Here is an 85841-nt window from a genome sequence, read left to right on the forward strand (position 1 = left end):
CACCCGCCGCCGCGGCAGCCGGCGCGCGGCGAGCCACGGCGCGGGCCGGGCGCGCAGCGCGGCCGCCGCGTCCTTGAGCGCGCCGACGAGCGCGGTGCGCCGGCCGAGCGTGCCGGAACGGCCGGACAGGTAGTCGGGATCCGTCGCGCTCGGCGGCGCGGGCCCCGGGTCCAGCGCCTCCACGAGCCGTCCGAGCGTGAGCGCGGTGAGCGTCACGCCCACCCCGCAGCGCCGCCGCACGATGTGGAACACGCAGCCCCCGAGCGTGCGCAGCTCGGCCGCGAGCGACGGCTCCGCGCGCTTGAACACGTCGTACCGGCGCGCCGCACGGCCGCGGTAGAAGTTGGCGCGCGACAGCGCCCGCAGCGTCGCGTCCCGCCCGGCGCGGCGGTGGTCGACGCCGGCCGCCGCCACGTAGCCGACGCTTCCGCCCGCCGCGCGCAGGCGCCGCTGCCAGTCCTCCTCGTCCCCCGCGCCGCCCAGCCGCTCATCGAACGGCCCGATGCGCTCGAGCGCGCTCCGGCGCAGCGCGAGGTTCGCGCCCCACACGAACTCGGCCTCGCGGTCCTCGGGACCGAGGTCGAGGGCGGTCACGGGCAGCGGCTCGCGCCCGCACGCGTGCAGGTTCGTCCCCTCGATGCGCGGGCGGATCGGCCCGCCGAGCGCCTCGTGCCCGGTGGCGGCCAGCAGCGCGGAGAGCCAGCCGGGCCAGACCTCGACGTCGTCGTCCAGGAAGCAGATCAGCTCGCCCGTGGAGTGAGTGACGCAGGCGTTGCGGGCGACGTTGATGCCGCGCGGTGCCCCGAGCGCCACGTAGCGGCCGCCGTGCTGTTCGACGAGGGCGCGGGTGGGGGCGTCCTCGGCGTCGTCCTCGACCACCACGATCTCGGCCTCGTGCGCGGCCGCCTGCGGAGCCACGGAGCGCAGCGCCACGGCGAGATAGTCGCGGCGGTTGCGGGTGGGGAAGACGATCGATGCGGGCGGCGCCATTCGCGCCGAGAGATTAGGCGGCCGGAGCGAACCGGCCCGTCGCGACGAACGCCGCCTGGCGGGCGATGTCGACGGCGTTGTCGCCGATGCGCTCGAGCGCGCGGGCCATCATCGCGACCATGAAAGCGACCTCGCGGGTCCGCTCGTCGGCGCAGTTGGCGTGGACGGCGATCGCGAAGCAGCGCCGGTTGGCCTCGTTGATCTGCCGGTCATGCTCGAGCATCCGACGGGCGCCGTCGATGTCGCGCTCGGCGAACACCGTGCGCGCGTCGCTGAGCTGCTCCTGGGCCAGCTCCGCCATCTTGCCGAAGCACTGCAGCTGCGTCTCCGAGGGCCGCACGCCCGGGGGCAGCGCCGTGCACATCGTGCCGATGTTCGCGCACTGCGCGCCGATGCGCTCGAGCCGCTCGTTGACGTGCAGCAGCGCGATCGCGAGCCGCAGATCGCCGGCCACCGGCGCCTGCAGTGCCAGCACGGACAGCAGGCGGTCGTGCACCGCGGTGTGGCAGCGCTCGAGCTGCTCGTGCTCTGCACTCAGCTGCTCGGCCGCGGCGGTGTCGCACGCCGTGGCGGCGGCGACGGCGCGCTTGACCCACTCGCCCTCGGCGGCCAGTTCCTCGAGCACGCGCGCCTCGGCCTCGGCCAGCCCGGCTTCCAGTGGCGACCGCGCCACCCGCCGGTAGGGCTCACGCACGGTAGGGAGGCTCATCCAGTCGACCTACCCCGCGCGGGCCCCGTTCGAATCGGGCTAGCCTTGCCGCGCGTGATCTTGCTCCTGCACCACCGGTACCGCCACGTCGGCGGGGAGGAGCGGGCGGTCGCGGACCTGCAGTGGCTGATCCGCGAGCACCTGCACGAGGACGCGGAGGTGCTCGAGCGCGACTCGTCCCGCGTCGGCGCGCGCGACGCGGCGCTCGGCCTGCTCAGAGGCGGCCTGAACCCGCAGGAGGTGGCGGACGCAGTCAAGCGCACGAACGCGCGGGTCGTGCACGCGCACAACGTCAATCCCACTTTCGGCTGGCGCGCGCTGGCCGCGGCCAGGCAGGCTGGCGCCCGGGTCGTGCTGCACCTGCACAACTACCGGCTGGTGTGCGCGCAGGCGACGTGCTTCACGCGCGGCGAGGACTGCACGCGCTGCCACGGGCGCAACACGCTCCCCGGCGTCAGGCTCAACTGCCGGGGCGGGTCGCGCGCCGAGTCCGCGGCCTATGCGGCCGGCCTCGCGCTGCACCAGAAGCGCCTGACCGGCGCCGCCGACGAGATCCTCGTACCGAGCACGTTCGCGCTGCAACGCCTCCAGGAACTCGGCGCGCCGCTGCGGGGCAAGGCGCGCGTGCTGGGCTCCGTCCAGCGCGAGTTCGTGGACCACTCGACGGCCCAGCACGGCGAGTTCGTGCTCGCGGCGGGGCGTCTCACACCGGAAAAAGGGTTCGAGGACGTCATCCACGCGTGCCGGCGCGTCAACCTTCCCCTCGTGATCGCCGGCGACGGCCCGCAACGACACGAGCTCGAGGCCCGGGGCGGCGCGACGTTCCTGGGCCACGTCCCACCCGCGGAGTTGCAGGTGCTGCGCCGTCGCGCGGCGGTCGCCGTGGTGCCGAGCCGCTACGCCGAGATCCTCCCGCTGGCGGCGCTGGAATCGATGGCCGCCGCCGTGCCGACCGTCGCGGCCGCTTCGGGCGGGCTCAAGGAAGCCGTCCCCGAGGAAGGGCTGTACCCGGCGGGTGATGTCGCCGCCCTCGCCGACCGCCTGCAAGCCCTGTGGCAGGACCAGGCCGCGGGCGAGCGCGCGCTCGCGGGCGCGAAGGCCCGCAGCGCCCCCGCGTTCGTCGCCGAACAACTCCGCAGCGTCTATGGCGCAACTTCCACCCCCGCGAGGTATTGAAATGCGCATGATCCGCCGCGCGCTGCCCTTCCTGCTGCTGTGCCTCACCGTCCTGCTCGCTCCTGCCTCCGCGCAGGCGGCCAAGAGCCAGAAGAAGGCGATCTGGGGCCCGATCGAGATCGACGGGGAGTCGCAGTTCCCGGTCTACAAGGACCTCGGGGTCGGCACCTACCAGATGCTGCTCGAGTGGGACAAGGTCGGCGTGCTGGAGCCATTGGACGCCAAGGACCCGGAGGACGCGAGCTACGAGTGGTCGGACGAGATCGACACCGCGATCTCTGAGGGCTCCAACAACGGCATCAAGGTTGCGCTGTCGATCACGGGCCGGCCTGACTGGGCCAGCGCGAGCGACTTCAAGGACTTCGTGACCGCGGCGGCCAAGCGCTACAAGGCCGTGCGCACGTGGGCGATCGGCGACGGCAAGGTCTCGCCGGCCAAGGACTACCCGCGCATGCTCGACGACGCGTACGCCGCGCTGAAGGCCGCGTCGAAGTCCAACAAGGTCATCGGCGGCAACGGCAACACGCGCCTGGAGCTCAGCAACGGCAAACAAGCCCGGATGGACTACTTCGGCACGGACCCGACGGCCCGCAAGGCGCCGACGAAGTCGACGCTGAACGCGCTCAAGCGCAAGGCCGGCGACCACAAGCTGTGGCTCGGACCGGTGTCGCTGCCCACGTCGGAGGGCGGCTCGTTCCGGCTCACGATGGCCGCGCAGGCGAACTGGATCAAGACCGCGTTCCGCCTCGTCAAGTCCGACAGCGACGTCGCCGCGCTCTCCTACCGCAAGCTGCGGGATGAGCTCGGCGCGCCGTTCACTGGTCTGATGGACAGCGACGGCGAGAAGAAGCCGTCGTATAACGCGTACAAGCAGGGCTAGCGGTACGGCGCGAAGGAACGCGCCGCGTCAGACGTCGTCAAGGAGGAACACATGAAGTTGCGCTATCTGGCGCTGCCCGCCGTCGTGGCGCTCACGGCCACGACCCCGGCGCTCGCGGACAAGGTCGACTGCCGCCCGGCCGACCGCGACACCACGCTGTGCCTGAAGACGGGCGGCTGGACGGAGATCGCGGGCACCGACCGCGCCGACGAGCTGATCGGCACCAAGGGCCCCGACCAGCTGCTCGGCGACGGCGGCGACGACCGGATCTTCGCCGGCACCGGGCAGGACGAGATCGACGGCGGCGCCGGTCGCGACGCCATCGACGCCGGCCGCGGGAACGACCTCGTCCACGCCCGCGACCGGACCCGCGACACGATCGACTGTGGCACGGGCCGGGATCGCGCCGTCGTCGACCGGACGGATCGCGTGAAGAACTGCGAGACGGTCGTCCGCCGCTAGAGCTGCAACGCGTTCGCGCCCAGTGAGCGCGTCACGCCGCGCAGGTCCATCGTCAGCTGCGCCCGTGCGGCGACGTCCGCGTGGTCCACCGACGGGTGCGCGGTGACGATCAGCGCCAGATCCGCCCCGTCGACGACCGACAGCTCCGAGTTGCGCAGCCCGAAGTCGGGCAGCTCGGGCACGTGCGGGTCGTGATAGGCGAGGTCGGCGCCGCGCTCGCGCAGCAGCCGGATGATCTTCAGCGCGGGCGACTCGCGGATGTCGCCCACGCCCGCCTTGTAGGCCACACCGAGCACGACAATCCGCGACCCGCGCACCGGCTTGCCGACGTCGTTCAACGCCCGCTCGGCCTTCTCCAGGCAGAAGTAGGGCATCTGCTGGTTGACCTTGCCCGCGAGCTCGATGAACTCCGTCGAGAGGTCGTACTCACGCGCCTTCCAGGTGAGGTAGAACGGATCGACGGGCAGGCAGTGCCCGCCCATGCCGGGCCCGGGCTGGAACGGCATGAAGCCGTACGGCTTGGTGGAGGCCGCTTCGACGACCTCCCAGATGTCGATCCCCATGCGGTCGGCGAGCATCGCCATCTCGTTCACGAGCGCGATGTTCACCGAGCGGAAGATGTTCTCGAGCAGCTTGGAGAGCTCCGCGACCTCGGGCGTGGAGACGCGCACGACCTGATCGCAGACCTTCTCGTAGATCGCGACCGCCGCCTCCGTGCACGCCGGCGTGAGCCCGCCGACGACCTTCGGCGTCGTGCGCAGCGTGTAGTCGGTGCGGCCCGGGTCCACGCGCTCGGGCGAGAACGCGAGCGCGAAGTCCGCGCCCGCCTGCAGTCCGGACTCCTCGAGCAGCGGCACCATGTGCTCGCGCGTGGTGCCCGGGAACGTCGTGGACTCCAGGATCACCGTCTGGCCGCGCCGGATCACGCCCGCCAGCGCCCGCGCCGAGCTCAGCAGCGGCCCGAGGTCCGGCTCGCGGTTGCGCGTGAGCGGCGTCGGGACGCACACCAGGATCGCGTCCGCCTCGTGCAGCTCGACGTAGCGGGTCGTGAACGTGCACAGATCCGACACGAGCTGCAGCCGCGCGTCCGGGATGTCCTCGACGTGCGAGCGGCCCTCACGCATGGCGGCCACGCGCTCGGGTGAGATGTCCACGCCGATGACGTCGCAGCCCGCCTCCGCGAAGGCGACCGCCAGCGGCAGACCGACGTAACCGAGTCCGACGATTCCGATCTTCACGCCCACTCAGCCTACTTGGCGAGCAGGTCGAGATCCGCGCGGGCCATCAGGCGGATCAGCTGCTCGAAGTTCGTCGTCGGCTCCCAGCCCAGCAGCTGCTTGGCCTTGCCGGCGTCGCCGACGAGCAGATCGACTTCGGCCGGGCGCTTGAGGGAGTCGTCGATCTCGACGTAGCGCTCCCACTCCAGCCCGACCTCGTCGAAGGCGACCTGCACGCAGTCACGCACGGTGTGCATCTCGCCCGTCGCGATCACGAAGTCGTCCGGCCGGTCGTGCTGGAGCATCAGCCACATCGCCTCGACGTAGTCCTTCGCGTAGCCCCAGTCGCGGCGCGCGTCGAGGTTGCCGAGCTGCAGCTTGTCCCGCCGGCCGTGCTTGATCGCCGCGGCGTGCCAGGTGATCTTGCGCGTCACGAACTCCAGCCCGCGGCGCGGCGACTCGTGGTTGAACAGGATCCCGGACGTCGCGAACAGGTCGTAGGACTCGCGGTAGTTGACCGTGATGTGGTGCCCGTAGACCTTCGCCACCCCGTACGGCGAGCGCGGGTAGAACGGCGTGCGCTCGGTCTGCGGCGTCTCGAGCACCTTCCCGAACATCTCCGAGCTCGACGCCTGGTAGAAGCGCGCCTCGGGGCACGTCTCGCGCACCGCCTCCAGCATCCGCGTCACGCCCACGCCCGTGAACTCGGCCGTCAGCGTGGGCTGGATCCAGGAGACGGCCACGAACGACATCGCGGCGAGGTTGTAGACCTCGTCCGGCTTGGCGGCGCGCAGCGCGTCCACCAGCGAGCGCTGGTCGAGCAGGTCGGCCTGATGGAACGTGATGCGGTCGCGCAGGTGCTCGAGCCGGTCGAACTTCTCGGTCGAAGCGCGCCGCACCATGCCGTGGACGTCGTAGCCCTTCTCGAGCAGCAGCTCGGCCAGGTAGGAGCCGTCCTGGCCGGTGATGCCGGTGATCAGCGCGCTGGGCAGCTCAGGCCTCCTGGGCCCGCAGCCACTCGACGGTCTGCGCGATGCCCTCCTCGACCCCGATCTTCGCCTTCCAGCCCAGCACGCGCTCGGCCTTCTCGACGGACGGCCAGCGCCGCACGACGTCGACCTCGAAGCTCGGGAGGTGCTCGAACTCGAGCGCCTCCGGGTCGTTGCCCGACAGCCGCCAGCACAGCTTCGCGATCTCGGCGACGGTCATCTCCTCGGACGCCGAGATGTTGAAGTCCTCGTTGAGCCCGTCCGGGTGACCCGTCGCGGTGACGATGCCGTCGGCGATGTCGTCGACGTGCGTCAGCGTGCGCGTGTGCTCGCCCGTGCCGAAGATCGGCAGCGGGTGCAGGCGCTGCAGCGACTTGCGGATCAGGTCCGGGACGGCGTGCGCGATCCCGGGCTCGTTCTCGGGCATCTCGCCCGGCCCGTAGGCGTTGAACGGGCGGCAGATGGTGTACGGGAGCCCGTGCTCGGCGTGCGCGGCGAGGCAGTAGATCTCGCCCGTGAGCTTGGAGAAGCCGTACGCGGACGTCGGCACCGGGCACTCGGGCAGGTAGTCCTCGCGCGTCGGGTACTGCGTCGCGTTCTCGAACACCATCGAGCTCGAGACGTACGTGAAGCGCTCCACGCCCTCGTCCAGCGCGGCGCGGAAGACGCCGTTGTAGAGCGCGTTGTTGACCTCGGTGAGCGTGTACGGGAGCTTGTGGAAGTTCGCGATCCCGCCGACGATCGCCGCCAGGTGGATGACGTGCGTGCAGCCGCGGATGGCCTTGCGCGCCTCCTCGACGTCGCGCAGATCGCCGCGGTGGACCTCGCACGCCTCGCGCATCCACGTCGGCGCGTCGCGCTGGTCGGAGACACGGACCTCGAAGTCGGGGTCGCGGACCAGGCGCCGCACGACCGCGGCGCCGATCGTGCCCGCGCCGCCGGTGACCAGGACTCTGCTCATGCTGGGACCGCCCGTGTGCGTCGCAGCCCGGGCGGCATGCGACCGTCAGTAGAAAGCCAGGACCCGGCGAGGATCAGCAGCAGGCCCGCGACGGCGCCCGCTCCGAGGCTCTCGTCGAGGATCAGGACGCCGAGGGCGACCGCGACGACCGGGTTCAAGTACGTGATGACCAGCGCGCGCCCCGGCCCGACCTCGAGGATCAGGAACTGGAAGACGACCAGCGCGAGCGCCGTGCACACGAGGCCGAGCACGATCAGCGAAGCGATCGCGTCGCCCGTCGGCGTCTCGGACGGCGCGGTGAAGATGGCCGGGACCAGCAGCAGGCCGGAAGCGATCAGCAGGCTGGCGCCCATTGCGGCCCGCGCGTCCACGCCCGCGAGCTTGCGCTTGAGGATCATCGGCGCCGCGGCGTAGCCGCACGAGGCGATCAGGATCAGCGCCGTGCCGAGCAGCTCGTCGGCGTTGCCGGCGACGTCGATGCCGACGAGCACGATCACGCCGGTGAACCCGATCAGCAGCCCGACGAGGCGCAGGCCCGTGGCCTTCTCGGCGGCGTCGAAGCGGATGGCCAGCAGCGCAACGATCAGCGGCACGGACGCGATCAGGATCGCCGTCAGCGAGGACGAGACGTACTGCTCGCCCGCGGCGATCAGCGGGAACGGCAGCGTGATCTCGATCACCGCGTACGCCGCCACCCACGTCCAGCGTCCGCGCAGCTGGGCCAGCACACCCGCGCGCCACGCCAACAGCAGCAGCACGGCGGAGGCCATCGCCACGCGCACGAAGGACAGGAACACGGGCGAGACGCCGTCGTCGACGGCGACCTTGATGAACAGGTAGGGCACGCCCCAGATCAGCGACATGGCGGCGAAGGCCGCCCAGCCCTTCGAGCTCATGGGCGACCACCGCGACTCGCGCCAGGGCGCGAGTTGGCGGTCGCTTCAAGCATCGCTTCGCAGATGCTCATGCCCTCAGCGCGGCGACTTCGGCGACGTAGGCGAACACCTGCGCCGTGCCGAGCGCGTTCCACGGGTCCACGATCAACGCCTCGGGCGCGAGCTCGGCGATCGTCCGCAGGGCCTGCGGCGTCGAGTACGCGCTGTGGTTGGTCGCGACCACCACGACGTCCGCGCCGGTGACGGCGTCCTCGAACGAGCTCGTGGGCGTCGCGACGATCGGGTCGTGGACGGAGACGTCGGCCAGCTCGCGCTCGAGCAGGCGGATCAGCTTGTGGGAGAGGCTGTCGCGCTCGTCGTCGGTGTCGGCCTTGAACGCCAGCCCGAGCACGGCGACGCGCTTCTCACGCAGCGTGCCGGCGAGCCGGCGCTTGACGCCGTCGACGAGGAACAGCGGCACGGTCTCGTGGACGCGCGAGACGGCGAGCAGCATGCCCGGCGCGCTCGAGCGCTCCTCGCTGAAGGCGAAGTCCTTGCGCAGGCACGTGCCGGCCGTGAGCCCGGGCATCTTGATCCCGCCGCGCGGATAGTCGCGGTTGATCAGCTCGATGACGTCGAACACGTTCGCGCCATGGCGCTCGCAGTCCATCATCAGCAGGTTCGGCAGCGCGAACGTCGCGTAGCGCAGGATGTTGGTCCAGATCTTCGCCAGCTCGGCCTGCACGGGCGACGTCTGCACGATCGGCGCGCCGAGCGGCTCGAACAGCTGGCCCGCGCGCTCACCGGAGGCCTCGCCGACGCCGCCGACGATGCACGGCAGCGAGTGGATCTCCTCCATGAACTTGTCGGCCGCGATCCGCTCGGGCACGTGGGCGACGAACAGGTTCTCGCCGACGGTGAAGCTGCGGTGCTTCTCGAGGTAGCCCGCGACGAACTCGGTCGTGCCCGGGGCGACCGTCGAGCGCAGCACGATCAGCTGGTCCTCGACCAGGTGCGGCAGCAGGTCGTCCAGCACGGTGCGGATGTCGCGGATGTCGATCTCGATGTGCGACATCGCGGGCGTGCCGAGCGTGAGCACGATCGCCCGGGCCTGCGCGGCCTCGGCGGCGTGGCTCGTGGCGTCCAGCTGCACCCGCGCGATCAGCTCGTCGGTGCCGGGCTCCTTGAACGGCATGCGCCGCTCGCGGATGGCCTGCAGGCGGTTCTGATCGGTGTCCACGCCGAGCACCGAGAGGCCGCTGTCGGCGAAGGACAGGGCGAGCGGGAGGCCGATCCGGCCGAGTCCGATGACGGAGACGTCATAGCGCATAGGCGACCTTGGAGGCTAGCGGCAGACCGTGTAGCGGTCGGTCACGGTCTTGCGGCGCAGCTTGCCCTTCGCGCTCGTGCGGTAGTAGATGCGCGCGTAGATCCGACCCGACTTCCCGGCCGGGCGATTGACCTTCAGGCGCACGTCGAACGGCGCCTTGCGGTCCGTGCGCACCTCGCGGCCCTTGCCCTTGGTGAAGAACACGATCCGCACCACACGCTGCTTGGTCTGACGGACGGCGATGCGCACGCGCACCTGGCCGCCCACGGGCGTACAGCCGAGGCCGGTCTGCAGGTTCACGTCGCCCGAGGGCGCCGGCGGGCTCGCGGGCGGGGGCGGAGGAGGCGCGGGCACGGCGACCGGCCCCATGTCGGTCCACGCCGACCAGCTTCCGCGCCACTCGCGGTACAACAGGCCGGTGCCGCCGCGGGCGACGACCCACTCGTGGTGCGGGCCGTCCGCCGCCGCGGCCGGCGAGGACGTCACGGGGCGCGGGTCGAACTGCACCCACGGGGTCCAGTGGCCGGTCAGCGACCACGAGCGCACCGCGAGCGTGCTGTCGGTCGCTCGCACGTAGACGTTCTGGACGTTGGGCATGCGCGAGACGGCGGCGGGTGCCCCGTGGAACGCGCCGCCGAGGTCCTGCCAGGACGTCCACGCGCCGTCGTCCCAGGTGATCACGCCGAGCGAGCCCTGTGGTGCGCGAGTCCAGACGTTGAGCTGATCCGGCGACCACGAGTCCAGGGCGGGAGCGGACGTCGCGTGGCCGCCGCGGTACTCCCAGTCCTGCCACGGCCCGCCGGGATTGCGCGAGCGCATCACGATCGAGTTGTCGCCGGCGCGCACGGCGACGTCGATCGACTCGACCCCGCGGCGGACCGTCGCGCCGGGTGCGGACGTGAGATATCCGCCCAGCGACACCCAGTTCGACCACGCGCCCGCGGAGAAGACCTTCTCCCACAACGCGCCTTCGGCCCCACGCACGAAGACGTGGATGTTCCCGCCCGCCGCGACGGCGGCCGGGCCGGAGCTCGGCTGGCCACCGATCGAGGACCAGTCCGTCCAGGCGCCGTTGCTCAGGTGACGCTCGAGGATCGTGCCGTCGGCGCCCCGGGCGAAGATCCACGCGTCGCCCGGCCCGCGTGAAGCCGTGGCCGGGTTGTCGTCGTAGACGTCAGCGCGCGCTGGGACCGCCAGCGCCAACAGCAGGAGCGCGGTGAGCGCGAGGAGCTTCAGCGCCCCGTCCGGTGGCGCACGTACTGACGCGCGAAGCCGAGCACGAAGAGCGGGTTGTAGCGCGCGTAGCGCTTCCACAGGCGCCGCGGTTCCTGCATCAGGCGGAACAGCCACTCCAGGCCGAGCCGCTGCATGCGCGGCGGGGCCTGCGGCACCAGGCCGGCGTGGAAGTCGAACGCCGCGCCGACGCCGACCAGCACGGGCGCCGTCAGCCGCGGGCGCATCCGCGCCATCCACTTCTCCTGCTTGGGCACGCCGATGCCCACCCACACGACGTCCGCGCCGGAGCGGTTGATGTCGCGCGCGACATGCTCCTCCTCGGCTTGCGTGAGTGCGCGGAACGGCGGCGCGTAGCCGCCGACGATCTTCAGGCCCGGGTGGCGCAGCCGCAGGGTGCGCGTGAGCTGGGCCAGCGCGCCCTGGTTGCGGCCGCCGTACAGGTACATCTTCAGGCCGGTGCGAGCCGCGCGGGCGCAGGCCTCGTCCATCAGCGTCGGTCCGTACACGCGGTCGCCCAGCTCGTGGCCGAGCGCCTTCAACGCCCACACCAGCGGCTGGCCGTCCGGGACGGTGAAGCTCGCACCGAGCACCGCCTGGCGCAGCTGCGGGTCTTCCTGGCTGGCCATCACCGTGTGCACGGCGGCGACGCAGATGTATTCCCGCGAACGAGCCGCGACCGCCTCGTCGATCCAGTCGAGCGTGCGCTCGTAGTCCGTCAGCGCGACCGGGACGCCGAGCAGCGGCTGGGTCGGTGGGCGGGGAGGAGCTTCGCGCGTCTCGGGGACGGCGAGCGCGATGTTGTCAGCGATCGGCATCAGTCAAGATCCACAACGGGACCCGCGCCGAAAAGTATCGGTCACCCCGGATCGTTTTCGCATCAGGCCTTGCAGTCACTCGAGGGCAGCAGGCTAGCGGGAGTCCCGCGGCGCGAGATCGGCGACGAGGATCGTCCGGTACGCCGGCTCGGCGTTGCGACCACGCAGCGCGCGGAAGACGAGCCGCGCGCCGGGCTTGAAGTGCAGGCCGAGGGCGAACGTGAGGAGGAACTTCTCGCGTGCGCTGTAGACCAGCTGCTGGAACAGCCACGCGCGCTCGTTCGCGTGCCGGTGCACCGTCACCGTGCCGCCGGGGCCGACCTGCTCGGCGAGCACGGCGCGCATCGCCTCGGTGTCGGGCACGCCTTCCTCGATGTGCTCGATGACCCACGGGTGCGGCTGGCCGTAGCGGGCCTCGTAGGCCTCGTTGAGCCGCAGGTCGCACCGTCTCGCGGCCTCGCCCGACGGGAACGTGACGATGATGCGCCCGCCCGGCCTGGTCACCCGCACCATCTCCGCGAGCGCGGCGGCGCGCGCGTCCTGCGGGATGTGCTCGAAGACCTCGACCGAGATCGCGAGGTCGAACTCGTCGTCCGCGAACGGCATGGCCTGGGCACGGCCCTGGACGCGGGTCAGGTACGGGGTCGCGTTGCCCTCCGTGCGGTCGAACGCGGCGTCCAGGCCGGTGACCGGGAACGGCATGAACTCGGTGATGCCGCCGGCGCCGGAGCCGACCTCGAGGATCTTGACCTGCGGGTGGAAGTGGTCGGAGAGCAGGTCGATCACGGCGCTGTAGCGCAGCGCGGCGTCGAGCGTGAAGGGGCCCACGTCGTAGCGCGTGGGCGGGCCGACCGGCGTGGTCGCGGGCGCGGGCGGCACGCCGCCCAGGCCGGTCGCGCGCAGGGCCGCCTGGATGGCGCGCTCGAGCCACAGGCCTTCGATCAGTCTCTTCATCAGCGTGCCGTTCACGGTGGGGCGGCCGAACACCGCGGCTTCGAGCGCGGGCAGGGCGACTGCGCGCCGCGCCTGGATCGCACGGCGGTCGCGCAGCGTAGCGGGAAGGCGCCGCACGGCCGCGCGCCAGCCGCGCGCGACGATCCGGCCCTGGCCCTCGCGGGCCGCGGTCAGCAGCATGTGGCCGAGGCCGGCGACGATCAACGGCGACGAGCGCAGCAGCCACGGCGTCGGGTAGTTCTTGAGCAGGAACGCGATGTGATTGCGGGCGATCAGGTAGCGCTCGCGGCCGGGGACGCGGCCCGTCGTCGCGCCGCCGTGGTGGTAGGCCACCGCATCCGGCACGTAGACCGTCGTCCAACCGCGCAGCTGCGCGCGAAAGCCCCAGTCGGCGTCCTCGAGGTAGGCGAAGAAGCTCTCGTCGAGCAGGCCGACGTCTTGGAGGGCCGCGCGCCGGAACAGACCCGCGCCGCCGCAGGCGCTGAACACGCGCTCGGGCGTGTCGTACTGGCCCGTGTCGGGCTGGTTGAAGCCGCGGCGCGTGGGGGCGCCGGTCCTGAGCAGCGCGTCCCCGGCGCCGTCGAGCCGCGAACGGTCCTTCGCCGAGCGCTGCTTGGGGGTGGCGGCGCCCGCGTCCGGATGTGCGTCGAGGGCGGCGACGAGCCGCTCCAGCCACTGCGGCTCGAGCTCCATGTCGTTGTTGACGAGCGCGACGTACTCGCTCTCGCCGGCCCGCAGTCCCGCGTTGACCGCCGGCGCGAAGCCGCGGTTGGTGTCGAAGGCGACGATCTCGACGCCGGGCCACTCGGCCTGCAGGTACTCGACGCTGCCGTCGGTCGAGCCGTTGTCGACCACGCGGATGAGCTGGTCGCCGAACGTCTGGTCCGCCAGGGTCGGGAGCACCGCGGCCAGCAGGTCGCGGCCGTTCCAGTTCGGGATGACGATCTCGACCCTCATCGCGGCACCAGCCCGCGCACGCCGCCGGCCGCGACCGCCACGAAGCCGGCGAAGGCGAGGCCCGCTCCGGCGAGCAGCGGGACCAGCGCGTAGCCCGTCGGCAGCAGCGCGGCCATGAGCAGCGCCCAGCCACCGGCGAGCACGGCGGAGGCGACGCCCGCCGCGGCGACCTTGGCCGACGACGGTCGCTCCGTGCCGGGGTCGGGCGGGATCAACCCGGGGATCCGCGCGAAGAACCAGATCGTGCCCGCCACGTAGGCCGCGAGCGTGGCGAAGACGACGCCGAACGGGCCGAAGAGCACGCCGAGGGTGACGGTCAGCACGACGTTGAGGATGATCACGATCCCGCCGAGGCCCGCTTCCGCGCCCGGCTTGCCGACCGCGCGCAGGTACGCGAACGCGACGCCGGCCATCAGGTTCACGCCGTAGGCAGCCGTCAGCGGCAGTGCGTAGAGCGCCGTGTCGCCGGCCTCATCGCCGAGCCACGCGTCCACGAGCGGAACCATGATCACGAGCGCGATCAACGTCAGGCCCGCGCACATGCGCAACCACACGCCCGCGATGCGGTGGTACAGGCGCGCCAGCTGCTCTTCGGCCCGCTGGCCGTGCAGCGTCGAGAAGCGTGAGACGAACGGGCCGAGCGACGCGCCGACGAGAAAGCGCATCGCCTCCGCGAGCTGGGACGCGATGCCGACGGCGCCCATCGTCGCGGTGTTCGAGATGAGCCCGACGACGAGTTTGTCGGTCTGCGAGTTCACGAGCGTGGAGATGACGTTGACCTGCATGCGCGCGGAGAAGCTGATCAGCTCGCGAGCCTGGGCGCGCGTGACCAGAGCAGGACGGCCGGCGGTGAGCACGTCTCGGACCATCCAGGAGCGCATGACGAACGCGACCGCGAACTGCGCGAGCGCCGCTTCCGCCAGGCCTCGCAGGCCGCGTCCCGCGGCGAGCAGCGCCGCCCCGACGGAGAGGAAGACGAGCACCGAGACCGCCGTGGCGACGGTGCCGCTGATGAACCGCTCCATGCCCTGCTGGACGTTGGCCAGACCGGACACGAGCAGCGTCAGCAGCATCACCGGGCCGACGAGCTCGAACATCGCGATCGCGTCCGCGCGCAGCTCGCCCGGCACGTCGAACAGGTCCACGATGGTCGGTGCCGCGAGCACCGTCGCGACCGCGATCACGGCGCCCAGCAGGACATAGAACACCGCCGCCGACCACACCACGCGGGTGGCCTCGTGGAGCGTCCCGGCGCCGCGCGCCACCGAGACGTACCGCTGCACCGCCGGCCCGAACCCGGTCTCCGCCGTCGCGACGTACACGAGCGCCGTCTGCGCCAGCGTCCAGACGCCGAACCCGTCGAGCCCGACGAAGTGCAGCACGATCGGCACCGTCAGCACCGACGACAGGATCGTCGCGCCGGCGTTGACCATGTTGGCCGCGACGTTGCGCGACAGGCCGCGGCTCACAGCGACGGCCACCTCCCGAGCACGCGCAGCGCGGCGCGGAACGCGACGTCACGCGGCTGCGGCGGCAGGGAGCGGGCGCGGCGCGGCGGAGGGTCCTGCAGCCAGGCCACGAGCGGCGCGACGACGCGCGACCAGCGGAACTGCTCGGCGGTGGCGGCGAGCGCCGGGCCGTACGCGTCGCGGCCGCGGTCGAGCACGCGCTCGAGCGCGGCGGCGGTGGCCGCGATGGCGCCGGGCGGCGCCGGCGCGCCGAGGTGGGCCTGCTCGTCGCGCGCCCCGAGGTCCTGGCCGCCGGCGGCGACGATCGGCAGGCCCGCCCAGAAGCAGTCCAGCAGGCGCGTCCGGAACGCGAACCGGGTCTCGAGGTGGTCGCGGTGCGTCGAGATCGCGCAGTCGGCCTGGTTGAGCCACGCCGCGCGGCGCTCGTAGGGCACCCAGCCCGCGTTGAAGACCACGCGCGGATGGTCGCCGGCCACGGCGCGCGCCTCCTCCAGCGCGCGGCCTCCGCCCATGAACAGCAGCGTGGCGTCGCGGTCGAGCGCCGTCACGGCCCGGATCGCCGTCGGCGCGTCCAGCCACGGCCACAGGCCGCCGTTCCAGAGCACGAGCTCGCCGTCGAGGTCGAGCAGCTCGCGCGGCCCGGGGCTGGGCGTGCCCGGCGGCGTGTCCGAGACGCCGAACGGGACGACCGAGAGCCGCGAGCGCAGCGTGGGGTCGGCGTCGTAGGCCCGCGGTGGCAGCAGCCGCTCGCCCAGCAGCATGCCGATGTAGAGCGCCCGCTGGCTCTCGGACGCGCACAGGAAGTGCTCGCCCGCGCGCAGCGCCGCCATGAACCGGTCGAGCGTAAGCGTCGCCACGCCGCGCCGCAGCAGCGCCCGCCGCCCCGCGAGCAGCTCGAGGTTCTCGAGCGGCTCGGGGTCGTAGAGGTCGAACACCAGCCGCGCGGGCGACCGCCGCAGCTCGGCCATCACGTGTGGCCACGGTGGTTGCGTGATGACGAAGTCCGCGCGCTCGAGCAGCGGCCGCAGCGCCCGCGCGTCGTGGCGCGCGAACTCGAGGTCGGCCGTGCCGTCACCCCCCTCAGGCGCTGCGAGCCGCACCTCGCCGTGCGGCGCGAGCGCGCGTGCGAGCTCGTACGCCCGGATCGCGGACCCGAGCATCGACTCTCCGACGGGCTCGGCCGAGATGACCACGACGCGCGTCACGCGCGCACCTCGCAGGCGGGCACGCCGCGGCGCGGCGCGGCGGGGTTGAAGGTCATGCGCGCAGCCGCTCCAGGCGGCGCTGCTCGCGGACCGCGGTGCGCAGCGGGACGAGCTTCGCCGCCGCCCGCGCGCGCTGCTCCGCCGTACGCTCGCGGCGGACGCGCGGCATCAACCGCAGCCCGTCGCGCCAGCCGCGCGCGAGCGCGCGCACGGCCCAGGCCTCGCGCACCTGCGCCGCCGACACGACGTCGAACGCGAGCGAGGACGCCACCGACAGCGCGAGCGCCGCGGGCGGGAGGTGGCGCGCGGCGTTGATCAGGCGGTTGCGCGCCGGCCAGTACAGGCGCGTCTCGGACTGGCGGGGCCCGGAGGCGTGGCCGATCTCATGGCGGATCGCGCTGCCCGGATGCAGGACGGTCCGGCCCTCGAGGCGCAGCGCGTAGTCGGCTTCCTCGCCGTACATCCAGATCAGCTCGTCGAAGCCGCCGAGCGCGAGGAACTCGTCGCGGCGCACGACGGTCAGCGCGCCGGACGCGGCGACGACCTCGACCGGGCCGGCGGGGGCGGCCGAGCGTGGCAGGCCCTCCATCCGGCCGTAGGTCGCCGTGTTGGGCGCGATCTCCAGGCCGACGGCTTCGAGCGTCGCCCCGTCGGGCGAGACGAGCAGGCCGGTGGCGACCGCCACGCCGGCGTCGGCGCGCAGCAGCGCCAGCAGGGGCTCGTCCCAGCCGTCCTCGACGCTCGCGTCGAAGTTCACGAACGCGACGTACGGCGCCCGTGCCGCCTCGGCGCCGCGGTTGCAGCCCGCGGCGAAGCCGACGTTCTGCTCGAAGCGCAGCACGCGGACGCCGTCCAAGCCCTCCCAGGAGCCGTCCGTGGAGGCGGAGTCGACGACGATCACCTCGTGCTCGGAGCGGGTGTGCGCGGCCAGCGCGGCCAGCGTCGCGGGCAGGCAGTCCGCCCCGTTGTAGTTGACCAGCACGACGCTCAGCTCCACGTCACTGCACCCCCCGCAGCGCGCGGACGAGCAGCGCCGGGACGGCGAGCAGGACGAGCGCCGCCACCACCCACAGTGCCCAGCCGCCGATCCAGCTCAGCTTGAACAGGCTCGCACGGTCCGCGATCGCGCCGGCCTGGGCGAGCAGCGACCGGGGCGAGCGCTCGAACACCAGCGTGATGTCGGTCAGCGTGGGATTGCCCTCGACGTATGCCGTCGTCGGGCGGGAGGCCGCATCGGCGTTGCCGACCAGCTGCACGCGGCCGGTCCCGCGATTGCGCAGGCAGACGTCGACGTCGCGGCCCGCGGGCACCGCGTCGACGGGGATCGCGCGCTCGCCCTCGCGGTAGCCCGCCGGGAGCGTCCCGCGCGCGATCACCGGCAGGCCGGAGGTGCGGTCGCGCACCAGCGCCTCCAGCGCGGGCCCACCGCCTCCGGAGGGCTTGAGCCAGACCGCGACGCGATCGAACCGCTCCGGCACCGCGATCGCCGTCTGGCACACGGTCTGCCCCGCGGCGATCTCGGCCGCCGGAACGGCCGGCGCCACGCCGAGCGTGAACGCCAGCGAAGAGCGCTGCGTCAGGCCGACCGCCACCAGCGCGAGGGCCACCAACACGCACAGCGCCGCGAGTACCGCCGCCGGCCTACGCATAGAACCGCTCCAGCGTCAGGGCGAGCGAGAACGCCTGCAGCGCGAACAGGCCGCCGACCATCCCCGCCAACGTCAGGCCCCGCAGCCGTGCCGACACGAGCCGCAGCGCCGCGGCGGACGCCAGCCCCGCGATCCCGATCAGCGGCAGCACATAGCGGCCCTGCATGAACGGCGCGCCGGACGAGAGCTTGAGCTGGTACTCCTGCCAGTGCAGCCCCGCGACGAGCGTCAACGCGACCAGCGCGAGGAACGCCAGCACGCCGCGGTCCAGCGTCGTCCGGGCTCGCCAGACGGCGACCGCCGCCGCGACCGCCACCGCGAGCGTGAGGACCGTCAGCGCCCAGTAGACCCAGCCGGGGAACTCGATCTCGAGCCAGCCGAAGCGCGCCCACGCCCCGTTGAGGATCACGTCGACCACGGGCAGCCCCATCGGCACCGACGGGAAGAAGTCCTGCATGAACCACAGTTTCGGCAGATAGAACTGCCACAGGTACGAGCCCAGCTCGCGCACGTCCAGCCCGGAGGCGGTCGCCGCGCTGGTCAGCTGCTGGGAAGCCGGACGGGCGAGGATGCGCGCCGTCACCAGCCAGCCGCCGACCACGGCGACGAGCGCCGCGAGCCCGGGCAGCGCGACCCGCGCCCGTCCGCCGGGCACGCGCCACGCGGCGATCGCGAACGCGAGCAGCGCGCCCGGCACGAGCGCGTAGCTGGTGGCCTTCACCCAGCACGCGAGTCCCACGACCGCCATGAACGCGACGCCGGAGCGGACGGTGAGGCCGCGCCGGAGCATCCGCACCCCCAGCCACAGCGCGACGGTCCAGAGCGCGAACAGCAGGCCGTCGGGCGTCACCGACGCGCTGATGAACGTCGGCATGGGCGCGAGCGCCGGCAGCGCGGCGGCGGCGAGCTGGAACAGCGGCCGCCGCCCGAAGACCTCGCCCGCGAGCGCCCACGTGGCGGCCACGGTCACCAGCAGCCACACGACGCCCACGATCCGCATCCACACCAGCCGGTCGAACACGCCGCCGCCCCCGGCCGCGGCGTACGGCGCGGCGTAGAGCAGGTAGGCCAGCGGCGGGTTCGAGCGCGCGGCGTTCTGGCCGCCGCCGTCCGAGCGTTGCGCGTCCGGCAGCTCGCGCTCGGCCTCGCGCCAGCGCTCGAAGGCGGTGCGGCTCCATTCGGGCCGGGTGACCAGCGAAGCGGCGGTCTGGTCGGCGTTGACAGCGTCCGCCGCGCGGCTCTGCTCGGTCGCGAACAGCGGCCGGTCCGGCTCGCCGGGCAGCCCGGGACCGTCCACGAGCGACTGCACGTAGCCGTAGTGCGAGTTCTCGTCGGGCGCCTGCCACCCGGGCAGGATCAGCGCCCAGGCGACGCCCAGGATCGCCGTCGCGGCGAGCAGTGCGGCCAGCGCCCCCGGCACGCGCCGGCGCCGGGACGGGCTCGGATCCGTCTGCGTGATCGACTCAGACACGCACGAGCCTTCGCACGAGTCCCCAGTACGCGGCCTGCAGCGTGCGGACCGGCGCCAGCTCGGCCACCGGGCCGAGGAAGGGGGAGTCCAGGGTGGCGCTCAGGCCGCCGGCGAACACGCGCACCGGCACGCGGCGCTGCGCCTGCACGCGGCGCCGCCGCCGCAGCGCCCACGGCAGCGACCGCAGCACAGCGGCCTGTGCGCGCAGCTTCTCGCGCAGCCAGCCGCCGCGCGCCGCCACCACGAGCAGCGCGAGCTCCGCGCCGAGCAGCGCCGGCAGCAGCGGGACCAGCAGCCGCGTGGGATACGCGCCGAGCACCGTCCACCAGCGGTTGCGCTCGAGCAGGAACCACTTGTAGGCGCCCTTGTCGAAGTCGTACGCGTGCTCCACGCGCGCCGCGGGTGCGATGCCGACGCCCCAGCCCGCCAGCCGGAGCCGCAGCGAGAGATCCAGGTCCTCGCTGTACATGAAGTACTCCGGATCGAACCCGCCGACCGCCTCCCAGGCCTCACGACGCACGGCGAGCGCCGCCCCGGACGCGAACGAGACGTCGCGCAGCGCTTCGCCGGCCGCGGCGACCGGCGCGCCGACCTGGCCGGCCCAGCCCATCCCGAGCCAGTGCGTCACGCCACCGGAGGTGTTGACCTGCTCGCCGCCCTCGAGCGTGACGAGCGCCTGCCACGCGCCCCAGTCCGGCCGCTCGGCCGCGGCGGCGCGCAGAGCCGCGAGCGCGCCGGGCGCGGGCACGCAGTCCGGGTTCAGGAAGAACAGCAGCGGCGCCGAGGTGGCGCCCGCGCCGGCCTGGCAGCCGCCCGCGAACCCGACGTTGCGCTCGAGCTCGAGCACGGTCGCCCCGGCCGCGCGCGCGACGGCGCCGCTGGCGTCCGACGACGCGTTGTCGACGACGACGAGCTCGTCCCCGGGCTCGAGCTGGGCGCGCAACGCGGCCAGCGTGCCCGGCAGCTCGGCCGACGACTCGTAGGCGACGATCACGGTCGCCACTGCGGGCGCGTGCGCCACGCGCCTCAGGACCGACGGCCGGCCGGCTCGAGCTCGGGAGCGGCTTCCGTGTTCAACTCGTCGACGCGTTGCTGCAGCAGCCCGACGCGCTGGGCCAGCAGCTTGTTCTCGTCGGCCAGCCGGGAGATCGCCAGCGAGAAGTGGAGCAACAGCAGCAGGACGAACCCGAACGCGATCACGAACAGCGCAGACGGCGCGTACGCGATGCCGATCAGCTGGGCGAGTTCCTCGAGCGCGCCGCGCCAGATGGACAGGCCGAGCATGATCGCGGCCGACAGCATCCACAGCAGCGCGTAGCGCTCCATCAGCCGCCGCCGCCGGACGAGCTCGAACACCACCGCGAACTGCAGCGCGGTGGCGAAGATGGCGACGATCTGGATCCGGTTGTCCATCAGAGCGTCTGCTGGGCGGCGACCGGCGCCGGATCGCCGGCCTCGACCACCGGCCGGGCCCGCAGCAGGCCGACGAAGATCGCGAGCAGCACCTTGACCATGTAGTAGATCGAGCGGCTGGCGTTGATCGACGAGACCCCGGTCGTGCGCGGACGCATCCGGACCGGCACCTCCGCGCCCTTGAGCTTGTGGAAGTGCAGCAGCAGCACCGCTTCGACCTCGGGGTAGTCGTGCGGGTAGTCGCGGGCGAACAGCTCGATGCCGCGGCGGCGCACCATCCGAAAGCCCGAGGTGGGGTCGGTCACGCGGCGGCCGACGATGGTCGACAGCACGCGGGCGAAGAAGCGGATGCCCAGGCGGCGCGTGGCCGACGACCGGTAGCCCAGCTCCTCCTCACCGTCGATGAAGCGCGAGCCCGTGACCAGGCCGAGCTCCGGGTGCGTGTGCAGGTAGGCGAGCAGGTCGCCGATGTTGCGCGCGTCGTGCTGGCCGTCGCCGTCCACCTGCACGGCGACGTCGTAGTCGCGCTCCAGCGCGTACTTGTAGCCGGCCTGCACCGCCCCGCCGATGCCGAGGTTGAACGGCAGCACCAGGACGCTCGCGCCGGCGGCCCGGGCGAGGGCGGCCGTGTCGTCCGTCGAGCCGTCGTCGACCACCAGCACGTCGAAGTCAGGTGCGTGCTCCCGGATGTCGAGCACCGTGGCGCCGATGGCGCCCTGCTCGTTGTAGGCGGGAACGATGGCCAGGTTGCGGGGCATTGAGCGTTGGAACGGCCGGCACGGGAGAGAGTTGCGGGCGTGCGGCCGTGCCACAGGCTAGCGAGACGCCCGGTCGGCGCCCGGAGGCCGCCGCTAACGTGGCTCGCCCATGACGACCTTCACCAGCTGGGTGATCGCGCCGATCATCCTGCTTCTGATGGCCGGCGCCGTCGGCCTGCTCGCTGAGCGCGTGGCACGCACCGAGCTTCCCGACGGCGTGCTCGTCGGCCTCGGCGCGTGGATCCTCGTGCTGGTCGTGCTACCCGTCTTTCTGCTCGGCCTACCGGGCTCCGTCGCCGCCGCCGTCGCGCTCGTGCTGGTCGCGCTGGGGCTGTGGTTCGGGCGCCGCGGCTGGCTGCGTCCGGTGCGGACACCCGCCGCGCTCGCCGGGCTGCTCGCGTACGTGCTCTATCTCGCCCCGGTGCTGGCCACCGGGCACTGGACGTGGGCGGGGTACAACTTCGTCAACGACCCGGCGCTCAACTGGCTGATGGTCGACCGGCTGATCGACACGGGCGACTCGCTGAGCTCCGCGCCGCCGTCGACCGCGGTCTCGGTCGTCAACGGCACGCTGAACGTGTCGTATCCGCTCGGCATCCACGGGCTGCTGGCGACGCTGAACTGGATCTTGCCGGTCGCGCTGCCCGCGCTCTACCAGCCGTTCATCGCCTTTCTGGCCGGCGTCACGGCGATGGCCTTCACCGAGCTCGCGCGGGCGCGCCGGCTGCCCGCCTGGGCGGCGATCGCCGCCGCCGTGCTCGCGGTCGGCTCCGGGCTCGCGTACAACTACGCGCTGCACGGCGGCTTCAAGGAGGCGGCGGTGGTCGGCTGTCTGGTCACCGCGGCCGCGATCGGGCGCGTCGCGTTGGACGACCGGCTCGCCCCCGGTCCGGTCGCGCTCGCGGCACTGCCGCTGGCCGCCGCGATCGCGATCATCTCCACGGCGGCCGCGGCCTACGCGGCCGTGTTCGCGGGCGTGCTGCTCGTCGCGGCGCTGGGCGCGGAGCGCGGCCCCCGCGTCTCGCCGCGCGCGATCGTGCTCGCCGCGGCGGTCGCGGGCGCCGTGTTCCTGGTCGCCATCGCGCCGTTCCTGCAGGACACGATCGCGTTCGGGCAGACGGCCAGCGACCAGTTCGGGGCCGCGACCGACGACTCCACCGCGGTGCTCGGCTACCTCGTGCGTCCGCTGCCGCTCTATCAGGCGCTCGGCGTGTGGCTGCGCGACGACTACCGGTACCCGCTCGAGCCCGGGACGCCGTTCGAGGTGCTCACGATCGCGGCGCTGATCGTCGCGGGCCTGCTGGTGGTCGCCGGCGTCTTCAGCGAGCTGCGCGAGCGCCGCTGGGCGGCGCTGCTCGTGCTCGTCCCGGCGGTTGCGGTGGCGCTGGTGGCCGAGCCGCGGCTGTCCCCGTACGGGCACGCGAAGCTGCTCGTCGTGCTCTCGCCGATGGCGGTCTTCACCGCCGCGCTCGGCGTGTGGTGGCTGCTGGGCAAGGTGCGTGTGGCCGGCGTGCTCGCCGGGCTCGTGCTCGTCGCCGGCCTGTTGGGCTCCGACGCGCTCGCCTACCGCACCACCCAGCTCGCGCCGACGGACCGCTTCACGGCGCTCGAGGACGCCGTCGAGCACACCGGCGGCGGGCGCTGGTTGTCGCTGGAGTGGGAGGAGTACGCCAAGTACTTCGGGCGCGACATCCAGCTCAACGTCGGGCCGGAGGCCTACTCACCCGAGCCCGTCGCGTTGACCCGGCCGGAGCCGATCTTCGGGCGCAGCTTCGACTCCGACCAGCTGAAGCCCGCCTACGTGGAGTCCTGGGACGGGCTGCTGCTGCGGCGCGGCCCGGAGACGTCGCGCCCGCCGAGCAACTTCTCGCGCGTGTACGGCAACGCGTACTACGAGCTGTGGCGCAAGGACGCGGACGCTCCGCGGCCGCTGGAGCACCTGTCGCTCGGCACGGACCAGCAGCAGGCGGCGCGCCCCTCCTGCGCGGCGGTGCGCTCGCTCGCGGACCGCCTCGGCCCCGCGCAGCGGTTGGTCGCCGCCCCGGCGCGCACGTCCGCCGAGCTCGACCCGCTCGAAGTCGGCGTCCCGATCGGCTGGGACATCACCGCCGAGGCGGACGACGTGCTCATCCCGGGCGGCCAGGGCCGGATCGAAGGGCCGGTCGACTTCGCTCGCGGCGGTCGCTACCGCGTGTGGGTGCGTGGCGGAGCGGAGCGGCCGCTCACCGTGCACCTCGACGGCAAGCTGATCGGGTCGGCGAGCGGCGTCAACACCGCGGGCAGCTGGTTGGGCGTCGGTGAGATCGAGGTCGACGCCGGGTCGCACGTCGTGCGGCTGTTCCGCCCGGGCGGGTCGCTGCGGCCCGGGGACTCACGGCCAGGGGTCGTCGGGCGCGTGGTCTTCGAGCTCGTCGCGGCCGAGGCGCTCGTGACCGTCGCGCCTCAGGACGTCTCGTCGCTGTGCTCGGGCGAGTGGGACTGGGTCGAGCGCGTGGCCGCGTAGGCCAGCAGCGCCGGCACGCCGGCCAGCAGCGCGAGCCCGAGCAGGGCGTACAGCCACGGCCCGCCCGCGTTGAATACCGCGGCGCGCGCGGAGACCCGCGGCAGCGCGGCGATCAGGCGGGTGCTGTGCGAGCGCTCGAGCCGCAGCGCCAGGTCATAGATCACGTCCGTCCCGTCCAGGGTCGTGGCGAACGAGGACGCGGTGGCGGGCGCGCCCCACAGCGATCCCTCGCCCTCCACGCAGACCCGCACCGGCCGCGGCGAGGCCACGGCCCCGACCGGCGCGATCAGGTCGCCGCCCGCCGCCCGCGTGCTGCCCCGGCCGAGCACGGCGTCGCGGTCGTCGCGCACCGTGATCGTGAGCGCGCCCGTGGCGCGCAGCGACACGCGCTCGACGCGCGCGCCCTCCGGGAGGTCGATCGGACCCTGGCAGAGCTGCTGACCTGGTCGCAGGTCGACCACGCGCAGTTGCGGTGGCGCGCCCGCGACGTACTCGAGCCGCGTCTGGCGCAGCAGCGACGCCAGTGCCACGGCCACGCCGACCACGAACAGGATCGCGAACGTCCTACGCATAGAAGCGGTCCAGGAGGAGGCCGATCGAGGCGACGTGCACCGCGAACAGGAACGCCAGGCCGGCGGTGAGTGCGGTCGAGCGGCGCACCGCGGGCACGAGCGTCAGCGCCCCGGCGGCGGCGGCGCCCATCAGCGCCCCCACCGGCAGCAGGTAGCGGCCCTGCATGAACGGCTGCTCGCTCAGGCTCAGGCGGTAGTCCGTCCAGTGCAGCCCGCCCAGCAGCGCGAGCACGGCGAGCGCCACGAACGCCGCCGTCCACGGGTCGACACGGGAGCGCGTCCGCCACAGCGCGAAGCCGGCGCCGCCGAGCACGAGCAGGACTGCGGCGGCCGCGAGGAGGTAGAGCCCGCGGTCGAACCGGACCTCCAGCCACCCGAACGCGGCCCAGCTGCCGACGAGGAAGGTGTCGAACGGCGGGTAGTCGTCCAGCGACCGAGGGACGTAGAAGTCCCACAGGTAGGAGCCGAACCCACGGACGCCGGGGCGCGTGCCGGTCGCGCTGACGACGATGTCGCCACCCACCGCGCGCCCCACCAGCGCAGCGAGCGCGACCCACACCGCGATGGCCGCCACGGCCGCGCCCGCGACGGGGAGCCGGCGCGACGAGCGCCACAACCCGACCCCGAGCACGAGCGCCGCGGGCGCGAGCAACGCGTAGCTCGTCGCCTTCGTCAGGCAGGCCGCGCCGACGAGCGCGACCAGGACGAACGCCCGCGCCGGCGTGAGGCCGGTACGCAGCGCCTTGACCCCGAGCCACAGCACCAGCGACCAGAGCGCGTACATCATCCCGTCCGGGCTCACCGACCCGGAGACGAACGCGAACATCGGCAGCAGCGCCGGCACCGCCGCCGCGGCGACCTGCAGCTCGCGGCGACGGCCGAACAGCTCCCCGGCGAGCAGCCACGCGCCGAGCACGGTCACCGGCAGCCACAGCGCGGAGAAGATGCGGGCAGCGGTCAGCCGGTCGAAGAAGTCGCCGCCCGCGAGCCGGTAGCCGATCGCCTCCCACGCGTAGGACGCGGGCGGGTAGCCGGCCGCGGAGTGCGGGCCGCCGCCGTCGTCGCGCGGCTCGCGCGCATGTCCGTCCTGCCACACGCGCAGCCGCCGCTCGCTCCACTCGGGGCGCATGAACGGCTGCGCCATCACATAGTCCGAGCCGGCCGCCTGCGCGGCGTGGATGTGCTCGCTGGAGTAGATCGGCTTCCCGGGGTCGCCGGGGAGATCGCCCGTCTCGGCGAAGAACTGCGTGTACGCGAAGTGCGACTGCTCGTCCGGCGCCTGGAACGCGGGGGTGAACGCCGCCCACGTGACCGCCAGCAGCAGGGCGGTCGTCATCAGGGCGGCAAGCGGCGCCGGGACGCGGCGCATCAGTGCAGGGGCGTGCTCAGGAACTCGCGCAACGCCGACTCGATCTGATCGCCCGCCCGGTCCCAGGTGTGCTCCTCCACGAAGGCGCGTGCCCGGCGGGCCATCGCCGCCGCCTGTTCGCGGTGATCGAGCAGGTGCTCGAGCGCATCCGCGATCGCGTCCGGGCGCCGCGCCGCGAGCATCGCGCGCTCGCCGCTCGCGCCGAGCGCGGAGCCGACGTTCTCGCCCTCGAGCTCGACGAGCGGCAGCCCGCTGGCCATCATCTCCTGCGCGACCAGGGAGTGCGTCGTGAGTGAGAACACGATCCCGGCGGCCGACTGGCGATAGAGCTCGGCCAGGCGCTGGGGTGCGACGACGCCGAGGTCCTCGGCCGGGAAGGGCAGCTTGCTCTTCTGGCGCGACCCGAACAACACCGGGCGGATGGTCGGGCGCCGCTCGGCCAGCACCGCGAGCCCGGCCATCGCCAGATCGACCGCCCGGCGCTCGGTCTCGCGCCGCGCGTAGACCGGGATGATCTCGTTGTCGCGGCCCTCGGGGCCGGCGAACTGGAACACGTCGAGGTCGGTGCCGCACTCGAACCAGCGCGCATCGAGCCCGTAGCGGTCCCGGAGCACGTCGGCCATCCAGGTGGAGAAGGCGATGCAGCGCAGGCCCATGCGATAGCTGTCCTCCGCCCAGATCGCCTGCGCGGAAGTGGCGTAGAACTCCGGCTCGTGGTCCTGCACGAGGTAGGCCTTCTCGCGGCAGTTGGGGAGGTCGCGCACCGCGCCCGCGGTCTGCCACCCCGTGGCCACCGCCACGTCGGCGGAGTCGAAGTCGTCGAGCCCGACGAACACCTCGGCCTCCACGCCCGGCACGAAGCGCTCGCGGATCTCCGTGCGCAGCACCGACCCGCGGTCGCGCACGTGGCCGTGCGTGTCCAGCACGAAGATCGCGTTGCGGTGCCCGCGCAGCTCGAGCTGGCGGATCAGCCGGAAGATCGTCGTGTGCCCGCCCGAGCCGACGCGCCACGGCGGCAGCACCCACGCGACCGTCCACGGACCGGTCGCGTCGCCGGAGTGGGGCACGCGTTCGGCCTGGCGCAGCGGATAGAAGTCCTTCGCGAACGCCCAGTCCCAGTTCGAGGTGAGCTCGACCGGCTTGGCGTCGGGCTGCGTGGTCGTCGCCAGCAGCGGGCTCTCGGGCACGTCGAACGGCGTGAACGAGTCGCGGCCCTCCAGCGAGAGCGCCTTGCGCAGCGGGCGCGGCACCCGGTCGGCGCGCGTGCCCACGATCGCGCCCGCCTGGCGCAGCGCGTGGTGGCGCGCGGAGACGGCGAGCGGCTTGACCAACGCGCGGCCGCTCACCCCCTGTCGCTGCAGCCAGCGCTTGTCGTGGCCGACGAGGCCCCGGACCGTCATCGGCGTGCGCACCGGGTGCGCGACCTCCACGTGGTCGAGCACCTCCCGCAGCGAGCGGAACTCGTCGAAGTAGCGGCGGAAGAACTGGGCCGGCGGATAGTCGTGCGAGTGCAGCACGCGCATCTCCGGGTGGTAGGCCTTCGCGAAGCCCGCCTCGATCATCTCGCGCCCGAGCAGCTGGTCCTCCGCATACGGAACCGTGCGGTACGGGATCTGCCGCCAGGCCCACTTGGCCACGGCGCCGTTGACGTCGGAGAAGAAGCTCAGCCGGCCGGGGAACGCCCGATAGTCGGCGATCTCACGCGCGGAGCGCCCGAGGCGCTGCAGCGTGATGCCGTCGCCGAACGTGGCGAAGTGGCGCTCCATCTCGCACTTGATCATGTGCGAGGCGTCCGGGCGCGCGTCGTGCGGGCCGAACACCAGCGCGACGTCGTCCGCCTGCTGGAAGCCCTCCAGCACGGCCGCCAGCCAGCCGTCGTGCGCGGGCGTCGCGTCCTGGGTGATGAACACCACGTACTCGCCGCGCGCCAGCTCGACCATCCGGTTGCGCGTGCCACCGTGCGAGAACTCGCCCTTGGGGAGGCGGTGGATCGTCGCGCCGTAGCGCTCCGCCAGCTCGAGCGACCCGTCGGTCGAGCCCGAATCCATGATCAGCAGCTCGACCTCGGCGTCGACCCGCTGCGCCCGCACCGCGCTCAGCACCTCGTCGAGATAGCGCGCCCCGTTGTAGACGGGGATCGCGACCGTGATGACCGGCGTCATCAGCTCTCGCGGCGCTGCTCGAGCTTGCGGCGGACCTTGGCGTTGAGGACCTTGGCGGTGCGCAGCGGCGACGTGATCTGCCACGACAGCGACGTCTGCATCTGCGTCGCGAGGCGCTCGTAGTACTCGATCTCGCGCCGCTCGGTGCGCAGGCGGTTGTTCTCTTCCCAGAGGCGGGCGCGCTCGGCGGTGAGCTCGGCGACGCGCGCCTCGGCGGCCTCCGCCCGGGCCTGCCAGTCGGTTGTCGTCTTACTCATAGGTTCTCCGCGATCTTCGGCGCTTCGCGACTGAACACCCAGGCGCCGAGCACGAGCAGCCCCACCACAAGCGCCGCGGGGATCAGCAGCAGCTCCGGCGACGAGACGAGGTCCCACGGCTCGGGCGCATTCGGATCGACCGCCACGTGACGGGTCGCGGTCAACAGGGTCGCGATCGGGTTGAGCATGTACAGGTCCAGGTACTTCTCCGGCACGTTCGACGCCACGTAGAGCAGCGGGGACGCGTAGAACAGCATCTGGGTGAAAACGTCCCAGATCGGCTCGACGTCGCGGAAGCGCACGAACAGCGCCGACAGCAGCAGGCCGACGCCGGCCGCGAACATCGTGAACGCGACGATGATCGGGATCAGCTCGAACCAGCTCCACTTCGGATACACGCCCGAGAACGCGCCGAAGATGACCACCGCGATCAGTGTCATCCCGAGGTTGAACAGCGCCACGAGGATCACGCTTGTGGGGATGACGAGCCGCGGGAACCGCACCTTGCGCAGCAGGCTCTCGCGCACCACCAGGCACGACACGCAGCCGCCCGTGGCCTCTCCGAAGAAGTTGAAGAGCACGAGCGAGAACAGGATCACGATGCCGTAGTTCGGCACGTCCTTATTGAGCCCGACGATCTCCGTGAACACGAAGTAGATGACGCCGAAGAACAGGAACGGCCGCGCGAGCGTCCACGCGTAACCGAGCGCGGAGCCGTAGAAGCGCAGCTTCCAGTCCGTGACGGCGAGCGTCCAGGCGAGCGCGAAGAAGCGCTTGAAGTCCGAGCCGATGACCGACGGACGCTGGACGACGTGCGGGGTGCTGACGCTCACGAGCGGTGGACCTCGAAGGTGTGCGGGATGTCGACCACGCCGCCGAGCGGGCGCCCGTGGACGTCGAGCGTGGCGAGATCCTCGCGCACGTCCAGCACGTCGGTGCCGCCGGAGGCCGCGATGGTCGGCGTCATCGTGTACTCCCCGGGCGAGAACCAGTTCTCGAGCTCGACCCGGACCACGACCGTCTCCCCGGCCGTGAACGCGCCGGTCGTCGTCAGGTGCAGGGTGCTGCCGGTGGAGAAGACGACGTGGCGAGCGGGGTTGCGCACGTGCAGCGAGAACCACGGGTCCTCGGCGGCCTGGTGGAACCGCACTTCCATTGCCATCGCCATGCGTGCGCCGTGCTCGAGCGCGGTGACGCGCTTGCCGTCCGCGTCCTCGAACCACGCCTCCTTGATCTCGGCGACGTCCGGGATCATCCGCGGGCCGGCGCCTTCGGACAGGATCTGTCCGAAGTTGAGCTCGTTGTAGGCGCGGGCGATCACCGACGGGCTGTCGATCGACATGATCTTCCCGCGCTCGACCAGCATCGCGCGGTCGCAGAAGCGCTGGATCGCGCTCATGTCGTGGGTGACGAACACGATCGTCTTGCCCTCGGCCTTGAGGCGGTGGAACTGGTCGAAGCACTTGGCCTGGAACGCGGCGTCCCCGACCGCGAGTACCTCGTCGATCAGCAGCACCTCGGCGTCGACCTGCACGGTGACGGCGAACGCGAGCCGGACGACCATGCCGCTGGAGTAGTTCTTCAGCGGCAGGTCCATGAACTCCTCGAGCTCTGCGAACTCGATGATCGAGTCGAAGCGCTCACGGGCCTGCTTGCGGCTCAACCCGAGCATGATCGCGTTCACCATCGCGTTGTCGCGCGCGGTCAGCTCGGGATTGAAGCCCACGCCGAGCTCGATGAAGGGCGAGATCCGGCCCGCGATCGCGACCGAACCCGAGTCGGCGTTGTAGATCCCGGCGAGGCACTTGAGCAGGCTGCTCTTACCCGAGCCGTTGCGGCCGACGATGCCGAAGAACTCGCCCTGGGCGACCGAGAACGTCGCGTCGTGCACCGCGTGCAGCTCGTCGTACGTGCTGCTGCTGAACGGATGCAGCACGCGCTCCTTGAGCGTCGAGTACCTCCGGTGCGGAAGCCTGAAGGTCTTCTGGAGGTGATCGACGACGATGGCCGGCTCGCGCGTGCGAGCGGCCGCGTGCGCAGGATCGAGGGTCTCAGCGGCCGTCGGCACGAACATTGACCGTAGCAACGGCCGGATGAGCCCTGAGTCGCGTCAAAGGTGCTTCAGCGACGCTTGCCGGCGGTGAAACCGGCGGCCAGCGCAGCCACTGCGGCACCGCCTGCGAGTGCGGCCACGCGCAAGCGGCTCTTGGCCTCAGGGGCCGGGACGGGAGTCGCCTCGGGGGCATGCGCGGGCGCGGCCGGCGGGGCTGCGGCGGCCGGCGGAGCGGTCATCGACGCGCGGGCGCGCCGCAGGACGTCGGACGCGTCGAAACGCCACGCCTCGACGATCACGTCGCCCTCGCGCTCCCCGTTGTCGAGCACGACGACGCCGAGGCCGTTCCAGATGTGCATCGCGTACGGGCCCTTCTCGACGAGGAAGCCGGCCACGAAGTCCAGCATCGACAGCGCGACGTTGGGGTGCGAGGCGAAGTCGACCTCGTCGAGCCCGCGACGGACGTCGTCGTTCGCGGCGTCGTGGAACACGATCGTCGTGTTGCGGCACGCGGGGGACTCGAGCAGCGCGAGCGCATCGCGCTTGACGCCCTCGGAGGAGTGGTCGCCGTCCACGAGCACGAAGTCGACGTTCTCGCCAGCCTCCGCAAGGGAGGCCAGGAACTCGGGGACCTGCACGCTGGAGTCACCCGTGTGGAAGGTCACGTTGTCGAGCTCGTCGCGCAGTGCGTCGGGCTCGGGCACCAGGTCGAACGAGTGCACGTGACCGCTGTGGGTGGCGATCCGGCGCAGGCTTCCGCCCTCGGCGCGGCCGATCTCGATCGCGAGCTTCGGCTTGAGGGTGGCGAGGATGCCTTCGAGCGCGAAGCGCTCGCCCATGTGCATCTGCCACTGCGGGTCGCTCGCGACTGCGCTGGCCAGGATCGTCGTGTTCGTGGAGTCGGGCATTCGCAAGTTCCTGTCTAGCGGCCGAGCAGTCGCTTGGCGCGTCGAAGTGGCTGGGTCAGTCGCCAGCTGATGGACGTCTGAAGGTCGTGGACGACGCGCTGCGCGCGCTCGGCCCGCGCTGCTTCCTCCTCGAGGCGCCCGGCGAGGTCGTGCAAGGCGGACTCGGCGGTGCGCACGCGCTGGTGCAACGTCGGGACCTCGGCCAACGCCGTCTCGGCCTCGACCAGGCGCTTGCGCAGGTCGTCGATGTCGAGCTGCTTGCGCTGCGTCGCGGCCAGGAAGTCGGCCTGCTCCTGCAGCATGCTCTGCTGGGCGTCGAAGCGCTCGACCCAGTCACGGACCTCGAACGACGAGGTGAGCATGACGAGGTTGCCGACCTCCGGCACCGAGTCGCCGGCGATCGCGATCGAATACGGCTGCCTGCCGGCGTTGCCGGCCGCGAGCTTGCGCACCTCGGCGGGGGCCACGCGCGCGCCGTCGGCGACGGCGTCGGCCGTGAGCACCACGGACGCCTCGAAGTCGTACTGCTGCAGGATCTGCACCGCGTTCCAGCGCGCGCCGAGCAGCGACTCGAGGTCGCCCGGCGTGAGCTCACGCACATGGTGCGGATTGCCCGGCACATTGACGTCCGGGTTCGGCGACGAGACCACCAGCACGCCGCCGGGAGCGAGCACGCGGCGCAGCTCGTCGAGTGCGGTCTCCTGCTCTTCGATGTGCTCGATGACCTCGAAGCAGACCACGAGGTCGAACGCGGCATCGCCGAACGGCAGCGACCGCAGGTCCGCGACCTCGAAGGTGACGTGGTCCCCGGCCTGGTCGCGCGCGACGTCGACGATCTCGGCGGCGACGTCGACCGCGGTGACCGACTCGGCCCCGGCGTCGGCCAGCATCGCCGCGCCGTAGCCCAGGCCGCAGCCCGCGTCGAGCACGCGGCGCCCGGGTGCCAGCGCGGTGGCCCACGCGTAGCGGGCGAGGTGCTGGACCTCGACGAGCTCTCCTCGCATCTGGGCCGGCACGAATCGCCCCGGCGTGCCGTTGACGAAATCTGCCAAGTCGACCGTCATGGCTCACATCCTAAGATGCGCGCCATGTTGGAGGTCGCCTTCGTCCTCGCTCCGAGGCAGAACCACTTCTTCGCCGAGCTGCAGGACGCCCTCCGGTACGAGATCGAGGCGGCCGGCGTCGCGACCAGTCTCCACTGGGGAGACTTCCCTGCGCCGCGCCCCGGGCTCGTCTATGCGGTGATCCCGCCGCATGAGTACTTCACGCTCATGCACGGCCGGATCGGGCCGGCCGACGAGGTGCTCGCTCGCACGATGTACATCTGCGGTGAGCAGCCCAACACGCCCTTCTTCGACTGGAACGTGCACTTCGCCCCGCGGGCCGGCCGTGTCTTTGACATCAACCGGCTCGGTGTCCGGGCGTTCGGCGAGCACGGCATCGAGGCCGAGCACCTGCAACTCGGCCACACGGGCGCGTGGGACCGGCTGTCGCCCGACGTCGAGCGCGACATCGACGTCCTGTTCATGGGCGCCGAGAGCCAGAAGCGCCTCGTGCACCTTGCGCAGGCCGCCCGCCCGCTGCGCGATCGGCGCTGCCGCTTCGTGCTGTCCGACAACTCGCGGCCGAACTTCAAGGCGTCCGAGACGTACGTCGCCGAGGACGAGAAGTGGAACCTGCTCAACCGCAGCAAGGTGCTCATCAACATCCACCAGGGCGACACGCCGTACTTCGAGTGGCTGCGGATCGTGCAGGCGATGGCCAACGGCTGCGTGGTGGTGACCGAGTCCTCGGTGGACTACGAGCCGCTCGTGCCCGGCGAGCACTTCCTGTCCGGCGCGCCCGAGACGCTCGGCCACCTCGCGGAGCACCTGCTGCTCAACGGCCACCGGCGCTGGGAGATCCAGACCGCGGCCTATGAGACTCTGCGTGACCAGCTTCCGATGCGCGCCGCGGCGGACAAGCTGATCGCCGCCGCGCGGGAGCTCGACGAGCGTCCGCTGCCCAACGCGCAGCACCCGTTCTTCACCCAACCTTCGCGGACCGAGGCCGAGCACGACGCGGTGCTCGCGCAGCTCGTGCCGGGCACGCCCGACGAGGCGCCGGAGCGCGGCGTGCTGAAGGCGCTGCGGCTGGACCTGATGGACGCGCGCCGGTCGCTGGAGAAGCTCACGCAGCGGGTCGAGGGGCGCGCACGGCCGAACGTCGTGGTCCACCGGCGCTCGCAAGGTTGGCTCGGCGCGCGGCCCAAGGTGAGCGTCCTCGTGACGCTGTTCAACTACGAATCGCACATCCGCGGCGCGCTGGACTCGGTGCTCCGCTCGCGCGAACGTTCGTGGGAGATCCTGGTCGTCGACGACGGGTCCACGGACGGGTCGCTGGCGGCCGCCGACGCGTGGGTGCGCGAGCACGACACCGCGCCGGTGCTGCTGCTCCGCCACCCGGTGAACCGCGGTCTCGCCGACGCGCGCAACAGCGTGCTGGCGCTCGCCCGTGGCGAGTTCTGCTTCGTGCTGGACGCGGACAACGAGATCCTGCCGGAGACGTTCACGGCGCTGCTTGCCGCGCTCGAGCACGACCCGGAAGCGGCCTACGCGTACGGCTCCGCCGAGCGGTTCCGTGACGAAGAGCCCGTCGGGCTGCTCAACATCTACGGCTGGAACCCGACCCGGTTCCGCACTGGCAACTACATCGACGCGATGGCGATGATCCGGACGGCCCGGTTGCGCGAGATGGGCGGCTACCGGCGCGATCGGCGCCTCTACGGCTGGGAGGACTTCGACCTCTGGGTGCGCATGGCCGAGCGCGAGCACTACGGCGTCTTCGTGCCGTCCGTCGTGGCCCGCTACCGGCAGACCGGGCATTCGATGCTGACGGTGACGAACGTCTCGGGCGCCGAGGCCAAGTCGGTCATCGCCGAGGCCGCGCCCACCATCATGAGCCGCTAGGTTGCACGCGATGCCACGTCTCCCATGGCGCAAAGGCAAGCAGGACCGGCCTACGCAGATCTCGGAAGCGCTCCAGGCGGAGCTCGACGGCGACGTCGGGTTCATGTACCCCTGGGCGCTGACCGACCAGGTGCAGGTGGAAGCGATGCACCCGGAGCTGCCCAGCGTACATGCCACGCGGGAGGCGCTGATCGAGCCGCTCATGCGCGAGGCGCTGGCCTCCGGCGGCCGTGTGGTCGATCTGGGCGCGCACGAGGGCTACTTCTCGCACCGGGCGCTGGCCTGGGGCGCCGACTCGGTACTGGCTCTCGACGTGCGCGAGATCGACACGCGCCGCGCCGAGCTCCTGCGCGACCACTTCTCGATCTCACCTGAGGCGCTGCAGGTGCGCACCGCGAGCGTCTACGACGTGGACCCCGCCGAGATCGGGCAGTTCGACGTCGTGCTCGTCCTCGGGTTGATCTACCACCTGGAGAATCCCATCGGCGCGCTGCGAGTGGCGGCGTCACTGGCCAAGCCTGGCGCGCTCGTCGTGGTGGAGTCACAGCTCACGCGGCAGGCGGAGCCGATCGAGCACGGCTGGGGCGTCACGGGCTGGGTGCTGCACGAGCCCGCTTCGTGGGCGGCGAGGCTCGAGCCGGCCGAGGAGCAGGAGCACACGCCGTTGTCCGCCTTCGGCGGGGTCATCTCGCTCGTTCCCAACCAGGCGGCGCTGCTGCAGGCGCTGCAGGTGGCCGGCGTTGACGACGTCAAGATCCTGAAAGCGGAACCCGACCACAACCCGCAGTACGTCGCGGTGGACCGCGTGGTCGTCGCCGGCCGGAAGACCGGCGCCGCGTGAGCGGCAAGCTGCCCCCACAGGTCGCCGTCGATCTCGAAGCGGGCGAGCTGCGCGACTACTGGGTCCGGCGCGCCCAGCAGCACACGCAGGACTCTTACGCGGGAGTCAACCTGAGTAAGTTCCCGGAGGACCTGCGTGTCTACGAGCACCTGCTCTGGCTCGCCGCCCCGGAAGTCGTCGTTGAACTAGGGGTGCAGTTCGGCGCCAGTAGCCTGTGGTTCCGCGACCGGCTCGCCACGCTGACTGCCTACGGCCGCGTGCAGGCGCCCGAGGTGATCGGGGTGGAGCTCGACACGAGCCTGGCGCTTCCGGCGCTCGAGCAGGCGGACCCGGGCTGGTCGAAGACGATCACCCTGCTCGAGGGAGACGTCCGCGATCCAGCCTTGGCGGCACAGGTCACGCACCTCGTGCGCGGTCGCTCGGTCCTCATCATCGAGGACTCCGCGCACGTCTACGACACGACCCGCGCGGCGCTCGAGCTCTACGCGCCGCTGGTCCGCCCCGGCGGCTACATGGTCGTCGAAGACGGGTGCGTGGACGTCGAGGCTTTGCGGCTCGAGGGATGGCCACGCGGCGTCCTGCCGGCACTGCGTGACTGGCTCGCCACGCCGGCAGGAAGCGAGTTCGAGGTCCGCCGTGATCTTGAGCTCTACGGGGTGACCTGTCACCCCGAGGGCTTCCTTCAGCGCCGGTCCTGACCTGCTACGCCGCGGGTGCCGGTGCCGGTTTTCTGGAGCGGCGCTGCAGCAGCCCGGCGGTCGCGAGCACGCCGCTGGTCCAGAGCAGGATCCCGGGAGGGATCCCGTAGCGGAAGTCGTAGGACAGCGTCATCGTCGGCGCGACGTAGAGCGCCAGGCTCATGAGGCCGAACAGCAGGACGCCCATGCGGATCGGCCCACGCAGCAGCAAGGCGCCGAAGATAGCGAGAATCAGCGCGGTGACCAGCGCCAGCCGGTCGACACGGAACAACTGCTGATAAACACCCAGCGTCCTCGCGCCCGGGGCATGCACGCGTGTGCCGTCGTACTTGGGCTCTAGTCCGTTCGTGACCACCCGCTCGACGTCCGCGTTGCGCCATCCGAACGAGTTCAGCTCACGCGGCTGCCCGGAGTAGCCGCGCTGAATGCCCGCGCTCGGCTCCAGGTACCGCAGCAGGTCGGTCCCGACAGCGAGCGCGTAGTCGCCGGGCTGGTGGAGGATCGCCTGCTGGGCGAAGCGGCCGACGATGGCGCTCGTCTCGGGGTTCTGGTCCGGATACGCCTGGCGGGCGATCGAGCTGGGCTCCCACGTGTAGTAGAAGACCCCGGGGCGCTTGGCCGGGTCGGTGTCCTCACACAGCGCGCGCGTCCCCTTGGGCGGCTCGAAGCGCGAGCAGTCGGCGAACGGGGCGACCCGGGCGTAGAGCTGCCATCCGCCCATCGCGGTCAGGCCGCTGTGGGGCCCGTCCTTGATCGCGTACGCGAGGAAGTATCCGCCGAAGATGAGCGCGGCCCCGGCGACCACGGCGCCGGTGGTCCGCAGTCGCTGCCGCCACGGCCCGCCCACCCAGACGGCCGCGAAGACGATGACGACCGGGATGGCGACGAAGCCCACGACCCGGGTGAGCGTCGCCGCGGCGCCGAAGCACCCGGCCGCCAGCAGCCAGCGCCGGTCAACGCGCGGCACGAGGCCGAAGACGGCGCTCGCGAGGGTGAGAATGATGACGTGGAGGAAGAGCACGTCCGACATGAACCAGTGCTCGATGTACAGCACGTCGCCGGACAACAGCGCGGCGGCCGCCGCGGCGGTCGCCGGCACGGGGGAAGCGCCCAGCCGGCGGGCCACGAGATAGACGACGACGCCGATGACGAGCCCCATCAGGTGCTGGACCGCGATCGTGAACCACACCTCATCCGTGACGACCCGCAGCGCCTTCAGGACTGCCGCATACCCGGCTGGCTGCCACTGGTCGCCGAAGATCGGCTCCGGGTTGACGCGCGCGAACCGAGGCGAGTCCATCGACGTCATCACGGCCGGGAAGTACAAGGGCATCGTCGCCGCGCGGATGACGGCGGCGACGGCCAGGAGGATCAGGAACGGCCGGTCCTCACGACCGAGGCCGAGACGCAGTCGGCGGCCGCGCGCCCGAGACGGCGTGGGCGCTCCATCGGAAACCGAGGTCGACGCGGTCGTGGACATGGCTGGCAGGCTAGCGACGCCTCAGCGCCGCGCGACCGACGCGTAGCGAGCCAGCCGATCGGGGTCTGAGGCAAGCCAGTCGGCCAGATCGCGGAAGCCTTCCCGCAGGTCCGTGGAGGCGCGCCAGCCGAGCGCGGTCTCGATCCGCCGGGGGTCGGAGACCCACACGCTCGTGTCCCAACTACGCGCCGCGGTCGAGCCCCACTGCGGCTCGGCTTCGATGGCGAGCACCTCGCGCGCGATCGCGACGATCTCGCGCAGCGTGGTCTGCCGGCCGCTGCCGAGGTTCAGCACGACCCCGGGTTCGAGGTCCGGCGCCTGCGCGGCCCGGACGAACGCGTCACAGGCGTCGTCGACGTGCACGAAGTCGCGCGCGGTCTCGGGCGCCACCAGCGGCGGCAGCTCCCCGCGCAGGCCGCGGACGGCCAGCGTCGGCATCAGGCGCCCCGGGTCTTCCCAGGGGCCGTAGATCGAATAGAGCCGCAGCGTCGCCACCCGCGCGACTGCACGCTGGCCGACGAAGCTGCAGTAGTGCGTGGCCGCGGCCTTGCCGACCGCGTACGTGCTGTTGGGCGCGAGCGCCTCGTCCTCGACCGGCGGATGGTCCTTGAGGCCGTACTCCGAGGACGAACCGGCGTGGATGAACGCCTGCGCTCCCGCGTCGAGCGCGGCGTCGAGCAGCGCCGCCGTCCCGAGCACGTTGACCGCGAGGATCGGCTGCGTCTCGGTCTGCCACGAGTACGCGCCGTGCGCGGCCAGGTGAAACACCCAGTCCGGCCGCGCGCGCCCGACGAGGCGGGCGATGGCCTCGGCATCCGCCAGGTCGACCTCGTGGAGCTCGATGTCCGCGCGCACGTCTTCCAGCCGCCACGGCTGCCCCCCGGGGCGGCCGGTCGCGTGGACCTCGTGGCCCTCGGCCAGCAGCCGCCGGACGAGAGTGGCGCCGACGAAACCGCCGGCGCCGGTGACGAGCGCGCGGATCGCCCGCTCCTAGACGGTCAGCGCGACCGGCTCTGAGGCCTGGCCGTCTTCGAGGAAGCTCTCGTAGCCGAGCGGCGCGAGCAGGTCGTGGGCGATGTTGCGGACCTGGGTCTGCTCGTCGTCGGAGAGCTCGTTGGCCGTCGCCAGGTTCGCTTCCGGCGTCGCCGTGCGGATCGTGCCCCACGGGTAGACCTCGGTCAGCTCCTTGCTGTTCCAGGACGGAACGGCGAGCGAGTCGGCCGAGCGCAGGCCCATCGGCTCCAGGACCTGGGTCGTCAGCGTGCCCACGGAGTCCGCCATGACGTCCTCGGCGCGCACGATGTGCATGCGCTCGGGGAAGGCGCGCTTGGCGGCCAGCGCGGCGTTCTGGTTGACGTTCCAGCGCAGGATGTACTCGCGCAGGGGCAGCGGCACCGGGCGCTTCTTGGTGTCGGCGTACGCGGACCACGGGTTGCGGACCACGTGCAGGAAGTGCGCGTTCGGCATGTCCGAGAGGATCTTCTCGGCGTCGATCACGATGATCGGCGAGTAGCCGACGTAGAACTCCTCCTCGCCCGTCTGGACGTTGTCCTTCCACGCCTTGTGCGTGGCCTCGAAGAACGCCGCCACGTTGTTCGCGCGCGAGCGCCCGGTCTTCTCGATGATCGAGAGGTAGATGTCGCGCCGCTCATCGTCGTTCATGTCGAACGGCTCGTGGCGGAACTTCGACACGTGCGGCGTGCGCGAGCGCACCTTGCCCTCTTCGTCGATGATCGCGTGGTAATCCTGCGCCGGCGTGGCGTCGAGCAGGAACTCGGGCCAGCGGTACTTGACGGGGAACATCGAGGTGAACCCGTCCTGGACGTGCCGCGAACCGGGCTGCGACTCGAAGGGGTAGACGTAGAGCTGAGGATGGCCGTCGAGGAAGCGGTGGGTCGTGTTGCCCCCGTTTTCGTACATCGCGCCGAGCATCAGCAGCTTGAAGTCACTCATCGTTGTTCTCCTTGGAAGTCGAAGGCGTAGAAGAGCCGTCGCGTGCGGTCGGGCGCGGGACGCGCTGACCGGAACGGGAAGCCGAGCGTGAAGTCGCGCGGCAACGCCTCAACGGCGAAGATCTGATTACCGTAGGGCCAGCGGACGCTGCCCACGATCTGGCCCGAGGCAAGGTCCACCGCGTGCAGCCCGCACACGCTGCGATCGACGTCCAGCCCCGGGGCGTACTGTCGAAAGCGGGGGATCACCCGCGAGGACGCGACGAACGCGATGCCCTCCGCGAAGGCGAGCCCGCGCGTCCAGCCGGGCAGCTGCGCGACGGTGGTGAACTGCTCGCCCTCCAGGCGGCAGAGCTCGCCGTAGCCGCTGTTGTCCACCCACACCGCGCCCTCGTGAAGCCGGGCGGAGTGCGGGCGGGTGAGGCCGCTCGCGACCGGCTCGCGGGTGGCGCCGCTGAAGATCACGCCGCGCCCGTCCACCGGCCAGTTCTTGTGCCCCGGGCGGCGCTGGGAAGGCGCCGCCTGGGAGGCCGAGAAGAAGCTGCCCTCGAGGTCTGGTCCGGCCGCGATCGAGTTCAGCTGCAGGTAGTTGCGCCCGATGTCCGGCTTGCCTTCGCGTTCGACGCTGCCCGGCCACCACGCGAGCCGGTGTCCGCCGTGCTCGAGCAGCTCGACGACGGCGTTCTGCCCGACGGAGTTCGCGTGCAGCTTGCCGCCGACGAGCGCGAGATCGTGGATGTACAGCGCACCGGGCAAGAAGCGCGAGCGAGCGGGCAGCAGCGGACGGCCGGTCAGCTCGCCGGGGTACGGCATGTCCGCCCGTGGGAGCGCGCCGCAAACGGGCTCCAGGTCGAAGATCTGGTTCGGGTTGCGCGTCGCGGCGACGTGCACGATCCCGCGCTCATGGTCGACCGCCAGCCCCGACGGGTGAGGAAGCCGCAGGTGCGACTGCACCGGCTTGCCTTCCTCAACGCTGAGGGCGACCACCAGGTGCTCGTACTCGCGCGTGACGATCAGCGTCAACTCGAGGCGGTCGAGCAGCTCCCAGAACGCGCGGTCGGCGCGGCTCTTGAGCAGGTCCGGGTCGACGCTGCCGATGCCCTCCCATCCCGACACGACCTCGGCGGGATCGCGCCACGCGGCGCCGTGCTCCGCCCAGCGCGGTTCCAGCTCGGTCGCGGTCGGGGTCATGGCATCTTCCCGTACCGGCGGCGCAGCTCGAGCGCCCCGCGGTACATACGCACCCCGGAGGCGTAGTTGGTCGTGGACGTCCCGCCGTGGCGCTGCGTGCTGAGCACGGGCACCTCGACGATCGGGTACCCCTCGCGGCGGCAGATGACGTTGAACTCCGCGTCGATCAGGTCGTCCTCGCGCTCGAGATCGAGCAGGCGGGCGAACGAGCGCGGGAAGATCTTCGGCGTGCCGTTGATGTCCCACACCGGCAGGTCGAACAGCGCGCGGACCTCGAGGTTGTATACCAGCGAGCCCGCACGGCGGCGCCAGTTGTCGCGGATCTTGCGATTGGCCTTGACCACGACGTTCGGGAACGCGCGCGAGTACGAGGCGCACAACGCGAGGATCTCCGGCGACGTGCGGGCGGTGTTCGTGTAGCCGATCGTCTCGCCGGTGACCTCGCGCAGGCCCGCACGGACAGCCTTGCCCCAGCCGCCCTGCGCACCGAGGTCGATCGTCTTGACGCCCTCGTGGTCCGCGGTCAGCTCCTGGCAGATCGCGACCGAGTTGTCCCGGCAGCCGTTCGTGACCAGCATCAGCTCGTACGTGCCGCCGAGCCGGTCGAGCATCGTCGTGTACCCCTCGACGACGCCGCGGATGTGATCCTCCTGGTTGTAGACCGGGAGGACGATGGAGAGGTTCGGCGCGCTCACCTGCCGGAGGGCTGGAGCGCGATCTGAACGGTCTCGGCGATGCGCTCTGCCGAGAGGCCGTGCTCCTCGTTGAGGTAGCCGACGGTTCCCGTCACGCCGCGCGGCATGTCCCGCACACCGCAGCGGATGAGGCGGGAGTCCAGGCCGTGCTCGGCGATCACCTCGGCCGTGAACGTGCCGATGCCGCCGTTGACGTAGTGCGACTCGATCGTCACCGCCAACCGGATGTCCGCCAGCAACTCCGCGAGGTCTTCCTCGGGGGACGGGTTGAGCGACGAGATCACGGCCACGGTGGCGCCGATGTCGGCCTCGTTGAGGCGGTCGGCGGCTTCGGTTGCCTGGCGTGCCATCGGGCCGAGCGCGATCAGCGCGACGTCACGGCCGCTGCCGATGAGCGCGGCGCGCCCGAGCTCGAAGCGGCCTTCGAGGCCCGGGATGCCTTGGGCCTCTTTGCCGACGCGGAAGTACACCGGGCGGTCGAGATCGGCCGTGGCCTCCAGCGCCGCCGCGGCCTGCGCCGGGTCGGCCGGGACGACGATCGTCACGCCGGGCTGGAGGCGCATCACGCCGACGTCCTCGAGCGCGTAGTGCGAGACGCCGTTGTGGCCGTAGTCGAGGCCGCCGCCGACGCCCACGATCCGGACCGGCAGCTGGTGCAGCGCCGGCCCGTTGCGGATGAACTCGTACGGGCGCAGAGAGGCGAACGTGGCGATCGAGTACGCGAACGGCACCATGCCGGCCTCGGCCAGGCCGGTCGCGACGCCGATCATGTTCTGCTCCGCGACGCCGACGTTGAAAAAGCGGTCCGGGAAGCGCTCCGCGAACGGCTCGAGCACGGTGAATCCGAGATCGCCGGTGAGCAGCGCGACGCGATCGTCGCGCTCGGCGAGCTGCAGGATGCCCTGGGCGAACTGCGGCCTCATCGCGCGGCCTCCAACTGCTCGACGGCCGACGCGTACTGGTGTTCGTCCAGTGGCCAGTAGTGCCACTCGATCTTGGACTCCATGAAGTCCACGCCGTAGCCGAAGGTAGTGTTGGCCAGCAGCACGTGCGGCGGGCCCTGCTCGACATCGAGGCCGGCGATGGTGCGCTCGAGCGTCTCCGTGTCGTGGCCATCGACCTCGTGCACGTCCCAGCCGAACGCGCCGAAGCGGTCTGCGAGCGGATGCAGGTCGATCACGTCGCGCGTGTAACCGAGCGCCTGCTGGCCGTTGACGTCGACGATCGCGACCAGATTGGACAACTTGTGGTGGGCGGCGAACATCACGGCCTCCCAGATCGAGCCTTCATTGAGCTCGGCGTCGCTCAGCACCGCGAAGGAACGGCGCTTGGACCGCTGCATTCGCGCGGCGAGCGCCGCGCCCGCAGCGAGCGAGAGGCCCTGGCCGAGCGAGCCCGTCGAGAAGTCGATGCCCGGCACCGGGTGCTCCGGGTGGCAGCCGAGCGGACTGCCGTCGGCGCAGTAGGTGTCGAGATCTTCAGCGCTCAGGTGACCGGCCTCGTGCAGCGCGGCGTAGAGCGCGAGCGCGGCGTGACCCTTCGACAGGACGAAGCGGTCGCGGTCCGGATCGTCCGGAGTGCCGTTCATCGTCGTGCCGAAGAGCACGGCGAGCAGATCGGACACCGAGAGCGCGGAGCCGATGTGGCCGACGTGTGCGCGCCGGGACTGATCGATGACCGTGCGGCGGATCGCCGCACCGATGCTGGCAGCAGAGGTTCCCATGCGAGAGCGCCGAGCCCTCGAACCAGAGGCTCAGGAGGGCGTCGCGCGGCGCCAGCATATCAACGGACCTGAAGCTCGATCGGGGAAGTCTTCGCGGTCCGGTGGCGCTCCAGCTCGTGGGAAGCGGTGCGGCGCAGGGCATCTGGATCGCTAGGATGGCGCCGGATGCCAGGGGACGTCCATCTCGTCCGCAGCCTCCTTCGTCGTCGTGGAGTCAAGCCGGCGCTGAAGGTCATGTTGGTGCTTGTTGTGCTCCTCTGCGCGGGGCTCGCGCTGCGCGGTGAGATCGGCAAGCTGGAGACGGACGGGCTGCGCTTCGAGCTCGGCTGGTTCCTGGCGGCCGTGCTCGGCTTCGCGGCGCTGCAGGTCATGCACGCCGCGCTCTGGCGCCGGTCGTTGCTGCGGCTGGATCTGCATCTCGAGCCCAAGCGTGCCCGAGCGATTTGGTGCACGTCCGCCCTCGCGCGCTACGTGCCGACGAGCATGTTGATGCCAACAATGCGGATCGCGATGTCCGAGCGCTACGGGATCCCGAAGCGCCGTTGTCTTGCGAGCCTTGTTTATGAGGCCGCGCTTGCCCTGGCGGGCGCGCTCGTCGTCGCGGGCTACTTTGTCGTCGAGTTGCCGGAGCTCGAGGGGCACGCCACGCGCTGGCTCGCCGTCGCGATCCCGCTACTGGCGGTCGTCGCCCTGCATCCGAAGATCTTTGGGCCGGTGAGTGCGAAGTTGCTGCGCCGGATCGGGCGCGACCCGCTCGAGCGGCTGCTGCCTGAGCGTGTGCTGGTCGGCCTCTGGGCCGCGTACGCGCTCTCGTTCGTCCTCGCCGGGCTGGCGCTGTTTGCGCTCGCCGAGGCCCTCTATCCGGTGGGCGTCTCCGCGCTGCCGCAGGTCGCGGGCGCGTTCGCCGTCGGCTTCGCGGTTTCCGTGTTGGCGTTCGTGCTCCCGGGCGGCCTCGGCGCGCGCGAGGCGGGCCTCGCGGCCGCGCTGGCGCCGGTCATGCCGACCGCGATCGCGATCGCCGTGGCGATCGTCGTGCGGCTCGTGCAGATTGCGATCGAGATTCTGTTCGCCGCCACGACGCCCGTCATCGCCCGCCGGGCGGAAGCGCGTGCCGCAGGTGCGCAAGCCGTGACCGATGCCGAGCCCGCGCCCGAGTTGGTGCAGGTCTCCGCGCGCGGCTGACGCCCGGCAGCAGGGCTCGACGGCCGTGGCGCCCCTGGCAGAATGAACGCTCTGATGCAGGTTCTCCGCCGTACCTTCACGCCGCGCGAGTTCCGCTACGTCGCATACACGGCGCTCGCGGTGTGCGCGATCATCGTGTTCAGCGGGGCGGCCGTGCGCGTGACAGGGTCGGGGCTCGGTTGCCCGGACTGGCCGCGCTGCGACGGCGCAAGCCTCACGCCCGAGCTCAGCACGCACTCGATGATCGAGTTCGGCAACCGGCTGATGACCAGCGTCGTCGCGCTGCCGTGCCTGCTCGCGGTGTGGATGGCGTGGCGCCGGCGTCCGTTCCGGCGCGACCTGCTGCTGATCGCGCTCACGCTGCCGCTCGGCGTCGCCGCGCAGGCCGTGTGGGGCGGCTTCACGGTCATCTTCGACCTGGCACCGGGCTGGGTGATCATGCACTTCCTGCTGTCGATGCTGCTGCTGGTCGCGAACGTCGCGCTGGCGTGGCGGGCGACGTTCGAGCCGGGCGCGCGGCCGCCGGCGCGCGACCGCCTGAGCGTGTGGTCGGTGCGTGCGCTGCTGCCATTGGGCTTCGCGTCGCTGACGGGCGGCACGATCGTGACCGCGTCCGGCCCGCACGCGGGCGGCGCGGGCACCGGCGACGTCGTCGAGCGCATCACCTGGCACGGACCCGGCGAGACGCTCAGCTGGGCGATCGAGCGTCACTCCACGACGGGCACGGTGCTCGGGCTGGCGGCCGTGGCGGTGTGGTTCATCGTCCGCCGGCGCGACAAGGACCCGCTGCTGATGCGGGCGATGACCGTGGTGTGCCTGTTGATTGCCTGCCAGGGCGCGGTCGGCATCGTGCAGTGGCAGCTGCACCTGCCCGCGGGGATCGTGTGGGTCCACGTCGTGCTGGCGACCGTCACCTGGATCGCGATCCTCGTCGCCGCCTCCGCGGCCGGGCGAATCCGGGTCCCGGCCCACGCGCCGGCGCGCGAACCGGCACCCGCGGAGTTGGCGGCCGTCTCCACGCCGCGATGACGCGGCGAAGCGTGCGAGTCTAGGCGGGTGGCCAACCGCGTCGTGATCACCGGCGGCAGCGGGTTCGTGGGCGCGAACCTCTGCGTCGGGCTCGCCGAACGACACCCCGAGTGGGAGATCGTCGCGTTCGACAATCTCAAGCGCCGCGGTTCGGAGCTCAACCTGCCACGGCTGCGGGCCGCCGGCGTGCGGTTCGTGCACGGCGACGTGCGCTCGCCGGGCGACGTGCAGGCGCTGCCCAAGGTCGACGCGATCGTCGAGTGCTCCGCCGAGCCCAGCGCGCTCGCGGGCGTGCACGACGCACCGGACTACCTCGTGCAGTCGAACCTGTTCGGCGCCTATCACTGCCTCGAGCTGGCGCGGCGCGACAGCGCACAGGTCGTCTTCATCTCGACCTCGCGTGTATACCCCTACGGGGCGCTGGACGCGCTGCCGTACCACGAGGTGGAAACCCGGTTCGAGCTCACGGACTCGCCCGGCGTCGCGGAGGACTTTCCGCTCGAGGGACCGCGGACGCTGTACGGCGCCACCAAGCTCGCCGCCGAGCACCTGGTCACGGACTACGCCGCCGTGCTCGGGATCCCGACGGTGATCAACCGTTGCGGCGTGATCGCCGGCCCCTGGCAGATGGGCAAGGTCGACCAGGGCGTCTTCACGTACTGGGTGCTCGCCCACCAGACGCAGCGACCGCTGAGCTACATCGGCTACGGCGGCGTCGGCAAGCAGGTCCGCGACCTCATCCACGTCGACGACGTCGTGGACCTGATCGACCTGCAGCTGAGCGCGCCGGACGAGTGGGCGGGCCGGCTCGTGAACGTCGGCGGCGGGCGCGAGATCTCGCTCAGCCTGGCCGAGACCACCGCGCTCTGCCGGGAGCTCACGGGGAACACGGTGCCGGTGGGGGTCGCCGACTCCGACCGCCCCGGCGACGTCCGCATCTACCTGACGGACGCGTCCCGCCTGTACGCCCTGACGGACTGGCGCCCGCGCCGCAGCGCCGCACAGACGCTCGAGGACATCGCCCGGTGGGTGCGCGAGCACGAGGCGCTGGTCGTTTCCGCGCTGACCGCCTCGTAGACTCGGATAGGGATGTCCACCGTGATCGTCACCGGTTCCGGGGGGCTTATCGGGTCGGAGGCAGTGGTGCATTTCGTCCAGGCGGGCCACGACGTGGTCGGCATCGAGAACGACATGCGTGCTCGCTTCTTCGGCTCGGACGCCTCGACCGCCCGCACCACCACGCGCCTGCAGGAGCAGTTCAAGGCCGAGTTCCGCAACGTGGAACTCGACATTCGCGACGCCGAGGGCGTGCTGCGGTTGTTCGAAGGCATCGGGTCCGACCTGGCCGCGGTCATTCACACCGCCGCCCAGCCCAGCCACGACTGGGCGGCCTCGGACCCGCCGACCGACTTCGGCGTCAACGCCAACGGCACGATGAGCCTGCTCGAGGCCACGCGCAAGGTCCGGCCCGAGGCGACGTTCATCTTCACCTCGACGAACAAGGTCTACGGCGACACGCCGAACCGCCTGCCGTTGATCGACGCCGGCGAGCGGCTCGAGCTGCCCGAGGATCACCGCTACTTCAACGGCATCGACACGTCGATGTCGATCGATGGGTGCATGCACTCGCTGTTCGGCGTGTCCAAGGCGGCGGCGGACCTGATGGTCCAGGAGTACGGCCGCTACTTCGACATGCCCACCGTGTGCTTCCGCGGCGGCTGCCTGACGGGCCCGCAGCACGCGGGCACGCAACTGCACGGCTTCCTCAGCTACCTCATGAAATGCACCGTCTCCGGCGACCCGTACACGGTCTTCGGCTACGACGGCAAGCAGGTCCGCGACAACATCCACACCAACGACGTGAGCGCCGCGATGGAGGCCTTCCACAACGCGCCGAAGGCCGGGGCGGTCTACAACCTCGGCGGCGGCCGCGGGCACAGCTGCTCGATGCGCGAGGCGATCGCCGCCTGCGAGCGCATCTCGGGCAACACGCTCAACTGGACCTACTCCGACCAGGCGCGGATGGGCGACCACCGCTGGTGGATCAGCGACGTGAGCGCGTTCGAGGCTGACTACCCCGAGTGGCGGCAGAGCTACGACCTCGAGTCCACGCTGCAGGAGATCCACGACGCCAACGTCGAGCGCTGGAGCACCGCCGCGGCGTGAAGCTGTCCGTCGTCATCCCGGCTCACAACGAGGCGCTCGTGATCGAGCCGACGCTGCGCGGCCTGATCGACGTGCTCGAGCGCCACATCGACGACTACGAGATTCTCGTCGTGGACGACGGCTCCAGCGACGGCACCGGTGCGGTGGTCGAGGCCGTGGGCGGGCGCGTGCGCTGCGTGCGCAACGACGGGCCGCACGGGTTCGGGTTCGCGGTCCGCTACGGGCTGGAGCGCTTCGAGGGCGACGCGGTCGTGATCGTGATGGCCGACGGCTCCGACGATCCGCGCGACGTGGTCCTCTACTACCGCGTGCTCGAGGCCGGCTACGACTGCGCATTTGGCTCGCGCTTCATGCCCGGCGCCGTCGTGCGCGACTACCCGCGGCTGAAGCTGCTCATCAACCGGGTCGTCAACCAGGGCATCCGGATGCTGTTCCGCCACGGCTACGGGGACACCACGAACGCGTTCAAGGGCTACCGGCGCGAGGTCATCGAGCACGTCCAGCCGCTGCTCTCGCACCACTTCAACCTCACGGTCGAGCTCCCGCTGAAGGCGGTCACGCGCGGCTTCAGCTTCGCGGTCGTCCCGACGTCGTGGACGAACCGCGCGGCGGGCGAGTCCAAGCTCAACCTCGAGGAGATGGGCAGCCGCTACCTGTTCATCGTGCTCTACGTCTTCCTCGAGTTGCACCTCAGCCGCGGCGACTACCGCCGCCCGGCCGGGAGCGTCATCGAGCGCCCCGCGCGGATCGCGGCCGGGGAGGAAGGGGGCCGTCCGCGACGCTTGCGCCACGCCGCCCACGCCCGCTCCCCGCGTCGCGGGTGATCGGGTGACGCTGCTGCGGCGCTGGCTGGGCCCAGCGGTATCCGTCGTGGCGCTGGCGGCGGTCGTCTACTGGATGGTCCATCAACCCGCACCACAGCTGCCCGACAGCGCCGCCGGCTTCAGCTGGCTGGCGCTCTCGCTCGGGCTCAGCCTCGGCGCGCTGGCGCTCCGCGGCTACCGCTGGCACCGGGTGATGGTGCTCGCGGACGTCGACCACAAGCGGACGGACGCGCTGGCGCTCACCGCGGTCGCGTACATGGGCAACAACGTGCTCCCCGCCCGCGGCGGGGAAGTGCTGAAGATCGCGATCCTCGGCACGCGCTCGGCCTCGCGCAAGCGCGAGATCCTCGGTTCGGTGGTGGCCGAGCGGCTGCTCGACGCCGTCGTGCTCGCCGGCATGTTCATCGTGCTCTCCTTCGGCCTGGCCGACTCGCCGACCGGCCCGGGCACAGCGGCGTTGTTCGGGGCGGTGATCCTGGCGGGCTTCGCGGCCCTGTTCGTCTACCTGCGCCTGCGCCGCAGCGGGCGGTTCGAGCGCTTCGCCGCGACGATCCGGCCCGTCGCGCGCGGCCTGCGCCTGTTCGCCCACCCGTCCGGGCTCCCGCTCGTGGGGCTGTCGATCCTGATCTGGGTGGTCGAAGGGCTCAACCTCATCGTCATCGTGCAGTCGATCGGGCTGTCGCTGAGCGTGCTGGACGGTGTCCTGATCATCGTCCTGGCCTCACTCGCGGCGGCGATCCCGGCAGCGCCCGGCTTCGCCGGCACCTACGACTGGGCGATGATCCTCGGGCTCAAGACCGCCGGCATCACCGGCGGCGCGGCGTCCGGGATCCTGATCCTCAGCCGCTTCATGTACTTCGTGCCGGCCACGGTCGTCGGCCTGATCGTGCTCGTCACGCGCTACGGCGGACTGAGCGCGGCGCGCCGCCGCCTCCAGGGCGAGCGGCGGCTTCCGGTTCACGGCTAGCTAGCCGACGCGGCACACCCGCACGGACGCACCGGTGATCGCGGCGCGCCACGGCTCGGGCAGCGCGTCGCCTGTCAGCGCCAGCTCGAGCGGCGTGCCGTCCGGCAACGCCCACGGCGTCGCATCCGCCTGGACGGTCGTGGCCAGGCGACGGAGCTTGAGGGCGCCCGCGCCCGTGGCCGTGAAGCGGTAGCGCGCGCCGGGCGCGAGCTCGGCTTCCTGCCCCGGCGCCGTCGTCGAGCAGGTGCCGCCGGCGCCCCCGGTCGCCGGCGTCAGGGCGAGCTGGTCGAGACCGGCCAGGGTCCCGTCGAAGACCTGGCGGGCCTCGTCGGGCGCGGCCCGCACCTCGTCCAGCGTCGGCGCGGGCGAGCCGAACTTGTCCGTGGCGCTGAAGTAGGAGACCGCCCTGATGCCGAGGGCGGGCGCGCCGACCTGCACTCCGGGCGCGACCTCGTTGCGCCGCAGCTCGAGCGCCGCGAGCTGCATCTTCAGCGGCTCGGCGTTGACCCGGTGGTTGAACGGGCCGTCCTTGAAAACGCTGAGCGAGGCGAAGCACGCCAGCGCCGTGACGGCGGCGATCGCCAGGCCGCCCGAGCGCGTGACGGCGGTCCGGCCGAGGGCCGTCACGGCGATCAGGAGCAGCAGCGCGGCGCTGATGTGCACGTAGCGCGACGTGTCTGGCGCCTGCTGAAGGCCCGCGCGGCCGGAGCCGATCAACATCGCGCAGGCCGCCAGCCCGAGGAGGAGCGCGACCAGTCGCGGACCGACCGCGACGCGCCCGCTGCGCACGCCGAGGACGAACGCGATCCCCGCCGCGAGCATCAGCGGACGGCCCCAATCGATCCCGAGGGCGCCGAAGCCGCCGAAGCCGGCCGCGACCATGTCGACTCCCCAGCGCACCGCCGCCGACGGGCTGGTCAGCGAGCCATGGTCCCCGCCGCCGTAGCCGAACAGGCTGACCGCGACCAGCAGCGCCGGCACGACGATCACCCACACGCGGCGCCAGCGCCGCTCGTCCCACAGGATCTCGATCAGCGCGATGCCGAGGAACGGAAGCCCGAGCCCGCTCGACATGGTGGACAGCACCAGCGCGGCGCAGGCCAGCCAGTCGCGCCGGTCGTCGAGGGCCAGTAGCGCCACGATCCCGAACAGCACCGAGCCGATGAACCCGATCTGGAACGGCCACATCACGTCCTCCCAGGCGGCGCCGAGGAAGATCATCAGCGCGGCTGGGACCAGGGCCAGGTGCGCGCCGACACGCCGCCGGGCGTACAGGAACACGACGATCCCCGTGGCGATGTGCATGAGCGCGACCAGCACCTGGAACGGCGTGACGCTCGTCATCCCGAAGACGGCGAGCTGCGCCTTGTAGGCGAAGACGGGGACGGCCGAGGGGTGCTCGTTGTGCGGCGCGAAGAACGTCTCGAGCGAGACCCCGCGCCGGTGCAGCAGGAACGCCCACTCGTCGCCGAAGAAGAACAGGCCGTCGGCGGCGCGCCGGATCGTCACGAAGGCCAGCACGCTGAGCGCGGCGAGCACCAGCCACGGCGTGCGCGGGTGCTCCCACGCGCGCTGGGCGCGCGCCTGGGCAGTCGCGCGGGCGGTCGTGACGGAGTTCACGGTTCAGGCGACCTCGCGCAGGCGGCCCGTGTTCACGTCGTAGACGAACCCGCGCGCGTTCTTGTGCGGGATGAACGCGCTGTTGCGGATGCGATTGAGCGAGTTGCGGACCTCGGCGTCGAGGTCGGAGAACGACTCGGGGGACCACGGCGGCTTCATCCCGGTCTCCTGCCGCAGGTTCTCGCGGAACTCGTCGTCGGTGAAGGTGAGCATTCCGCACTCGGTGTGGTTGATCACGAGGATCTCGCGCGTGTTGAGCTTGCGCTGGGAGATCGCGAGCGAGCGGATCACGTCGTCGGTGACGACGCCGCCGGCGTTGCGGATGATGTGCGCCTCGCCGTTGCTGAGGCCGAGGATGGCGAAGATGTCCATGCGCGAGTCCATGCACGTGACCACCGCGACCTGCTTGCGCGGAGGCGTCGGCAGATGCCCGCTGTCGAAGCGGATCGCGTACGCCTGGTTGTTGATCAGGAACTCGTCGGTCGCGCTCATCGCCGATCAGCCTAGACTGCTCGCTTCATGCCCGAGTTGATCGAGGGACCGTCGCGCGTCGAGGCGGCGGGCACCAAGCCGAAGCTGATCGACGAGTACGTCGGCCGGGTGAACACCGGCGAGGCCCGGGTGAGCGTCGCGCACATGCGCTCGCCCGCCGGCTGGGTCGAGCCGGGGCAGCGTCCCGACTTCGACGAGTACACCGTCGTCCTCAACGGCCGCATCGAAGTCGAGCACGAGGGCGGCACCTTGTCCGTGCCCGCCGGCCAGGCCGTGCTGACCCGCGCCGGGGAGTGGATCCGCTACTCCACCCCCGAGGGCGCGGAGTACCTCGCCGTCTGCCTGCCCGCGTTCGCCCCCGACACCGTCCACCGCGACGAGTCGTGAAGGGCTCCGCCATCGGCGTCGTGGTGCACCCGCGCCGCGACAGCCGCGAGCACATGGGCTGTGTCGTGCGCTGGGCCGATGGCCACGGGATGGAGGTGCGCACGCTGGTGGAGGCGCGTGACCTCGTGCCCGACGGCGTCCGGACCGTCCCCGAGCACGAGCTCGCGGTCGACGCCGGCCTGGTGATCGGCCTCGGCGGCGACGGCACGATCCTGCGCGCGCTCAAGCTCGCCACCGCGGAGGACGTCCCCGTGCTGGGCGTCAATCTCGGGCGGCTCGCCTTCCTGGCCGAGGTCAACCTCGACGAGCTCGCCATGGCGCTCGACCGCATCGACCGTGGCGAGCACTGGCTCGAGGAGCGCGCCGTGATGACCGTCAGCGGCACCTGCTTCCCGATGCGGATCAGCTCGTTCAACGACTCCGCCCTCACGCGCATTCCCGGCAACGGCCCCGCGGCCCTGGCCGTCGAGGTCGAGGGTGAGATCTTCGCGCGCTACACCGCGGACGCGCTCGTGATCGCGACGCCCACCGGCTCCACCGCCTACTCCTTCGCGGCCGGCGGGCCGATCGTCTCGCCGCGCCACCGTGGTCTGCTGGTGACGCCGGTCGCGCCGCACGCGGCCTTCGACCGTGCCGTGTTCCTGCACCCGGAGGAGCGGCTGCGCGTGCACGTGCTCGAGCGGTCCGCCCCGCTGCTGCTCGAAGCGGACGGCCAGCGCGTGGCCGAGCTCACGGACGGCGACTGCATCGAGTTCTCGCTCGCCGACCACCCGGCCCGCATCCTGCGCCTGCACGCGCAGGGCTTCTACGAGCGCGCCCGCAAGAAGCTCCAGATCACGGACTCGTCCGAGCTGGCGCCGCGCTAGTCCGCGTAGCCGCGCGGGTGGGCCTGGAACCACTCCCATGCGTCGCGGACCATGTCCTCCAGCGACTTCGTCGGTTCCCACCCCAGCCGCTCCCGGGCGCGTTCGATGGCCGCCACCAGGTTCGGCGGGTCACCGGCCCGCCGCGGCCCCTCGAGCACGGTGAAGTCCACCCCCGTCACGGTCTTCGCCGCCGCCACGACCTCGCGCACCGAGTAGCCACGCCCCGAGCCCAGGTTGATGATCTCGTGCCGGCCCGGCTCGGCGCGGTCCAGCGCGAGCAGGTGCGCGCGCCCGAGGTCCTCGACGTGGACGTAGTCGCGGACCGCGCTCCCGTCGGGCGTCGGGTAGTCGGTGCCGTGGATCTCGACGCTGCCGCGGCGGCCGGAGGCGGCCCACAGCACGAGCGGGATCAGGTGGGTCTCGGGCTCGTGGTCCTCGCCGAGGTCGCCGCTCGCGCCCGCGACGTTGAAGTAGCGCAGCGAGATCGCGCCCAGGCCGTGGGCGCGCGCCTCGTCGGCCAGCATGCGATCCATGGCGAGCTTGGAGTTGCCGTAGGCGTTGACCGGCGCGGGCGGCGTGTCCTCGGTGATCGGGACGTGGGCGGGCTCGCCGTAGGTCGCGCAGGTCGAGGAGGCGACGAGGCGGCGCACGCCGGCGGCGCGCATCGCGTCGAGCAGGTTGAGCGTGGAGACGACGTTGCCGCGGTGGTAGCGCTGGGGCTCGGCCACGGACTCGGCGACGAGGGCGAGCGCGGCGAAGTGCAGGACGCCGTCGAAGCCGGCGGTGAGCACGCGGGTGGTCGCCTCTAGGTCGAGCAGGTCGACCGGCTCGAAGCGCACGCCGTCCGGGATCGCGCCGCGGTGGCCGCGGTAGAGCGAGTCGAGCACGGTCACGTCGTCGCCGCGGTCCCGAAGCTGGCGCGCGGCGATCGAACCGATGTAGCCGGCTCCCCCGGTGACGAGGACTCGCATAGGGGCAGCGAGGCTAGCGTGTGGCGGCGATGAAGCGGCGAGGGCGGGAGCGACGAGGACGGCCGGCGCCGGCGCCCGTCGCGGTGCGCACCGAGTTCGCCCAGGCGGAGATCGTCGCCGAGGCGTCCGCGCGGACGCTGTTCCTCGACGGGCGCGAGGCGGGCGTGGTCGATCTCGACGACCCGCGACGGCTCGTGTTCGCCTACATGCGGCGGATCGCGGATCTGATCGACGCCTTCCGCCCGTCCGGCTCCGCGATCGACGTGTTCCACGTCGGCGGCGGGGCGTGCGCGCTCCCGCGCTATGTCGAGGTCACGCGGCCGCGCTCACGGCAGCTCGTCTGGGAGATCGACCCGGGGGTCGTGGCGCTGGCCCGCGAGCACCTCGGCCTGCGCCACTTCCCGCGCCTGCGCGTGAAGGTCGGGGACGCCGCCGAGCTCATCCGGGCCCGGCCCGACCGCTCCGCCGACCTGGTGATCGGGGACGCGTTCGACGGGCCGCACGTGCCCGCGCCGCTTTCCACGCCGGCGTTCGCCGCCCAGGTGCGACGCGTCCTGCGTCCCGCCGGCGTCTACGCGCTCAACGTGATCGACATCCCGCCGCTGGAGGAGGTCAAGCTCCACGACGCGCTCCTGCGGGACGCGTTCACGCACGTGGCGTGGGTCGCGCCGCCCGGCGTGCTGCGCGAGCGCGCGCCCGGGAACGTCGTGCTCTTCGGCTCCGACGTGCCGCTCCCGCTGGACGCGCTCCACCGCGCCGCCGCGGCCGCCGTCCCGCGCGAGCAGCTCCTGGTCAGGGCTTGACCGCGACGCCGATCACCGACGTCCCCGCCGGCCAGACCTTGCGCGCGGCGGAGGTCGCCGAGCCCAACGCGATGAAGGCCTGGTTGACCAGCGGCGGCAGGTCCGGGAACTCCGCCGACTGATCGACGTCCGCGGCCCGCCGGCGCTTGCGCAGAAGGCCCGCCGGGATCATCTCCGGGAACAGGTACGAGAGCTCCTGCACGCGCAGGCCGGCGGCCTCGATCGGCGCCCGCAGCGTGTTCTTCCTGTAGCGCCGGTAGTGCCCCAGTGCCGTGTCCCAGCCCGACCACAGCGACGGCAGCGCCGGCACGGTGACCACGATCGTCGCGCCCGGGTCCATCCTGGCCGCGAGCTCGGCCATGAACGTGAAGTCGTTCTCCTGGTGCTCGAGCACGTCGAGCAGCGCGAGGTAGCCCGCGCCGTCGTAGTGGGCGGCCGCGTTGAGGTTGGCCTCGCGGCCGAACTCGGCCTCCAGGTGCGTGACCAGCGACTCCAGCGGCTCCACGAACCGGTACTGCGCCTGCGGGCGGTCCTCGCGCAGGTAGTGGCCCGCCAGACCGATGCCGGCGCCGACGTCCACGAACGTGAACGGCCCGCCGGCCGGCAGGAACTCGCGTACGGCGCGCCAGCGCACGCGCTGCCAGAAGAACTCGCGCGACTGCTCGAGCTGGCGGTGCAGGTGGGACTCGAGCGCGTCGCTCACGGTCTTCGCTCCAGCTGGGCGAGCGAGATCGCCCGGTTCTGGGCGAACACCGAGAACAGCAGCACGAGGTTCCCCATCGCGGTGAAGGACAGCACGATCATCAGCAGCAGCGTGTACGTCGCCCAGCCCGGAATGGCCTCGTCGGTGAAGAGCTTGACCAGGATCACGCTGAACGCGGCCAGCGCCGTGAGCGCGAGCGTCACCGTGAACGTGATCAGGGCGCGGAGCACGATCCGGTCGGTGAACGGCATCAGCATCGAGAGCCCGTGCAGCAGCAGCTTGCTGTAGCCCATCTTCGAGCGGCCCGCGTAGCGCTCCCCGCGCGCGCACGGGACATAGGCGACCGGCAGGTTGAGCGCGATCAGCGCCGCGGAGTAGCTGAGGTCGAATTGCGGGTGCGAGAGCAGATGGCGGGCCACCCACCCGCGGTATGCGGCGAAGTTGCCCGTGCGCACCACCACGCCGGTGAGCAGCCGGAAGCCGAGCTTGAAGAAGAAGTAGCCGACCCGGAACAGCGGCGGCTCCGAGCGCGACGTGCGGCGGGCCATCACGATCGCGCGTTCGCTCGTCTCCGCGCGCAGCTCGTCGATCAGGCGCGGGAGATCCTCGGGCTTGTCCTCGCCGTCGGCGTCCAGCGTCACGATCACGTCTTCGTCCCGGATCTCGGGCGCCATGGTGCGGATGGCGTAGACGAGCGCCCGCTGATGGCCGAGGTTGAACGGCGGCTCGACGACGTCGACGTCGTCGAGCTCGTGCAGCGCCGCGATGGCCGGATCACGCCCGGCGCTGTCGTCGGCCACGACGATCCGCGCACCGTGCTGCGCGAGCCGCTCGCGCAGGATCAGAAACGACGGCACGTCGAAGTAGACCGGCGTGAAGATCCAGAGCCGGCTCGTCACGGCGCCCGTTCTACCAGAGGCGCCGGTTGACGCGGGCGGGGCGCTACCGGACGCGGATGGTGCCCGTCATGCCCCGGTGCAGCGTGCACGCGTAGCTGACGGTGCCGTTCTTGGTGAACGTGCGCTTGAAGGTGCCCTTGGTCATGACCTTGGACTTGAAGCCTGAGCCGACGACGTCGTGGCCGTGCTTGCCGACCCAGCGCCAGGTCACCGTGCCGCCGCGGGCGACGGTGGCCGTCTTCGGGGTGAAGACGTTGTCGCCGACGTTGACCGTGACGCGCTTGCGCGCGATCGACGCCTTGCTCCTGGCCGCCGGGCGCAGCGTGACGGTGCGGGTCGTCGTGGTGCCCTCCACGGTGAAGCGGACCGTGACCTTCAGGCGGCCGAGCCGGTTGAGCGCGGCCTTGCCCTTCGCGTTGAGGGCGAGGCTGAACTTCTTCGTCGCGCCGGCGGCGACGGAGTAGGTCGCGCGGCCGACGCGCGTCGGCTTGGCCCTCGCCTTCAGCGCCGCGAGCGTCTCCACGGTCACCGCGGCGCCCGCCGAGCCGCCCTTGATCGAGCCTGCGACGGCCTGGCCGCGCTGGGAGGCGGCGACCGTGAGCGTGGGCGCGGTGGCGGCGCCGGGCGCCGGGCCGGTCGTGTCGGTGGGGCCGCCGCCCGCGGGCGGGTTCGCGCCGCCGGCCGGGACCGTGGCCGTCGGGGTCGGAGTGGGCGTGCTCGTGGACGGCAGAGAGCCGTCGGCGTTCGCGACCGTGACCTTGCCCGTCATCGTGACGTGGTCGTCGCACACGAACTGGTACACGCCGGGCTGGGAGAACGTGCACTCCCCGGCCCAGCCGACGTCCTCGGACGTGGCCGGCAGGACGCGGCCCGTGGGTCCGGCGCCGTCACCCGCGGTCTGTGTGCAGACGACGCCGTCACGCTCGAAGCGCACGTTGTGAGCTTCGTTGCCCTGCTCGTAGGAGAACTTCAGCTTGCCGTTGAGCGCCAGCGTGGAGCTCCCGGGCGTGAAGAGGTTGTCGGTGACCGCGATGTCGATCGACGCCTGCGGCGTCTGCGCCTGCGCGATCGCGACCGCACCTGCGAACACCGCGATGATCACTGCCCCGAGTCGTACAACGGCCATGCCGAACCTCTCGTCAAGGTACCTTTACAAGCTTCGTCCGGGATCCTAGCTGGCCGGATTGCCGGGGTATACGCACCGCGACCGCGCTAGGTTGAACGGATGGCCGACGCCACCCAGTCCCTGCTCGCGGCCGGCTTCGTCGAGACGGTCTTCCACTGCCCGGCCTGCGGCGTCTCCGGCATGTCGCTCTCGCGCCCGGCCGCGCTGCTCGACCGCACCTGCGCCGACTGCAACGAGCCCGTCGTCACGACGGTGCTGGACCGCTTCGCCCGCTAGCGCGCCGGTGTTTCACCGCCGGTCCGCGATGAGCAGACCGACGGCATGGGACGCGACGACGACAACATCGGAACGGGCACGTCGGGTCGTTCGACCGACGTCGGCGGCAGCCACAGCGGCGGCAAGGCGGGAGACGATCCCGCGGACGCCCTGCGCAACCCCGATCCGGACATCGAGCACGACGCGCAGGGCGACGCGTCGAGCAGCGGCCCCGACAGCGGCACGCCGGACGACCTAAAGCCGGGCAAGCGCCGCACGATCGGGCAGGACGAGGACGCCGGGGCGAGCAGCGGCGTGCCGGGCGAGACCGCGAGCGACTGACTCGGCGACTCGCCGGTCAGCGCACGAACCACGCACAAACCGGGGAATTGCGGGGCGGCGCGACGGTGCCGGCGAGCACTTCCATCGGCGCGCGAGATGGTTGATCATGCACGGGCCGCTTCCTCCTCTCAATGGCGGGGCCGCGCCCGCCGACACGGGCGCGGCGCTCCGCCCGTGGCGGTTGTCCGCCACACGGCTGGGCGGGCACCTCCCTATCGCCGAGGCGCGCGCTCCCGGAAGCTCGACGGCATGGACCTGCATGCCCTCGAGATCAGCTTCGACCTTGTCGCCCCGCGCGGCGACGAGCTCGTGGAGCGCTTCTACGCCGACCTGTTCGCGACCGCGCCCGCGGTCGTCCCGCTGTTCGCCGACACCGACATGGCCCGCCAGCGCCAGATGCTGCTGTCCGCGCTCGTGCTGCTGCGCCGCAGCCTGCGCAACCTGGAGGCGATCGTCCCGACGCTGCGCGAGCTCGGCGCCCGCCACGTTGCCTATGGCGCACGCTCCGCGCACTACCCGATCGTGGGCAGCGTCCTGATCGGCGCGATGGCCGAAGTGGCCGGCGACGCGTGGATGCCTGAGTACACGCGCGCGTGGAGCGAGGCCTTCGAGCTGATCGCGCAGACGATGATCGAGGGCGCCGCCGAGGTCCGGATCGCCGCGGCGGCTTAACGCCGAAGGGCCGGCACGACGGCCGGCCCTCCAGCTCCTCCCACGACGGCGGGCTACCAGCCGCCGCCGAAGCCGGGCACCTCAGGCTGCTGGGGCTGCTCCTGGGTCTGCGTCTGGGTCGTCGTCGGGCGCTCGCCGAGCTTGACCGTGAGCGTCTGCTGCTCGCCGTTGCGCGTGATCTTCAGCTCGACCGAGTCGCCGGCCTTGTGGTCGTCGACGAGCGAGGACAGCGCGCTCGAGTCGTCGACGCTCTTGCCGCCGAGCTCGGTGATCACGTCGCCCTGCTGCAGTCCGGCCTCCGCGGCGGGGCCGCCCGCCGTGACCGTGCCGACCTGTGCGCCGGCGCCGTTGGCGTCACCGGTCTGCACGCCGAGGTAGGCGTGGCTGACCTTGCCGCTCGCGCGCAGCTGGTCGACCACCGACTTGACCGTGTTGGACGGGATCGCGAAGCCGATGCCGACGTTGCCGGCCTGCCCGCTCGCCGTCGAGCCCGTGGACTCGATCTGCGAGTTGACGCCGATCACCTGGCCCTGGGCGTTGAACAGCGGGCCGCCCGAGTTGCCGGGATTGATCGCCGCGTCGGTCTGGATGACGTCGTCGATCGAGAAGCCGTTGGGCGAGGAGATCTCGCGCTGCAGCGCGCTCACCACGCCGACCGTGAGCGTGCGGTCCAGGCCGAAGGGGTTGCCGATGGCGTACGCGTCGTCGCCGACCTCGACCGAGCTCGAATCAGCGAGTTCGAGCGCCTTCAGGTTGCTGGCGCTGACCTTCAGCAGCGCCAGGTCGGTCGAGGCGTCCTCGCCGACGAGCTCGGCGTTGAGCGTCTTGCCGTCGCCGACCTTGGCCTTGATCTGGCCGTTCGCGCCCTCGATCACGTGCGCGTTGGTGACGATGTAGCCGTCGCTGGAGATCACGAAGCCCGAGCCCGTGCCCGAGCCGGTCGTGATGTAGGCGACCGAGTCCTTGGAGGCCTGGTAGACGTCGTGCGGGGACAGGGCGGTCCCCGTTGCGGTGGCGGTGGCGGCCACCGGCCGCGTGTTCGTGACGGTCTGGACGGAGGGGGAGTCGTCGTGCAGTGCGGTGGTAGCGACGGCGCCCGCGCCACCGCCGATCACCGCCGCGGCGGCGAGGGGGAGGAGGGGCTTCACAAGCTTCATGCTCAGCATGGTCGTCCCGGCCCCTGAGCGCTTCCTTCGCGGTCGCTAAGCCGTCCTTCGCGCGTTAATAAGAAGCTCGCAAACCACGAGCCTCCCGGTCGCTGAACGCACCGCGGGCATGTCAGGTGGAGGCGACGGCATCCCGATGATGAGCAGTCCCGTAGTGTTGACATGCGCCGGTTCGCTCGCTTTTGGGGCGCCCAGCGAACGCGTGCGGGTCCGGGGGCGCTCGACGACGAGCCCCCGCACCCCGGCGCGCTCGCCGATCGTACGTGGGAGCTGATGGTCCGCTCTTGGCCCGCGCTGGCGCGCACTGAGATCACCGTCTCGGGCGTCGCCGACCCGTCCGCGCTGGAGGCCATCGAGCACGAGGTGCGCAGCGCCCGCGCGCGCGGCGACGCGGTCACGCTCGACCTCCGCGGGCTGGAGTCGTGTCCGCCCGGCTTCGCAGTTCGGCGCCCAGACGCTCATGAAGCGGGGTAATGAGCGTGTGTTGCGCCGTGAAGATGTCCTCGACCTCCGCCTCCGCTCGGACACCGGGCTCGCCGACGCGTTGGCGTTCGGCCTGCGCGCCCTGTCGCTGCGCTCCTCCCGCGGCCTCGTCATCCTGCTCGGCGACCGAGAGGCGCTTCCGCCGGCGGCGATCCGCGAGCTCGTCGACGCCCAGCGGCTGATCGGGCAGGACGGGCGGCGCTGTGCGCTCGTCATGCCGGATGCCTGCGCCGTCGCGTTCGCCCTCACGCACGGCGCCACACCGCCCTCCGTCGGCACGCACGACGAGGCCCGCGCCCTGCTCGGCCGCGGCCAGCCCGAAGCCGGTGTGCGCCGCCTCGACGACGGACGCCGCGTGCACATCACGCTCTACAGGGAGCTCGACCTGGCCGGCGTCACAGCCATCCGCGCTGAGCTCCGGTCCGCCCTCGCCCACGCCCGCGCCGGTTGCACCTTCGTCTTGGACCTCGCCGGCCTGCTGTTCGCCGACGCGCACGGCCTCGAGGCCCTCACCCGCGTCGCGGTCCGCGCGCAACTGGCGGGCGCGACCGTCGAGGTCGTCAACGCCTGCCCCCAGGTCCGTGGCCTGGCCTACCGCCTCGGCTGGCACGAGCACCTGCCCGGCGTCGGCGAGGGCACCGACGGCGCCGGCCGGCCGACCACCCGCTCCGCGGTCATCGCCACCGATCTGCACGGCACGGTGTCCTACTGGAACGACGCGGCGGATCGGCTCTACGGCTGGTCGGCCGCCGAGGTCCTCGGCCGCCCCATCACCGAGCTCACGGTCCACCCGACCGACGAGTCCGCCGCCCAGACGATCATGTCGACGGTCCGCGGCCACGGCGCCTGGGAGGGCCGCTTCTCGGTCCGCCGCCGCAACGCCACCCACTTCGACGCGCGCGTGCGCAACACGACGATCGAGAACGGGCTGGGGGCGCCGATCGGCCTGGTCGGCTTCTCGACGCCCCTGACGGAGCTCACGCCCGTCTAGATCGGCGTCAGCTCACCCTCCAGGTGGCCGTGGACGGCGAACCGGTCCTCGGCCTCACCGAAGGAGACCTTCGAGGGCAGCAGGATCGGCTGCTTGAAGCGCACCTCGACCGCGAACGCGTCCGGGAGCCGCAGCGAGGCGAGGCAGCGCGCCTTCGTCCACATGCCGTGGGCGATCGCGCGCGGGAACCCCAGGGCCTTGGCGCTGAGCGCGTGCAGGTGGATCGGGTTGTGGTCGCCGGACACGGACGCGTAGCGGCGGCCGAGGTCGTCCGCGACGCGCCACTGGGCGGTCACGGGCGGCTCCTCGAAGGCCGGCGGCTTGGGGGCGGACTCGTCGCCGCCGCCGCGCTTGAGGTTCGTGGAGAAGCCCTGCCAGACGAGCTCGTCGCGCACGCGGGCCTCGGTGACGAAATCGAAGGTGCGGCCGCGGCGGTGCGGCTCGAAGCCCTCCACTCGCGCGGTCAAGGACAGCGGCTCGCCCAGCAGCAACGGGCGCTGCTGCACGATCCGGTTCGCGATGTGGACGACGCCGACGGCGCTGAAGGGGGCGCGCGCGAGCAGCGTCATGTGCAGCGGGAACGCGAGCACGTGCGGGTAGGTCGGCGGGAGCTCGTCGCGCAGCGTGAAGCCGCACAGGTGCGCGTAGTCGGCGAGGTGGTCGGCGTCCACCGTGAGCTCGCGCGTGAGCACGTCGCTCGGTAGACCGGAGCCGCGGCCCGGAAGGGCGGCACGCAGGGTCGTCAGCATCAGGCCCCCAGCAGCGACTGGCCGCACACGCGGACGACGTTGCGGTCCACGCCCGAGCCCGCGAGCCACGCGACGGTCTCGGCCACGTCGACCGGCAGCCCGCCCTGGCGCAGCGAGTTCAGGCGGCGCCCCACCTCGCGCACGCCGACCGGCATCGCGGCGGTCATCTTGGTCTCGATGAACCCGGGCGCGACGGCGTTGATCGTGATGCCGCGGTCGAGCTCGATGTCCGTCACGAGGTCGAGCAGTCCCGCCTTCGACGTCGCGTAGTTCGTCTGCCCCGCGTTGCCGGCGATCGCGCTGAGCGAGGACACGCAGACGATCCGGCCCTCGTCGCGCAGCACGGGCACCAGCGCCTCGGTGATCCGCTCGGGCGCGAGCAGGTTGACCTCCATCAGCGACTGCCAGCGATCCTCGGGCATCTTCGCCAGCGTGCGGTCCTTGGTCACGCCCGCGTTGTGGACGAGGATGTCGAGCCCGTCCGCGAAGCGCTCAGCCAGCCGCTCCGGCGCGTCCGGAGTCGTGATGTCCAGCTCGAGCTCCGCGTCGGCCAGGTCCAGGCGCACCACGTGCGCGCCCTCGCGCTCGAGGACGTCCGCGATCGCCGCGCCGATTCCCCGCGAGCCGCCCGTCACCAGGGCGGTCCGGCCCGCGACCGGCTTGTGCTTGTTGGTCCCGACACGGATGACCTGGCCGGAGACGTACGCGGACCGGGGCGTGAGCAGGAACTTCAGCGTCGCCCCGATGCGCTCTTCGGCGCCCTCCTCGACGTGCACCAGGTTCACGGTCACGCCGCGCGGCCCGAGCTCCTTGCCCAGCGAGCGCGTGAAGCCCTCCAGCGCCCGTCGCTCGCCGCCGAGCACGACCACACGGCCGGACCGCTGCAGCCGCCCGACGGTCGGATGAAAGAACCGCTGCAGCTCGACGAGCTCCGCGGACGTCGAGATCCCCGTCGCGTCGAACACGAGCGCCTTGAACCGGTGGTCCGCGGGCGCGGCGGGATTGAACACGGCCGCGTCGAGCCCGGCCCGTGCCGCCAGCTCGCGCACCGGGTCGTCCAGCGCGGTGGCGCTGTCCGCGCGCAACTCGGCCAGCACGCGCGCGGCGGCCTCGGCGAGCCGCCCGGCGCCGCCGAGCAGCACCCGGCCGCCCACCGCGGACGACCCGCGGTCGAGCTCCACGGGCTGCGGGAGCCCGATCCGCTTGCCGACCGTCGAGGTGACCGGCATCCGCATCAGCTGCGTGTAGAGATCGGCCATCGCCTACTTCTCCAGGATCGCGACGACACCCTGGCCGCCCGCCGCGCAGATCGAGATCACGCCGCGGCCGGAGCCCTTCTCGTTGAGCGCCTTGGCCAGCGCGGCCACGATCCGCCCGCCCGTCGCGGCGAACGGATGGCCCGCGGCCAGAGACCCACCGTTGACGTTCAACCGATCGTCCGGGATCTCGCCCAGCGGCGCATCCAGCCCGAGCCGCTCGCGCGCGAACACCGGGTCGCGCCACGCCCGCCGCGTCGCCGCGACCTGCGCCGCGAACGCCTCGTGGATCTCGAAGAGGTCGAAGTCGTCGAACGCCAGGTCGTTGCGGCCGAGCATCCGCGGCATCGCGTAGGCCGGCGCCATCAGCAGCCCTTCGCCCTTGTGCACGTGGTCGACGGCCGCCGTCTGCGCGTCCACGAAGTACGCCAGCACCGGCAACCCACGGGCCGCGGCCCACGCCTCGCTCGCCAGCAGCACCGCAGAGGCGCCGTCCGAGAGCGGCGTCGAGTTGCCCGCGGTCATGGTCCCGTCCTCACCGCCGAACACCGGCTTGAGCTTCGCCAGCTTCTCCACCGACGAATCGGGCCGCAGGTTCTGATCGCGCTCGAGCCCCAGGTACGGCGTGAGCAGATCGCCGAAGAAGCCACGGTCGTACGCGGCCGCGAGCTTCTGGTGCGAGGCCGCCGCGAGCTCGTCCTGCTCCTCACGGGTGACGCCCCAGTCGCGCGCCATCACGGCCGTGTGCTCGCCCATGGAGAGCCCGGTGCGCGGCTCGGAGTTCCGCGGGATCTCCGGAACCACCTGGCCCGGCCGCAGCCGCGTCAAGGTCCGCGCGCGCGAAGGCAGCGACTTCGCGCGGTTGAGGTCGAGCAGCACCTGCCGCAGGTCCTCGTTGACGGCGATCGGCGCGTCGGACGCGGTGTCCACGCCGCCGGCGATCCCCACGTCGATCTGGCCCAACGCGATCTTGTTCGCGACCGCGATCACGGTCTCCAGCCCCGTGCCGCACGCCTGCTGGATGTCGTAGGCGGCGGTCTCGGGCGCCAGCTTGGAGCCGAGCACGGCCTCGCGCGTGAGGTCGCGATCGCGCGCGTGCTTGAGCACGGCGCCCGCGACCACCTCGTCGACCCGCTCGCCCTCGAGCCCGAAGCGCTCGACGAGCCCGTCCAGCGTCGCGGTGAGCATGTCCTGGTCGGACGCGTGCGCGTAGGGACCGTTCGCGCGCGCGAACGGGATCCGGTTGCCGCCGACGATGGCGACGCGGCGTGTGTTCATCGTGTCCTCTTCAGTCCGGGTTCGATCGTGCGAATCAGCAGCTCGGCGGTGCGCTCGGCGCTCATCGCGCCCGTGCGCAGCCACCAGCGGCCCAAGGCTTCGGCGGCGCCGAAGATCGCCACCGACAACGGCTCCACCGCGCGGCTCTCCGTGCGCGACGCCAGCGCGGCCGTGACCATCGCCTCCATCCCGTCGCGGTACTCGGTCACGCGCGCGGCGATCTCGCCGCCCGACGGCAGCGAGTCGTCGTGCAGCATCAGCCAGGCGTCGCGGTCCGCGTCCAGGAAGCCGAAGAAGGCGTGGATGCCGTCGCGCAGCGCCTCGGCGGCGTCGGAGGCGTTCGAGACCGCGGACACGACGTGCTCGGTCAGGGCGTCCGCGGCGGGCTTCATGCAGGCCAGGAACAGCTGTTCCTTGTTGCCGAAGTAGTTGTAGAGCAGCGGCTTGGTGACGCCGACCGCGGCCGCGACCTGGTCCATCGTCACGGCCGCGTACCCGTGCGCCGCGAACAGCGCACGCGCCTGGTCGAGCGTCTGCTGCTCCCGCTCGGCGCGGGGCAGACGCGTTCTCATGCCGGAACTTGCTCCTGCTCGTCGGCCACCAAGCGCGCGTCGCCGAGCGCGGTCTCCGGCACGCCGAACGCGTCGACGAGGTCGCGCACGTGCGGGCGCAGCTCGCCGCACAGCGTGTTGACGGCCTTCACGACGCCCTTCGAACGCGTCGCCGACAGCCGGCCGTGCTCCTGGAAGTAGCCGCGCTCGGCCTCGATCACCGACAACGCGTAGAGCGTGCACAGCTTGCTCAGCAGCGCGTTGCCCTTCGCCGCCTCGACGAACGACTCGAGGATCACGAGATCCACCCACGAGCGGGCGACGTCGAGCACGTGGTCCTGCGTGTCCACGAGGACGTCGAACGGGTCGCGCTTGGCGTCGATGCCGCCCTTCAGCCGCCGCGCCGCGCCGGCGAGCAGGTGCTCGTGGCGCCAGCGGAACAGGTCCAGCTGCGTCTTGTGGGCGAGCAGGTCGGCGTCGTCGTCGCGGCCGGGGAGCAGCGAGTCGGCAAGCTTGCGCAGCGGCACGCGCTCGCTCAGCACGCTCAGCGCCTGGCCGGCCACGAACTGCGCCATGCCGAGCTTGTCGAGCTCCCCGAACGCGTCCTTGTAGTCCGTGAGCAGGTTCTTGGCCGCGAGCTGCAGCAGGATCGTGTTGTCGCCCTCGAAGGTCGTGAACACGTCCGTGTCGGCCTTCAGCGACGCGAAGCGGCTGGAGCGCAGATAGCCCGCGCCGCCGCACGCCTCGCGGCAGCCCTGGATCGTGTCCGTCGCGTGCCAGGTCGCGATCGCCTTCACGCCCGCGGCCAGCGTCTCCAGCTCACGGCGCTCGCGCTCGGGCGCGTCCTCGTTGGTGAACACCGCGTGCAGGTCCTCGACCAGGCGCAGCTGCGTGAACGACAGCGCGTACGTCTTGGCCAGCGGCACCAGCAGGCGCCGCTGGTGCGTGCGGTAGTCCATCAGCAGCGCTTCCTCGTCGCCGCCGGGCGGGCCGAACTGGCGCCGCTCCAGCGCGCGCCGGACCGCGATCGTCAGCGCGACCTTGGACGCGCTGATGGACGCGCCGCCGACGCTGATGCGGCCCTGAATCAGGGTCCCGAGCATCGTGAAGAAGCGCCGGGTCGGGTTCTCGATCGGGCTGAAGTAGGTGCCGTCCGCGTGCACCTGCGCGAGCTTGTCGAGCAGGTTCTCGCGCGGGACGCGGACGTTGTCGAACCACAGGCGGCCGTTGTCGACGCCGTTGAGGCCGAGCTTGGCGCCGCAGTCCTCGATCCGCACGCCGTCGCACGGCTCGCCGTCCTCGTCACGGATGGGGACGAGCAGCGCGTGCACGCCGCGCTCCTCGCCGCCGGTGATCAGCTGTGCGAAGACGACCGCCAGCCGGCCGTCGCGGGCGGCGTTGCCGATGTAGTCCTTGCGCGCGTCGTCGTCGGGCGTGTTGACGACGAACTCCTGCGTCTGCGGATCGTAGGTCGCGGTCGTGCGCAGCGCCTGCACGTTGGAGCCGTGGCCGGTCTCCGTCATCGCGTAGCACCCGGGCAGGTCCATCGCGCCGACGTCGCGTAGGTAGCGCGCGTGGTGCTTCTCGGTGCCGAGGTGCAGGATCGCGCCGCCGAACAGGCCGAACTGGACGCCGCACTTGACCAGCAGGGACAGGTCGCCCATCGCGAGCGTCTCGAACGCGGTCACACCCGCACCCGGATCGTTCTTGCCGCCGTACTCGACGGGATAGCCGATCGCGGTGTCGCCCTCGGACGCGAGCTCCTTGGTCCACTCGAGCACGCGAGCGCGGTGTTCCTCGATCGGCAGGTCGTCGGCGGGTTCGTTGCCCGGCTGCGACAGCCACCACCGCACCCGCTCGCGGGTCGCCGTGTGGGGGCCGTCGAGCAGGGCGCGCAGGGTTTCGGCGGTGCTCATGCCTCTAGGGTTACCCGCCTATAAATTTATAGGCCGGTATGTGTGCGCACCCGCACATCCTCGGGATCGCTCAAGTCGCGTCCGGCGGATGCCGAAAGACCTCTTGATGCGCTTCCCGCTCGCCCTCCTTGCGCTGCTTTTGGCCGCACCCGCCACCGCCCACGCCGCTGAGGGCGACATCATCGTGACCCGCGAGCCCGGCACGACCGCCGCGGAGGTCCGCCAGGACGCCGACGTCGCGCTCGTCAAGCCGCTCGGCATCGAGCACACGGAACTGGTCGAGCCGCGCGACGGCGACGTCGCCGGGGCGCTCGCCGAACTGCGCGCCGACGAGGACGTGGTCTTCGCCGAGCCCGACAGCGTCGTCTCGATCTCGGCGCTCGTCGCCCCGGACGACCTGCTCTTCAGCGCCCTGTGGGGCCTGCGCAACATCTTCGCCGTCGACGTGTGGGCGCGCACCGAGGGCGCCGACGTGCGCGTCGGCGTCGTCGACACCGGTGTCGACGGCACCCACGAGGACCTCGCCGGCCAGGTCGTCGGCGGCTACGACTTCGTCTCGCGCGACGCCGTCGCGCAGGACGGGCACGGCCACGGCACGCACGTCGCCGGCACGATCGCCGCGCGCGGCCGCAACGGCCTCGGCGTGATCGGCGTCGCTCCGGCGGCCAAGATCGTCCCGCTGCGCGCGCTCGGCAACGACGGCAACGGCTACATGAGCGACATCGCCGCCGCGTTCGACTACGCGGGCGACCAGGGCCTGAAGATCGTCAACGCGTCGCTCGGCGGCGGCTACGCGCGCGTGCTGGAGACCGTGATCGGGTCGCACCCGAACACCCTCTACGTCGTCGCGGCCGGCAACGCGGGCCAGGACAACGACAATCGCACCACCGCGAGCTACCCGTGCGCGCTGCCGCAGGCGAACATCGTCTGCGTGGCGGCCAACGACAGCCGCGACCGGATCGCCTCCTTCTCCAACTACGGCGCGCAGACCGTCGACATCGCCGCCCCCGGCGTGGGCGTGCGCTCGACCGTGCCGGGCAACCGCTACGAGTCGATGAACGGCACCTCGATGGCTTCGCCCCACGTCGCCGGCGCAGCCGCGCTGGCGCTCGCCGCCAACCCGTCGGCGACGGCCGCCCAGCTCAAGTGGGCGCTCCTGGGCTCGGTCGACGCCGCTCCCTCCTTCACCGGCAAGTCGCTGACCGCGGGCCGCCTCAACGCGCCGGCCGCGGTCGCCGCGATCACCGGCACGCTGCCCACCGCGCCGGCGACGGTCGCGCCCGTGGCGCCGCCGGCCGAGCCCGCTCCGTCCGAAGCCGTTCCGACGCCCGAGGCCCCCGTCTCCCCGGCGCCCGAGACACCCGTCGCTCCGGCGGACCCGGCGCCGGCCGCGCCCGCTCCGCCCGCGAGCCCGGGCGCCGACGCGCCGCCCGTCACGATGGCGCCGCGGCTGAGCGGACTCGCGGTCGCCGGCACGCTCAAGCGCGCCAGCGGCAGGCTGCGCGTGTCGTTCCAGCTCAACCTGCCCGCCACGGTGCGCTTCACCGTCACGGCCAAGGGCAAGCGCGTCGCCACCTGGACGCGCAAGGGCCAGGGCGGCGGCAACCACTTCACGCTCACGCGCCGGCTGCCGACCGGCAAGACCCTCAAGCGCGGCAGCTACAAGCTGGCGGTGTCGCTCAGCGCAACCGCGCAGGCGTCCGCTTCGCTCCGCGTCCGGTGATCCGGCGCGGCAGCGGGACCGGGGACAGCCTGTCCGCGGCCGCGCCGGCGAACGCCCGGGGCTCGAGCTTGCCCGCCAGCCCGATCAGCTCGTGCCGTTCGGCGGGCGTGAGCTTGTGCGCGCGCCGCACCAGCTGAGCAGCGCGGCGGCGCTCGGGAGGAGTGAGCGCGCCAAGATGACGGCGGGCGAGCAGCGCGAGCTGCAGGATCGCGATGACCTTGAACAGCGGCAGGCGGCGGACGAGGCTGAGCATCGAGGCCGAGGCTACCCAGCTCAAGTACGCCGCAGCCAAGCCGATCACCCGGAAGGCTCCATGCTCGCCGTGCCCCCATCGCCGCTGCCGTCGCTCGCGCTGCTGCCCGAGGCCGCCGTCGTACTCGCGCCGGGTGGGCTCGTGCTCGTGTCCAGCCCGCCGGCCGACGAGCTGTTCCGCTGCACGCCGGTCGGCCGCTCGCTGGCGGATCTCGTCACCGACCCGGCGCGGCTGTGGGCGGCGGTCGAGGGGCTCGCGGCGGGCGCGCACGTCGCGGCGGTGCCGCTGGAGGGCGTGCGCGCGGACGGCGTGCCGTTCGGCCTGGACGCGAGCGTGCGCGTGCTCGAAGGCGGCGGCGTCTTGTGCGTCTTGCGCGAGCTCGACACGCAGATCACGACGTCGCTGGAAGCCGCCTTTGACCACATGCCGATCGGCATGGCGCTGTTCAACGCGGACGGGCAGGTCGTGCGGCTGAACCCGGCGATGTGCGCGCTGCTGGGTCGCCCGGCCGAGGAGGTGCTCGGCGTGCGCGACCAGGAGTTCACGCACGAGGACGACCGTGCCGCGGACGTCGACGCCGCGTGGCGGATCCTGCGCGGGGAGATGCACAGCTGGCAGTGCGAGAAGCGCTACGTGCGCCCGGACGGCGAGATCGTGTGGACGTTCGCGAACCTCACGTTCGTACGCGACGAGTACGGACGCCCGCTGTGCTGGGTCGGCCAGTTCCAGGACATCACCGAGCTGCGCCGGCTCGCCTCGCGCGACCCGCTGACCGACGCGCTCAACCGGCGTGCGTTCGACGCCGAGCTGTCGCGCTGCCCGGCGGGCGCGCTGCTGCTGCTCGACCTCGACGGCTTCAAGGACATCAACGACGTCCACGGTCACGAGGCCGGCGACGAGGTCCTGCGCGGGATCGCGGGCGTGGTCGGCGGGCGCCTACGCCGCGACGACGTGCTCGCCCGTCTCGGTGGCGACGAGTTCGCCGTGCTGCTCCCGCGCTGCCCGATGGACGAGGCTGCGAGCGTGGGCGCGGACCTGCTCGCGCTGATCGCCGCGCGCCGCTTCGAGTTCGACGGCGTCGAGCGCGGCGTGACGGCCTCCATCGGGATCGCGCCCGTCGGTGCCGACACACTCGCGGCGGCCGATCGCGCCATGTACGACGCGAAGGCCGTCGGCGGCGGCCGCGTGCGGATTCACCGCGCGCTGTAGTCCGACCAGCCGCCGGCCGTGCGGGCCGTGATGACGCACGTGCGCTGGCTGCCGCGGCCGGTCCAGCGGGCGCGGACCTTCGCTCCCGCCGGGCCCCAGCGGCCGCGGTCGCAGCGGCCGGCGGGCGTGACGCGCGGCGTGCGGATCGCGTACGGCGCGAGGCGCTCGGGCAGTGGGCCGGTCAGCAGCGCGAGGTGCGGGAGCACCCGCTCGGCGACGTCGGCCGGGCCCTCTCCGCACAGGCGCCGCTGCGTCTCGCCGCCCCAGCTGACGACGCCCGCCTGCTGGAGCACGCCTTCGCGCGTCACCAGCACCGGGCTGCCGCTGTCGCCGGGGCAGGCCTGGGCCTTGTTGGCCGTCGGGTCCTGCGTGCACAGGTGCAGCGAGGGCGCCAGCAGCCGCTTGAAGTAGCCCTTGCAGGTGGCGGCGGGCAGGACCTGCTGGTTGGCGGAGCGGGGCGCGTCGGACACGTCGCTCGCGGGGCCGGTCATGCCGCGCCCGATCGTGACCGTCGCCTCGCCGTCGGCGGGCGCCGTGGTGGCCAGCGGCAGCGGCGCGACGTCGGTGACCGGCCGGCGCAGCACGATCACGGCCACGTCGCGGACGGCGGCCGACGCGTTGACGTCCTCGGGCGCGACCGGGCTCGGGATGACCCGGTAGCGCTCGGAGAAGTAGGTCCCGCGCCACGCGCGAGCGCGCCCGCCGACGATCACGCGGAAGCTCCCGGGCCGCGCGCCCTGGACGCAGTGCGCCGCCGTGAGCACCCGATCGGGGGCGATCAGGCTGCCGCCACAGAAGTGGCCGCCCTGGCTCAGTGACACGAACGCCGGCAGTTCGGCGGGGGTGCCGTGGAAGATCGACGCGGAGGCGAGCAGGACGCTGGCGAGCATGAGATCCGCCATCCTAGGGGCATGGGGTCGCGGCCGTCCGAAGCCATCGAGGACTATGCGAAGGCGATCTATTCGCTCTGCCGGCAGGGCGACGGCGTCGCGACCACGAACGCGCTCGCCGACCGGCTGGGCGTGACGCCCGCGTCGGTGTCGGCGATGGTCAAGAAGCTCGACGAGCGCGGGCTGGTGCGGCACATCCGCTACAAGGGCGTCGCACTCACGCCCGACGGCGAGCGGGTCGCGCTGGAGATCATGCGCCACCACCGCCTGCTCGAAACCTACCTGGCCGAGCACCTCGGCGTGCCGTGGGACCGCGTGCACGAGGAGGCCGAGGCGCTCGAGCACGTGCTGTCCGAGTACCTGGAGGCCAAGATCGCCGCCAAGCTCGGCCACCCGACCCACGACCCGCACGGGGACCCGATCCCGTCCGTGGACCTGGAGATCGCCGAGGACGAGTCCACCCGGCTGTCGGCGCTGGAGCCGGGCGACCGGGGCGTGTTCGTGCGCGTCAGCGACTCCGATCCCGCGATGCTGCGCTACCTGGACGAGCGCGGCGTGGCGCTGGGCGACGAGCTCGAGGTGGTCGAGCGCCAGCCCTTCGACGGCCCGCTGACCGTGCGCTTCGGCGAGCGCGAGCACGTGCTGGGCGGCACGCTCGCCCACGCCATGCACATCGAACGCGCCTGACGGAGCGAACGTTTTCCTAAAGAGGGACTGTCCCTCTTTAGGAAACGGTACGGTCAGCCGTACCACATATACCCCTAGGGGGTTTATTCTTCCGTCTCAGCCGCCGATACCCCAGGGTGGTATCGTGAGGATCGAGACGGAAGGACGTTGGCCATGAACCAGGACAATCTCATCTATCGCGTCGAAGGCATGAGCTGCAACCACTGCGTGGTCGCCGTGAGCGGTGAAGTGGGCCGCGTGGCGGGCGTCAGCTCGGTCGACGTCGACCTCGAGACGAAGCTCGTGCGCGTGAGCGGCACGGGCGTCGACGACGCGGCCGTCGTGGCCGCGATCGACGAGGCCGGCTACGACGCGGTTGCGGCGTGAGTACGCCGCTCAAGCTCGCCGGCTTTGCGGCGGCGCTCGTGCTCGTGTTCGGCGTGGCCGTCGCCGCGGGCGCCGGCATCGGGCCGGACCGCGAGGGCGCGCGCGCCGAGGCCGAGCGCGAGGACCTGCACGGCGCCGCGCCGGTCGGCGTACCCGACGGGGGTATGGCCGAGGGCCACGGCGCCGATGACGCCGAGGCCGGGGGCCACGAGGCCGCCGACCCGATCCGCGGCCTGGCGGTCAGCGAGGGCGGGCTGTCACTGCGCGTCGAGCAGCAGGCGCCGGAGCTCGTGTTCTCGATCGTCGAGGACGGGCGCCCGGTGCGCGAGTTCGAGATCGAGCACGAGCGCCGCATGCACCTGATCGTCGTGCGCCGCGACGGCACCGGCTTCCAGCACCTGCATCCCGAGCTGCGTGAGGACGGCGCGTGGCGGACGCCGCTGGAGCTCGACGAGCCGGGCGCGTACCGCGTGTTCGCGGACTTCAAGCACGAAGGCAAGGCCTACACGCTCGCATCGGACCTGACCGTCGACGGCGCGGCGAAGTACGCCCCGTTCCCGGACCCGTCGGCCGCCGATACGGTCGCGGGGTATCGGGTGCAGCTGCGCGCGGACGGCGGCGAGCTCGCCTTCGACATCACGCGCGACGGGCAGCCGGTACAGACTGAGGAGTACCTGGGCGCCGGCGGGCACCTGGTCGCGCTGCGCGAGGGCGACCTCGCGTTCCTGCACGTGCACCCCGAGGACGACGGCGTGCGCTTCGAGGCCGATCTGGAGGCGGGCACGCGCTACCGCCTGTACCTCCAGTTCCAGCACGAGGGCCGCGTCCACACGGCGGAGTTCACGCGATGAGCCAGATCGAGCTGCCCATCACCGGCATGACGTGCGCGTCGTGCGCGAACCGCATCGAGCGCAAGCTCAACAAGCTCGAGGGCGTCAACGCCTCGGTCAACTACGCGACCGAGAAGGCGACCGTGGAGTACGACCCGGCCGCGGTCGCGCCCGACGCGCTGATCGGCGCGGTCGAGGCCGCGGGTTACCACGCGTCGCTGCCGGCGGACGAGCCGGCGCAGGAGACCACCGACGAGCTCGCGCCGCTGCGCCAGCGGCTGATCCTCAGCGCCGTGCTCTCGCTGCCGGTGCTGCTGGTCTCCATGATCCCGGCGCTGCAGTTCGACAACTGGCAGTGGCTGGCGCTGACGGCCGCTTCGCCGGTGGTGCTGTGGGGCGCGTGGCCGTTCCACCGCGCGGCGTGGCTGAACGTGCGCCACGCGACGGCGACGATGGACACGCTGATCAGCGTCGGCACGCTCGCCGCATGGCTGTGGTCGCTGTACGCGCTCGTGTTCGGCGAGGCCGGCATGGCCGGGATGAAGATGGCGTTCGACCTCGTGCCGCAGCAGGGAGAGGGCGCCGACCACATCTACCTCGAGACCGCCGCGGTGGTGACGACGTTCATCCTCGCCGGGCGTTACTTCGAGGCGCGCGCCAAGCGCCGTGCCGGGTCCGCGCTGAAGGCGCTGCTCGAGCTGGGCGCCAAGGAGGTCTCGCTGGCCGACGGGCGCGTCGTGCCGGTGGAGGCGCTCAAGGTGGGCGACGACTTCCTCGTCCGCCCGGGCGAGAAGATCGCGACGGACGGCGTCGTGGTCGAAGGGCACTCCGCCGTCGACATGGCGCTGCTCACCGGCGAGTCCGTGCCCGTCGAAATCTCACCTGGTGACGACGTCGTGGGTGCGACCGTCAACGTCGGCGGCCGGCTGGTCGTGCGCGCTTCCCGCGTGGGGTCTGACACGGCGCTGTCGCAGATCGCGCGGCTGGTGACCGAGGCGCAGACCGGCAAGGCGCCGGTGCAGCGGCTCGCGGACCGCGTCGCGGGCGTCTTCGTCCCCGTCGTGATCGCGCTGGCGGTCGCGACGCTGGGGTTCTGGATCGGCACGGGCGAGAGCGCGACGTTCGCGTTCACGGCCGCCGTCGCCGTGCTCATCATCGCCTGCCCGTGCGCGCTCGGACTGGCCACGCCGGTCGCCCTGATGGTCGGGACGGGCCGCGGCGCGCAGCTCGGCCTGCTGATCAAGGGGCCGGAGGTGCTCGAGTCCACCCGCCGCGTCGACACGATCGTGCTCGACAAGACCGGCACGGTGACCACCGGCCGGATGACGGTCGTCGACGTGACCGTGGAAGGCATCGAGCGAGAAGAGGCGCTGCGCTTGATCGGTGCGCTCGAGGGCGCCTCCGAGCACCCGGTCGGCCGCGCGATCGCCGCTGCCGCGAACTCGGACGCGGGCATCGTCGCCTTCGCCAACCGCGAAGGGCTGGGCGTCGAGGGCGTCGTCGAGGGCCGCAAGGTCGCCGCCGGCCGCCCCGCGATGTTCGACACGCTGCCGCCCGTCCTGACTGAGGCGATCCGTGCCGCCGGGCCCCGCACCGCGGTCGTCGGCGCGATCGACGGCACGCCCGTCGCCGTCTTCACCGTCGCGGACACCGTCAAGCCCAGCTCACAGCAGGCGGTCGCGGAGCTGCGCGCGCTCGGGCTGCGGCCGGTCCTGCTGACGGGCGACAACGAGGCGACCGCGCGCGCCGTGGCCGCCGAGGTCGGGATCGACGAAGTCATCGCCGAGGTCATGCCGGCCGACAAGGCCGACGTGGTCAAGCGCCTGCAGGCCGAGGGGCGCGTGGTGGCGATGGTCGGCGACGGCGTCAACGACGCGCCCGCGCTGGCTCAGGCCGACCTCGGCCTGGCGATCGGCACGGGCACGGACGTCGCGATCGAGGCCTCGGACCTGACGCTCGTGAGCGGCGACCTGCGGGCCGCTCCGGACGCGATCCGGCTCTCACGGGCGACGCTGCGCACGATCAAGCAGAACCTCGTGTGGGCGTTCGGCTACAACGTCGCCGCGATCCCGCTGGCCGCGGTCGGGCTGCTCAACCCGGTGATCGCGGGCGCCGCGATGGCGTTCTCGAGCGTGAGCGTCGTCATCAACGCGCTGCGCCTGCGACGCTTCAAGGCGCATGGATGACAAGCGCCGCACCAAAGTCTCGAAGTACCTGTCCAAGCACCTTCGGCACGACCCGGCCGGCCTGGGCCTGACGCTCGGCCCGGGCGGCTGGGTCGCCGTCGACGACCTCCTGCAGGCCTGCGCGAAGCGCAACTTCGCGCTCACCGCCGAGGAGCTGCGCGAGGTCGTCGGGCGCAGCGACAAGCAGCGCTTCGCGTTCGACGAGAGCGGCGCGATGATCCGCGCCAACCAGGGCCACAGCGTCGAGGTCGACCTGCAGCTGACGCCGACCGCTCCGCCCGAGGAGCTCTTCCACGGCACCGGCGCGGGCTCCGTGGACTCGATACTGGCCACCGGGCTGGAACGCCGGTCACGCCACCACGTGCACCTCTCCCCCGACGAGGAGACCGCCCGCCGCGTCGGTATGCGTCACGGCCAGCCCGTCGTGCTGACGGTCGCGGCAGGCGCGATGGCGCGCGCCGGCCACGAGTTCTTCGTCAGCGCCAACGGCGTCTGGCTGGTGGACTCGGTCCCGCCCGAGTACGTGCAGCGATGAATCGGCCGCGGTCGTGCAGTCTTACGCGCATGACCGACATCACCGGCGTGGATTTCGTCGCCATCCAGACCAAGGACCACGATGCGGCCGTGAAGTTCTACGGCGAGACGCTCGGGCTGCCGTTCCTGAAGAGGTGGGGCAATATGCCGGGCACCGAGTTTCAGGCCGGCAACCTCACGCTCGCCGTGATGCAGCCCGACGCGTTCGGCTACGAGTGGACGCCGAGCAGCACGATGGTCGCGCTGCAGGTCGATGACGTCGCCGCCACGCGCAAGCGGCTCGAGGAGGCCGGCGTGCAGTTCCGCGGCGACATCCTCGACTCGGGCGTCTGCCACCAGGCCTTCTTCGCCGATCCGGACGGCAACCCGCTCACGCTCCACCACCGCTACGCGCCTAAGAGCTGACGCGCTCCTCGCCCGTGTAGACGTTCACGCCGCCGCGACGCGCGAAGCCCGCGAGCGTGAGCCCGCGATCGGCCGCGAGCGCGATCGCGAGCGAGGTGGGGGCGCCGACGCCGACCAGGATCGGCGCCCCGGCCACGGCCGCCTTCTGCACCAGCTCGAACGACAGCCGCCCGCTCACGCACAGCACGCGTCCGTGCAGCGGAAGGCCGCCGTCCAGCAGCGTGCGGCCGATCACCTTGTCCATCGCGTTGTGGCGCCCGACGTCCTCGCGCACGGCCAGCAGCTCGCCCGCGGGTGAGAACAGGCCCGTCGCGTGGAGCCCGCCCGTGCGCTCGAACCCCGGCTGGCGCAGCCGCTCCGGGAGGTCGGCGAGCAGCGGGCGGGCGATCACCGGACCGGCCGGCAGCGGCGCCGCGTGCACGGCGACCTCCTCCAGCGCGCCCTTCCCGCACACGCCGCACGAGGACGTCGTGTAGAACGAGCGCGCCGCGGGGTCGCGCGTCAGCGGCCCGGCCACCTCGACGATGTTTCCGGCGAAGTCCGCCGTCGGCCCGGCTTCCCGCGGCCCGTCGATCAGGCCCTCGCCGTACAGGAAGCCGAGCGCCAGCTCCTCGTCGTGGCCGGGGGTGCGCATCGTCACGGCCAGCGGCGCGCCGTCGACGCGGATCTCGAGCGGCTCCTCGATCGCGACCTCGTCGGAGATCCCGTCGTGCTCGACGGGGCGGGTCAGGCTCATCGCACCTGGTCTACCACGTGCCGTCGGTCACCTTGCCCGCGTCGAGCTCGCCGACGCTCTTGACGGCCCCGAGCGTGTCGGACGCGGGGATGTCGGTGAGATGCTCGTCGTAGAGCCCGAACCAGGGGTGGCCGTGGGCCTTGTACGCGTCCGCCGTGACCGGCGTGGGCGGCACGGGCTCGCCGGTGATCTCGCGCCAGGTCTCGCTGTTGACGATGTGGATGAAGCAGCGGCCGAACGTGTCCGCGTCCCAGGCGTCGACGCCGAACGGGTCCTCGTAGAGCTTCTGCTGCATGCGTCCGCCGGCGCCCAGGCCCATCTCCGTGCCCCGGCGAACGCCGCCGGCCCGCTGGCGCACGTCGGCCGCCGGCGCCGCGGCGGGCGCGCCCGCCATCTCGGCGGCGGCCGCGTAGGTCACCGGCGGCGGCTCCGGGAACCGGCCCGGCTTGGGCTCGAAGCAGACGAGCTGGATGCCGCCGAAGCGCTCCTCGCCCGTGACCTGGCCCTCGACGGTGTAGCCGCTGCCCAGCGGCATGGCGACGAACTGGCGGATCATGCCGTCGCCGGCGTTGATGCCGTCCAGCCACGGCTGCTGCGGCGCCACCAGGTAGTTCTGGCGCGCGCCGTCGAGCGCCATCGTGAACGGTGCGCCGGTGAGGGCGTCGACCTTGCCCACGCCGACCTTCACCGCGTTCGGCTTGTGGTGCGCGCCGCCGAAGTTCAGCCACAGCGCCTCGCGCTGGTACATCGGGATCATCACGCCGCCGTGCTCGCGCCACTCGGCGGGCACGCGGTCGCGGTGATCCTGGATGCGCGCGACGGGGAACCGGCCGAGCCCGGCCGGCAGCGGGTAGGTCCGCCCGTCGTCGGGGATGCGCAGCGTCCGGATGAAGGACACCGAGAAGCGCTCGCCGATGTGCAGCGAGTCGTTGCGGACTTCGACGTCGAGGCGAGCCATGTCGGCGACTATAGCATCAATCTAGTAATGCTATAGTCGTTGAGGCGTTGGCCCGCTATCCGATCGACCGCTACGAGCACCCGGGGCTCCCGGCAGCACTGCGTCAGCTGCGCACACGCGCGGGCCTGTCGCGAGCGCAGGTCGCGGCGCGCGCGCAGGGACAGGTCTCGGCCGTCTACCTCGCGCAGTGCGAGTCGGCGACCCGCACGCCCTCCAAGGCCAAGCTCGACGTGATGCTGCAGGCCCTGGGTTCGAACCGGGCCGAATTCGAAGCGCTGCTCGCCGCGCGGGTCGACGAGGGCGCGGAGTGGGACGCGGTGCCCGCTGCGCTGTGGGATCGCGGTCGCGACGAGCTGCTCGCGCTCTACGACGCGGCGTCTGGCGCGCAGCGGGCGGAGTTGCTGGCGTTCGCTCGCCGGCTCGCACCGTGAGGATCGGTTCATGTTCGCCTCATACGGTGGTGACCGTGAAGCTCATCGCCCTGCCCGTCATCGCCCTCTGCGCCGTCGCCCTCGTCGGGTGCGGCGAGGACGCGGCCGAAATCCGCGACAACGTCGACCAGGCCCGAGAAGGCGCACGCGACGCCGAGCGGCTGCGGGACGCCGTCCGCGACTTCGACGTCGCCGGCGCCGAGCAGCGCGTGCGCGAGGCGATCGGCGACGGCCAGCCCGTGCGGGACGTGTCCTGCCCGGTCCGGCCGCGCATCAACTGGGACCTCGCGGCGGTCGAGATCAACTGCATCGCCGATCTCGACTCCGGCGAGCAGCTCTCGGTGCCGGTCCGCTACGTGCCCGGCGAAGGCTTCTCCACCGGGCGCGTGCAGCCGACCAACTAGCAGGCGACGGGCTTCGCGGCGCCCGGCGGCAGGCAGCGCGTCGCGATCTGCGGCTTCTTGGCCGCGCGCACGGTGAGCACCTTGACCGCGTTGATCGCGCCCGGCTTGGAGACCGTGACGGTGATCGCGTCGCCGACCCGGAACGGCTTGGCGATGAACGGCTTCAGCGACACCGTGCCGAACGCGTTCTTCTTCGTGAAGCCCTTGCCCTTGAGGCCCTTCGGGCACGCCTTGCCCGCGCACGTCACCGTGACCGTGGCGCCGAGCGGCACGTTCTTGACCTGCAGCGTCGAGAGCTTGGTCGTCTTCTTGGTCGCGTGGGCGAAGAACGCCAGCGTCACGACGACCTGCTCCGTATCGGCGCTCTGCAGGACGGGCGGCGCGGGTGTCGGCGCGGGCGGCGGCGTGGCCCCGACGATGCCGTCGCAGTTCTCGTCGACGGCGTTGTCGGGCGCCTCGATCGCGCCGGGCCGGATCGCCGGGTCGCCGTCGTTGCAGTCGATCAGCGCGTTGAAGCCGTCGCTGTCGCTGTCGGAGGCCGCGACGGACCAGGTGCGGGCGGCGGCGGCGCCGACGTTGCCGGCGCGGTCGGTCGCGCGCACCTCGAACCGGTGCGGGCCCGCGGCCAGGCGCTCGGCCACGAAGCCGGTCGCGCACGGCGCGAAGGGCGCCGCGTCGAGGCGGCACTCGAGCGTGGCGTCCTCGTTGGCCGCGAAGGTGAACGTCTCGCGGTTGACCGCCTGCAGCGCGCCCTCACCCGGGCCGGAGGTCGGGTACAGCGCCACGGTCGGCGCGACCGTGTCGACCGTCCACGAGTAGGTGGCCGGCACGCGATCGAACTCGCCGCTGTCGCGCGCCCGCACGCGGAGCGTGTGCTTGCCGTCCGCCAGCGGCTGCGCGAGCGTGAGCTTCACTCGGCCGTCCGGGCCCTTCTTGCCGCAGGCGGTGAACGGCTGGGCGTCGAGCGAGCAGTCGAAGTCCACACCGGTGAGCGAGCTGAAGGTGAACGACGGCTGCTTGACGCTCGAGAACGCGGCCGGCTGCTCGAGCAGCGCGGTGTCGATGATGCGGAACGTCCGCTCGGCGCTGATGTCCCCTTCGTTGCCGGAGAGGTCGGTGCCGCGCACGCGGAACGTGTGGTTGCCCTCCCCCACCGTCACCGTCTGCGTGCCGTTCCCGCAGGCGCTGAACGGCGCCTGGTCGACCGAGCAGGTGAACCCCGCGGCGGGCTCATCCGCCGTCCACGTCATCGTCACGGTGCGGTCGTCGGTCGTCGAGTACGTCGCCGCGGGCTGGCTGAGCAGCGGCCCGCCCATGTCGCGGAACACGGCGGTGATGGCGTAGTTGACCGTGCCCTGGTGCACGATGCTGATCTGGCAGACCTCGCCGACCGGGTTCGGGCAGCCCTCCCAGTGGTCGAAGACCCACCGTCCGGCGCTCTGCGGGACCGCGCGCATCTGCCTGAGCGCCGGAATCTGCGGCGGGGTGGACAGCGCCGCGGTCCCACACGCGGTCAACGCGCCGTTCGGCCGGTGCGCGGGCGCCGCGCACGGCGCGAAGTCGGTGATCGAACCCGAGCCGGAGACGCTCGACGACACGCGCAGCTCGACGGCCGAGGCCGGAGCGGCCGCGCAGACGGCGAGCGCGACGCCCGCGAGGATGGTGAGGAGAACTCGGCGCACCGCGCCAACGTACGGACCGAATCGTCCGGCCAACTCCCTCGAACGGTGCTGCTTGGTCCGACGTTGGATGTACGTCCGCGACGGGCGGTTCGCCGGCCTCGAGGTCCGGGCGGTACGCCTTCCTTGAGGATGGTGAGGTATCGGGACTCGAACCCGGACCCCGTCAATCGGGCGCGGCGCAGTGCTCTACGGTGAGCGACGCGCCCGGGCCGATCGCTCGCGGGTTACCGCTCATAACGGAGGGGTTGTGGGTTCGAGTCCCACCAGGCGGATCACGTCCGCTTGTAGCTCAATTGGCAGAGCACTTGCTCCCGTGGCACCAACATGACCGGGCGCGCGACTTAAACGACGAAGGGCCGCCAGATGGCGGCCCTTCGACGTTACGGGTGGGGGCTGACTACGGGTTCGTCGTCGCCAACGTGAACGTCAGCGTCTTCGTGTAGTTGCCCGTGCGCAGCGGCTGGTTGGCGCCGATGTGCTGCTTGAACGTGATCGCCACCGGGTCGTTCGACACCGGGCCGGTCCACGTCGTCTTCGACATCGACACCTGCAGCGGCTCCGACAGCGTGTACGCGCCGTTGGACAGGAACGCCGGCGAGGGCGAGACGCTCAGGGTCGCGTCCCCGGCGGTGCTGGTGACCTTGGCCTCCGTGGTGGCCTCGTAGGTCTTCTCCACGTTCGGAAGGAACGTCCAGTTGGTCGTCGGAGCGGGGAGCTGCAGGGACAGCGTGGGCGCCACGTCGCTGCCGATCGTCACGTCCTCCGACACGCTCGTGCCGAGCTTGCCGACGCGCACGTTGCGGAAGAACACGTCGTCGCCGTTGCCGTGCATCTGCAGGCCGATGCGGCCCTGCTTGAGATCCGACACGGCGTCGTCGTCGACCCACTCGTTGATCTTCACGCCGTTGAGGATCACGATGATGCGGTCCTCCTTGACCTGGATCTCGTACGAGTTCCACTGGCCGGCCGGCTTGAGCACCGCGTCGCGGGCCGCCGCGTCGGCCGCCTGCTCGAGGTAGATCGCGCCGGTGGTCTGAGCGGGGTTGTCCGTCGGGTCGATCTGGATCTCCTCACCCTGCTGGATCGAGGTGTCGACCGTGTTCGCCCCCGTGTCGGGGAAGCCCACGAAGATGCCGGAGTTGTCGTCCCCGGGCATCATCCAGTCGAGCTTGAGCGAGTAGGGCGCGTCGTAGTCCTTCTTGGTGTACATCAGGCCGAACCCGCCGACGGACTTGAACGTGCAGCCCTCGCGGACGAAGCGCCCGGAGCCCGAGTACTGCCACTTGTCGGTGAGCATGGCGTCGGAGCCGTCGAGCAGCATCTCGTAGCCCGCTTCCGGCGTGTACAGCGTCTCGCACGGCGGGACCGGCGGGGCCTCAGGCGGCTCGCCGACCGTGAAGTGCTCGAACGTGGCGGTCTCGCTGCCGGTGCCGTTGTAGGCGGACAGGCCGATGCTCGGCGAGCCCAGGCCGGAGGTGGTGAACCCGTCACCGATCTCCGTCCAGGTCTGGCCGTCGTTGATCGACCAGCGGCCGCGGAGCTGGCCGTCGCGCGCGTACATCTGGAGCGTGATGGCCTTCTGGGCGTTCGCAGGGATGTCCGAGTTGGCGTAGCCGCTCTGGCGGCCGAGCTCGGTCGTCCACGTGCCGTTCGGGCGCCGCATGACGACGACCTTGGCCCAGGCGTTGGTGCCCGCGTAGGCGACGATGCCGCCCTGCGTGTACTCCTTGTTGCCGTCGATCGAGATCTTGGTCGTCGCGGCCCAGCTGCCGTCGGTCGGGCCCGGCTGCAGGATGATGTTCTTCGCGCTCACCGTGCCGCCGGTGATGTCGCCGGCCTGCGCCTTGATCTGGAGCTTGCCGTCGGCGACGGAGTAGCCGGCGGGATCCGGGTTGAGGATCGTCGTCCAGCGGCAGCGGTTGAGCGTGGTGCCGTCGAACGTGTCGTTGGCGGCCTGCGGCTCGCACGAGATCGGCTCGTTCTGCGTGACGTCGAGGTAGTCGAGGTTGACGTTCGCCTCGTCGCCCTGGTCGTACTTGAGCATGACGTCGTTGCTGCCGGCCTTCAGGACCCACTTGTCGGTCAGCGAGCCGTACTGGTTCCACTGGCCCGTGCTCGGGAAGGCGACCTTCTTGACGAACACGCCGTTGACGTACAGGCTCAGACGCTTGGTGCCCGGAGCCGGGTGCGGCCCGTTGGCGTAGCCGATCTTGACGTCGGCCTCACCGTCGGCCAGCGCGCTGACCTTGAACGTCGTGCTGGCGCCCAGGTTCTGATAGCCGCCCACGTAGCCGAGGCCGCTGTAACCGGCGTGCTCGGTCTGGGCGTTGGCACCGCCGGCCAGCGTCCCCGCCTCGGCCTCGTGGCGCGTCGTGCCCGCGGGCGCGAACCGCACGTTGTCGAGGTTGACGTTGCCGTCGTCGTCGGCGCCGTACAGGAGCTCGACCTCATTCACGCCCGCCTTGAGGGCGACCGTGTCGAGGTAGTAGCCCCACGTCTTCCACGTGCCGGTCGAAGGCAGCGTGATCTGGCGGCTGGTGCCGTTGACGATCAGCGTCATCTTCTTCGGGCCCGCGAACGGGTTCGGGCCGTTGGCGTAGTGCAGCGCCATCCGGTAGTCGCCGGCCTTGCCCGCGTTCATCTCGATCTTGACCGAGGAGGAGCCCTTGGTCTGGATGCCGGAGACGAAGCCGTTGCCGGTGAAGCCCGCGTGCTCGGTGTCGAACTTCGCGCCACCGGCCATCACGCCTTCTTCGAGCTCGAAGAAGCCCTCGCTGACCGGAGCGACGTAGCCCGGCAGCTTGTTGAGCGTGTACCAGGCCTCGGTGCTGAGGATCTCGGTGCCGTCAGCCGCGGCGAACGGACGCGGCGAGCGGACGTAGACGACCTTGTTGGGCTCCAGGCCGGCGATGTCGAGCGTGACGACCTTCTTGTCGGCGGACAGCGTCGCGCCCGTCACGGTCAGGTTCTTCTCGCCGATCTTCGGGCCGCCGTACTGCGCGGTCGGCGCGTAGCCCCACGACTTCACCGTGTACTTGGAGGCGAGGTTGGCCGCGGTGGCGTCCGACAGCGGCTTGGTGTACGTGATCTTGAAGTCGCCGTCGACGAGCTCCATCTTCTGCATGTCGAACGTCTGCGTGCCGTTCGGGCGCAGCTTCTGGAGGCCGAAGGTCTTCTTGCCGTTCTGGCCCCAGTTGCCGCCGCCGTGCAGGCCGCCGACGATGATCGAGCCGTCCTCCTGCAGGAGCATGCGGGTCAGACCCGCCTCCAGGCCCTGCGTGTGGCGGAAGTACGCGCCCTGGTACTCACCCTCGACCTTCTCGAGGAACGCGCGCTGGATGCCGCCGTAGGTGACGTCGGCGATGTACATCTGACCGGCGAACGGGCCGTCCGGGATCAGCAGCGGCTGGCTCGGTGAGTTGGCGATCTCGTTCTGCGGCAGCCACAGCGCCGGCGGGGTCGGCTTCTGGTTGTCGAAGCGGCCCGGAGTGCCGTCGGCCTCGGTGGTGAAGTGGTTGTAGAACGCGCCCGGCTTGATGTGGAGCAGCTTGTTGGCCGGCAGCCACGCGCCCTGGTTGTCGGTGACGAAGATCTCGTTGTCGGGACCCCAGCCGATGCCGTGCGGGGTGCGCAGGCCGCCCGCGACGTACTCGATCGCGCCCGTGTCCTTGCTGATCTTGATGTGCGTGCCGCGATCCTGTGAGCCCTGCGGGATCGTGGTCGCGCCGCCGAGGTTGATCGACACGGACAGGTTCACGTAGAAGAAGCCGTCCTTGTACAGGAGGCCGAACCCGAACTCGTGGAAGTTGCCGTCGAACGGGTACGAGGCGACCTTGGTCTCGGTCTCGAACGTGCCGTTGGAGTCGGCGTCGGCCAGCTTGGTGAGCTGGTGCTTCTCCGAGACGTAGATCGCGCCGTCGACGATCTTGAGGCCCTGCGGCTCACGCAGGCCCTCGGCGATCTTGGTGCGCGTGACGGTGGACGGGTTGGCCGCGGTCTTGACGCCGGAGAGCTTCCAGATCTCGCCGGCCTCGGTGATGCTGGTCGGGTCGCCGTCGTCGTCACCCCACGTCAGCACGAGCAGGTCGTCGCCCATCCACTCCAGGCCCGTGACCTTCGGCTCGAAGTCGGCCGGACGGAAGTTGACGAGGTCGTAGGCGGGGTTGACGCTGTCGAGCGGCAGGCCGTCACCCGGCGTGTCGTTCTGGCCCTCGCACTGCTTGGTGCCCGGGGAGGTGACGCGCACGGAGCGGTCGGTCGTCAGCGCGGAGTTCGGGACGATGGTGAAGCCGCTGTCGCCGGGCTTGCGCCAGCTCAGGCGCAGCTCCTGGCCGCCGCCGGCCTCGAAGAAGTTGATGCGCAGGGCGTGGGTGCCCGCGGTCAGCTGGATCGTGCCGTCCTGGTCCTCGGCACCGTGGAGCCCGTCGTTGTCGACGACCTTCGTCTCGCCGATGAACAGCTCAGAGCCGTCGTCGCTGCGCAGGCGGAACGTGTAGCTGCCGGCGGTCGGGACGGTCAGCGTCGCGATCGCGTGGACGACGAAGTTGTCGGTGAAGCCGCCGAACGCCGCGTCGCCCTCCCAGTCGATGGTGGGCTTGAGCTCGTCGAAGTTCGGCGTCTGGGCCGGCTTGATCGGGCAGAGCTCACTGGGCGCGGCGCCCAGCTGGAAGATCCGCTGCGTGACGCCCTGCTCGGTCTGCTGCGCGTGCGCGAGCGGTGCGGACGCGCCCAGGAGCGCGACGAGGCCGCACAGAAGTGCAAGCCACTTGGTGATGGTGGACACGCCGCTCCGGCGCTCCCAACCTGACTGCATTCGAGATTCTCCCCCTCGACGGTCGACTACGCACTCACAATCGACTGCGCGAGGGCGATAGTACCGGTCTTCGAGCGGACCACAACCATACTTTTGACAGTTATGAGGGGAAAGCCGGGAAGCTGGACAAGTGTTCGGTCCGGCGCCTGCGCTATGCGGAAGCGCGGTGCTCGGCGAAGAAGTGCCAGGACTCGGCCGCCGCGGTGTCCGGGTACCGGTGCCGGAGACCCTCGAGCATCACGAGCTTGAGCAGCGCACCGTTCGCTCCGAGGCCGCTCGCCGGCCAGCGCAGGGTCGACACGCCCGGATCGGCGATCGCGCCGTACAACGCCGGGTCGAGCCCGAACGCCGCGTGGTAGAGCCCGAAGAAGTCGCTCAGCGCGGGCGTGGTGAGGATGAGCGCCGGGTCGAGCGGCAACGCGGGCAGCGTGGGGTCGACGTTGTCGATGACCTTGGGGTCGTCAGTCCCGAGTGACAGGAGCGTCGGCACCGGCCGAGCCGGCGCCGCGCCCGCGGGCATGCCGCCGCCGCCCGAGTAGGCCGCCGCGGCCAGCTGCTCGGCGCGATCGACGGAGAGCCGCGCCGCGAAGCCCGCGCCGTTCGAGAACCCGGCCGCGTACACCCGCCGGCCGTCGATCGGCAGCCCGCCCTGCAGGTCGGCCACCATCGCGTCCACGAAGGACACGTCGTCCGCGGGGACGGGCGCGCCCGCGTCCGATCCGGGCGGGAGCTCGTTCGTGTCGATCTCCGCCGCGAGGCTGAAGTCGTTCCACTTGGTCGTCAGCCGGCCGGTCTCCAGCACGCGGTAGCGCAGCCCGGTCGGGAACACCGCCACCAGGCCCGTCTGATCGGCCATCTCGCGCCACCCCGACGAGTGGAAGAACTGCTCGCCGGTGCCGCTGCTGCCGTGGAACATGAACACGACGGGCCGCCGGGCGCCGGTCACGGGCGCCGTCTGCGGGAGGTAGGCGAGAAAGCGCCGCGGGTGACCGTCGGGCTCGACCGTGCGGCAGTTGACCCCGGGCGCCTACGCCGTGCCCACCGCGCCCTGCGTGTCGCAGGTGACCGGCGGGGCCTGCGCGGACGCGGGCGCGGGCGCGAGCAGCGCAAGGGCCGCGAGCGCGGGCGCGGCGAGGACGGCGGCGCCGCGGGCGCGCGCCGGGAGGGTGGCG

General features: G+C 71.9%; 82 protein-coding genes and 1 pseudogene. 31 read left to right on the top strand and 52 right to left on the bottom strand.

The features are described from left to right. The coding region (locus tag OJ962_RS20855; RefSeq protein ID WP_270006573.1) for a glycosyltransferase family 2 protein at positions 1–990 on the bottom strand (990 nt) is incomplete at its 3' end. Between the two features lie 13 nt (positions 991–1003). After that, positions 1004–1699: a phosphate signaling complex PhoU family protein gene (locus tag OJ962_RS20860; RefSeq protein ID WP_202954983.1), complete on the bottom strand. Its 696-nt coding sequence runs from the start codon at positions 1697–1699 to the stop codon at positions 1004–1006. 54 nt (positions 1700–1753) lie between these two features. Between OJ962_RS20860 and OJ962_RS20865 the strand changes: the two genes are divergently transcribed. The 3 genes from OJ962_RS20865 to OJ962_RS20875 are packed head-to-tail and all read left to right on the top strand — an operon-like array spanning position 1754 to position 4217. Beyond that, positions 1754–2875, top strand: a complete 1122-nt coding sequence (locus OJ962_RS20865) for a glycosyltransferase family 4 protein (protein WP_202954984.1) — start codon at positions 1754–1756, stop codon at positions 2873–2875. A gap of 7 nt (positions 2876–2882) precedes the next feature. After that, positions 2883–3755: a hypothetical protein gene (locus OJ962_RS20870; RefSeq protein WP_202954985.1), complete on the top strand. Its 873-nt coding sequence runs from the start codon at positions 2883–2885 to the stop codon at positions 3753–3755. A gap of 51 nt (positions 3756–3806) precedes the next feature. Next, a complete protein-coding gene (locus OJ962_RS20875) occupies positions 3807–4217 on the top strand; it encodes a calcium-binding protein (protein ID WP_202954986.1) in 411 nt (136 codons plus the stop codon). Here the strand turns inward: OJ962_RS20875 and OJ962_RS20880 are convergent. The 16 genes from OJ962_RS20880 to OJ962_RS20955 form a co-directional block, all read right to left on the bottom strand. Continuing rightward, positions 4214–5455, bottom strand: a complete 1242-nt coding sequence (locus OJ962_RS20880) for a nucleotide sugar dehydrogenase (protein WP_270006574.1) — start codon at positions 5453–5455, stop codon at positions 4214–4216. The two genes, OJ962_RS20875 and OJ962_RS20880, sit on opposite strands and share 4 nt — an antisense overlap. Before the next feature lie 11 nt (positions 5456–5466). After that, complete coding sequence (gmd, locus tag OJ962_RS20885) at positions 5467–6426, bottom strand: GDP-mannose 4,6-dehydratase (protein WP_202955222.1); 960 nt, start codon at positions 6424–6426, stop codon at positions 5467–5469. 1 nt (position 6427) lies between these two features. Further along, a complete protein-coding gene (locus OJ962_RS20890) occupies positions 6428–7384 on the bottom strand; it encodes an NAD-dependent epimerase/dehydratase family protein (RefSeq protein WP_202954988.1) in 957 nt (318 codons plus the stop codon). Continuing rightward, positions 7381–8280 (bottom strand): DMT family transporter, encoded by a 900-nt coding sequence (locus OJ962_RS20895; RefSeq protein WP_202954989.1) that lies wholly within the window; start codon positions 8278–8280, stop codon positions 7381–7383. Before OJ962_RS20895 ends, OJ962_RS20890 begins: the two co-directional genes overlap by 4 nt. A 67-nt stretch (positions 8281–8347) precedes the next feature. Then, entirely contained in the window at positions 8348–9589 is a 1242-nt protein-coding gene (locus OJ962_RS20900; RefSeq protein WP_202954990.1) for a nucleotide sugar dehydrogenase, read from the bottom strand. Between the two features lie 15 nt (positions 9590–9604). Next, entirely contained in the window at positions 9605–10792 is a 1188-nt protein-coding gene (locus OJ962_RS20905; protein ID WP_270006575.1) for a hypothetical protein, read from the bottom strand. Between the two features lie 29 nt (positions 10793–10821). Continuing rightward, positions 10822–11640 (bottom strand): WecB/TagA/CpsF family glycosyltransferase, encoded by an 819-nt coding sequence (locus tag OJ962_RS20910; protein ID WP_202954992.1) that lies wholly within the window; start codon positions 11638–11640, stop codon positions 10822–10824. A 93-nt stretch (positions 11641–11733) separates the two neighbouring features. Continuing rightward, positions 11734–13551 carry a glycosyltransferase gene (locus tag OJ962_RS20915; protein WP_202954993.1) on the bottom strand — a complete coding sequence of 606 codons (1818 nt, stop codon included), beginning with the start codon at positions 13549–13551 and terminating at the stop codon, positions 11734–11736. Next, positions 13548–15020, bottom strand: a complete 1473-nt coding sequence (locus tag OJ962_RS20920) for a lipopolysaccharide biosynthesis protein (RefSeq protein ID WP_202954994.1) — start codon at positions 15018–15020, stop codon at positions 13548–13550. Before OJ962_RS20920 ends, OJ962_RS20915 begins: the two co-directional genes overlap by 4 nt. Continuing rightward, positions 15017–16225 carry a glycosyltransferase gene (locus OJ962_RS20925; protein ID WP_270006576.1) on the bottom strand — a complete coding sequence of 403 codons (1209 nt, stop codon included), beginning with the start codon at positions 16223–16225 and terminating at the stop codon, positions 15017–15019. Before OJ962_RS20925 ends, OJ962_RS20920 begins: the two co-directional genes overlap by 4 nt. A 52-nt stretch (positions 16226–16277) precedes the next feature. Then, positions 16278–17222 carry a glycosyltransferase gene (locus OJ962_RS20930; protein WP_202954996.1) on the bottom strand — a complete coding sequence of 315 codons (945 nt, stop codon included), beginning with the start codon at positions 17220–17222 and terminating at the stop codon, positions 16278–16280. Between the two features lies 1 nt (position 17223). Next, positions 17224–17874, bottom strand: a complete 651-nt coding sequence (locus tag OJ962_RS20935) for a hypothetical protein (RefSeq protein WP_202954997.1) — start codon at positions 17872–17874, stop codon at positions 17224–17226. Continuing rightward, the gene (locus OJ962_RS20940) at positions 17867–19345 is read right to left on the bottom strand and encodes a DUF2142 domain-containing protein (RefSeq protein ID WP_202954998.1); all 1479 of its coding nucleotides are present in this window, start codon (positions 19343–19345) and stop codon (positions 17867–17869) included. Before OJ962_RS20940 ends, OJ962_RS20935 begins: the two co-directional genes overlap by 8 nt. Next, on the bottom strand, positions 19338–20348 hold the full coding sequence (locus OJ962_RS20945) for a glycosyltransferase family 2 protein (RefSeq protein WP_270006577.1): 1011 nt from the start codon (positions 20346–20348) through the stop codon (positions 19338–19340). The genes OJ962_RS20940 and OJ962_RS20945 overlap by 8 nt, the downstream gene beginning before the upstream one ends. A gap of 23 nt (positions 20349–20371) precedes the next feature. Beyond that, positions 20372–20758: a DUF2304 domain-containing protein gene (locus tag OJ962_RS20950; RefSeq protein WP_202955000.1), complete on the bottom strand. Its 387-nt coding sequence runs from the start codon at positions 20756–20758 to the stop codon at positions 20372–20374. Continuing rightward, positions 20758–21516: a glycosyltransferase family 2 protein gene (locus tag OJ962_RS20955; protein ID WP_202955001.1), complete on the bottom strand. Its 759-nt coding sequence runs from the start codon at positions 21514–21516 to the stop codon at positions 20758–20760. Before OJ962_RS20955 ends, OJ962_RS20950 begins: the two co-directional genes overlap by 1 nt. Before the next feature lie 109 nt (positions 21517–21625). On the opposite strand from OJ962_RS20955, the gene OJ962_RS20960 reads away from it, so the two are divergent. Continuing rightward, positions 21626–24019, top strand: coding sequence for a hypothetical protein (locus OJ962_RS20960; RefSeq protein WP_202955002.1), 2394 nt, complete (start codon positions 21626–21628; stop codon positions 24017–24019). On the opposite strand, the gene OJ962_RS20965 is transcribed toward OJ962_RS20960, so the two are convergent. The 8 genes from OJ962_RS20965 to OJ962_RS21000 are packed head-to-tail and all read right to left on the bottom strand — an operon-like array spanning position 23959 to position 32404. Further along, positions 23959–24591 carry a hypothetical protein gene (locus tag OJ962_RS20965; protein ID WP_202955003.1) on the bottom strand — a complete coding sequence of 211 codons (633 nt, stop codon included), beginning with the start codon at positions 24589–24591 and terminating at the stop codon, positions 23959–23961. The genes OJ962_RS20960 and OJ962_RS20965 overlap by 61 nt on opposite strands. Beyond that, complete coding sequence (locus OJ962_RS20970) at positions 24584–25960, bottom strand: DUF2142 domain-containing protein (protein WP_202955004.1); 1377 nt, start codon at positions 25958–25960, stop codon at positions 24584–24586. Before OJ962_RS20970 ends, OJ962_RS20965 begins: the two co-directional genes overlap by 8 nt. Beyond that, positions 25960–28122: a glycosyltransferase gene (locus OJ962_RS20975; RefSeq protein WP_202955005.1), complete on the bottom strand. Its 2163-nt coding sequence runs from the start codon at positions 28120–28122 to the stop codon at positions 25960–25962. Before OJ962_RS20975 ends, OJ962_RS20970 begins: the two co-directional genes overlap by 1 nt. Continuing rightward, complete coding sequence (locus OJ962_RS20980; protein ID WP_202955006.1) at positions 28122–28379, bottom strand: hypothetical protein; 258 nt, start codon at positions 28377–28379, stop codon at positions 28122–28124. Before OJ962_RS20980 ends, OJ962_RS20975 begins: the two co-directional genes overlap by 1 nt. Beyond that, the gene (locus OJ962_RS20985; RefSeq protein ID WP_202955007.1) at positions 28376–29212 is read right to left on the bottom strand and encodes an ABC transporter permease; all 837 of its coding nucleotides are present in this window, start codon (positions 29210–29212) and stop codon (positions 28376–28378) included. The genes OJ962_RS20980 and OJ962_RS20985 overlap by 4 nt, the downstream gene beginning before the upstream one ends. Beyond that, entirely contained in the window at positions 29209–30447 is a 1239-nt protein-coding gene (locus OJ962_RS20990) for an ABC transporter ATP-binding protein (protein WP_202955008.1), read from the bottom strand. Before OJ962_RS20990 ends, OJ962_RS20985 begins: the two co-directional genes overlap by 4 nt. Before the next feature lie 53 nt (positions 30448–30500). Beyond that, positions 30501–31340 (bottom strand): class I SAM-dependent methyltransferase, encoded by an 840-nt coding sequence (locus OJ962_RS20995; RefSeq protein ID WP_202955009.1) that lies wholly within the window; start codon positions 31338–31340, stop codon positions 30501–30503. Between the two features lie 14 nt (positions 31341–31354). After that, positions 31355–32404, bottom strand: a complete 1050-nt coding sequence (locus OJ962_RS21000; protein WP_202955010.1) for a class I SAM-dependent methyltransferase — start codon at positions 32402–32404, stop codon at positions 31355–31357. A gap of 24 nt (positions 32405–32428) precedes the next feature. Here OJ962_RS21000 and OJ962_RS21005 point away from each other — a divergent pair, with 24 nt between their 5' ends. Genes OJ962_RS21005 through OJ962_RS21015 form a run of 3 tightly spaced genes read left to right on the top strand, consistent with a single transcriptional unit; the run spans position 32429 to position 35827 of the window. Then, entirely contained in the window at positions 32429–34288 is a 1860-nt protein-coding gene (locus OJ962_RS21005; RefSeq protein WP_202955011.1) for a glycosyltransferase family 2 protein, read from the top strand. A gap of 10 nt (positions 34289–34298) precedes the next feature. Beyond that, positions 34299–35129 carry a class I SAM-dependent methyltransferase gene (locus OJ962_RS21010; RefSeq protein ID WP_202955012.1) on the top strand — a complete coding sequence of 277 codons (831 nt, stop codon included), beginning with the start codon at positions 34299–34301 and terminating at the stop codon, positions 35127–35129. Continuing rightward, positions 35126–35827 carry a CmcI family methyltransferase gene (locus OJ962_RS21015; RefSeq protein WP_202955013.1) on the top strand — a complete coding sequence of 234 codons (702 nt, stop codon included), beginning with the start codon at positions 35126–35128 and terminating at the stop codon, positions 35825–35827. The genes OJ962_RS21010 and OJ962_RS21015 overlap by 4 nt, the downstream gene beginning before the upstream one ends. Positions 35828–35831: 4 nt before the next feature. Here OJ962_RS21015 and OJ962_RS21020 read toward each other — a convergent pair whose 3' ends face one another. The 7 genes from OJ962_RS21020 to OJ962_RS21050 are packed head-to-tail and all read right to left on the bottom strand — an operon-like array spanning position 35832 to position 42868. Beyond that, positions 35832–37307: a glycosyltransferase family 39 protein gene (locus OJ962_RS21020; protein WP_202955014.1), complete on the bottom strand. Its 1476-nt coding sequence runs from the start codon at positions 37305–37307 to the stop codon at positions 35832–35834. Positions 37308–37328: 21 nt separating this feature from the next. Next, entirely contained in the window at positions 37329–38288 is a 960-nt protein-coding gene (locus tag OJ962_RS21025; RefSeq protein ID WP_202955223.1) for an NAD-dependent epimerase/dehydratase family protein, read from the bottom strand. 9 nt (positions 38289–38297) lie between these two features. Beyond that, positions 38298–39260, bottom strand: coding sequence for a sulfotransferase (locus tag OJ962_RS21030; RefSeq protein ID WP_202955015.1), 963 nt, complete (start codon positions 39258–39260; stop codon positions 38298–38300). Then, positions 39257–40450, bottom strand: coding sequence for a DUF4915 domain-containing protein (locus OJ962_RS21035; RefSeq protein ID WP_202955016.1), 1194 nt, complete (start codon positions 40448–40450; stop codon positions 39257–39259). Before OJ962_RS21035 ends, OJ962_RS21030 begins: the two co-directional genes overlap by 4 nt. Then, positions 40447–41145: a glycosyltransferase family 2 protein gene (locus OJ962_RS21040; protein ID WP_202955017.1), complete on the bottom strand. Its 699-nt coding sequence runs from the start codon at positions 41143–41145 to the stop codon at positions 40447–40449. The genes OJ962_RS21035 and OJ962_RS21040 overlap by 4 nt, the downstream gene beginning before the upstream one ends. Then, positions 41142–42068, bottom strand: coding sequence for a transketolase family protein (locus OJ962_RS21045; RefSeq protein ID WP_202955018.1), 927 nt, complete (start codon positions 42066–42068; stop codon positions 41142–41144). Before OJ962_RS21045 ends, OJ962_RS21040 begins: the two co-directional genes overlap by 4 nt. After that, positions 42065–42868 carry a transketolase gene (locus tag OJ962_RS21050; RefSeq protein WP_202955019.1) on the bottom strand — a complete coding sequence of 268 codons (804 nt, stop codon included), beginning with the start codon at positions 42866–42868 and terminating at the stop codon, positions 42065–42067. The genes OJ962_RS21045 and OJ962_RS21050 overlap by 4 nt, the downstream gene beginning before the upstream one ends. A 240-nt stretch (positions 42869–43108) precedes the next feature. Here OJ962_RS21050 and OJ962_RS21055 point away from each other — a divergent pair, with 240 nt between their 5' ends. From OJ962_RS21055 to OJ962_RS21080, 6 genes are read left to right on the top strand one after another with little or no spacing between them, the layout of a single operon-like run. Further along, on the top strand, positions 43109–44050 hold the full coding sequence (locus OJ962_RS21055) for a lysylphosphatidylglycerol synthase domain-containing protein (RefSeq protein ID WP_202955020.1): 942 nt from the start codon (positions 43109–43111) through the stop codon (positions 44048–44050). 54 nt (positions 44051–44104) lie between these two features. Continuing rightward, the gene (locus OJ962_RS21060; protein ID WP_202955021.1) at positions 44105–45079 is read left to right on the top strand and encodes a COX15/CtaA family protein; all 975 of its coding nucleotides are present in this window, start codon (positions 44105–44107) and stop codon (positions 45077–45079) included. A 27-nt stretch (positions 45080–45106) separates the two neighbouring features. Beyond that, positions 45107–46156, top strand: coding sequence for an NAD-dependent epimerase/dehydratase family protein (locus OJ962_RS21065; RefSeq protein WP_202955022.1), 1050 nt, complete (start codon positions 45107–45109; stop codon positions 46154–46156). A gap of 12 nt (positions 46157–46168) precedes the next feature. Further along, positions 46169–47245, top strand: coding sequence for an NAD-dependent epimerase/dehydratase family protein (locus tag OJ962_RS21070; RefSeq protein ID WP_238931598.1), 1077 nt, complete (start codon positions 46169–46171; stop codon positions 47243–47245). Beyond that, the gene (locus OJ962_RS21075; protein WP_202955023.1) at positions 47242–48069 is read left to right on the top strand and encodes a glycosyltransferase family 2 protein; all 828 of its coding nucleotides are present in this window, start codon (positions 47242–47244) and stop codon (positions 48067–48069) included. The genes OJ962_RS21070 and OJ962_RS21075 overlap by 4 nt, the downstream gene beginning before the upstream one ends. Positions 48070–48073: 4 nt before the next feature. Beyond that, positions 48074–49036, top strand: coding sequence for a lysylphosphatidylglycerol synthase transmembrane domain-containing protein (locus OJ962_RS21080; RefSeq protein ID WP_202955024.1), 963 nt, complete (start codon positions 48074–48076; stop codon positions 49034–49036). Here OJ962_RS21080 and OJ962_RS21085 read toward each other — a convergent pair whose 3' ends face one another. Beyond that, positions 49037–50656 (bottom strand): hypothetical protein, encoded by a 1620-nt coding sequence (locus tag OJ962_RS21085; protein WP_202955025.1) that lies wholly within the window; start codon positions 50654–50656, stop codon positions 49037–49039. A 3-nt stretch (positions 50657–50659) separates the two neighbouring features. Then, positions 50660–51148: a beta-class carbonic anhydrase gene (locus OJ962_RS21090; protein ID WP_202955026.1), complete on the bottom strand. Its 489-nt coding sequence runs from the start codon at positions 51146–51148 to the stop codon at positions 50660–50662. A gap of 27 nt (positions 51149–51175) precedes the next feature. Between OJ962_RS21090 and OJ962_RS21095 the strand changes: the two genes are divergently transcribed. Both OJ962_RS21095 and OJ962_RS21100 read left to right on the top strand, forming a co-directional pair. Beyond that, positions 51176–51535, top strand: a complete 360-nt coding sequence (locus OJ962_RS21095; RefSeq protein WP_202955027.1) for a cupin domain-containing protein — start codon at positions 51176–51178, stop codon at positions 51533–51535. Beyond that, on the top strand, positions 51532–52401 hold the full coding sequence (locus OJ962_RS21100) for an NAD(+)/NADH kinase (protein WP_202955028.1): 870 nt from the start codon (positions 51532–51534) through the stop codon (positions 52399–52401). Before OJ962_RS21095 ends, OJ962_RS21100 begins: the two co-directional genes overlap by 4 nt. On the opposite strand, the gene galE is transcribed toward OJ962_RS21100, so the two are convergent. Next, positions 52398–53372 (bottom strand): UDP-glucose 4-epimerase GalE, encoded by a 975-nt coding sequence (galE, locus tag OJ962_RS21105; protein ID WP_202955029.1) that lies wholly within the window; start codon positions 53370–53372, stop codon positions 52398–52400. The two genes, OJ962_RS21100 and galE, sit on opposite strands and share 4 nt — an antisense overlap. 29 nt (positions 53373–53401) lie before the next feature. On the opposite strand from galE, the gene OJ962_RS21110 reads away from it, so the two are divergent. Continuing rightward, positions 53402–54175, top strand: a complete 774-nt coding sequence (locus tag OJ962_RS21110; protein ID WP_202955030.1) for a spermidine synthase — start codon at positions 53402–53404, stop codon at positions 54173–54175. Here the strand turns inward: OJ962_RS21110 and OJ962_RS21115 are convergent. From OJ962_RS21115 to OJ962_RS21125, 3 genes are read right to left on the bottom strand one after another with little or no spacing between them, the layout of a single operon-like run. Further along, complete coding sequence (locus OJ962_RS21115; protein WP_202955031.1) at positions 54165–54878, bottom strand: methyltransferase domain-containing protein; 714 nt, start codon at positions 54876–54878, stop codon at positions 54165–54167. The genes OJ962_RS21110 and OJ962_RS21115 overlap by 11 nt on opposite strands. Further along, complete coding sequence (locus OJ962_RS21120) at positions 54875–55777, bottom strand: glycosyltransferase (RefSeq protein WP_202955032.1); 903 nt, start codon at positions 55775–55777, stop codon at positions 54875–54877. The genes OJ962_RS21115 and OJ962_RS21120 overlap by 4 nt, the downstream gene beginning before the upstream one ends. 43 nt (positions 55778–55820) lie before the next feature. Then, entirely contained in the window at positions 55821–56903 is a 1083-nt protein-coding gene (locus tag OJ962_RS21125) for a cupredoxin domain-containing protein (RefSeq protein ID WP_202955033.1), read from the bottom strand. Positions 56904–57002: 99 nt separating this feature from the next. Here OJ962_RS21125 and OJ962_RS21130 point away from each other — a divergent pair, with 99 nt between their 5' ends. The 3 genes from OJ962_RS21130 (at position 57003) to OJ962_RS21140 (ending at position 58172) form a co-directional block, all read left to right on the top strand. Further along, positions 57003–57179: a hypothetical protein gene (locus tag OJ962_RS21130; RefSeq protein ID WP_202955034.1), complete on the top strand. Its 177-nt coding sequence runs from the start codon at positions 57003–57005 to the stop codon at positions 57177–57179. Between the two features lie 45 nt (positions 57180–57224). Beyond that, a complete protein-coding gene (locus tag OJ962_RS21135; protein WP_202955035.1) occupies positions 57225–57500 on the top strand; it encodes a hypothetical protein in 276 nt (91 codons plus the stop codon). A 249-nt stretch (positions 57501–57749) separates the two neighbouring features. Beyond that, positions 57750–58172, top strand: a complete 423-nt coding sequence (locus OJ962_RS21140) for a globin family protein (RefSeq protein WP_202955036.1) — start codon at positions 57750–57752, stop codon at positions 58170–58172. A gap of 53 nt (positions 58173–58225) precedes the next feature. Here OJ962_RS21140 and OJ962_RS21145 read toward each other — a convergent pair whose 3' ends face one another. Beyond that, positions 58226–59329, bottom strand: a complete 1104-nt coding sequence (locus OJ962_RS21145) for a S1C family serine protease (RefSeq protein WP_202955037.1) — start codon at positions 59327–59329, stop codon at positions 58226–58228. 282 nt (positions 59330–59611) lie between these two features. Between OJ962_RS21145 and OJ962_RS21150 the strand changes: the two genes are divergently transcribed. Continuing rightward, positions 59612–59812 (top strand): hypothetical protein, encoded by a 201-nt coding sequence (locus tag OJ962_RS21150; protein WP_270006578.1) that lies wholly within the window; start codon positions 59612–59614, stop codon positions 59810–59812. 10 nt (positions 59813–59822) lie between these two features. Continuing rightward, entirely contained in the window at positions 59823–60812 is a 990-nt protein-coding gene (locus OJ962_RS21155; protein WP_202955039.1) for a PAS domain-containing protein, read from the top strand. Here OJ962_RS21155 and OJ962_RS21160 read toward each other — a convergent pair. Genes OJ962_RS21160 through OJ962_RS21180 form a run of 5 tightly spaced genes read right to left on the bottom strand, consistent with a single transcriptional unit; the run spans position 60809 to position 66562 of the window. Then, entirely contained in the window at positions 60809–61561 is a 753-nt protein-coding gene (locus tag OJ962_RS21160; protein WP_202955040.1) for a MaoC/PaaZ C-terminal domain-containing protein, read from the bottom strand. The genes OJ962_RS21155 and OJ962_RS21160 overlap by 4 nt on opposite strands. Continuing rightward, positions 61561–62820 carry a 3-oxoacyl-ACP reductase gene (locus OJ962_RS21165; protein WP_202955041.1) on the bottom strand — a complete coding sequence of 420 codons (1260 nt, stop codon included), beginning with the start codon at positions 62818–62820 and terminating at the stop codon, positions 61561–61563. Before OJ962_RS21165 ends, OJ962_RS21160 begins: the two co-directional genes overlap by 1 nt. 3 nt (positions 62821–62823) lie before the next feature. Then, entirely contained in the window at positions 62824–64095 is a 1272-nt protein-coding gene (locus OJ962_RS21170) for an acetyl-CoA C-acetyltransferase (RefSeq protein WP_202955042.1), read from the bottom strand. Further along, positions 64092–64667, bottom strand: a complete 576-nt coding sequence (locus tag OJ962_RS21175; RefSeq protein WP_202955043.1) for a TetR/AcrR family transcriptional regulator — start codon at positions 64665–64667, stop codon at positions 64092–64094. Before OJ962_RS21175 ends, OJ962_RS21170 begins: the two co-directional genes overlap by 4 nt. Next, positions 64664–66562, bottom strand: coding sequence for an acyl-CoA dehydrogenase family protein (locus OJ962_RS21180; protein ID WP_202955044.1), 1899 nt, complete (start codon positions 66560–66562; stop codon positions 64664–64666). Before OJ962_RS21180 ends, OJ962_RS21175 begins: the two co-directional genes overlap by 4 nt. 88 nt (positions 66563–66650) lie before the next feature. Between OJ962_RS21180 and OJ962_RS21185 the strand changes: the two genes are divergently transcribed. Then, the gene (locus OJ962_RS21185; protein ID WP_202955045.1) at positions 66651–68285 is read left to right on the top strand and encodes a S8 family peptidase; all 1635 of its coding nucleotides are present in this window, start codon (positions 66651–66653) and stop codon (positions 68283–68285) included. Here the strand turns inward: OJ962_RS21185 and OJ962_RS21190 are convergent. Further along, positions 68242–68538, bottom strand: coding sequence for a hypothetical protein (locus OJ962_RS21190; RefSeq protein WP_202955046.1), 297 nt, complete (start codon positions 68536–68538; stop codon positions 68242–68244). The genes OJ962_RS21185 and OJ962_RS21190 overlap by 44 nt on opposite strands. A gap of 60 nt (positions 68539–68598) precedes the next feature. Between OJ962_RS21190 and OJ962_RS21195 the strand changes: the two genes are divergently transcribed. Beyond that, on the top strand, positions 68599–69747 hold the full coding sequence (locus tag OJ962_RS21195; protein ID WP_202955047.1) for a sensor domain-containing diguanylate cyclase: 1149 nt from the start codon (positions 68599–68601) through the stop codon (positions 69745–69747). Here OJ962_RS21195 and OJ962_RS21200 read toward each other — a convergent pair. Beyond that, positions 69732–70637 carry a S1 family peptidase gene (locus OJ962_RS21200; RefSeq protein WP_202955048.1) on the bottom strand — a complete coding sequence of 302 codons (906 nt, stop codon included), beginning with the start codon at positions 70635–70637 and terminating at the stop codon, positions 69732–69734. The two genes, OJ962_RS21195 and OJ962_RS21200, sit on opposite strands and share 16 nt — an antisense overlap. 21 nt (positions 70638–70658) lie before the next feature. Here OJ962_RS21200 and OJ962_RS21205 point away from each other — a divergent pair, with 21 nt between their 5' ends. The 6 genes from OJ962_RS21205 to OJ962_RS21230 all read left to right on the top strand — a co-directional run bounded on the left by OJ962_RS21205 (position 70659) and on the right by OJ962_RS21230 (position 75645). Then, positions 70659–71324, top strand: a complete 666-nt coding sequence (locus tag OJ962_RS21205) for a metal-dependent transcriptional regulator (protein ID WP_202955049.1) — start codon at positions 70659–70661, stop codon at positions 71322–71324. 153 nt (positions 71325–71477) lie between these two features. Further along, positions 71478–71690 carry a heavy-metal-associated domain-containing protein gene (locus tag OJ962_RS21210; protein ID WP_202955050.1) on the top strand — a complete coding sequence of 71 codons (213 nt, stop codon included), beginning with the start codon at positions 71478–71480 and terminating at the stop codon, positions 71688–71690. Then, the gene (locus OJ962_RS21215; protein ID WP_202955051.1) at positions 71687–72541 is read left to right on the top strand and encodes a hypothetical protein; all 855 of its coding nucleotides are present in this window, start codon (positions 71687–71689) and stop codon (positions 72539–72541) included. Before OJ962_RS21210 ends, OJ962_RS21215 begins: the two co-directional genes overlap by 4 nt. Next, positions 72538–74706 (top strand): heavy metal translocating P-type ATPase, encoded by a 2169-nt coding sequence (locus OJ962_RS21220; protein WP_202955052.1) that lies wholly within the window; start codon positions 72538–72540, stop codon positions 74704–74706. Before OJ962_RS21215 ends, OJ962_RS21220 begins: the two co-directional genes overlap by 4 nt. Beyond that, the gene (locus OJ962_RS21225) at positions 74699–75241 is read left to right on the top strand and encodes an RNA 2'-phosphotransferase (protein WP_202955053.1); all 543 of its coding nucleotides are present in this window, start codon (positions 74699–74701) and stop codon (positions 75239–75241) included. The genes OJ962_RS21220 and OJ962_RS21225 overlap by 8 nt, the downstream gene beginning before the upstream one ends. Positions 75242–75270: 29 nt before the next feature. Then, a complete protein-coding gene (locus OJ962_RS21230) occupies positions 75271–75645 on the top strand; it encodes a VOC family protein (protein ID WP_202955054.1) in 375 nt (124 codons plus the stop codon). On the opposite strand, the gene fdhD is transcribed toward OJ962_RS21230, so the two are convergent. Both fdhD and OJ962_RS21240 read right to left on the bottom strand, forming a co-directional pair. Continuing rightward, on the bottom strand, positions 75635–76381 hold the full coding sequence (gene fdhD, locus OJ962_RS21235; protein WP_238931599.1) for a formate dehydrogenase accessory sulfurtransferase FdhD: 747 nt from the start codon (positions 76379–76381) through the stop codon (positions 75635–75637). The genes OJ962_RS21230 and fdhD overlap by 11 nt on opposite strands. Positions 76382–76391: 10 nt before the next feature. Beyond that, entirely contained in the window at positions 76392–77339 is a 948-nt protein-coding gene (locus OJ962_RS21240; protein WP_202955055.1) for a hypothetical protein, read from the bottom strand. 47 nt (positions 77340–77386) lie between these two features. Between OJ962_RS21240 and OJ962_RS21245 the strand changes: the two genes are divergently transcribed. Further along, positions 77387–77770, top strand: coding sequence for a helix-turn-helix domain-containing protein (locus OJ962_RS21245; RefSeq protein WP_202955056.1), 384 nt, complete (start codon positions 77387–77389; stop codon positions 77768–77770). A gap of 35 nt (positions 77771–77805) precedes the next feature. Further along, positions 77806–78174, top strand: coding sequence for a hypothetical protein (locus OJ962_RS21250; protein ID WP_202955057.1), 369 nt, complete (start codon positions 77806–77808; stop codon positions 78172–78174). On the opposite strand, the gene OJ962_RS21255 is transcribed toward OJ962_RS21250, so the two are convergent. From OJ962_RS21255 to OJ962_RS21265, 3 genes and pseudogenes are all read right to left on the bottom strand, one after another. Beyond that, a complete protein-coding gene (locus OJ962_RS21255) occupies positions 78171–79856 on the bottom strand; it encodes a MopE-related protein (protein WP_202955058.1) in 1686 nt (561 codons plus the stop codon). The two genes, OJ962_RS21250 and OJ962_RS21255, sit on opposite strands and share 4 nt — an antisense overlap. A gap of 397 nt (positions 79857–80253) precedes the next feature. Further along, positions 80254–84669 (bottom strand): family 16 glycoside hydrolase, encoded by a 4416-nt coding sequence (locus OJ962_RS21260; RefSeq protein ID WP_202955059.1) that lies wholly within the window; start codon positions 84667–84669, stop codon positions 80254–80256. A gap of 151 nt (positions 84670–84820) precedes the next feature. Then, positions 84821–85627 (bottom strand): annotated as a pseudogene (locus tag OJ962_RS21265) (alpha/beta hydrolase family esterase); the annotation flags it as partial. Positions 85628–85841 lie beyond the last annotated feature (214 nt).

The organism is Solirubrobacter deserti (assembly GCF_027587175.1).
Lineage (GTDB): Bacteria > Actinomycetota > Thermoleophilia > Solirubrobacterales > Solirubrobacteraceae > Solirubrobacter > Solirubrobacter deserti.

Coding starts and splice junctions, on each gene's coding strand:
- OJ962_RS21050 (WP_202955019.1), bottom strand. CDS start 42,868: ATGGGAACCTCTGCTGCCAGCATCGGTGCGGCGATCCGCCGCACGGTC.
- OJ962_RS21160 (WP_202955040.1), bottom strand. CDS start 61,561: ATGCTGACGACCCTGCGTGCCGCCCTTCCGGGCCGCGGCTCCGGTCTA.
- OJ962_RS20890 (WP_202954988.1), bottom strand. CDS start 7,384: ATGAGCAGAGTCCTGGTCACCGGCGGCGCGGGCACGATCGGCGCCGCG.
- OJ962_RS21140 (WP_202955036.1), top strand. CDS start 57,750: ATGGACCTGCATGCCCTCGAGATCAGCTTCGACCTTGTCGCCCCGCGC.
- OJ962_RS21010 (WP_202955012.1), top strand. CDS start 34,299: ATGCCACGTCTCCCATGGCGCAAAGGCAAGCAGGACCGGCCTACGCAG.
- OJ962_RS21170 (WP_202955042.1), bottom strand. CDS start 64,095: ATGAACACACGCCGCGTCGCCATCGTCGGCGGCAACCGGATCCCGTTC.
- OJ962_RS21180 (WP_202955044.1), bottom strand. CDS start 66,562: ATGAGCACCGCCGAAACCCTGCGCGCCCTGCTCGACGGCCCCCACACG.
- OJ962_RS21260 (WP_202955059.1), bottom strand. CDS start 84,669: ATGCAGTCAGGTTGGGAGCGCCGGAGCGGCGTGTCCACCATCACCAAG.
- OJ962_RS20860 (WP_202954983.1), bottom strand. CDS start 1,699: ATGAGCCTCCCTACCGTGCGTGAGCCCTACCGGCGGGTGGCGCGGTCG.
- OJ962_RS21195 (WP_202955047.1), top strand. CDS start 68,599: ATGCTCGCCGTGCCCCCATCGCCGCTGCCGTCGCTCGCGCTGCTGCCC.
- OJ962_RS21020 (WP_202955014.1), bottom strand. CDS start 37,307: ATGTCCACGACCGCGTCGACCTCGGTTTCCGATGGAGCGCCCACGCCG.
- OJ962_RS21230 (WP_202955054.1), top strand. CDS start 75,271: ATGACCGACATCACCGGCGTGGATTTCGTCGCCATCCAGACCAAGGAC.
- OJ962_RS21000 (WP_202955010.1), bottom strand. CDS start 32,404: ATGACGGTCGACTTGGCAGATTTCGTCAACGGCACGCCGGGGCGATTC.
- OJ962_RS21200 (WP_202955048.1), bottom strand. CDS start 70,637: ATGCTCGCCAGCGTCCTGCTCGCCTCCGCGTCGATCTTCCACGGCACC.
- OJ962_RS20965 (WP_202955003.1), bottom strand. CDS start 24,591: ATGCGTAGGACGTTCGCGATCCTGTTCGTGGTCGGCGTGGCCGTGGCA.
- OJ962_RS20900 (WP_202954990.1), bottom strand. CDS start 9,589: ATGCGCTATGACGTCTCCGTCATCGGACTCGGCCGGATCGGCCTCCCG.
- OJ962_RS21030 (WP_202955015.1), bottom strand. CDS start 39,260: ATGAGTGACTTCAAGCTGCTGATGCTCGGCGCGATGTACGAAAACGGG.
- OJ962_RS20970 (WP_202955004.1), bottom strand. CDS start 25,960: ATGCGCCGCGTCCCGGCGCCGCTTGCCGCCCTGATGACGACCGCCCTG.
- OJ962_RS20975 (WP_202955005.1), bottom strand. CDS start 28,122: ATGACGCCGGTCATCACGGTCGCGATCCCCGTCTACAACGGGGCGCGC.
- OJ962_RS21145 (WP_202955037.1), bottom strand. CDS start 59,329: ATGAAGCTTGTGAAGCCCCTCCTCCCCCTCGCCGCCGCGGCGGTGATC.
- OJ962_RS21205 (WP_202955049.1), top strand. CDS start 70,659: ATGGGGTCGCGGCCGTCCGAAGCCATCGAGGACTATGCGAAGGCGATC.
- OJ962_RS21175 (WP_202955043.1), bottom strand. CDS start 64,667: ATGAGAACGCGTCTGCCCCGCGCCGAGCGGGAGCAGCAGACGCTCGAC.
- OJ962_RS21220 (WP_202955052.1), top strand. CDS start 72,538: ATGAGCCAGATCGAGCTGCCCATCACCGGCATGACGTGCGCGTCGTGC.
- OJ962_RS20950 (WP_202955000.1), bottom strand. CDS start 20,758: ATGGACAACCGGATCCAGATCGTCGCCATCTTCGCCACCGCGCTGCAG.
- OJ962_RS20955 (WP_202955001.1), bottom strand. CDS start 21,516: ATGCCCCGCAACCTGGCCATCGTTCCCGCCTACAACGAGCAGGGCGCC.
- OJ962_RS21060 (WP_202955021.1), top strand. CDS start 44,105: ATGCAGGTTCTCCGCCGTACCTTCACGCCGCGCGAGTTCCGCTACGTC.
- OJ962_RS20995 (WP_202955009.1), bottom strand. CDS start 31,340: ATGCCCGACTCCACGAACACGACGATCCTGGCCAGCGCAGTCGCGAGC.
- OJ962_RS20935 (WP_202954997.1), bottom strand. CDS start 17,874: ATGCGTAGGCCGGCGGCGGTACTCGCGGCGCTGTGCGTGTTGGTGGCC.
- OJ962_RS21240 (WP_202955055.1), bottom strand. CDS start 77,339: ATGGCTCGCCTCGACGTCGAAGTCCGCAACGACTCGCTGCACATCGGC.
- OJ962_RS21125 (WP_202955033.1), bottom strand. CDS start 56,903: ATGGCCGTTGTACGACTCGGGGCAGTGATCATCGCGGTGTTCGCAGGT.
- OJ962_RS21210 (WP_202955050.1), top strand. CDS start 71,478: ATGAACCAGGACAATCTCATCTATCGCGTCGAAGGCATGAGCTGCAAC.
- galE (WP_202955029.1), bottom strand. CDS start 53,372: ATGCGAGTCCTCGTCACCGGGGGAGCCGGCTACATCGGTTCGATCGCC.
- OJ962_RS21005 (WP_202955011.1), top strand. CDS start 32,429: ATGTTGGAGGTCGCCTTCGTCCTCGCTCCGAGGCAGAACCACTTCTTC.
- OJ962_RS21135 (WP_202955035.1), top strand. CDS start 57,225: ATGGGACGCGACGACGACAACATCGGAACGGGCACGTCGGGTCGTTCG.
- OJ962_RS21190 (WP_202955046.1), bottom strand. CDS start 68,538: ATGCTCAGCCTCGTCCGCCGCCTGCCGCTGTTCAAGGTCATCGCGATC.
- OJ962_RS21110 (WP_202955030.1), top strand. CDS start 53,402: ATGAAGCGGCGAGGGCGGGAGCGACGAGGACGGCCGGCGCCGGCGCCC.
- OJ962_RS20915 (WP_202954993.1), bottom strand. CDS start 13,551: ATGAGGGTCGAGATCGTCATCCCGAACTGGAACGGCCGCGACCTGCTG.
- OJ962_RS21035 (WP_202955016.1), bottom strand. CDS start 40,450: ATGACCCCGACCGCGACCGAGCTGGAACCGCGCTGGGCGGAGCACGGC.
- OJ962_RS21165 (WP_202955041.1), bottom strand. CDS start 62,820: ATGGCCGATCTCTACACGCAGCTGATGCGGATGCCGGTCACCTCGACG.
- OJ962_RS20870 (WP_202954985.1), top strand. CDS start 2,883: ATGATCCGCCGCGCGCTGCCCTTCCTGCTGCTGTGCCTCACCGTCCTG.
- OJ962_RS20910 (WP_202954992.1), bottom strand. CDS start 11,640: ATGCCGATCGCTGACAACATCGCGCTCGCCGTCCCCGAGACGCGCGAA.
- OJ962_RS20895 (WP_202954989.1), bottom strand. CDS start 8,280: ATGAGCTCGAAGGGCTGGGCGGCCTTCGCCGCCATGTCGCTGATCTGG.
- OJ962_RS21070 (WP_238931598.1), top strand. CDS start 46,169: ATGTCCACCGTGATCGTCACCGGTTCCGGGGGGCTTATCGGGTCGGAG.
- OJ962_RS21150 (WP_270006578.1), top strand. CDS start 59,612: ATGGTCCGCTCTTGGCCCGCGCTGGCGCGCACTGAGATCACCGTCTCG.
- OJ962_RS21090 (WP_202955026.1), bottom strand. CDS start 51,148: ATGAGCGCGACCGACGAGTTCCTGATCAACAACCAGGCGTACGCGATC.
- OJ962_RS20980 (WP_202955006.1), bottom strand. CDS start 28,379: ATGAGTAAGACGACAACCGACTGGCAGGCCCGGGCGGAGGCCGCCGAG.
- OJ962_RS21130 (WP_202955034.1), top strand. CDS start 57,003: ATGGCCGACGCCACCCAGTCCCTGCTCGCGGCCGGCTTCGTCGAGACG.
- fdhD (WP_238931599.1), bottom strand. CDS start 76,381: ATGAGCCTGACCCGCCCCGTCGAGCACGACGGGATCTCCGACGAGGTC.
- OJ962_RS20960 (WP_202955002.1), top strand. CDS start 21,626: ATGACGACCTTCACCAGCTGGGTGATCGCGCCGATCATCCTGCTTCTG.
- OJ962_RS21185 (WP_202955045.1), top strand. CDS start 66,651: ATGCCGAAAGACCTCTTGATGCGCTTCCCGCTCGCCCTCCTTGCGCTG.
- OJ962_RS20875 (WP_202954986.1), top strand. CDS start 3,807: ATGAAGTTGCGCTATCTGGCGCTGCCCGCCGTCGTGGCGCTCACGGCC.
- OJ962_RS21045 (WP_202955018.1), bottom strand. CDS start 42,068: ATGAGGCCGCAGTTCGCCCAGGGCATCCTGCAGCTCGCCGAGCGCGAC.
- OJ962_RS21225 (WP_202955053.1), top strand. CDS start 74,699: ATGGATGACAAGCGCCGCACCAAAGTCTCGAAGTACCTGTCCAAGCAC.
- OJ962_RS21095 (WP_202955027.1), top strand. CDS start 51,176: ATGCCCGAGTTGATCGAGGGACCGTCGCGCGTCGAGGCGGCGGGCACC.